Here is a 115343-nt window from a genome sequence, read left to right as displayed (position 1 = left end):
GCGCCAACCCGTATGCGTATGCGCGCCAACCCGTATGCGCGCATGCGTTAAGGCACGCATGCGTTTATGACAAAAGGCTGTCATCTCGACAGGATACTGTCAATGCCCCGGCCCGCCCCCGCCCCCTCGCACAGACAGACTGCCGAGGCCCGCCCCCCACCCCCATACAGTCCGCCGATGTCCCTCCCCACCTGCGCACTTCTAGCGTGGCCGCATGACCCCTCATGTCACCTCCGGTGCCGCCGTCAAGGCCGCCGACCGCGCACACGTCTTCCACTCCTGGTCCGCTCAGGCCCTGATCGACCCGCTCGCCGTCGCCGGGGCCGAGGGCTCGTACTTCTGGGACCACGACGGCAACCGCTACCTCGATTTCGCCTCCCAGCTGGTCAACACCAACATCGGCCACCAGCACCCCAAGGTCGTCGCCGCGATCCAGGAGCAGGCCGCCAGGCTCTGCACCCTGGCCCCCGGCTTCGCCGTGGAGCCGCGCTCCGAGGCCGCACGCCTCATCGCCGAGCGCACCCCGGGCGACCTCGACAAGATCTTCTTCACCAACGGCGGCGCCGAGGCCGTCGAGAACGCCGTCCGCATGGCCCGGCTGCACACCGGCCGTCAGAAGGTGCTCTCCACCTACCGCTCGTACCACGGGGCCACGGCCGCCGCGATCAACCTGACCGGCGACCCGCGCCGCTGGCCCTCGGACACGGCCGCCGCCGGCGTCGTGCACTTCTGGGGCCCCTACCTCTACCGCTCGGCCTTCCACGCCACCACCGAGGCCGAGGAATGCGCCCGCGCCCTCACCCACCTCGCCGACACCATCGCCTTCGAGGGGCCGGCCACCATCGCGGCGATCATCCTGGAGTCGGTGCCCGGCACCGCCGGGATCATGACCCCGCCCGCCGGCTACCTCGCCGGGGTGCGCGAGCTCTGCGACCGTCACGGCATCGTCTTCATCCTCGACGAGGTCATGTCGGGCTTCGGCCGGACCGGCAAGTGGTTCGCCGCCGACCACTGGGACGTCACCCCGGACCTGATCACCTTCGCCAAGGGCGTCAACAGCGGCTACGTCCCGCTCGGCGGCGTCGCCATCTCCGCCGAGATCGCCGAGACCTTCGCCACGCGCCCGTACCCGGGCGGACTGACGTACTCCGGGCACCCGCTGGCCTGTGCCGCCGCCGTGGCGACGATCAACGCGATGGAGGAGGAGGGCGTGGTCGAGCACGCCGCCCACCTCGGCGAGAACGTGATCGGCCCGGCCCTCGCCGAGCTCGCGGAGCGCCACCCCTCGGTCGGGGAGGTCCGGGGGCTGGGCGCCTTCTGGGCGCTGGAGCTCGTACGGGACAAGGCGACGCGCGAGCCGCTCGTGCCCTACAACGCGGCCGGCGCCGACAACGCGCCGATGGCCGAGTTCGCCGCGGCCTGCAAGGCCTCGGGGCTGTGGCCCTTCGTCAACATGAACCGCACCCACGTGGTGCCCCCGTGCACCATCACGGAGGCGGAGGCCAAGGAGGGTCTGGCCCTCCTCGACGAGGCGCTGACGGTCGCGGACCGTCACACTTCGGGCGCATAGCGTCCACATAACGGACGGTAAATCCGCATACCGGCCACAAAACGGTCGGTTTCAGCCTCGCTGCCTGGCCTATGGTGTCCGAAGATCTATGGAGGAGACGGACCCCTATGCCAGGCAGCGGCGCTGTCACGCGCAACACACTTCGGCAGCAGATCGCGGACGCGCTGCGTGACGAAGTGCTCGCCGGACGTCTGCCGCCGGGGACCGAGTTCACCGTCAAGCAGATCGCCGAGCAGTACGAGGTCTCCGCCACGCCCGTACGGGAGGCGCTCGTGGACCTCTCGGCGCAGGGCCTGCTGGACTCGGTCCAGCACCGGGGCTTCCGGGTCCACGTCTACTCCGTCGAGGACTACCGGGGGATGATCGAGGCCCGGACCCTGGTCGTGGACGGGATCTTCCGCCGGCTCCTCGAACGCGGCACCGGCCCGGGCCACGGCGAGCGGCTGGTGTCGGTGCGCCGGCGGGCGGACGAGGCCAGGCGGGCCGCGCAGAAGGGCTCGCTCGAGGTGCTGATCGGCTACGACCTGCGCTTCTGGCGGGAGCTGAGCGAGCTGGTCGGCAACACGTACATCACCGAGTTCCTGCACCGGCTGCGGGTGCAGACCTGGGTCTTCGCCGTACCGCACCTGCAACGAGCGCCGCAGCAGATGCGTGCCGCGCTCTGGAACGGGCACAGCGAACTCGTGGACGCGATCACGCTCGCGGACGCGGACGAGGTGCGCCGCCTGGTGCACGCCTACAATCAGCACGGCCTGGACTGGGCTGCCGCTCTGTAGACGAGGCGAACGGCTTGAACGGGTTGGACGGGTTGAAGACCAAGAAGAGCAGCTTGCTCGCCCCCCCTGCGCCCGGGGCCGCGGCCGGGGCCGATCCCGCGCCCGGGTCCGTCGGCCTGTCCGTCGTCATCCCGGCCTACGCGGAGGAGGAGCGGCTCGCTCCGACCCTCGACGCCGTCCGGGAGTACCTGGAGCAGCACATCGGGAACGGCCCCGCCGACTGGGAGATCGTCGTCGTGGACGACGGCTCCCCGGACGGGACCGCCGACGTCGTCCTGAAGGCGGCCGACGACCCCAGGATCCGGCTCGTCCGGTCCCAGCAGAACCGCGGCAAGGGCCATGCCCTGCGCCTCGGAGTCGGCGGCTCCCTGGGCCGGCGCGTCCTGATCATGGACGCCGACCTGGCGACTCCGATGGAGGAGCTCGCCAAGCTGGAGCAGTGCCTGGCCGGCGACGAGCACCTCGACGCCGCCATCGGCTCCCGCGCCCACCGCGACTCCGCCATCGAGCGCCATCAGAGCATGCTGCGCGAGGTCCTCGGCCGGGTCGGCAACCGGGTCATCCGCCTGGTGGCCGTCCCCGGGATCCGCGACACGCAGTGCGGTTTCAAACTGTTCGACGGCGACCAGGCCCGCGTCGCCTTCGGTGCCTCCAGGCTGGACGGCTGGGCCATCGACGTGGAGATCCTCCAGTACTTCCGACGCAAGGGGTGGCCAGTGGCCGAGGTTCCGGTCCGCTGGGCGCACCAGGACGGTTCGAAGGTCCGGCCCCTGGACTACCTGCGCACGCTCGGCGAGCTGATGCGGCTGAACGCCGCCGGCATCGCCGTCGCCGCGCTGTACCTGCTGGCCTCGCTCTACCTCTACCAGGGGCTGTGGGGCGGCCTCGACGGGTCGATCCTCGCGGACTCGCTCCAGGACCAGAACCAGTGGGAGTGGTTCTTCGGCGTCACCGCCGACAACATCTCCCATCTGCGCAATCCGCTCTTCACCGACTTCCAGAACACGCCGGACGGCGTGAATCTGATGGGCAACACGGTGATGCTCGGACTGTCCGTGCCGCTGACCCCGGTGACCCTGCTCTTCGGCCCGACCTTCACCCTGGCGCTGGTCTTCACCCTCGGCATCGCCGGGACGGCCTGGGCCTGGTACCGGCTGATCCACCGCCGGCTGACCGAGAGCCGCGTGGCGGCCGCGGTGGGTGGCGCTCTCGCCGCCTTCGCGCCGCCGATGATCTCGCACGCCAACGCGCACCCGAACTTCGTCGTGCTCTTCATGATCCCGGTCATCATCGACCGGGCGCTGCGCCTGTGCGAGGGCAAGAACGTCGTCCGCGACGGGGTGCTGCTGGGCCTGTTCTCCGCGTACCAGGTCCTGCTGGGCGAGGAGCCCTTCCTGCTGGCCGCCATGGGCATGCTGATCTTCGCCCTCGGGTACGCCTGCCACGACCGCGAGGCCGCCCGCCGGGCCGCCGGGCCGCTGGCCAAGGGCCTCGCCGTCGCCGCGGCCGTCTCGGTGCCCTTGGTGGCCTACCCGCTGTACTGGCAGTTCTTCGGCCCCCAGAGCTACCACTCGGTGCTGCACGGCGACGAAGCGGGCAACCCGCTGCGCGCGCTGACCGAGTACTCGGCGCGCTCGCTCTTCGGCGACCCGGAGAACGCCGGCAAGCTCTCGATCAACACCACCGAGCAGAACGCCTTCTACGGGTGGACGCTGCTGGCCCTGGCCGCCGCGATCACCGTGTGGATGTGGCGCCGGCCGGTGGCCCGCGCGCTGGGCATCACCGCGGCCGTGGCGGCCGTGCTCTCCCTCGGCCCCAAGGTCGAGATCCAGAGCCTCGGGATCACCGTCCCCGGGCCGTGGGCGCTCATGCGGCACCTGCCGCTGCTGGAGTCGGTCATCGAGAGCCGCGTCGCGATCATCTGCGCGCCCGTCTTCGGCCTGCTGATCGCCCTGGCGCTCGACCGGGTCACCGGCTTCGGGGCCCGCGAGCACCGGGTCCTCGGGTACATGGCGGTGGGCGCCGCGCTCGTCCCGATCCTGCCGCTGCCGCTGGTGGTCAAGGACCGCGAACCCGTGCCGGCCTTCATCACGCAGGGCCTGTACGAGGACTACGTCAAGGACGGCCGCTCCCTCGTCGCGGTGCCGCTGCCGGACCCTGCGGTGGCCGACGCGCTGCACTGGCAGAGCAGCACCGGCTTCGGTTTCAAGCTGGCCGGCGGCTACTTCAACGGCCCGTGGGGCCCGGACCGGATCGGCATCTACGGCGCCGCGCCTCGGATGCTGTCCAATCTGCTCAGCGACGTCGGCTGGGGCGCCACGCCCCCGGTGGTCACCGAGGAGATGCGGGAGCAGGCCGGCCGGGACCTCGACTCCTGGAAGGCGGGCGTACTGGTCCTGCCGCAGCGCCACAAGCACGCCGAGGAACTGCGCACGACGATCACGGAGCTGCTGGGCCGGGAGCCGGAGCAGGCCGCCGACTGCCTGGTCTGGCGGGTCGGGCCCCGGTAGGTTTTGCGCACCCCTTCGCGGAGCGTGTCCGGCGCACTACGCTGGCCCGATCGGCGGCAACGACTGATCGGAGGCCGAGTGGCCTGTGACCTGTGGCTGGTCCCCCTTGTCGACGTGCTGTGCCACAGCCCCGACAACCCTTTCGCGGAAGAGATCGCCTCGTACGACAAGGCGCTGAATGAGGCCGGACTGCCGTCCGTGCCGGTGTTCGCGTACATGCCGGGCCTGAGCGGGGACGTCGCCCCGGTCGCCGGCTTCGACTACGACGCCCTGCACTTCCTGCGGCGGGCCTACCTGCTGCAGATCTGCGGGCTGCCGGTGACGCCCGTGGACGAGCTGGGCGGAGACTACGAACAGCTGCTGGAGATGTTCGAGCCGACGGCGCAGCAGTCGCACCTGGTGTGGCACTACGACCACGCGGGGGCGTACGTCCCGGTGGATTTCCCGGCTCCGCTGGCGAACGAGGAGCTGCTGGCCGGGGGCGGGCCGCTGGGGTCCGCGCAGGGGCTGCTGCGGGAGCTGGCCTTCGTCGCGCCGGCGATCGGGATAGACCCGGGGAACCCGCCGGCGGCGCCCGCGCCGCCGGGGCGGCCGACGTCGCTGGAGGAGCCCGCGGGGCCGATTCCGTACGACGACAGCCCCTTCGCGCGGGAGCGGCACGTATGGCTGGGGCTGCACGCGGCGGCGACCCGCAGTCTCGGACAAGGCTCGATGATCATCTTCAGCTGAGCCGGCCCCCGCCCCGGCCGCCCCTTCTCCCCGGTCAGCGCGGCTGCTCCGGCGGGCGTTGGCGGGGCATGTTGGGGCGGGTGCCCGGGGGGAGGGGGAAGCGGGCCGGGGGGACGTACGCGTCCGCGCGCGAGCCTCCGGCGCCCAGGGACTGCATGACCAGCGGCGCGGGGCCGGAGCTGAACTCCACCATCCACTCCGCGGTCTCGGAGCGTACGAGTTCCGTCACGTCCTCCGAGAACCGGCGCAGCACCGTCAGACAGCGCTCCGCGGCCTCGCTCGCGGTGCCCTCGGTGGGGCCCAGGATCTCCCGTACGTTCTCCGAGGCCCAGTCGAACTGGAGCGTCTGCAGCCGGCGCTGCACCGCCTGGGCCGTGGCCACGTCCCGCATCCAGCCCGAGGTCAGGCCGAAGAACCGGTCGCAGGCCAGGCAGGCCGCGCCCAGGAGCAGGGAGAGGTAGCCGTACGAGGACGCGTTCGGCGCCGAGCCCGTCAGCTCCAGCAGCGGCATCGCGGCGCCCACGACGGCACCCGCCGCCGCCCCGGCGCGCAGCAGCCGCGCGCCCCGGCGCTTCCACGCCCGGTCGGACAGGTACCACTCGGCGGTACGCAGGGCATCGGCCTCGACCCGGCGGTAGAGCTCGTCGAGCCGCTCGGCGGGCTCGCCCCAGTCCCCGAGAGGGAACGGTCGGCCGGTCAGGTCGCCGTCCTCTGCGGGATCCCGGGGTGGCCCCTCGGGCTGCATGTCCGGCTGACTCACCCGGCACTCCCTCTGCCTGCGCTGACGTGTGGTGGTGCGCGTGTGCGCAATGGTGCGCATGCTCTTCCTACCTTCGAAAGCCGATCGATGGGCGACGAATCCCGGGATTTCCGCCTGCAAGGAGGTCTCCATCAGGTACGCGCACGCCTCATCTCTCACTCGAAAGAGTTGGTCCTCACGGCGTAGGGCGCGGCGCGCGGGGAGCACGTAGGCTCGGATTGACCGAGCTGTACCAGGCTTGGACCGATCCTACGGAGTGAGTGACCTGTGATTCCCGGTGGTGGCCAGCCCAACATGCAGCAGCTGCTCCAGCAGGCCCAGAAGATGCAGCAGGACCTCGCCGTGGCCCAGGAAGAGCTGGCCATGACCGAGGTCGAGGGTCAGGCGGGCGGCGGCCTGGTCAAGGCGACCGTCACCGGCTCCGGTGAGCTGCGCGCCCTGGTGATCGACCCGAAGGCCGTGGACCCGGAGGACACCGAGACCCTCGCCGACCTGGTGGTGGCGGCGGTCCAGGCGGCCAACGAGAACGCCCAGGCGCTCCAGCAGCAGAAGCTGGGCCCCCTCGCCCAGGGTCTGGGCGGCGGCAGCGGCATCCCCGGCCTCCCCTTCTAGACCCCTCTCCCGCACCCGACCGCACCCGACCGCACACGTAACGAAAGAAGGCAGTCCGTTGTACGAAGGCGTGGTCCAGGACCTCATCGACGAACTGGGCAGGCTGCCCGGCGTCGGGCCCAAGAGCGCGCAGCGGATCGCCTTCCACATCCTGCAGGCCGAGCCCACCGATGTCCGCCGCCTCGCGCACACGCTGCTGGAGGTCAAGGACAAGGTCCGGTTCTGTGCGGTGTGCGGGAACGTGGCGCAGGAGGAGCGGTGCGGCATCTGCCGTGACCCGCGCCGCGACACCACGGTCATCTGCGTGGTGGAGGAGTCGAAGGACGTCGTCGCGATCGAGCGGACGCGCGAGTTCCGGGGCAAGTACCACGTCCTGGGCGGCGCGATCAGCCCGATCGAGGGCGTCGGACCGGACGACCTGCGCATCCGCGAGCTGCTGGCGCGTCTCGCGGACGGCGAGGTGACCGAGCTGATCCTCGCCACCGACCCGAACCTGGAGGGCGAGGCGACCGCCACGTACCTCGCTCGCATGATCAAGCCCATGGGCCTGAAGGTCACCCGCCTGGCCAGCGGGCTCCCCGTCGGGGGAGATCTGGAGTACGCGGACGAGGTCACGCTGGGGCGGGCCTTTGAAGGAAGGCGACTTCTCGATGTCTGACGCAACGCTGCACGCCCTGGGCCAGGATCCGGACGATTTCGCCGTCCAGATCGCCGACCAGATCGAGTCCTTCATCGTCGCGGTCACCGAGGTGGCCAAGGGCGAGGACCCGGACAGCGCGGTGCCCTTCCTCCTCCTGGAGGTCTCCCAGCTGCTGCTGGCGGGCGGCCGGCTGGGTGCGTACCAGGACGTCCTGCCGGACGAGCGCTACGAGCCCGACCTCGGCCCGGAGCCGGACGTGGACGACCTGCGCGAGCGGTTCGCGCTGATGCTGGAGCCGGTCGACGTCTACTCGGAGGTCTTCGACCCCTACGAGCCGCGCAAGGCCCCGGTCGCGCACCGGATCTCCGACGACCTGGCCGACGTGGTGGCCGACCTGCGCCACGGCCTCATCCACTACCAGTCGGACCGGATCACCGAGGCGCTGTGGTGGTGGCAGTTCTCGTACTTCACGAACTGGGGTCCGACGGCCTCGGCGACCCTGCGCGCCCTGCAGTCGCTCGTCGCGCACGTACGCCTGGACCAGCCGCTGGAGGCGCTCGACGGCCTCGACACGGACGAGGACCTGGCCGAGGAGGAGCTCGCGGAGCAGGCCGGACGGGTGATGGCGGAGGAGCTCGGCGGCCTCGGCAGGCCGTGAGATTCCGCCGTTCCGATGACCGGATTTCCGGAAATCGCCTGGTCAGGGAACCCGTTCTTTGATCTGTTCGTCTCATGATGTGGCATGGAGCGGCCGGATCGCGGTCGCTCGTTAGACTGCACCAGCAATGAGACGGACCGAGCGAGGAGCGCACGTGGGCCTTGTCGTGCAGAAGTACGGAGGCTCCTCCGTAGCCGATGCCGAGGGCATCAAGCGCGTCGCCAAGCGGATCGTGGATGCCAAGAAGAACGGCCACCAGGTGGTCGTCGTGGTTTCCGCGATGGGCGACACGACGGACGAGCTGATCGATCTCGCCGAGCAGGTGTCCCCGATGCCTGCCGGGCGCGAATTCGACATGCTGCTGACCGCCGGAGAGCGGATCTCCATGGCGCTGCTGGCCATGGCGATCAAAAACCTGGGCCACGAGGCCCAGTCGTTCACCGGTAGCCAGGCGGGCGTCATCACCGACTCGGTCCACAACAAAGCGCGCATCATCGATGTCACGCCGGGCCGTATCCGCACCGCGCTGGACGGCGGCAACATCGCCATCGTCGCCGGTTTCCAGGGCGTGTCCGCGGACAGCAAGGACATCACCACCCTCGGCCGCGGCGGCTCGGACACGACCGCCGTCGCGCTGGCCGCGGCGCTGGACGCCGAGGTCTGCGAGATCTACACCGACGTCGACGGCGTCTTCACCGCGGACCCCCGCGTCGTGAAGAAGGCGAAGAAGATCGACTGGATCTCCTCCGAGGACATGCTGGAGCTCGCCGCCTCCGGTTCCAAGGTGCTGCTGCACCGCTGTGTCGAGTACGCACGCCGATACAACATCCCGATCCACGTCCGGTCGTCCTTCTCGGGACTTCCGGGCACCTGGGTCAGCAACGAGAATCCGCAAGGGGACGAGCAGGTGGAGCACGCCATCATCTCCGGAGTCGCTCACGACGTCTCCGAAGCCAAGATCACGGTCGTCGGCGTCCCGGACAAGCCGGGTGAGGCCGCGGCGATCTTCCGCGCCGTCGCCGACGCCGAGATCAACATCGACATGATCGTGCAGAACGTGTCCGCGGCCTCCACGGGTCTGACGGACATCTCCTTCACCCTCCCCAAGACCGAGGGCCACAAGGCCATCGACGCCCTGGAGAAGGCGAAGGGCCGGATCGGCTTCGAGTCCCTGCGCTATGACGACCAGATCGGCAAGATCTCCCTGGTCGGCGCGGGCATGAAGACCAATCCGGGCGTCACCGCCGCCTTCTTCCAGGCGATGTCCGACGCGGGCGTCAACATCGAGCTGATCTCCACCTCGGAGATCCGGATCTCGGTCGTGACCCGCCAGGACGACGTCAACGAGGCCGTCCGTGCCGTGCACACGGCCTTCGGCCTCGACTCCGACAGCGACGAAGCCGTCGTCTACGGAGGCAGCGGACGATGACCGCGACCCGGTCCTCCGGCCCGGCGCTCGCCGTGGTCGGGGCGACCGGAGCTGTCGGCTCCGTCGTGCTCCGGATCCTGTCCCAGCGGGCGGACGTCTGGGGCGACATACGGCTGATCGCCTCCGCGCGCTCGGCCGGCCGGACGCTGACCGTCCGGGCCCGCGAGACCGAGGTGCTCGCCCTCACCGAGGACGCCTTCGACGGCCTCGGTGCGGGCGACGTCGTGCTCTTCCTGACCCCGGCCGAGGTCTCGGCGCGGTGGGCGCCCGTCGTCACCGCGCGCGGGGCCGTCGTGGTGGACCGGTCGTCGGCGTTCCGCGAGGACCCCGAGGTGCCGCTGGTGGTGCCCGAGGTGAACGGGCACGCCGTACGGACGCTGCCGCGCGGGATCGTCGCCGGGCCGGACTGCGTGACCGCGGCGATGATCGCCTCGCTGGGCGCGCTGCACGCCGAGTACGGGCTGGCCGACCTGGCCGTCTCCTCGTACCAGGCCGCGAGCGCCGCCGGCCGGGCCGGCTCCGAGGCGCTGCGCCGCCAGCTGGCGCTCGTGGCCGGGACCTCCCTGGGGGAGCTGCCCGGGGACGTGCGCCGCGCCGTCGGCGAGGACACCGGCCCCTTCGCGGCGCCGCTCGCGCTGAACGTCGTGCCGTGGTCCGGTGAGCTGTGCGCGGACGGCTGGTCCTCGCACGAGCTGGCCGTACGGGCGCAGACCCGCCGGATCCTGGGGCTCGACCGGCTCCCGGTGGCGGTGACCTGCGTACAGGTGCCGGTGCTGACGGGGCACTCGCTGACCGTGCGGGCCCGCTTCGAGGCGGAGGTCGACGCCGCACGCGCCCGGGAGGTCCTGGAAGCCGCGCCGGGGGTGGTGCTGGTGGACGATCCGGCGGCGGGGGAGTTTCCGACCCCTTCGGACGCGGCGGGCACGGATCCGGCCTGGGTGGGGCGGGTGCGGGCCTCGCTCGACGACCCGCGCGGCCTGGAGTTCTTCGTCTGCGCCGACAATCTGCGCCAGGGCGCCGCGCTGAACGCGACCCGGATCGCGGAACTGGTCGCGGGTGAGTTTGCGACTTTCACTTTGTAGGATCGTCACTGATCCCTTGATCAAGGTGATGGCCCGACTGCCGCCTCGAAAGACGGGGCAACCGGGAAGAGCGGCACTGACGCATGAGGGCATTGGGGATATCGCGGGTGAGTCCGCCTCGCGCGTACAACCCTGACGGGGGGACGCGTGTCCAACAGGCGTGGCAGAGGCATTGCTGGACTTCGCAGTCATACCGGTGCGCACCGGGGGATATCCGTCGCGCCGGGGTTCGCGCTTTTCCGACGGCTTCCCGGTGATCGTTCCCGGCCCGCCGGCCCGCCCGGCAACCTCCGCTCCCACCGCGACCGCGACCGCCGCCCCGCCGTCCGCCGTGCCGATCCGGGGCGGCCGCGTGCCCGCGCCCCGCGATAGCGCGGACGGCACCCGGAGCGGCACCGGAGCGCCCGCGAAGGCCTCGGCGGCCTCGGCGGCCCCCGCGGTCGATGTGACCGGGCCGGCCGGGCTGAGCGACGTGGCCGCGGGGACCACCGTCGACCACCTCACCGAGACCTACCAGGCCCACTACCGCTCGCTCCTCGGGCTCGCCGCGCTGCTCCTCGACGACACCGCCTCCTGTGAGGACGTGGTCCAGGAGGCCTTCATCCGCGTGCACTCCGCCCGCAACCGGGTCCGCGACCGGGACAAGACCCTGGCGTACCTGCGCCAGACCGTCGTCAACCTCTCGCGCTCCGCCCTGCGCCGCCGCATCCTCGGCCTGAAGCTGCTGCCGAAGCCGATGCCGGACATGGCGAGCGCGGAGGAGGGCGCGTACGACCAGCTGGAGCGGGACGATCTCATCAAGTCGATGCGTGGACTCCAGCGGCGCCAGCGCGAGGTGCTGGTGCTGCGCTACTTCGCTGACATGACGGAGGCCCAAGTGGCGGAGACGCTCGGCATCTCGCTCGGCTCGGTGAAGGCGTACGGATCGCGGGGCATTGCCGCGCTGCGGGTGGCGATGGAGGCTGCGCAGTCATGAACGAGGACCACAAGCCGATCGAGGAGCAGGCACTGCGGAGCCTGCTGCACGGAGCCGTCGGGGGACTCGAACCCTCCGAGGGCGCGCTGGACCGCCTGCGGTACGCCGTCCCCGTGCGCCGGACCCGCAAGCGCCGGGCCGCCGTCGGCGCGGCCGCGGCGGTGCTGCTGGCCGGGGCCGCGATCCCGACGGCCCTGCACCTGACCGCGGCCCCCGGCGGCCACCCCGACCACCCGGCCATGGCCGGCCACGGCGAGCAGCAGGGCGGCCAGAGCGCAGGCGCCTTTGACCCGCACCAGAACGGCTCCGGCGCCCAGCCGAGGCCCGCCGAGCGCTCGGGCCGCGATCCCGGCGGGGCCGGCGGCACCGCGGGCCTGCCCTCGCCGGTGCCCAGCGGCGCCCCCGACGCCGGGCCGAGCGCCGGCTCCTCGGGCCTCGGCGTGTTCCCCGGGAGCGGGAGCATCGTCGGCTCCGGCACCGGGATGCTGCCCCCGCCGGCGGCCCCGGGCGTGCCCGGCTGCAGCGCCGAGCAGCTGGGGGTGTCGGCCAGTGCGCGGCCCCGGGAGGCGGACGGCAAGGTCTACGGCAGTTTCAAGGTCACCAACGTCTCGGCGCGCGGCTGTACGGTCCTGGGCCCGGACAGCGTGACCGCGGCCCCGGCGAGCGGGCCCGCGCCCGGCCAGGGCGGCACCGGCGTGGCCGTCGTCGAACACACCGCGGGGGATCCGGCGGCCGGGCTGCTGCCCGATCCGTCGAAGGAGGCGCCGCTGATGCTGCTCGCGCCGAACGCGGCGTACGAGGTCCGCTTCGCGTACGTGCCGCCGGCGCAGGGCTGTGCGGCGACGACCGCGGACCCGGGCGGTGTGCAGCCGCAGGGCGGCGTGGCACGGGCCCCGTTGGAGGCCTCGGGCGCGGATCCGGGGGGCGCCGGCGGTACGGGCGGCGGTACGGGCACCGGGTCGACGGGCGGGACGGGCGCGACGCCACCGCCGGCTCCGGCGGGTACGGGGGTGGCGGTGTCGCACACGCCCAGCACCACGCTGCCCGGCGCGGCCACCACGCAGACGACGATCCCCGACGCCTGCGGGGGCACGGTGTACCGCACGGGAGTGATCCCGGTGGACGTCCCGGCGAAGCCGTAGGGGGCCTCGGCCTACGCGGCGGCCAGGCCCGCTTCCGCGTCGCGCAGGGTTTCCACCTCGCGGCGGTAGAGGCGGAACCACATGAAGAGCACGAAGGCGGCGAAGACGAACCACTCGCCGGTGTAGCCGAGGTTCTGGAAGGCCTTGAGGTCGAGCCCGGTGTTGGGCGGTGCCTGCGCGGGCACCGCGGTCAGCCCGTCCGCGGGGCTCTGCACGGTCAGCCAGGCGTCGTACAGCTCGTAGGGCACGAGGTTGACGAGCGAGGCCGCGCCGATCACGCCGAGCTGCCCGGCCGGCAGACCGCCCTCCGCGCGCACGCCCTTGGTGCTGGAGTTCTCCGAGGGCTGTAGCGCGCCCGTCACCTCGACGTGCCCGGTGGGCGCGGCCGGCGCCCGGCCGGCGTCCGCGGTGCCCGGCAGCCAGCCCCGGACCACCGGGACGGCCTTGCCGGAGTCGGTCCTGAGCAGGGTCAGCACGTAGAAGCCGGCCTTGCCGTCGAGCGACCGGTCGGGGACGAGCAGCTGCTCGGCGTACTCCCCGGAGGCGGAGGCGAGGCGTCCGGAGGTCTTCTTGTCCACCGGGAGCAGCGCATCGAGCGGCGCGGGCGCCTGGTCGGCGGGCCGCGCGGCAGCCACTTCCTCGTGGGTGGCGACGCGGTCCTCGAACCGGCCGAGCTGCCAGGTCCCCATGAACAGGCAGAAGGGAACGCCGAGCGCGACGAAGACGTTGATCCCCCACCAGCGCGGGGTCAGGAGAAACCGGTGCACCCCACCACCGTACGGGGGTGCACCGGGAACCCTTCCGCTGGGTCAGGCCGGCAGGTGCTTCAGGGCGAAGTCCAGTTCCATCCGGACCTGCTTGATCCGCTCCTCCACGACCAGCGAGCCGTGCCCGGCGTCGTAGCGGTACACCTCGTGCACCGCCCCGCGCGCCGCCAGCCGGTCCACGTAGTTGTCGATCTGCCGGATCGGGCAGCGCGGGTCGTTGACGCCCGCCGCGATGTGCACGGGGGCCTTGACCGCGTCGACGTAGGTCAGCGGCGAGGACACCTCGAAGCGCTCCGGGACCTCCTGCGGCGTGCCGCCGAAGAGCGTGCGGTCCAGGGACTTCAGGGCCTCCATCTCGTCGTGGTAGGCCGTCACGTAGTCGGCGACCGGTACGGCGGCCAGCCCCACCGCCCAGTCCTCGGGCTGCATGCCGATGCCCAGGAGCGTCAGGTAGCCGCCCCACGAGCCGCCCGACAGGACGAGGCGCGCCGGGTCCGCGAGGCCGCTCGCGACGGCCCATGCGCGGACCGCCCCGATGTCCTCCAGCTCGATCAGGCCGACCCGGTGCTTGAGCGCGTCGGTCCACTCGCGCCCGTACCCGGTCGAGCCCCGGTAGTTCACCCGGACCACCGCGAAGCCGTGGTCCAGCCAGGCCGCCGGGCCCGCCGCGAAGGCGTCGCTGTCGTGCCAGGTGGGCCCGCCGTGCACCTCGAAGACGGTCGGGAAGGGGCCGTCGCCGTGGCCCACGGGCCGCTGCGCGAGCGCGTGGATCCGCCCGCCGGGGCCCTCCACCCACACGTCCTCCACCGGCACCGAGCCGGGCGCCCTGAAGCCGGGGGTCCCCCCGGCGGTAGCCGGGGGAGGGTCCAGTACGACCCCGCCCGCGGTCGACCGCAGAGCCGAGGGCTCGGCCGCCGAGGACCACTGGTACTCCACCGACCCGTCGGGCCGCGCCGTGGCGCCCGACACCGTTCCCGGCGGGGTGTCCAGCCGCAGCAGACCGCGCGCGGCCAGGTCGTAGCGCCACAGCTCGCTGCGGGCCTCGTGGCTGTGCGCGATCAGCAGTGCGGAACCGTCCGGGTACCACTCGGCGCTGACATCGCCCGGCAGCTCGACCGCCAGCTCCTCCTGGGCGCCGGTGGCCACGTCCCACACCATCGGCTCCCACCGGCCGCGCCGCTGGTGGCCGATCAGGAGCCGGGTGTCGCCCGCGACCGGGGCGAAGCCGAGCACCTCCAGGCCGAGCTCCTCGGTGCCGCCCTTGGAGTCGTCCAGCTCGGCGACGGTCTTGCCGTCGAGGGTCAGCACGCGCAGGGAGCAGTGCATGGCGTCGCCGTGCTCGGTGTGCTCGACGGCGATCAGGGTCCCGTCGTGCGACAGGTCGCCCACGCCGGCCGACTCCGGGTGCCGGTAGACGACGACGGGCGCGCTGCCGTCGGTCCGTACGACGTGGATGGTGGACCCGTCCTCGTCGGTGGAGCGGCCGACGACCGCCGTGCCGTCACGGCCGATGGCGAGCCCGGCCGGGTACGAGGGCTCCAGCCCGGGGGTGGCCGGCTCGTCGGGGCCGCCCGCGAAGGGCTGGCGCACCCAGGTGCCGAACTCGTCTCCGTCGGTGTCGGAGAACCACCAGATCCACTCGCCGTCGGGGGAGAGGGCGCCGTCGGTGGTGCCGTTGGGGCGGTCGGTGGCCTGCCGCTGCGCGCCGGTGGCGCGGTCCCAGGCGTAGAGCTCGTAGGTCCCGGTCGCGTTGGAGACGAAGAGCGAACGGTCCGGCGCGTCCTCGGCCCAGTCGGGCAGCCCTACGCGCGGCGCCCTGAACCGCTTTTCCCAGTCGGGCATGGCGTGTGCGTCAGTCATAGGCCCTATGTAACCCGATGGCCCGGGATGCCGACTGGTCCGGACAGGTGCATGGTGGTGTGCGTACGCCGATCGTTCCGGCACCTCCGAGGAGGAGTGATCATGGCCAGGAAGGCTCGTACCGGTCAGCACGGCCACCAGGATTCCGAGCGTGCGATGGCCAAGAACACGGCGGCCGAGGCACGTGCCAAGGCCGCGGTCAGGGACGTGCACTCGAACGCCGCGAAGACGCGGGGCATGCAGCAGAAGGCGCAGTCCAAGCGCGGCTGAGCCCCCGCTGCGTAGGGTGGCGCCATGCGGATGATCGTCCGGGGCGCCCGGCTGCTGCACACCCAAGACGGCCCCGGAAGCCGGGGCCTCCATGACGTCGAGGTCGCGCCGGACGGGCGGATCGCGCGCGTGGTCCCGTACGACGACCAGAAGGAACCGCCGGCGACGGGCGTGCTGATCGAAGCCCACGGCGCGCTGCTCAGCGCCCCCTTCGTCGAGCCGCACATCCACCTCGACACCGCCCTGACCGCGGGCGAACCGCGGCCGAACGTCTCCGGCACCCTCTGGGAGGGCATCGCCTGCTGGAGCGAGCGCAAGCGGACCCTGACCCGCGAGGACGTGATCGCGCGGGCCACCGAGGTGCTGCGCTGGCAGGCGGCCCAGGGCGTGCTGCACGTGCGCACCCACTGCGACGTCACCGATCCGGCGCTGACGGCGCTCGACGCGCTGCTGGAGGTCCGCGACCGGGTGCGGGACGTCATGACCCTGCAGATCGTGGCCTTCCCGCAGGAGGGCATCGTCTCCTTCCCGGACGGCGAGGCGCTGCTGCGCGAGGCGATCGTCCGCGGGGCCGACGTCGTCGGCGCGATCCCGCACTTCGAGGACACGCGCGAGGACGGGGTGGCCTCGCTGGGCACGGCCTTCGCGCTGGCCGAGGAGTACGGGCTGCGGGTGGACGCCCACTGCGACGAGATCGACGACGAGCAGTCCCGGTTCGTGGAGGTGCTGGCGACCCTCGCCCTGCGCTCGGGCCTGCGCGAGCGGGCGACGGCCTCGCACACGACGGCGATGGGCTCCTACGGCGGCGCGTACAGCTTCAAACTCCAGCGGCTGCTGGCGCGCTCCGGGATCAACCTGGTCTCCAACCCCTTCGCCAACCTGAACCTCCAGGGCCGCTTCGACGCCTACCCCAAGCGGCGGGGCCTGACCCAGGTCAAGGAGATGCTGGCCGCGGGGGTCAATGTGGCCTTCGGGCACGACGACGTGATGGACCCGTGGAACGCGCTCGGCACCGGCAATCCGCTGCAGACCGCCCTGGTCGGCGTCTACGCCGCCCAGCTCACGGGCGCGGACGAGATCCCGGCGGCGTTCTCGATGGTGACGGACCGCGCGGCGCGCGTACTCGGCCTGTCGGGCGCGGAGTACGGGATCACGGAGGGCGCCCCGGCCTCCTTCGTGCTGCTGCCGGCGCCGAGCCCCGAGGAGGCGATCCGCCGCCAGGTGCGCCCGCGGTACGTCGTCTCGCGCGGCACCGTCCTCGCGGAGACCCCGCCGGCGCCGGCCCGGCTGCTCGCGTGGCCGGGGGAACAGGGCCCCTCCGAGGTGGACTTCACCTGGCGCCCCCTACGCTGACGCCTCATGACTTGGACTCTCGACACCCCGGCGGGGCGCGCCGCCCTGGACATCGCCACCGAGTACGCGGACGCGGTGCTGCTCGGCCACTCCGTGCGCTCCTACGCCTTCGGCGTGCGGTACGCGGAGCAGCACGGGCTGGCGTACGACGCGGAACTCTTCTATGTCAGCGCCCTCTTGCACGACCTCGGCCTGACCGCGCCCTTCGACAGCCACACCCTGCCCTTCGAGGAGGCGGGCGGTCACGTCGCGCGCGTCCTGACGGCGGGGCTGGGCTGGCCGGTGGAGCGGCGGGCGCGCGCGGAGGAGGTCATCGTGCTGCACATGCGCGACGACGTGACGGCGGCCGAGGACGTGGAGAGCCATCTGCTCCAGGTCGGCACGAGCGCGGACGTCTCGGGGCTGCGGGTCGCGGACTTCGACCCGGCGTTCACCGCCGACCTCCTCGCGGCGCATCCGCGGGGTGACTTCGGCGCGTCCTTCCTCGCGCTGGTGGAGGACCAGGCCGTACGCAAGCCCGCTTGCGCGGCGGCCGCGTACGTCGCCGGCGGCGCGGCCGCCCGGATCGCGGCGAACCCGCTGGGCTGAGGGCGTCAGAAGAGGCCGATGGCGTTGTCCAGCGACCAGACCTGCCAGCCCATGGCGAAGAAGGCGACGGCCGAGATCAGCGCCATCATCAGGTTCTGCCCCTGCTCGCCCCAGTCGTGGATCATGAGCACGAGGTAGACGAGGTTCAGGACCAGGCCCGCCACCAGGGCTATCGGTGTCAGGAATCCGAAGACGAGGCCGAGCCCGAGGGCCAGTTCCGCGTAGGCGACGAGGTAGGCCATGAAGCGCGGGTGGGGCTTCACCACCAGGTCGAAGCCGCGCGTGACGAAGGCCCATCGGTGCTCGGCCGCGACCCCGGCGGCCCAGCGGATGCCGCCGCCGCCGAACCATTCCTTCTTGTCCTTGTGCCGCCAGCTCTCCAGCCACCACAGCCCGAGCCCGATCCGCAGAACGGCGGCCCATTCGGGCCCGCCGAGCCAGATGGTCTGCATCCCCGGTTCCTTTCCTCGCACTGACCTGACGATCCGTCAGTTTCCAGGCAGGGGACCCGCGTGGCAAGGGGTCGGCGCCGTGCCCGCGCCCAACTTCCGCGCCGCGCAGGACGGATGTGGGGGGCATGCACTTCCGGCCAATGGCTCGAGCCTGTCTCAAGTCTGCCCTTGACAGGGGTCTCGGGTCGGAAGAACCCTTACTGGGTGATCTTAGTTTCGTGCACGGCGGGACGGCGCCGGGTGCCTGACCACTCGCTTTGCGGTGCTCTTCGATGAGGCCGCCCGGCGACTGACATCCAACTCCGCCCATCGAGATGGGGACCACCACGCATGGCCTACTTACACATCCTCCGGCTTCCCTCGGTGTTCCGGCTCCTCACCGGGAGCTGGGTGGGCCGGCTCCCCTCGGCCATGGCCGCGCTCGCGGTACCGCTGGCTTTGCGCGACGCGGGCGCCTCGTACGGCTTCATCGGCGTGACGGCGGGAACCTTCGCGATCTCGGCAGCGATCGGCGCGCCGCTCGTGGGGCGCGCGGTGGACAGGCGGGGCCAGACACTGATCCTGCTCGTGACCGCCGTCCTGGCGGCGGCCGGGTTCGTCACCATCGCCATCGCGCCGGAGCGGCATGCGCTGGTGCTGGTGGGCGCTGCGCTGGCGGGCGCGGCAACGCCCCCGCTGGAGCCCTGCCTTCGCGCGCTGTGGCCGGACCTGGTGCCGTCGCGGGAGCTGGAGTCCGCGTACGCGCTGGACTCCAGCGCACAGGAACTGGTCTTCGTGGCCGGGCCCCTCGTGGTGGCGGGCACGGTGGCGTTGGTCTCGCCCACCGCGGTGCTCTGGGCCCAGGCCGCACTGGGCATCGTGGGCGTGCTGGTGGTCGCGAGCGCCGGTCCCTCGCGGCGCTGGCGGACCGAGGCCCGGTCGACGGACTGGCTCGGGCCCCTGCGTGAACGGGGCCTGGTCGTCCTGCTGGTGTGCCTGGCCGGTGTCGGCTTCGCCATCGGCACCCTCAACATCCTGGTCGTGCACTACGCGGAGCGGAAGGGGTTCCCGGGCGGGGCGCCCGGCCTGCTGGCCCTGCACGCGGGAGGGTCGCTGGTCGGCGTACTGCTCTACGGGGCACGCAAGTGGGCGGCTCCGCTCCCGCGGCGGGCGCTGTCGCTGGCCCTGGGGCTGCTGAGCGGGTACACCCTGCTGATCCTGCTGCCGCCGCCGGCACTGATGGGGCCGCTGATGGTCCTGACGGGGCTGTTCCTGGCCCCTCTGCTCGCCACCACCTTCATGCTCGTGGGCGAACTGGCCCCGGAGGGCACGGTCACCGAGGCGTTCGCCTGGCTGATCACGCTGTTCGCCACGGGCACCTCCCTGGGCTCCGCGATCACCGGCGGAGTCCTCCAGCACTCCAGCGAGCACTGGGGCGCGGCGTGCGGCGCCCTGGGCGTCTCGGTCACGGTGCTGCTGCTGTTCTCGGGCCGGCGCAAGCTGGTGTCCGCCAAGGCGCAGGCCCCCGGGGCGCTGGCCGCCGACGCGGTGTAGTCGCCCCTTGCCCGAGGGGCCGGATCCCGGCCGACCCCGGTCGGATCCATGCCGGATTCCGGCCACCAAAGAAACGTTTCTGCATGGTTGCCCCGACGGGCACCTTCCCTTTCCTTCTCACCGGTTCGCGTCGCGGACCAGAATGGACTTGAGGCGTGCATTCCCATGTGATGACCCGGCAGCCCGATATCGAAGGACGCAGCAAGAAGGTCTGGCTGGTCGATTCCGACACCTGCCTGGTCGAGCTGATCCCCTCCCTGCGCAGCCACACCTTCAACCGTGACGAACTGATCGACGGAACGGCCGAACTGCGCCTCGATTTCTACGAGCACGTGTCCGGCAAGCTGGCCGACGAGGGCGTGCACACGGTCTTCCGCGAGCGGACCGGCCCCCTGTCCTACCTGGCCGATTACCGGCCCTCCTCGCCGTTCGAGGTCATCGTCAAGAACCGCGCGACGGGCTCGACGATGCGCAAGTACCCCGGACTGTTCACCGAGGGGCAGCTGCTGGACCGGCCCGTGGTCAAGTTCGACTACCGGACCGACCCCGAGGACCAGCCGATCGGCGAGGACTACCTCCGGATGCTGGGCCTGGACGTCGACGCGTTCCACGAGGCGGCGCAGCACTGCAACGCCGTGCTGCGCAGGCTCCTGGAACCCCTGGACCTCTGGGACTTCTGCCTGATCATCGCGCCCGACAAGGAGCGCGGAGTGGTGATCAACTCGGAGATCTCGCCCGACTGCATGCGGCTGCGGTCCGCGGACGGCGAGTGCTACGACAAGGACCTCTTCCGCCAGGGCGCCTCGGGTGACGAGATCATCAAGCGGTGGACCGAGCTCATGGGGATCATCACCCGTGCGTGAGCGACAGGCGCTCGTGACGGGATCCAACCGGGGCACGGGCCGGGCCATCCGCGGCCGCCTCACCGAGGACGGCTTCCGCGTCCGCTGCCTGAACCGGCGCTCCTGTGACGACCACACCGACCCCGTCAGCGCCGACCTCACCGACGGGCAGGCCGCGTACGAAGCGGCGCGGGCGGTCCTGGACGGCGTACCGGAGCTGGATCTGCTGGTGCTGAACGCGGTCACGCGCAGCCTCGGCAGGGTCGAGGAGCTCAGCCCGGCGGACTGGGACGCCGCGGTGGCCGTCAACCTGACCTCCAACATACGCATCATCCAGGCGGCCCTGCCCGCCCTGCGGGCCGCCGGCGGGCACATCGTGCTGATGGGCTCGCACGCGGGCGAGCGCCCCTTCGAGGGCGGGCTGGCGTACTGCGCGACCAAGGCGGCCCTGCGGTCCGTCGCCGAGGTGCTGCTGATGGAGGAGCGGCCCAACGGCGTCCGCACGACCCTGCTCAACCCCGGTGCCATCCGCAATTTCGACGACGACTTCTCCGAACACAAGATGAGCGTCGAATCGGTGGCGTCAGTGGTGTCGTGGGTGGTCGCCGCCCCCGCCGACACCGTCCTCGGAGAGGTCGAACTACGGCCGGCGCGGCTGGGAACCCCGCCGGCGGTCGGCTTCGACCGGCTCCAGCACGTGTGAGTCAGAAGTTCATCTGCTACCTGATGGGAGCGTTCTGATGGCGCCGCAAAGCTTCGTCACCGAGTGGAACGCGGTCACCGGTGTGCTGGAGGCCGAACTGGCCTCCGTGCCCGTGCGGTCCGGATCCTGTGGATGCGGATCGTCGGAAGACAACTCCGTCGACTTCCAGGCGGTCGCGGCGGTGAGCTTCACCTCCGACGGCGGTGTCTGCGCGGTCAACGTGCCGGACATCCCCGACCACGTCCTGCCCGCCATCCCGCCGGCCAGCGGCGAGGAGACGGTGGGACTGGCCTGGCTGGACAGCGGATGGCTGTGGATCCCGCTCAGCCACGAGCAGGTCGCGCGCAGGCGCTCGGGCCTCGCGCACGTCGAACTGCGCCTGAACGAGGTCGGCGTAACGGGCCTGGTTCTGCGCTTCGTTGATCAGGAGATGACAACTTGAGCTATGTGGCACTGCTGCGCAGACCGTCCGTTCCGCACGCCTTGGGCGGCTCGCTGATCGGACGGCTGCCGACCGCGATGACCGCCCTCGCCATGACGCTCACCCTGCGCGCGCACGACGCGGACTTCCGCTTCGTCGGGCTCGCGACCGCGGTGCTCGCCGTGGCGGGGGCGGTCGGGGGGCCCGTGCTCGGGCGCATGGTGGACCGCTGGGGCCAGAGAGACGTCTTGGTCACCTCCGCCGTGCTGTCCAGCTGCGGCACCGTGCTGATCGCACTCGGGCCCTCGAACCGGGCGGTGGTCCTGGCCGGCGCGGTGCTGGCCGGGGCGGCTACACCGCCGCTGGAGCCGTGCCTGCGTACCCTGTGGCCGCGCCTGGTCGGCCAGGAGAACCTCCAACGGGCCTTCTCCATGGACGCCGCCGCGCAGGAACTCGTCTTCATCGGCGGACCGTTGATCGTCTCGGCAGCGGTGGCGCTCGGCAGCCCGCAAGCCGCGGTGCTGCTGTCCGCGGCCCTGTGTCTGGTCGGCACCCTGATCATGGCGAGCTCGCGCCCCTCCCGGGAGTGGCGCGGACAGCCCGGCACCCGCGACTGGCTCGGCCCCCTGCGCAGCCGCGCCCTGGTCATGCTCTTCCTCGGCCTGGCCGGGGCCGGCGCGGCCATCGGCGGGCTGAACATCGTGGCCGTGGCCTACGCCGAGCGCGAGCACGTCGCGGGCGGGGCCGGCACGCTCCTCGCGCTGTCGGCCGTCGGGGCGCTCATCGGCGCGGTGGCCTACGGCCGGCGCGAGTGGCCGATGGCCCCGACGGCGCAGGCCGTGCTCTACGGCGGCGGGCTCACGGTGACGTACCTGCTCGTCGCCACCATGGCCCCGGCGGGGGTGATGGCCCTCGTCTGCCTGTCGACCGGCCTGTTCCTGTCCCCGCTGCTGGTGGTGTCCTTCACGCTGGTCGACGCGCTGGCCCCGGAGGGCACGGTCACCGAGGCCTTCGCCTGGCTGATCACGCTGCTCACCACGGGCACCGCCCTCGGCTCGGCCCTCGCGGGCCTGGTGCTGGAGGTCTACAGCCCCGGCCCGGCCGCCGCGGCGACCGCGGTGTGCTGCCTGCTGGGCACCGGGTTCCTGGCCCTGTGCCACCGGCTCCCCGAGAGCCGCAAGCCCGCCGAGGCCGCCCCGGCGGCAGGGTGAGCGCGGTGACGGGCCGCGGCCGCCACCGGCTCCTCGCCTGTGACCTCGACGGAACGCTGCTCGACTCGGGCGGCCGGGTCACGGACGCCGTGTCCGCCGCACTGCTGCGGGCACGGGACGCGGGCCTCGCCCTCGCCGTCATCACGGCCCGGCCGCGCCGCGACGTGGCGCGGGCGGTGTCCTCCCGGGTGCCCGGGTCGGCGTACTGGGCGTACAGCAACGGGGCGGTGATCCACGGTCCGGGAGCCGCCGCCCCGCGGCGGCTGGTCGGGTTCGGGCCCGAGGAGGCACGGCGGCTCGTGGCGGCCGTGGAGGGGGCCGCCGCCGGCTGGTCCTGCGCGCTGGACCTCCTGGACCGCACCGTGACGATCGACCCCTTCCCGCAGGAGGCCTCGCGGCACTGGAACCACGTCGAGCGCCGTGACGCGCAGGCGACCGGGCTGCTCCTGGAGCAGCCCGTGCCGAAGGTGCTCGTGCACACGGGCACGGTCTGTGACGCGGCAGTCGTGGAGCGGGTCCAGCGCGTGGTCGGCGCCGCGGCGGTGGCCACCGCCTCGGGAGGGGCGTTCGTCGAGCTCGTCCCGCCCGGCACCGGAAAATCCGAGGCGCTCAAGTGGATCTGCGCGGAGCTGGCGCTGGAACCGCCGGCCGCGGTGGCCGTGGGAGACGGCCTCAACGACCTGACGATGCTGCGACTGGCCGGCCTCGGGGCCGCACCGGCGAACGCGCCCGCGCAGGTGCGGCTCGCCGCGGACCTCGTCCTGCCGTCCAACGACGAGGACGCGGTCGCCGCGCTCGTCGCCCTGCTGCTCGACTGAGTCCGCGCACCGCAACACACCGAAACACATCCAGGGGTGAAGGCATGCTGCACGACGATCCGTTACAGGAGCCGTACGGGAGCTGGCGCTCGGCGCTCGGCGCCCGCGACGTGGCCCGCGGTGCGACCCTGCCGGAGTGGCTGGACTTCGTGGGTGGCGAGGTCTGGTGGACCGAGCCCCTGGCCCACGACGGCGGACGGGGCGCCCTGATGCGGCGGGGCCCGGACGGCTCCCCCCAGGAGGTGCTGCCGCCGGGCTGGGACGTGCGCAGCCGCCTCAATGAGTACGGGGCCCGGCCCTGGCTCCCGCTGTCCGGCCACCTCGGCGACGGCATCGTCTTCACCCACTGGGCCGACCAGCGCGTGTACCGGTGGTGGCCGGGCACCCGCCCCGAGCCGCTGAGCCCGCCGGCCGATCCGGAAGGGGCGTACCGCTACGGGGACTTCGCCGCCTTCGCCGCGGAGGTCTGGTGCCTGCGCGAGGTCCGGGGCGGCCTCCGCGAGCTGGTGGCCCTGCCGCTCGACGGCAGCGCCGCCGAGGACCCCGGCTGCGTACGGGTGCTGGCGGCGAGCCACGCCTTCATGACCGGCCCGCGGATCGAGCCGGGCGGCCGTCGCGTCGCCTGGCTCGGCTGGAACCACCCCGACATGCCCTGGGACAGCTCCGAGCTCATGGTCGCGGAGATCTCGCCGGAGGGCCTGCTCGGCCCGCCGGTGCGGGCCGCCGGAGGCACCGGGCAGGCGGTCGCCCAGGCGGAGTGGGCCACCGACGGCTCGGGCCGGCTGCTGGCGGTCACCGACCCGGACGGCTGGTGGAACCTCCACGAGGTCACCGCCGGCGGGGACGCCGAGAACCTCTGCCCCCGGGAGGAGGAGTTCGGCGAGGCGCTGTGGCGGATCGGCACCCGCTGGTTCCTGCCCCTGCGCGACGGGAGCACCGCGGTCACCCACGGCGCCGGAAGCCGCCGGCTCGGGCTCCTCGGCCCGGGCGGCGAACTCACCGCCCTCGGCACCGACGGGCCCGGCACCGACGGGCCGCGCGCCGAGTGCCCCTACACGGAGTGGACTTCGCCCGCCACCGACGGCCGCCGGATCGCCGCCGTGGCGGCCGGTCCCGGGCACCGGCCCACCGTGGTGCTGGTGGACCCGGCCGACGGCAGCATCGAGACCCTGCGCGCACCCGCCCACGAGCACCACGAGCTCGCGCCCGCCCCCTTCCGGCGGACCTACCGGGGCCCCGGCGGCGAGGAGGTGCACGCGCACGTCTACCCGCCGCACCACCCGGCGTACCGCGCCCCCGAGGGAGAGCTGCCCCCGTACGTGGTGCTGGCGCACGGCGGTCCCACCAACCGCACCCACATGACCCCGCACCCGCACATCGCGTACTTCACCAGCCGCGGCATCGGCGTCCTGGACGTCCAGTACGGCGGCTCCACCGGCTACGGCAGGGCGTACCGGGAGCGGCTGCGCGGCGGCTGGGGCGTGGTCGACGTACGCGACTGCGCGACGGCGGCCCGCGGGCTGGCGGCCGAAGGGCTCGCCGACCCGCTGCGGATCGCGATCCGCGGGGCGAGCGCGGGCGGCTGGACCGCCGCGGCCTCGCTCATCGCCGAGCCCGGGCTGTACCGGGCCGCCGCGATCCACTTCCCGGTGCTGGACGCGGACACCTGGCAGCGCACGACCCACGACTTCGAGTCCCGGTACGCCCAGACGCTGATCGGCCCGTGGCCCGAGAGCCGCGAACTGTACGAGCGGCGCTCCCCGCTGCACGGCGCCGCCCGCATCCGGGCCCCGTTCGCACTGTTCCAGGGCACGCAGGACGCGATCTGCCCGCCGAGCCAGGCCGAGCTGCTGCTGGCGCGGCTGAAGGACTCCGACGTGGCCTACACGTACGAGGCCTTCGAGGGCGAGGGGCACGGCTTCCGCAAGGCGGAGACGGTGCGGCGGACCCTGCGCACCGAGCTGGAGCTGTACGGCAGGGCCTTCGGGTTCGAGCCCGCGCCGGAGTGACGGCGGGGCGCGGCGGACGGAGTTGTCACATCCCGAGGGCCGAGATCGTCTTCAACTCTGGGAGCCACCGTGCCGCTTGTGGGGCGCAATCCAGAGAGAAGAGTCGATGAAGCGCTGGTCCACGAAGGATCTGTACACACTGACACCGCCCGCGGACGGCCGGCCCGGTGATGGGATCCTGACGTTCACGGATCGATACTCCGTCTTCGATTTCGGCGTCATGCCCGACGAGATACCGGGCAAGGGCAAGGCCTCCTGCGCCATGGCGGTCCGGTCGTTCGGGCTGATGGCCGATGCCGGGATCAGCACGCACTTCGTCGAGCAGGTCTCCGACAACGCCATCCGCATCAAGCTCCTCGACATCGACTTCGAGGGCCGCCGGGCGAGGACGGGGCCGGGCGGCATGATCCCGCTCCAGGTCGTCTACCGGGGCGCGCTGCCCCGGGAGTCCTCGGTGCACCGGCGGGTCGCGGCCGGGCGCCTGGACCCGGCGCTGGTGCCGGGCCGCCGCGAGCCCGGTTCCCCGTGGCTGGCGGAGGTGATGGTCGAGTTCACCACGAAGTTCGAGGAGACCGACCGCTTCGTCACCCGCGAGGAGGCCGCGGCCGTCGGCCGCGTCGGCCTGGAGGACATCGCCCGGATCGAGAAGCTGACGCAGGCGCTGGCCCCGGTCCTCACGGCGCACTGCGAGTCGGTCGGCATGGAACTCGTCGACGGCAAGGCCGAGTACGGGTTCGACGCCGACGGCGAGCTGATGGTCATCGACCACGCCGGCACCCCGGACGAGAACCGCTTCTACCACGACGGCGTACCGGTCTGTAAGGAGCTCCTGCGCCACCTCCACCCGGGTCTGCGCGAGCTCGTCCAGCAGAACATCCGCGCGGGGCTGCCGCGCGACCGGTGGGCGCCGCCGGCGCCGCTGGGATCCGCCGCGGTGGCCGCGACCAGCGAGGTGTACGCGGCGCTGACCGTGCTGTGGACCGCTCCGTCCGACGCCGCGCGCGAGCGGCTGTCGGCCGCGGTACGGGACTTCGTGGCGGCCACCGGGGCCACCCTCGGCGAGCGGACCGGGCTGTGACGGCGCGCGGCGGCGTGCGGGTGTCCGCCCCGGCCCGCCTGAGCTTCACCCTCATCAGCCTGGACGGCACCTCGATGCGCCGCAACGGCATCGCCGCCATGGCCGTGGACCGCCCCGGACTGACGGCCGAGGTGCGGGCCGCCGCCGACGGGACCACCGTGGTGAGCGGCACGGCCGAGGAGACCACCCGGGAGGTGACCGCGGCCGTCGAGACCCTGCGCGGGCTCTGGGACGGCCCCGCGGCCCGCGTGGACGTCACCGAACCGCTGCCCCAGCACAGCGGGTTCGGTTCGAAGACCAACACGCTGCTCGCCATCGGGCACGCGTACGGGCGGCTGTGCGGGCAGAAGACCGATCTGCGGGAGCTCGCGCAGATCCTCGGCCGTGGCCGGACCTCGGGGGCGAGCACCGGCCTCGCCGAGTACGGCGGTTTCCTCGTGGACGGCGGGCACCGCAACCCGCCGGAGTTCGCCCGGGCGCCGCAGGACTTCCTGCGCCCGAGCCGGTTCGCCCGCGAGGTCGCGCCGCCGAAGCCCGTGGTGAGGCTCGACTTCCCCGACTGGCCGGTCCTCGTCCTGCTCACCAACGGCCGCCACCTGGGCGGCCAAGAGGAACTGGACTGGTTCCAGAAGGTCACCCCGATCCCCCCGCAGGAGTCCTGGCGCACCTCGCACCTGGTCTTCATGGGGCTCGCCCCGGCGGTCCTGGAGCAGGACTACGAAGCCTTCTGCGCGGCGGTCGACGAGATCACCTTCACCGGCCACTTCAAGCAGGCGCAGATCGCGTTCCAGGGCGAGGCGGTGACGAGCGTGCTGGAGGCGGGGCGCGCGGAGCCCTCGGTCGACGCGATCGCGCTCAGCGTGACCGGCCCGGCCTGCTTCGCCTTCACGCAGCGGCCGGAGGCGGCCTCCGTATGGGCCGAGGAGCTGCGTCGCCGCGGTCTGATCAGGGACTTCTGGTTCACCAAGGCGAACAACGACGGAATCAGCACCACTGACATCGATCCGACTCGGAAAGCAGTGCGATGAACGCGAACATCCCGGATGTACTGGCGGCCCGCTACGCCTCGCAGGAACTGGTCGAACTCTGGTCGCACGAGCACAAGATCGTGCTGGAGCGCCGGCTGTGGCTGGCGGTGCTCACCGCGCAGCGGGAGCTGGGCATCGACGTGCCCGCGCAGGCGATAGCCGACTACGAGCGGGTCGTCGACGAGATCGACCTGGACTCCATCGCCGAGCGGGAGCAGGTCACCCGCCACGACGTGAAGGCCCGGATCGAGGAGTTCAACGCCCTCGCGGGCCACGAGCACATCCACAAGGGCATGACCTCGCGCGATCTGACCGAGAACGTCGAGCAGCTCCAGATCCGCGACAGCCTCGTGCTGGTGCGGGACCGGGCCGTCGCCGTGCTCACGCGGCTCGGCCGGCTGGCCGCGCAGCACTCGGACCAGGTCATGGCGGCCCGTTCGCACAATGTGGCGGCGCAGACCACGACGCTGGGCAAGCGCTTCGCCACCGTGGCGGAAGAGGTGCTGGTGGCCTTCGGGCGGCTGGACGAGCTGATCGGCCGCTACCCGATGCGGGGCATCAAGGGCCCGGTCGGCACCGCGCAGGACATGCTCGACCTGCTCGGCGGTGACCGCGGCCGGCTGGCGGAGCTGGAGGACCGCATCGCGGCGCACCTCGGCTTCGCCCACCGCTTCACCAGCGTGGGTCAGGTCTACCCGCGCTCGCTGGACTACGAGGTGCTGAGCCTGCTGGTGCAGCTGGCTGCCGGCCCCTCCTCGCTGGCCCGCTCGATCCGGCTGATGGCCGGCGACGAGCTGGTCACCGAGGGCTTCGCGGAGGGCCAGGTCGGGTCCTCGGCCATGCCGCACAAGATGAACTCCCGTTCGTGCGAGCGGATCAACGGGCTGATGATCGTCCTGCGCGGTTTCGCGTCGATGGCCGCCGAGCTGTCGGGCGACCAGTGGAACGAGGGCGACGTGTCCTGCTCGGTGGTGCGCCGGGTCGCGCTGCCCGACGCGTTCTTCGCCCTGGACGGGATGCTGGAGACCCTGCTGACGGTGCTGGACGAGTTCGAGGTCTTCCCGTCGATGATCGAGGCGGAGCTGGAGCGGTACCTGCCCTTCCTGGCGACGACGAAGATGCTGATGGCGGCCGTGCGCCGGGGCGTGGGCCGGGAGGCCGCCCACGAGGTCATCAAGGAGCACGCGGTCGGCTCGGCCCTCGACATGCGTTCCGACGGCGCCGACAACCGCCTGCTGGACCGTCTCGCGGCGGACGAGCGCTTCCCCCTGGACCGTGCGGAGCTCGACGAACTGCTGGCCGACCGCATCGGGTTCACGGGGGCGGCGGCCGAGCAGGTCGCGGCGCTCGTGGCGAGGATCGACGCGGTCGCGGGCCGCTACCCGGACGGCGTGGGCTACAAGCCCGGCCGGCTGCTCTGAGCCCGTCGTCCCGCGGCGCGGCCCCGGCGTCCGTCATAGCGCCGGGTCCGCGCCGCCGGGCGGCTTTCCGTTCACCGTCATCTGCTCCTCCACCACCGGGAATTCGAGGGAATTGGCTTCCGTGCGAGACCACGAAATCGACACCATTGTGATCGGCTCCGGCGGCGCCGGACTGCTCGCGGCGTGCAGGGCCGCGGACGGCGGACGGCGGGTGCTCGTCCTTGAGCGCACGCCGGTGCTGGGCGGTACGACCGCCGTATCGGGCGGCATGGTCTGGGTTCCGAACAGCTCCGTGATGCGCGAGCACGGCATGCCCGACTCTCCCGAGGACGCCCTGCGCTACCTGGAGCTCGTCACCGAGGGCGCCGTCGAGCCGTGGCGCCTGGAGCAGTACGTCGAGACCGCCCCGGAGGTGGTCGACTACCTGCACGCCGAGACTCCGGTGCGGTTCTTCCCCATCGACCGGCCCGACTACCACTCGGACTGGCCGGGCGCCCGCGACGTGGGCCGCACCCTGGACAACGTCCCCTTCCCGACCGCCGACCGGCCGGGCCTGGTGGAGCGGATCCGGCGCGGCAGCCATTTCGACGCCGTCACCTACGACGAACGCCACCGCTGGCACTCCCCGGAGCTCTACGACCACGAGCTCGTCGCCCGCCGCAAGGCCGAGGGCGTGCTGACCGTCGGCGCCGCGCTGGTGGCGGGCCTCGTCGCGGCCTGCGACGAGCGCGGGGTGGCCTTCGAGACCGGCGTACGGGTCCGCGGACTGCTGATCGAGGACGGCAGGGTGGCGGGGGTCCGGGCGCAGACCCCCCAAGGCCCGGTCGAGTACCGGGCGAGCGCCGGCGTGGTCCTGGCCAGCGGCGGCTTCGAGTGGGACGAGCGGCTCAAGCGGGCACACCTCGGCGTGGCCGGCACCCGCCCGGTCAGCCCGCCGTGGAATCACGGCGACGGGCTGCTGATGGCCCTGGAGGCCGGGGCCGCGGTGGACGGCATGTCGCAGGCCTGGTGGGTCCCCACGGTGAGCGCGCCCGGCGCCGAGTACGACGGCTCGCAGCTCACCCGGCACCTGGTGGGCGAGCGCTGCCTGCCCGGGTCGGTCATCGTGAACCGGCGGGGCCGCCGGTTCGTCAACGAGGCCGTCAACTACAACGACGTCACCAAGGCCTTCCTGACCTTCGACCCCACCCGGCACGAGTACCCGAACGCCCCCGCCTGGCTGGTCTTCGACGAGGCGTTCCGCCGGCGCTACCCGATCACCTCCGTGCAGCCCTCGGACCCCGTACCGGACTGGTACGAGCGCGGGGACTCGCCCGCCGAGCTGGCCCGGCGCCTGGGCGTCGACGAGGAGGGGCTGACCGCCACCCTCGCGGCCTTCAACCTGCACGCGGCCCGCGGCGAGGATCCCGAGTTCGGGCGCGGCACCACCAGTCACGACCGCTACTACGGGGACGAGCGGCACGGCCCGAACCCCTGCCTGGCCCCGCTGGAGCAGGCGCCGTTCTACGCCGTCCGGGTCGAGCCCGGCATGCTCGGAACCAAGGGCGGCGTGGTCACCGACGCCGGCGGCCGGGTGCTGCGGCACGACGACACCCCGATCCCGGGCCTGTACGCCTGCGGCAACGTCTCGGCGGCGCCGATGGGCCCGGGCTACCCCGGCTCCGGCGGCACCCTCGGGCCCGCGCTGGTCGGCGGCTACCTGTGCGGGACCGCCCTCGGCAAGAACGGCGAGGTGGCGCGATGAGGGCCGTGGTGGTCGGCGCCGGCTCGATCGGCGGCTGCGTGGCCCTGAACCTCGCCGAACAGGGTGTCTCCGTGGTCCTGGTGGACGGCCAGGACCCTGCTACGGGCCTGTCCGCGCACGGCTTCGGCTGGGTGAACGCCGTGGACAACGGGTCCGACGCCTACTTCGCCCTCACCGCGGAGAGCCTGGACGCCCACGAGCGGCTCGCCGCCCGGACCGAGGGCGAGCCGTGGCTGTTCCGGCGCGGCAACCTGCACTGGGCGGACTCGGCCGCCGGAGCCGACCGCCTGGCCGCCGTCGCCGCCGGCTACCGCGAACGGAACTATCCCGTCGAGGAGTTCGACGCCGAGCGCGCGGTGCGCGAACTCCAGCCGGGGCTCGCCCTGGACGCCTTGCACGGGGCGCTCCTCTACTACCCGGCCGACGCGCACGTGATCAGCGACCGGTTCGTGGCCGCCGTGCAGGCGCGCTGCCGCCGCGCGGGCGTGGAGATCCGTACGGGCGACCCGGTCGCGGGCTTCGTCGGCGCGGACCCGGTGCGCGGAGTCGTACTGGCCTCCGGGGAGCGGATCGAGGCGGACGCCGTCGTCACCTGCGCCGGGCGCGGCACCCGTGAACTCCTCGCCCGGGTGGGCGCCGACGTACCGCTGGTGGAGCCGGGGGACGAGGGCACGCTCACCCTGGGCCTGCTGGTCCGCACCTCCGCGGTGCGGGCGCCGGCGCCGGTGGAGCGCGTACTGCACGCCCCGGACCTGAGCATCCGGCCGCACAGCGGCGGCCGGCTGGTGCTGCACTGCCACGACGTGGACGAGGAACTGGTGCCGGGCCGCGGCGACCTGGCCGAACAGGGCCGAAGCGCGGCACTGCGCGTGCTGGAGCGGCTGGACGAGGTGCTGCCCGGCGCCGGCGCGGGGGTCGGGGTGGAGTCCGCGTACGTCGGCGTACGGCCGATGCCCGCGGACGGGATGAGCGTGCTCGGCTGGGTGCCGGGGGTCGGCTCGCTGTACGTGGTCGTCACGCACAGCGGCCTGACCCTGGCGCCCGTCCTGGGGGAGATCGTCGCCCGGGAGGTGCTGGGCGAACCGTCGCCGCTGGCGGCGGCCTTCCGGCCCGAGCGGTTCGCCGCCCGGCTCGCGTAGGACGAGACGAAGGGAAGGGGCTCGGCGCGGTCGCCGAGCCCCTTCCCGCCGCTGCCCGGTTACCGGTCCAGCGTCGCCGGACGCGTGGCGCCCGGGGTGTTGCGGCTGGCCAGGAAGCGCGGCACGCCGTCCGTGACGACCGCCGAGATGCCGGGGATGTCACCGATGGACATGGCCTCCAGCGCGGTGGTGGCCGCCGAGCCCCTGGGCGCGTCCAGGACGACGAGGTCGGCTTCGGCACCGACCCGCAGCCGCCCGGCGGGCAGCCCCCAGACCTCCGCCACGTTCCCGGTGGCCAGGGCCCAGGCCTGGGCGGGCTGCACCGGGGACAGCGCGGACAGTTCCACGACCGTCTTCAGTACGGCCAACGGCATCACGCCGAACCCCGAAGGGGTGTCGGAGCCGACCACGATCCGGGCCAGGGCGCCGGCTTCCGCGGCCCGCCGCACGATGTCCAGGCCCGCCCTGAGGTTGCCGGCCTGGACGATCTGCAGGGCCATGCCGCTCTCGGTCAGCAGCCGCTCCACGTCGGCCGCGGGCAGGGAGGTCGGGCCGCCGTTGGCATGGCCGCACACGTGCGGGTCGAGGGCCAGCAGGTCCTCGGCGCGCAGGGAGGCGGAGCCCGCGGCGCTGGCGCCTCCGGCGTGGCACATGACGACCAGCCCGTGCTCCTTGGCCCAGCGGATCTGGTCGACGCCGTCCAGCGCCTTCTCGTACGCGCCGAAGCCGAACTTGGCGAGCCACACCCCGCAGCGGGCGAGGTGGGCGAAGTCCTCCGCCGTCAGGGTCGGTTCCAGCAGTACGTTGCCCGCGTGGACCCGCATCCCGCCGGGCCGGTAGCGGTCGAAGCTCGCCCGGGCCGCCACCGCGAGCGCCTTGACGCCCTCGCGGTCGCGCGGCCGGCCGGGCACGTGCACCTCGCCCGCGGAGATCGTCCGGGTGATCCCGCCGTGGACGTACCCCTCCAGGTAGTCCACGGCCTTCTGGCGCGGTGAGTAGTCGCCGAAGGTGACGTGCCCGTGCGAGTCGATGAGGCCGGGGGCCACGGTGGCCCCGGAGGCGTTCAGCACCCGGTCGGCCGAGGCGATCTCGTCGGCCAGGTCCCGGGAGCGGCCGACGGCGGTGATGATCCCGTCGGCGCACAGCACCGTGTCGGCGTCTTCGATCAGGGGGTTCGCGAGGTCGCCGGAGACCAGGGTCCCGGCTCCCACGACGGCCAGTGTGCCCACTGCTTCACCCTTCCTTCGGCTGTGACGGAAGCGGCCGCACGGGCGGAACCGGCAGTCCGAGGTGGTCGCGCAGCGTGCGGCCGCCGTAGTCCTTGCGGTAGAGCCCGCGCCGCTGGAGCTCGGGCACCACCAGTTCGGTGAAGGTGGTGACCGCCCCCGGCACGTACGCCGGATAGATGTTGAAGCCGTCGGCGGCGCCGCCCTCGAACCACTCCTGGATCATGTCGGCGACCTCGTCCGGGTTGCCGACGACCGTGTGCGAGAGCTCGGCGGGCGTGGCGTGCACCAAGTCCCCGTAGGTGATCCGGCGCGGGCCGTCGATGGTGCGCCGCGTCAGGCGGGTGATCTCGGCCAGCCTGCGCGCACCCTCCTCGGACACCGCGGCGAGCGTCTCGGCCGGGACCTCCGCCGTCAGGTCGGCGCCCGTCAGGTCCACCCCGAACACGCGGCCCGCGGAGCTGAGGTTGCGCCGGTGGCCCTCGCCGATGCCGCCCTTGCGGACCAGCTCGCCGGGCTCCTCCTCGGGGTCGAGCACGAGCAGCGAGTTGAGCAGGTCGTAGAGCGCGACCGCCTCCTCGGTGGTCGGCGCGACGACGGGGGTCAGCCCCGGCAGGATGGTGACCTGGTCCTCCCGGCCGTGGCGGGCGGCGCGGGCCTTGATGTCGGCGTAGTACTCCTTGCGCAGCTCCAGCGTCGGCTGCGGTCCGGCGAAGACGATGTCGGCCTCGCGGGCGCCCAGTTCGCGGGACTGGTCGGAGGTGCCCGCGTTGAACAGCACCACCTGCCCCTGCGGGGGCCTGGCCACGTCGAGCGGTCCGTCCACCGAGAAGTACGTGCCGCGGTGCCCGACGGGCCGGGGCGCGCCGCCCTGCGCGTCGGCGCCGCTGTCCCACAGGTCGCGTACGACCTGGACGCACTCCTCGGCCCACTCGTAGCGCTTGGCCGTGTCCCAGTGGGTGTCGCGGCCGAAGTTGTACGCGGCGGCCGCGTCGGCGCCGGTGACCAGGTTCCACGCGGCCCGGCCGTCGCTGACGTGGTCGAGGGAGGCCATCAGGCGGGCGATGGAGTACGGGTCGGAGTACGTCGGGTTGGCGGTGACCACGATGCCGATGCGCGAGGTGGCGGCGGCGATGGCGGTGGCGGTGACGTAGGGCTCCAGGCGGGATATCTGGGCCGGGTTGCTGTGCTGGAGGGCCGGGTCGCTCGCGAGGCGGTCGCCGAGGAACACGAAGTCGAACTTGGCCCGTTCGGCCTGCGCGGAGACTTCCTGGATGAGGGCGATGTCGTAGGCGGCGTCGGCCCGCGCGTCCGGGTGGCGCCAGCCCGCGGCGTGCGTACCGGTGGCCCAGAACATCAGGCCGAGGTGCAGCTCTCGTTCGAATGTCATGTCGTCAGCCTCTTTCCGCGATGCGGTTCGCGGGCCTGCTCAGCCCGAAGTGCCCGCGCAGCGTCGTCGCCGTGTACGCCGCCTTGAACCGGCCTGCTGCGCGCAGCCGCGGCAGCACGGTGTCGGTGAACGCGTCCATGGAGTCAGAGTCGGGCAGCGGGAAGCGCAGGGTGAACCCGTCCACCACGCCCTGGTCGAACCAGGAGCCGAGCCGCTGCGCGATCTGCCCGGCGTCGCCGACGAGCACCGCGTGGTCCGCACCGGATCGGGGCGCGCCGGCCCGGGCGTGCAGCTCGCGGGCGAGTGCCTCGGAACCGGCGGTGAAGGGCGTGACGATCCCGAGCCGGGGTCGGCCGCTGCCGTCGGCGGGCGCGGCGGAGTCCGGGTTCCCCACGGTCAGTACGTCGGCGGCGGGCGAGACCAGCGGGTCGGCGGCCGGGGCCAGGACGACGGGGCGGCCCTGCGGCGGGCGGATGACGTTGAGGGGTCCGCGGACCTGGAGCGCCGGTCCCTCGTGGTTCAGGGCGTGGATGCGGGCGCTGTCGATGAAGCGCCCGGTGGCTTTGTCGTGGACGAAGGCCCCGTCCTCCCAGGTGTCCCAGAGGCCCTGGACGAGGGGGACGAACTCGCGGGCGCGGGCGTCGCGTCCGGCCGCGGGGTCGACCCCTTCGCGGCGGTGGTTGGCGTCGGCGGGCCCGTCGGGGCCGGTGATCACCTGCCAGCCGGCGCGGCCGGCGCTGATGTGGTCGAGGGAGGCGACCATGCGGGACAGGTTGTAGGGCTCGTGGTAGTCGGTCGCGGCGTTCATGACCAGGCCGATGCGGCTGGTGGAGACCGCCAGCAGGGACGCGGCGACGACCGAGGCGGGCGCTGCGGCGCCGGCCGGGCGGGCGGCGGGCCGGTCACCGAGGACCAGGTGGCCGATCCCGGCGGCCTCGGCCTTGCGGGCCGCCGCGACGAGTAAGCGGGTGGGGTCGGCGAGACCCGCGTCGGGCAGCTCGTAACCGAGGAGCATTCCCGTGCTTGCGGTCACGAGCGTCGTCCCTGGCGGTTCCGGGGGGAGCGATGGCTCACGTGGTGCCTCCGATGACATGGGAGATCAGACAGGCAGGGGATCGTTGAAGAGGGCCGCGGATTCCGCGTAACGGCTCAATGCCGGCCGGAGGTTGGTGCTCCGTTGCGCGGCAGAACTCGTTGGGAAGCTAACACGATCTTCGATCGGCCTACAAGCAGTCCGGCGCGATCATGCGCACCGTGCGGACCAGCGCGGCGAGTTCCGCCGCGGCGCGGCCGTCCAGGTCCCGGGGGTCGACGAGCAGGCCGCGCACGGCGTGGTGCATCAGCAGCATCGCCCAGATCTCCTGCTCGACGAGCTCCGGGCTGCGCGAGCGCAGCACGTCGATCGGGGAGGGCCCGCCCGGGGCGAGGTCCCCGAGCGTGTCGGTCAGCCGCCACCGCGTGTGGTGGGCGTGGATCAGCCGGGTCGCCGCCGCGTCCGCGGGGGCCAGGACGCTGGTGATCAGCCGGTCCACCGCGCCGCCGCAGTCGGCGTACGTGATCACGCGCACCGGCACCGGCGGCTCGGCCCCGGCGCCCGGGCCCGGCTCCGCGAGCCGGGACAGGTAGCTGCCGTCGGGCAGGACGCGGTCCACCGGCAGCTTCCAGTCGGGCCCGGCCCGCCAGAGCAGGTCCGCGCCGGCCGCGGCGGCCCGGCGCCACAGCTCCACCGACAGCGTGTCCAGTTCGGCGAGCAGCAGCGCGCCCTTGCCCAGCGACCGCAGGAGGTCCCGGGCGGGCCCGCCCTCGCCGGCCGACGGCGCTGTCAGGGCCGCGTCGAGGACGGCCTGCGTGCCGCAGTGCCCGAGCGCGGTCACCCGTACCCGGGGGCAGGCTCCGAAGTGTTCCCGGTTGGCGGTGGTGTCGGGCAGGCCGAGGGTGAGGGTGTCGAGCGCGATCGGCTCCAGGGCGCCGGGGAGCGCCAGCCCGGCGACGGTCGGCGCGACCGCGCGGAAGAGCAGGCGCAGCGGGGCGGGACCCAGCCGCTGCCGGGCCTGGGTGAGGGCGGAGGGCGAGGGCATCCGCCAGTCGTCCGCCCAGTGGTGCTTGCGGGAGAGGCCCAGCATGAGCCGGCGCATGACCTCCTCGTAGCCGGACGAGGGGTACATCCACATGGCCAGTGCGTGATAGACCATCGTGCGCGCCGACAGGGACCGGGAGCGCTGTTCGGTGCGACCGGCCGCCGCGACGGCCTCGTCCACGAGTGAGGGCGGAAAGGCCCAGGTCAGAATGCCGGCGGCAATTCCGTATGCCAGTCGGCCGGATCCGTCCGAGGCCACTTGACCAGCGCGTGCCATCTCGGGCCTCCTCTGCTGAGCGGGTTGCGGTGCGGCTCTTGCGTGGTGTCCGATGCGGATGCGGAAGCACGCGATGGCGCCGGACCGGCGCATGAGCGCGGCAATGGGCCTGGCTGCGGTCGCACATGCTCTCACGATCCGCTTGATTCCGAATGCCTGAGCTGCATTTCGGTCGGCCTTCGCGTATGCCATTCATAGGGAAGGGTGAGTTCCATCAATCGCATATTGACATCCCACAGGGCAATTCCCGCTCCCGGTCCAGCTGGTGGGCCGGTTCTCGTGGGTACCGTCACCTTGGACTTCCTGCACGAGGGCCCGCTGGGCCGGGGTCAGGATCCCGCCACCCTGCGCTGGGGCGGGGTGGCGAACAACGCCGCCTGCGCGATGGGCGCGCGCGGGGCCCGGCCGGCGCTCGTCACGGTGGAGTACTCCGGCGAGATCGGTCCGGCGGTGGGCGGTCATCTGGCCGGAAACGGCGTCGACTGGCTGCGGTTGCCGGTGCGGGCGCCACTGCCGGTGTTCCACGCCGAGCTGGTCGAAGGCTCGGTGGCCGACAAGAGGTTCTACGGGGAGCGCGCCCTCGGCCTGATCACCCCCGCTCTGCTCGACCGGTCCCGCGGCCTGTTCGACGCCGCCGCGGTGCTCGCCGCCGGTACGGACGCCGGGGCTCCCGCGCTCGCGTGGCTCGCGGACGCCGCGCGGGACCGGGGCGTGCCGTTCTGGCTGCTGTCGGCCGACCCCAACGAGGTGTCGAAGCTGCGGCCCGAGGGGCGCGGGGCGGATCTGGTGGCGCTCAACCGGCGTGAACTGTCCCTGTGGGCCGGCCGCTCGCTGACCGACCGTGAGGATCTCGTCGCGGCGGCCCGGCAGTTACCGGCTCCCGGTGGCCGCTGCCTGGTCACCCTGGGCGAGGAGGGCTCCCTGCTGGTCCCGGCGGACGGCTCCGAGGTGGTGTGCCAGCCCGCGTCCTCGCTCACGGACCAGGTGATCACCGTGGGCGCGGGTGACGTGCTCTTCGGCTGCCTGCTGGCCGGGCGCCTCGCGGGCCTGGACTGGGCCCCGGCGCTGAAGGAGGCCACCGGCCTGACCAGCCGCTTCCTGGGCGGGGCCGGTGACGACCCGGCTCCGTACGCGGTCCTGCGCGACTGACTCCGGCCGGCTCCAACGCCGCTCCGGGCCCGAATCAAACGGACTTTCAGGGGCAAGCCGCCTTCGTCCGTGGAGAGTTGTCACGGACCGGGAGCCTGGATCGTCTTCAAGGGTGGGTGATGGTCGCGGCGCGGACATCCCCTCCCGAATGTCGAAACGGAGGCCCGAAGTGACCACTCAGAAGGTGAATGAGACCTTGACCCAGGTCGGTCCAGGCACCCCCATGGGGCAGTTGCTTCGCGAGTACTGGCTGCCCGTCATGCGCTCCGAGCGCCTCGCGGAGCGGGGCGGCGCCCCGGTCCCGGTGGAGCTGCTGGGCGAAAAGTACGTCCTGTTCCGGGCCGACGACGGCACGGTGGGCTGCTTCGCGGAGGCCTGCCCGCACCGGGGGGCCTCGCTGACCCTCGCCCGCAACGAGGACTGCGCGCTGCGCTGCGTCTACCACGGCTGGAAGTTCCACGTCTCGGGCGAGGTGCTGGAGACCCCCTCGGAGCCGGAGGAGGACGGGCCGCGGTTCGCGGAGCGCGTCAAGCTCCTGCACCACCCGGTGACGGAGGCCGGCGGGATCATCTGGGTGTGGCTCGGCGGGACCGGCCGCAAGCCCGCCGCCTTCCCGGAGTTCCCCTTCACCAAGGTCCCGGCGGAGAACGTCTTCGCCACCGTCGCGCTGGTGGACTGCAACTGGGTCCAGGGCCTGGAGGCGGACATCGACTCCGCCCACGTCTCCCTGCTGCACGAGACCGAGGCCCGCAACGGCCCGCTGCGCGACCTGCTCGACGACACCGCCCCCCGGGACGAGATCGATCCGCAGCCGTACGGCCTGCGTTTCGCGGCCGTCCGCTCGCTGTCCTCGGGGGACACCCTGGCGCGGGTGAAGCCCTTCGCCATGCCGTGGTACACCGTGGTTCCCGAGCTGCCCAACGGCGACCGGCTCTGGCACGCCTGGATTCCGGTCAACGACCACCAGACGATCATGTGGTACCTGTGGTGGAACGACGACCAGCCCGTCGACCCCTCCTACTTCAGCGAGCAGTTCGGGCTCGATCTGGACAACCTCAACCCGGACAACATCCGCGAGGGCTACACCCGCGAGAACGGCTGGGGCCAGAACCGGGAGGCCATGCGGGCCGGCACCAGCTTCTCCGGCATCCGCGGCCTGGTCCTCCAGGACGTGGCCGTGCAGGAGAGCATGGGCCCGATCGTCGACCGGACGATGGAGAACCCCGGCAAGAGCGACCGCGGCATCGTCCGCACCCGCCGCTACCTGCTCGACGCCCTCAAGGCGCACGCCGCGGGCGAGACGCCGCCGGGGCTGGGTCTCGACGCGGACTACAGCACCGTCCGCTCCGCCGTCATCGTCGTACCCGAGGGCGAGGACTGGCGCGCCGCGACCGCGCCGTAGGGCTCACGGCCGCGTCAGGCTCGCTCCGCCCGCCCCTCAGCCCGCGCCTTTCGGCCCGTAACACCAGAGAAAGGGACCTCTCATGGCCACCGTCCTGTCCGTTTCGGGAAGTCCCTCCGTGACCTCCCGGACCACCGGGCTGCTGCGCCACCTGGACGCGCAACTCATTGCCCAGGGGCACGAGGTGATACCGCTCGACGTCCGCACCCTGCCGGCCGAGCCGCTGCTCAAGGCGGACATGCGCCACCCGTCCATCGTGGCGGCGACCGCGCTCTTCGCGCGCGCGGACGGGGTCGTCATCGGCACCCCCGTCTACAAGGCCGCGTACTCGGGCCTGCTGAAGTCACTGCTCGACCTGCTGCCGCAGTACGCCCTGTCCGGCAAGGCGGTACTGCCGCTGGCCACCGGCGGGACCACGGCGCACGTGCTCGCCATCGACTACGCGCTGCGGCCGGTGCTCGCCTCGATGGGCGCCGCGCACATCGCGCCCGGCTGGTTCACCCTCGACCGGGACATCACCCTGGGAGAGGGCGGGCGGGTGACGGTCGCGCCGGGGCCCGCCGAGGCGCTGGAGCGGGTGACCGACCAGTTCTCGGCCGCGCTCCGGGGTCATCCGACGCTGGCCGCAGCCGCCGTTTAACCAATTCCATACGAAGTCTTCACCTTTTGTCAGTGCCGCCCGCGCGGTCTATCCGGTTCCTCCGGACCGACCGCGCGGGCGGCACTTTTTGTTCACCATCACCAGGGTTTAAACGGCGATTCGGCGGACTGTTTCAGTTAAGTTAGTCACCCGCTGACAGCGCGGAAGGGCCCTGGATTGACTTGATCCGATCGTTTTGTGGCTCGAATCAGGGGAACCGTATGGCGTGTGAAAGGATCTGGCCAGTCTTAACTGGAATGGCCAGTATCCATCCAAGATCCTCTTCACAACCCCCTACCCCTGTGATTGAATAACGCTCGCTTGGTGCTAGAGACCCACTTGAATGCATGACACTCGCGGGGGCTGTTTCGTGACGGAACGTCATATTCTCTTCGTAAACCTTCGACGCATCCAAAGGGAAGGGCTGGAGTCCCTGCTCGCCGCCCGACGTCTGGGCTATCGAGTGATTCTCCTCGGCCGTTCCATTCCTGAATTCGCCAAGCCGCTCGTTCATGAATTCCGGCAGGTGGACACGTACGACAGGGCCGCTTCGATCGCCGCGGCCAGGGAACTCCACGCCGAATACAACCTGGTCGGCGTCGCGAATTTCACGGAAGTCGACGTGCAGCTGGTAGCGGCCATCGCCGCTGATCTCGGGCTTCCGGGAATGTCCGAGACCGCCGCCCTCCGGGCGCGCAACAAATATGTGATGAAGGATGCCCTGCGGCATCTCGATGGCGTACTTCCGCGCTTCGCCAAGGTCTCCGACCTGGCGGAATTGCGGGTCGCCGTCGAAGAGGTCGGACTTCCCGCAGTGGTGAAGCCCACCGGGGCCTCCGGGTCCAAGGGGATCTTCGAACTGCGGGCCCCGGAGGACCTGGACGCAGCCATGGAGAGGCTGTCCCAGATCGCCCGGCCCGATTTCGACCCGGTGTTCAAGCAGTTCGGCGCAGAATTCATCGTCGAGGAATTCCTCGAAGGCGACGAGCTGAGCGTCGAGGGCTTCGTGTCGGGCGGCGAGGTCCACATCGTCACCATCACCGACAAGGTGACCAGCGTCCCCTTCCACCTGGAGCTGGAGCACAAGGTCCCCAGCGCCCTGCCCGCCGATGCCCGGGCCGAGGTGAGCGCCACCACGAAGGACATCGTCGGCGCCCTCGAATTCGACAACTGCGCCTTCCACCTCGAAGCCAAGTGGGGCGACCGCGGACTGCGGTTCATCGAGATCGCCGGCCGCCCGGCGGGCGACTACATCGGCTCGCACCTGGTGCCGCTCGCCACCGGCGTCAACTACTTCGAGAACGTCGTACGGGTGGCCGCGGGCGAAGAGCTGCGCCTGGAGCACGACCGGCAGCTCAACGCGGGCCTGCGCTTCGTACTGGCCGAGCGGGCGGGCCGGTTCGAGGGCGCCGAGGGCCTGGAGGGCATCGGCGAGGACCCCGGCTTCGACCACGTCTTCCACGAGGTCCCGGCCGGCACCGAAGTGTCCCTGCCGCCGGAGAACTTCGGCCAGCAGCGCGTCGTCGCCGTCATCGCGCGGCACGTCACGCGCGAGGGCCTCGAAGCGCTCCTCGGCCGCGTCACCACCGAGGCCTCGGCCCGGGTCTCGCCCGTCGACGGCCGCTCCGGATGACGTGGGGCGCGCGTGAACGGGGGTCCGGCCCATGAGGGTGACCCTCTTAGGCTGCGGCCAGATGGGCCGGGCCGCCGCCTACGCCCTGGCGACCGACCCCGGTACGTCCGAGCTGCTGCTCCTGGACCGGGACCCCGTACAGGCGGCCGCCCTGCGCGACTGGCTGTCGGACCGCGGCGGCGCCGCGGTCCGGGTCGCCCCGGACCTGGACGCCGCACTGTCGGGCTCCGACGCCGTCGCCACGGCGATGCCCTGGGCCCCCACCGAGACCGCCCTGCGCGCGGCGGTGCGGGCCGGCGTCCCGGTCGCCGGGATCACCCGGCCGCCCACGGCCGAACTGGCCCGGCTGGACGCGGAGATCAGCGCCGCAGGCGGCACGGCCCTGCTGCCGATCGGCCTTGAACCCGGCCTGACCGAACTCCTCGCGGTCCACCTCGCGAGCCGGCTCGACAGCGTGGAAGCGCTGGAGATCTGCTGCGGGGGAGTGCCCAGCGAACCGCGGGAACCCCTCGGGTACACCGCCTTCTTCGGCGGGGAGAACGACTACCACCTGCCGATCGCCCAGCGCGAGGCGCTCGCCCTGCGCGGCGGCCGCGAGGTGCACCACCCCCGCTTCTCCGGAGTGGTGACGCGCGAGTTCGAGGGCGTCGGTCGGCTGGAGGCCTACCACGACGGCATGGCCCCCTGGCTGGGCGAGCACCCGGCCCTGCGGGGCGCGGACTGCACCCAGAAGACCCTGCGCTGGCCCGGGTTCGCGCAGGCCGTGACGGAGTTGGCCCGGCTGGGCCTGCTCGCGGACGACCCCGTGGACGTCGACGGAGCCCGCGTGGCCCCGAGGCGGCTCGTCGAGCGCGTACTGGCCCCTCAGGTCCGGGCGGGCGCCGACGACCGGGACGTGGTGGTGCTGGAACTGACGGCACACGGACTGCTGGACGGCCGGCCCGCGTCCCTGCGTACCACGGTGCTGGACTTCGCCGACGAGGCGACGGGCCTGTCCGCCATGGCCCGGACCACCGGCTTCACCCTGGCCGCGGCAGCGCGGCTGCTGGCCGAACGGGCCGTCGAGGGAACCGGCTGGATCAAACCGCACCTCGCCCTGTCGCAGGAGCTGACGGGACGGGTGATGCGGTCGCTGACCGGGCGCGGCGTCCGATGGCTGCCGGCTCACGAGATCACCGAGGCCGAACGCCCCCACTTGTAACGGGAGTTCATATGAGTACAACCCCCAAGATCTACGACCTGGTGGGTGTAGGGATAGGTCCGTCCAATCTCAGCCTCGCCGCCCTGACCTCGCGGGAGCCCGGCTTTTCGGCCGTGTTCCTCGACCGCAAGGAAGCCTTCGACTGGCACCCCGGCCTGATGCTGCCGGACGCCGAGATGCAGGTCCACTTCCTGAAGGACCTGGTCACCCCGGTAGACCCCACCAACCCGCACTCCTTCCTGGCCTTCCTCGTGGAGACCAAGCGGCTGTACCGGCTGCTGGTGACGGGTCGCTCCAAGGTGCCGCGGCGCGAGTTCGAGCAGTACTGCCGCTGGGCCTCGGAGCGCCTGGACAACCTGCGCTTCGGCGTGACCACCGAAAACATCGAGTGGGACGGCTCCGCCTTCCTGGTGCACACCACCGACGGCGTCCTGCGCGCCCGCAACGTGGCCACCGGTACGGGACTCACCCCCAAGCTGCCGCAGTGCGCCGTCGGCCACGACCCGCAGCAGGTCTTCCACGCGGAGCAACTGCTGCGCCACCCGCGGGACTTCTCCGGCAAGCGGGTCGCCGTCGTCGGCGGCGGCCAGAGCGGCGCCGAGGTCGTCAACCACCTGCTGACCTCCGAGACCCAGCGTCCCGAGCGGATCGTGTGGGGAACGCGGCGGGCCAACCTGCTGCCGCTCGACGACAGCCCGTTCGTCGACGAGCTCTTCCTGCCCGACTACAGCCGCTACTTCCACAGCCTGCCCGAGGGCGAGCGCGAGGAGGTCGTACAGCGGCTGCGGATGGCCAGCGACGGCATCTCCCTGTCCACCCTGCAGGCCATCTACCGGCGCCTGTACGACCTGGAACTGCTGGAAGGGTCCGACCGCGCCTGCCGCGTGCTGCTGGACCAGCACCTGACGGCGCTGACCCGCACCCCGCAGGGGCTGCGCACCACCTGGCAGCCGGCGCGCGGCGGCGAGCCCGTGCACGAGGAGGTGGACGTGGTCGTGTGCGCCACCGGATACGAGCACGGGATGTCGGACCTGCTGCTCGGCCTCAAGGACCGCCTCGCCCTCCAGCACGGGCTGCCGGTCGTCCGGTCCGACTTCAGCCTCGAATGGGACGGGCCGGCCGGCAACCGCGTCTTCGTCCAGAACGCGGCGCGCCGCGAATTCGGTGTCGCGGACCCCAACCTGAGCCTGCTGGCCTGGCGCAGCGCAGTCATCGCCAACAGCCTCCTCGGCCGGGAGCGCTACGACACCGGACCGGTCAGCACCGCCCTGGACTGGGAGCCGCTCGGCTCCGACGAGGCGGCCCTGCGCCACCCGGGGGCCGTCGCGGCCGGACGGGCCTGATACCGCACCCGAAGTCCATGACATGAGAGGAGCAGCGGGGTGTCCGCGGCCGGCGAGCCGTACGACGTTCCGCGCCCAGCAATGCACGTCATACCCATTCCCCGCACTGTCGGCGAGCTCGAGCTGCCCGATTTCGTCCGGAGCGTCGAGCCTTCCTGGGCCGAGGGCGGCGCACTGCCCTTCAACCTCAGGAGGGTCACGCTCCGCCCCGGAGAGAGAACAGCCCCGCACAACCATCACGACACCGAGGTCTGGGTGATCCTGGACGGCCGCGGCGAGGTCGTCTCGGACGGGGAGTCCGCGCAGGTCGCGGCGGGGGACACCGTGCGGCTCGCGCCGCTGGGCGTGCACACCCTGCGCAACCTCGCGGACGACCGGCCGCTGACTTTCCTCACCACCTGGTGGGAGGACATGTCGGCCCTGGACCGCGAACACGACAAGCGGGCCACGGAAGCCGCCGGCTCCTCGCGGGCCGAGCGCCCCGTCCTGCTCCTGCCGTCCTTCCCCACCCCCAACGGCGAGCTGCACCTGGGCCACGTCGTGGGCCCGTTCCTCGGCGCCGACCTCGTACGCCGCGGCCTGCTCCAGCGCGGCACCGAGGCCCACCTGCTGCTCGGCACGGTCGGCCACCAGAGCCAGGTGGCGTCGGCCGCCATCAGCCAGGGCCTGTCCTTCTACGAGCTGGCGGAGCGCAACACCGACGCCATCCAGGAGGCGCTGGCCGCGGCGGACATCGGCTGGGACGTGTTCGTACGCCCCTCCTCGCCGCAGTACCCGCAGGTGGCCCTCGACATCTTCGAGAGCCTGCGCGCCAAGGGCGCCGTGGTGGCGAAGACGGTGTCGGCGAACTACTGCGCCCCCTGCGGGACGTTCCTCTTCGAGGCGTTCGTCTCGGGCGCCTGCCCGCACTGCGGCTCCCACGACACGGCGGGCATCGAGTGCGAGGCCTGCGCGCTGCCCTTCGCGGACGAGGAACTGCGCGACCCCGGCTGCGCCACCTGCGGCACCCCGGCCGAGCAGCGCGAGCTGACCCGCTACTACCTGCCGCTGGAACCGCTGCGCGACAAGCTCACCGCGTACCTGCGCACGGCCCACATGAGCGCCCGGCTGCGCGCCTACGTGGAGCGGGTCCTGGCCGGGCCCCTGCCGGACCTCCCGGTCAGCACCGTCGCGCCGGACGGCATCCTGGTGCCGGCCGACCCCGCGGGCGACGGGCCGGACGCCACCGAGGGCCAGCGGATGTACTCGGCCTTCGAGCTGGCCGCGCGTTTCATCACGGCCCTCGACGAGCTGGCCAAGGGCCGGGGCACCGCGGGCTGGGAGGCGTACGCCGAGTCCGAGGATCCGCGTACGGTGCTGTTCTTCGGCTTCGACAACGCCTTCCTGCGCACCATCGTCTTCCCGGCCGTCCTCGGGTCGTTCACCGACAAGGTCGCGTTGCCCGACACGATGATCTGCAACGAGTTCTACCTGCTCGACGGGCAGAAGTTCTCCACCGGCCGGATGCACGCCATCTGGGGCCGCGAGGTCTTCTCCGAGCAGACCCGCGACCAGCTGCGGCTGTACCTGGCCGGCACCCGGCCCGACATCCGCCGCCGTGACTTCGTCGTCGCCGAGTACGCGGACTTCGTCCGGACACAGCTGCTCGACGGCTGGGAGCCCTGGCTCGCATCGGTCGACGCCCGCCTGGACAAGCACTTCGGCGGCATCGTCCCGGAGGCGGGCAGCTGGAACGCCGAGGCCCAGCGCTTCTACGGCCAGATCCGCGAGTTCCGCGCGCAGCTCCCCCGGGCCCTGGAGCCGGAGCGTTTCGACGCCCGGGGCGCCGCCGAGGCGGTACGCACCTTCGTGGACCGGGCCCGCCGCTTCGCCGAGGCGTGCGAGGACGTACTGGACACGGCGCCGCCCACCGGCGACGCGCGTACGTGCATGGCCCTGGAGCTCATGGCCGTACGGACCCTGGCCGAGGTCGCCCGGCCGCTGGTGCCGGTCATGGCCGCCCGCCTGGCCGAGCGGCTCGGGGCGGCCGGCCCCGCGGCCGAGGACACCCCGCAGTGGGTGCCCGCCGGCAGCGAGGTCTCACTGGCCGGCCCGTACTTCACGGCGGACGTGTCGATCAGGACCGCCCGCTGACGACGCCCCGCGCGTCGATCCCCGTCAATTCCCGCACAGTTGTGAAAGGGCCCATCGTGAACACGGACAAGTCTGCCGAGCTCTACTCCCGCGCGGTCGAGGTCATGCCCGGCGGCAACAGCCGTACGGCCGTCTACAGCGCCCCGTACCCCGTCTACATCCAGTCGGGCAGCGGCGCGCGGGTCACCGACGCCGACGGCGTCGAGCGCATCGACTTCCTGAACAACAGCACCACCCTGATCCACGGCCACGCACACCCCGAGATGGTCGCGACGATCACCGAGGCCGTCGCCCGCGGCACCAGCTTCGGCATGCCCACCCCGGTCGAGGTCGAGTACGCCCAGGCGCTCTCCGCCCGCAACGAGACCTTCGAGCACTGCCGCTTCACCAGCTCGGGCACCGAGGCCGTCATGATGGCCGTCCAGGCCGCCCGCGCCTACACCAAGCGCCCGAAGATCGCCAAGATGGCGGGCGCCTACCACGGTGCCTACGACGCCGTCGCGGTCAACAACGACGGCTCCGGCTCGCTCATCAACCACGCGGTCACCGGTAACCCCGACGGCGTCGTCAACAACACCGTCGTGATCCCCTTCAACGACGCCGAGGGCGCCCTGGCCGTGCTGCGCGAGCACGCCGACGACCTGGCCTGTGTGCTGATCGACCCGGTGCCGTGGCGCATCGGCCTGGTGCCCGCGAACAAGGAGTACCTGGACGCGCTGCGCGGATTCTGCGACGAGAGCGGCGCCCTGCTGATCTCCGACGAGGTCGGCTCCTACCGCGTCGGCTTCCACGGCGCCATGCACCTGCTCGGCAGCGAGGCCGACCTCACCGTCCTCGGCAAGGTCATCGGCGGCGGCATGCCGATCGGCGCGGTCGTGGGCCGGCGCAAGTTCATGAGCGTCTTCGACCCGAGCCAGGGCGCCCCGGCGCTGCCGCACTCGGGCTCGTACAACGCCAACCCGGTCAGCATGAGCTCCGGCGTGGCCTCGCTGCGCCTGCTCACCGAGGAGGCCCACGAGCGCATCGGCGAGCTCGGCGAGCGCGCCCGCCAGGCGATGCGCGCCACGGTCGAGTCGGTCGGCCTGGACTGGGAGGTCAACGGCCTCGGCTCGCTGTTCCGCGTGATCGCCACCAGTGCCCCCGAGGGCTACGCCAGCCCGGCCGCGGCGATGAAGCGCCTGTACTGGGTGCTGCTGGACAACGGCATCCACATCGGCGACAGCGGCCTGGGCTGCATCTCCACCCCCATGGGCGACGCGGAGATCACCGAGTACGCCGCGGCCTTCGACAAGAGCCTGCGTCAGGTGCTGGCCGAGGGCCGGGCCTGACCCCAGAGATGGGCTGAGCCACGGGCCGGCCTGGAGGCAATACCTTGTTCGATGTTGACCAGGAAGAGTTCCAGCGCCGGAGGTCGGGTCTCCAGGCGCTCGCATACCGCCGCGTCGGGTCGGCCGAAGAGGCCGAGGACATCATCTCCGAGGCCTGGCTGCGCTGGATGACGGCCACGAACGTGGAGAACCACGGTGCCTTCCTCTCCACCGTGGTGAGCCACCTGTGCGCGGACTACTGGAAGTCCGCGCACACCCGGCGGGTCTCCTACGTCGGAACCTCGTTACCGGACGAGCTGACGACGCCGGCGGGCCCGCCGGTCGAGGAGCCGCCGCGGAGCGTGGAGCGCGCCGACGAACTGCGGCGCGGCGTGGCCTGGCTGCTGGAACTCCTCGGGCCGGCCGAGCGGGCCGTACTCGTCCTGCGACTCGCCTTCGAGTACAGCTACCGCGAGATCGCCGGCGTGCTGGGCATCAGCGAGGTGTATTGCCGAAAGCTGTACGGCCGGGCGCTCGGCCGCCTGGAGGAGGGCAGGCCCCGGTTCACCGCCGCGCCCGTGGAGCACGCCGAACTCACCCGGCGGCTGCTGGCAGCCAGCCGCGGGGGAGAACTGCGGCCGCTGGAGAGCCTGTTGGCCGCCAGCGTCGCGGCCTGACCCCTCCCCACCCGCACCATCCACTCCCTAGTGCTGCGACCGCACTAGCCCCGTAGGAAGCACAGGATCATGCGACCGAACGTAGTCCTCGTCGGCTCGATGTACGACGCCGAGGCCGAGGAGCTGCTGGAGCAGCACGCCCATGTCACCCGCGTCGACGACGCCGACCGCGAGGCCGTCCTCGCGGCCCTCGCCGACGCCCACGGCCTCGTCGCCCGCTACCCCGCCCGGATCGACCGGGAGCTGCTGGCCGCCGCGCCGAAGCTGCTCGCCGTGCTGTCGAGCGGCCGCGGCGTCGACAACATCGACATCGAAGCGGCGACCGAAGCCGGCGTCGTCGTCGCCAACAACCCCGGCCTGGGGGGCAAGCCCGTCTCCGAGCACTTCTTCGGCCTGCTCCTCATGGTCACCCGGGGCCTCGACGCGATCCACCGCCACGGCAACGAGGCCGCCTGGGGAGCGAGCCGGCTGGGCACCCACCGCGTCGAGCTGACCGGCAAGACCCTGGGCATCGTCGGCCTCGGCAACGTCGGCGGCTGGACCGCCCGCCGCGCCCACGGCGGCTTCCTCATGCGCGTCCTGGCCTACGACCCGTACGTCTCGGCGGAGAAGATGGCCGAGGTCGGCGCGATCAAGGTCGAGCGCCTCGAAGACCTCCTCGCCCAGGCCGACTTCGTCACGGCCCACCCCGAGATGAACGACGAGACCGCGCACATGTTCAACGACAAGTCCTTCGCGCAGATGAAGGCCGGGGCCTACTTCGTGAACACCTCCCGGGGCGGCGTCGTCGACACCGACGCCCTGGTCCGGGCGCTGCGCAGCGGTCACCTCGCGGGCGCCGCCCTCGACGTGTACGAGGAGGAGCCGCTGCCCGCCGACCACGCGCTGCTCGGGCTCGACAACGTCGTACTGAGCGCGCACATCGCCGACTTCACCGTCGAGACCAAGCGCGCCCTCGCCCTGAACGCCGCCTCCCAACTGATCACCGCCCTCGGCGGCAAGCAGCCGCCGAGCGCCCTCAACCCGGACGTCTGGGGCAAGGTCGCCGAGCGCCGCCGCGCTCTGCTGGCCTGACGACCGAGCGGCAGCGCGGGCACCCGCGCTGCCGCACCCGAAAGCTGACTGAGGAGTTCCATCGTGCTACTGGCGGTCGTGGGCCTTAACTGGGGCGACGAAGGCAAGGGAAGGATGGTCGACAATCTCTCCGCGGATGCCGACTACGTGGTCCGCTACCACGGAGGCAGCAACGCGGGGCACACCATCCACACGGATCAGGGCAAGTTCAAACTGCACAGCCTGCCGAGCAGCGTGATGCGCCCCGAGGTCACCAGCATCCTGGGCCCCGGCATGACCGTGGACATCGAAGGCCTGCTGGCCGAGCTCGACGCGCTCGCCGAGCACGGCGTGGACCCCGAGCGCCTGCTGGTGTCCCACCAGGCCTCCGTCTGCTTCCCCTTCCACCGCGACCTGGACGCCGCCGAGGAGGAGCGCCTCTCGCACGGGCAGTACGGCTCCACCCGCAAGGGCATCTCCCCGGCGTACGGCGACCGCGTCATGAAGAAGACGCTGCTGGTCGGGGAGCTCTTCGACAAGGAGAGCCTGCCCGCCCGGCTGGCCTCCGTCGTGGACTGGGCGAACGAGCGGATCGAGAAGATCTACGGGGGCACCCCCCTGCTCCTCGCCGACGTCGAGCAGTGGGCCGCCGAGGTGCGCGAGCGCCTCGAACCCCACGTCGTGGACGTGACGCGGCTGCTGACCGAGGCCCTGGCCCAGGACGCCACCGTCCTCGCCGAGGGCCAGCTCGGCGCCCTGCGCGACCTCTACTTCGGCATCTACCCCTTCACCACCTCCTCGAACTGCCTGGCGGGGCACGCGCCCGTCGGCATGGGGATCCCGTGGGCGAAGGTGGACCGGACCGTCGGCGTCACCAAGGCGTTCTCCTCCTGCGTCGGGGCCGGCCCCTTCGTGACGGAGTTCGACGAGGAGCGCGCGGACCGGCTGCGTCGCCAGTGGGGCGAGTACGGGTCCACCACCAACCGCCCGCGCCGGCTCGGCGCGTTCGACGCGGTGGCGACCCGGTACGGGGCCCGGATGCAGGGCGCCGACGCGATCGCCATCACCAACCTGGACCAGCTCACCGGCACCGGCGAGCTCCAGGTGTGCTCGGGCTACGAGCGCGACGGCCGCCCGGTCGCCGAGTTCACCACCAGCCCGGCGGAGCTGGCCCGTATGAAGCCCGTGTACGAGACGTTCGCCGGCTGGGACGAGGACATCTCCGGGGCGCGGCGCTACGACGAGCTGCCCCGGGCGACCCGCGCGTACGTGGAGGGGATCCAGCGCCTGCTCGGCGTACCCGTGCGCTACGTGTCGGTCGGCTCCCACCGCGACGCGCTCATCGAAATCGAGACCGAGACCGGGACCGAGACCGAGACCGGGACCGAGGGGAACTGACGTGCTCGCCGTACTTGCCGTGAGTGACAAGCGGAACATCGACACGCTGGCCGCCGGGCTGCTGCGGCTGGGCTGGGACGTCGTGGCGACCGAGGGCACCCACCGCCTCCTGCGCGAGGCGGGGCACAAGGTCGGCCACGTGGCCGACCTCGCGGGCGCCCCCACCCTGCTGGGGGGCAGGGTCAAGACGCTGACCCTGTCGGTCATGGGCGGCATCCTCGCCCGCGACACCGAGTCCGACCTGGCGGAGATCGCCGAGTACGGGATCACCCGGGTGGACCTCGTCGCCTGCAACTACTACGTGCTCCCGCAGCTCGCGGCGGGCACGGACTTCGCCGGCTTCCGCGAGAAGATCGACGTCGGCGGCCCGGCCATGCTGCGGGGTGCGGCGAAGAACTGCGAGCACGTCATCCCGCTGAGCGACCCCGACGACTACGACTCCGTCGTGAAGCTCCTGGACGACGCCGAGGGCTCCCCCTCCGCGGTCGGCATGCCGCAGCGCCTGGCCCTGGCCGAGAAGGCCTTCGCCATCAGCGCCGCGTACGACGACTCGGTCCGCGCCCTCTTCCGCCCCTGACCCCTGGCTCCTGACCCCGTCGCCGACCTCGGGGCCCGCTTCCCTCGAAGCGGGCCCCGCTGTCAGTGTCCGGCGGAGAGCTTCCCGCTGAGGGTGCCGTGCAGGTGCGCGCTGTGTTCGTTCAGGCCGGTGATCTCGACGCTCTTGCCGCGCTGCCGGTACCTGGTCTCGACGACGTCGAGCGCCGCGACGGAGGACGCGTCCCAGATGTGCGCACCGGAGAGGTCGATGACGACCCTGTCCGGGTCTGCGGCGTAGTCGAACTGCCCGACGAGGTCGTTGGAGGAGGCGAAGAACAGCGCACCGCTGACCGAGTAGACCACCGTGCCCCCGTCGGGGTCGGTGACGGCGGTGACGTTCGCCAGGTGCGCGACCCGCTTGGCGAAGATGACCATCGCGGTGACCGACCCGGCGACGACGCCGACGGCGAGGTTGTGGGTGGCGACCACGCAGGCGACGGTCAGCACCATGACGGTGATCTCGCCGGCCGGCATGCGCCGCAGGGTCTTCGGGGCGACGGAGTGCCAGTCGAAGGTGGCGAAGCAGACCATCACCATGACGGCGACGAGCGCGGCCATCGGGATCCGGGAGACGACCGGCCCGAAGACGATGCACAGCACCATCAGGAAGACGCCCGCGAGGAAGGTCGACAGCCTGGTCCGGGCGCCGGACACCTTCACGTTGATCATCGTCTGGCCGATCATCGCGCAGCCGCCCATGCCGCCGAAGAATCCGGTGACGATGTTCGCGATGCCCTGGCCCACGGACTCGCGGGTCTTGCTGGAGCGGGTGTCGGTGATCTCGTCGACCAGCTTCGCCGTCATCAGCGACTCCATCAGGCCGACCACCGCCATGGCCGCGGCGTACGGGGCGATGAGCGTCAGGGTGTCCAGGGTGAACGGCACGTCCGGCAGACCCGGAACCGGCAGCGAGGACGGCAGCGCGCCCTTGTCCCCGACGGTCGGCACCGCGATGCCCGCGGCGACGGTGATCGCCGTGAGGATGACGATGGACACCAGCGGGGCCGGAACCGTCTTGGTGACCTTCGGGAAGAACACCATCAGCCCGAGCCCGCCGGCGATCAGCGGGTAGACGGCCCACGGCACGTTCCGCATTTCGGGGACCTGCGCCATGAAGACGAGGATGGCGAGGGAGTTGACGAAGCCGACCATCACCGAACGGGGTACGAACCGGATCAGCTTCGCCACCCCGAGCGCCCCGAGCACGATCTGGAAGGCGCCGGCGAGGATCACCGCAGCGATCAGGTAGCCCAGGCCGTGCTCGCGGTTGAGCGGCGCGATCACGAGCGCGACGGCCCCCGTGGCGGCGGAGATCATGGCCGGCCGCCCGCCGACGACGGAGATCACCACGGCCATGGTGAACGAGGCGAAGAGGCCGATGGCCGGGTCGACCCCGGCGATGATCGAGAAGGAGATCGCCTCGGGAACCAGCGCCAGTGCGACCACCAGACCGCCGAGCACCTCGGTCCGCAGCACCCGCGGCGACAGCCAGACCGGCGACGCCGGCCGGCGAAGGCTGCGCGGGCGCGGGGGTATGCCGACCAAGATCTTCTCCCAGGTGTTGTCCAACGACCCCCGCAGACGCAGGAAGGGCCTGATCCGCGATGCGGATCAGGCCCTTGACCTGGTCTTACGAAGTCGGGGTGGCGGGATTTGAACCCACGACCTCTTCGTCCCGAACGAAGCGCGCTGCCAAGCTGCGCTACACCCCGATCGCCGCCTTGCAGCGCTGCTGCCCTGGCGACATCGATTACTTTAGCGGACCGTCGGCCGGAGACGAAATCCGGTTTTCGGCGTGTGGCCCCAGGGGCCCCCGCCGCGCTCCCGTCACGCCTTGGGTGTCAGCGTCAGGAGTGTCGCCTCGGGCGGGCACGCGAACCGCACCGGGGTGAAGCGGTTGGTGCCGCAGCCCGCCGACACGTGCAGGTACGCGCGGTGGCCGGCGCTCTCGTGCGTCGACAGGCCCTTCACCCGTTCGGCGTCCAGGTCGCAGTTGGTCACCAGCGCCCCGTAGAAGGGGATGCACAACTGCCCGCCGTGCGTGTGCCCCGCGAGGATCAACGGGTAGCCGTCGGCCGTGAAGGACTCCAGCGTGCGCAGGTACGGGGCGTGCACGACGGCGATCGAGAAGTCCGCGCCGGTGTCCGGACCGCCCGCGACCTGCTCGTAGCGGTCGCGCTTGATGTGCGGGTCGTCCAGGCCGGTGAAGGCGAGGTCCAGCCCGTCCAGCTTGAGCCGCGCCCGTGTGTTGGTGAGGTTGTGCCAGCCCGCCGCGTCGAAGGCGTCGCGCATCTCCTCCCACGGGTTGTGGACGGCGCCGACGACCGGCTTGTTGCCGTTCAGCCCGTGCCGACCCTGCACCTTCTCGATCAGGTAGCGCCCGGGATTGCGCAGCCGCGGCCCGTAGTAGTCGTTCGACCCGAAGACGTACACCCCGGGGAACTCCATCAGCGGACCGAGGGCGTCCAGCACCTCGGGCACACCCTCCGTGTCGGAGAGGTTGTCGCCGGTGTTGACGACGAAGTCCGGGCGCAGGCCGGCCAGGGACTGTAGCCAGGCGCGCTTCTTGCGCTGCCCGCCGACCATGTGGATGTCCGAGACCTGCAGTACCCGCAGCGGGCGCATCCCCCGCGGGAGCACGGGCACCGTCACCCGGCGCAGGCGGAAGGACCGCGCCTCGAAACCGGCGGCATAGGCCACACCCGCGGCCCCCACCGCCGCGATGGAGGCGGTGACCTTCAGGGGTACTCCGTAACGCGCACGCATGCCCCCATCGTCGCAGACCGGGAAAACCGGCGGGCGCCACAGGCCCCGTACCTGGCAGACTCGGGGCATGACCACGCTCAAGGCCAAGCTCCAGGAAGACCTCACCGCCGCCATCAGGGCGCGTGACGAGCTGCACTCGTCCACGCTGCGACTGACCCTCTCCGCCATCACCAATGCGGAGGTCGCGGGCAAGGAGGCGCGCGTCCTCTCCGACGACGAGGTCCTCAAGGTGATCACCAAGGAGGCGAAGAAGCGCCGCGAGGCCGCGGAAGCCTTCGCCAAGGGCGGCCGTCCGGAGCAGGCCGCGCGGGAGACCGCGGAGGGCGAGTTCCTCGACACCTACCTGCCCAAGCAGCTCGGCGACGACGAGCTCGACGCGATCGTGGCGCAGGCCGTCGCGGAGGCCAGGGCCGCGGGCGCCGAGGGGCCGCGGGCCATCGGCGCCGTCATGAAGATCGTGGGCCCGAAGGTCGCCGGCCTGGCGGAGGGCGGCCGCATCGCCGCCTCCGTGAAGAAGGCCCTCACGTAGACGTCGGCCCCATCACTGGACGTCCAAGAGGGAGGGCCCCGCCGGATCCGATCCGGCGGGGCCCTCCCTGTTTCCTGCTGTTCGCGTTCCGCGCCCGCTAGTCGCGGCCGCCGATCAGGCCGGGCTCCAGGCTGATCCCGGGGAACGGGTTGCCCGGGTTGCCGCCGCCGGTGGCGCCGCCCGGGTTGCCGCCCGTGGCTCCGGCGACCGTCTGCCCGCCGGGGCGTCCGTCGCCGGGCTTGCCGTCGCCGCCCGGCTTCCCGGGCTTGCCGGTCTTGTTCGGGTTGGGGTTCGGGTTGGGCCGGCCGCCGCCGTTGCCGCCGCCGTTGCCGTTGCCCGACGGGGTGTCGGCGATGCTGACGGTGTTGAAGCCGGGCGCCTCGCGGCCCGAGAGCGCGCCCGAGATCGCCTGCTTCCAGATCGGGCCGGGCAGTCCGCCGCCGTAGACCTTCTCGTAGTACTGGCCGCCGATGGTGATGCGCTCCATCGAGACCTGCTTGGAGCCGCCCGAGCCGACCCAGGTCGCGCCGGCCATGTTCGGGGTGTATCCGACGAACCAGGCGTTGAAGCGGCTGTCGGTGGTGCCGGTCTTGCCCGCGTTCTGCCGGTCGGTCAGGCCCGCGGCCGTACCCGTACCGGAGTCGACCACGCCGAGCAGCAGCGTGTTGACGGTGTCGGCGGTCTTCTGCGACATCACGCGTTCGCAACTCGACTTGGGGACCGTCAGTGCCTTGCCGTGCGAGTCGGTGATGGACTCTATGGCGACGGGCGTGCAGTACACGCCCCGGTTGGCGAAGGTCGCGTACGCGTTGGCCATGGTCAGCGGGGACATGCCCTCGGTGCCGAGCGCGATGGCCGGGACCTCGGGCAGCTTGGTGCCGTCGGCGGGGATCACCCGGAGCTTGTTGGTCATCTGGGTCACGGGACAGATCCCGGTCTCCGAGATCATCTGCACGAAGTAGGTGTTGACCGACTTGGCCATCGCCTCCTTCATCCCGAACGCGCCGAACTCGTCCTCCGACTCGTTGGGCACCCGTGCGTGCTCCGTGTTGATCCACGGCTTGTCGCCGCAGGTCTGCACCGGGCTCGGGTACTCCATCTCCTGCGGGGTGGTGTACACCTGCGTCGCCGGCAGGCCGCGCTCCAGGGCGGACGCCGCGACGAACGGCTTGAAGGTCGAGCCGGTGGGGAAGCCGAAGTTCGACCCGCCCATCTGCTTGTCCACCGAGAAGTTGATCTGGGTCTCGTTCTTCCCGAAGCCGTACGGCTTGGACTGGCCCATCGCGAGGACCCGGCCGGTGCCCGGCTGGAGCAGGGTGACGGCGGTGGCGACCTTGTCGTCCTGGTCGACGTGGTCCTTGATCGACTCGTTCGTCGCGTCCTGCGACTGCGGGTCGAGGGTGGTGCGTACCGTCAGGCCGCCCTGGTTCCAGACCTTCGCCCGCTCCTCGCGCGTGTTGCCGAAGACCGGGTCGGTCAGGAAGGTGTTGCGGACGTAGTCGCAGAAGAAGCCCGCGCCCTTGACGGCGGTGATGCAGCCGTTCCTGGGCTTGGTCACCTTCAGCTGGACGGGCTTGGCCTTCGCGGCCTCGCCCTCGGCCTCGGTGATGTCCTTCATGTCGATCATCCGCTGGAGGACGGTGTTGCGGCGCTTCATCGCCTCCGCCGCGTCGTTCACCGGGTCGAACCGGCTCGGCGACTGCACGACTCCCGCCAGCAGCGCCGACTCCTCCAGGGTCAGGTCCTTGGCCGGCTTGCTGAAGTAGCGCTGCGCGGCGGATTCGATTCCGTACGCCTGCTGGCCGAAGTACGTGATGTTGAGGTAGTTCTCGAGGATCTTCTTCTTCCCGAGCTCCTCCTCGACCTGGATCGCGTACTTCAGTTCGCGGATCTTGCGGCCGAGGCTCTTCACCTGTGCTTCGCGCACCTTGGTCTCGTCGTCGCCCGCTTCTTCGACGAAGACGTTCTTCACGTACTGCTGCGTGAGCGTCGACGCGCCCTGCGCGGCGCCGCCCTCCTGCGCGTTCTGATTGACCGCGCGCAGGATGCCCTTGAGGTCGACCGCGCCGTGCTCGTAGAAACGAGAATCCTCGATCGCGACGATTGCCTTCTGCATGTACGGGGAGATGGCCGTGAGCGGAACCACCTGCCGGTCACGTGAATAGACGGTGGCGATCAAGCCACCCTCGGAGTCCAGAATCGTGGTGCGCTGGCTCAGCGGCGGCGTCTTGAGATTGGCCGGGATCTCGTCGAATCCCTCGACGGTTCCCTTGGCCGCGAGTCCCAGGGCGCCGGCGCCCGGGATCGCGATACCCGCAAGTACGACCCCGGAGAGAACGGACACCCCGAGGAACTTGGCGGCCTGCTGTGGCCCCGTGAGCCCGCCGCCCGAGCGCTTCTTTCCCATGGAGGGCAGCCTACGTTCTCATTCACCGGACACACGCGAATGCCTTGGCCTAAGCTGTCCCCAACTGTCACAGCAGTGCGGGGCGACATCAACCCCTCGGCTTGATTTTCACCCTTCCCGAATGGGTGGGACTCATGTCCGAATCTCGCCCCCTGCTGGCCGGGCGATCCGCCGATTCCACCCGAATTGCCGGAATGGTCGGGCATGTCGCCGGATCACTCCGTCGGGTGATCTGCCGCTTACCCATAGTCCGTTCGGACCATTCAAGACTGGGCCCGTCGGGGGTGTTGCACTGTGCCCACCTTCCGTAACGTCCTCAACTGGCAGCGGTGAATATGCCGCTACCGCCGTGGGGGAGCCTCGATTCGGGAGAGGACGGCGCCGGGATGGGCTGGGTTACCGACTGGAGTGCGCAGGCAGCCTGCCGCACTACCGATCCGGATGAACTGTTCGTTCAAGGAGCGGCACAGAACAGGGCCAAGGCGGTGTGCACCGGATGTCCGGTGCGGACCGAGTGCCTGGCCGACGCGCTCGACAATCGTGTCGAGTTCGGAGTATGGGGCGGAATGACCGAGCGGGAACGACGTGCGCTGTTGCGCCGGCGTCCCACCGTCACCTCGTGGCGGCGATTGCTCGAGACCGCCCGCACGGAGTACGAGCGCAGTACGGGCATCCTCACCGGGGATGTCGATGCGGAGATCGACGTTCCGTACGAGACGTACGCGGCGGCCGGGTAGATCACCCGGACGCGCACCTACGGTACGAACGCTCACGCTCCGGCCGGAACCCCGGCCGCGAGTCGCTCTCCGATGGCCCGCAGCCCGGCGAGGTCGTGTACATCGCCGGGCAGGGCGGCCACTTCGGCCACCGCCACCTCGGGGTGCAACGAGGTGAACCGATCGCGCGTGCGCTGTTCACGCGAGATCACCTGCATGCGCTCGGCATGCAGGCGCAACAGCCCTGCCGTGATCTCGTCCACGTCGGGGGAGCCGTCGTCGGCGAAGTCACGAAGTCCAGCTTTCCCGGACTCCTGATCGACAATGCCGCCTTCTTCAAGATTTTCTGCGGCCGCCAACGCCCGCTCCGCGGACAGCTGGTCGGCCCCGCTGCCGTGCACCCGGTTGAGCACCAGCCCGGCCAGCGGCATCCGCTCCGCGGCCAGCCGGTCCACGAAGTACGCCGCCTCGCGCAGGGCGTCCGGTTCGGGCGCCGCCACCACGAGGAAGGCCGTACCGGGAGCCTGCAGCAGCCGGAAGGTCGCGTCGGCGCGCGTGCGGAAACCGCCGAACATCGTGTCCATGGCGGCCACGAAGGTCTGCACGTCCTTCAGCAGCGAGGCGCCCATCAGCTTGCTGAGCGTGCCCGTCATCATCGACATGCCGACATTGAGGAACTTCATCCCCGCCCGGCCGCCCACCTTCGCCGGAGCCATCAGCACCCGGATGAACTTCCCGTCCAGGAACGACCCGAGGCGCTTCGGCGCGTCAAGGAAGTCCAGCGCGGACCGGCTCGGCGGCGTGTCCACGATGATCAGGTCCCAGTCGTCCCGGGCCCGCAGCTGGCCCAGCTTCTCCATCGCCATGTACTCCTGCGTGCCCGCGAAACCGGCCGACAGGGACTGGTAGAAGGGGTTGGCGAGGATGGCCTCGGCCCGCTCGCCGTCCGCGTGCGCCTCCACGATCTCGTCGAAGGTCCGCTTCATGTCCAGCATCATGGCGTGCAGTTCGCCGTCGCTCCCCACCCCCGCGACCCGGCGCGGGGTGTTGTCGAGCGAGTCGATCCCCATGGACTGGGCGAGCCTGCGCGCCGGGTCGATGGTGAGCACCACCGCCTTGCGCCCGCGCTCCGCCGCTCGTACCCCGAGGGCCGCCGCGGTGGTGGTCTTGCCGACCCCGCCCGCGCCGCAGCACACGATGATCCGCGTCCCGGGATCGTCCAGCAGCCGGTCGACCCCGAGCCGCGGCGGGTCTTCGAGTCCGGTCGCGCCCGGCACCCTCTCGGTCATGCGTCGCCCACCTGCTTCCGCAGCTCCGTGGCCAGCCCGTAGAGCCCGGCCAGATCCATCCCCGTGCCCAGCAGGGGGAGTTCGTACGCCGGCACGTCCAGCCCCTCCAGTACGGTGCGCTGCGCGCGCTCCAGCTCGACCCTGCTCGCGTGCTCGACGGCCTGGGTGAGCAGCGGGTCCACCAGCCGCTCGGCCAGCCCGCCGCGCCGGGCGCCGCCGAGGCCGGCCCGGGACAGCGCCTTGGCCACGTCGGCGCGGTGCTCGCCGGCCGCGGCGCGCAGGGCGTCCTCGTCGAGGTGGTGCGGCCGGACCATGTTCACGACGACCCGCCCCACGGGCAGCCCCGCCCCGCGCAGCTCCGCGATCCCGTCGGCGGTCTCCTGTACGGGCATCTCCTCGAGCAGCGTGACCAGGTGGACCGCGGTGTCGGGGGACTTCAGCACCTGCATGACGGACTGCGCCTGGTTGTGGATCGGCCCGAACCGGGCCAGCCCCGCCACCTCGTCGTTGACGTTCAGGAACCGGGTGATCCGCCCGGTCGGCGGGGCGTCCATGACCACGTGGTCGTAGACGTACCGGCCGGCCTTGTCCTTGCGCCGTACCGCCTCGCACGCCTTGCCGGTCAGCAGCACGTCCCGCAGCCCCGGCGCGATGGTCGTGGCGAAGTCGATGGCGCCGAGCTTCTTGAGCGCGCGGCCGGCCGAGCCGAGCTTGTAGAACATCTGGAGGTAGTCGAGCAGCGCCCGCTCCGCGTCGATGGCGAGCGCGAACACCTCACCGCCGCCCGAGGCGACGGCGATCTTCCGTTCCTCGTACGGGAGCGCCTCCGCACCGAAGAGCTGTGCGATCCCCTGCCTGCCCTCGACCTCCACCAGAAGAGTCCGCCTGCCCTCGCGTGCGAGGGCGAGCGCGAGTGCCGCGGCGACCGTGGTCTTGCCGGTGCCGCCCTTGCCGCTGACCACCTGGAGCCTGCTCACAGCGCCCGAGCCTAATTCCTCCGGGGCGACGGCGGTGGTGGCGGGGGCCCGCACGGCAGGCACTACGCTCGCTCCCATGACCAAGAAGTTCGAATACGCGACGGTCCCGCTGCTGGTCCACGCCACCAAGCAGATCCTGGACACCTGGGGCGAGGACGGCTGGGAGCTCGTCCAGGTCGTGCCCGGGCCGAACAACCCCGAGCAGCTGGTGGCCTACCTCAAGCGGGAGAAGGCATGAGCGGCGCCGTCGAAGCGAAGCTGGCCGAGCTCGGCCTGACCCTGCCCGAGGTCGTCCCGCCGCTGGCCGCGTACCAGCCGGCCGTGCGGTCGGGCGCGTACGTGTACACCGCGGGCCAGCTCCCGATGGTCAAGGGCAGCATGCCGGTCACCGGCAAGGTCGGCGCGGAGGTCTCGGCGGAGCAGGCCAAGGAGCTTGCGGCCGTGTGCGCGCTGAACGCCCTGGCCGCGGTGAAGTCGGTGATCGGCGATCTCGACAAGATCGCGCGTGTCGTGAAGGTCGTCGGCTTCGTCGCCTCGGCCCCCGACTTCACGGGCCAGCCGGGCGTGCTGAACGGCGCGAGCGAGCTGCTGGGCCAGGTGCTCGGCGAGAAGGGCGTCCACGCCCGCAGCGCGGTCGGCGTGGCGGTTCTGCCGCTGGACGCCCCGGTCGAGGTCGAGCTCCAGGTCGAACTGACCCCGGACGCCTGACCTCCGACCGCTCGCGACATCCGGCCAAGAGGCGGCATCAGCCAAAAATCAGCCTCGCCGGCGTGTGAGGCGCGGGGTCTGGGGCGCAGCCCCAGGTCCCCCGCCGCGCGGGGACTGCGCCGCCGGGGGCCCTCGAACATCGGGCCGGATGGCCGTAGCATCCGGCCATGCCGAATGGTCAGGAACGCCAGCCGCCCCAGGACCCCGCCACCCCCGGAGGGCAGTGGTACCCGCCGGAGTGGCCGGACCGCATCCGCGCGCTCGCCGACGGCACCCTCACCCCCGTCCCGCCCAGGCGCGCCGCGACCGTCATGCTGCTCCGCGACACGCCCGCCGGCCCCGCCGTGCACATGCTGCGCCGCCGCGCCTCCATGGCCTTCGCCGGCGGCGCGTACGCCTACCCCGGCGGCGGGGTCGACCCCCGCGACGAGGACCACCGCATCGGCTGGGCGGGCCCGAGCCTGGACGTCTGGGCCGCCCGCCTCGGCACCGACGCCGCGTCCGCCCAGGCGATCGTCTGCGGTGCCGTCCGCGAGACCTTCGAGGAGTCCGGCGTCCTGCTCGCCGGCGAGACCGCGGACACCGTCGTCGGCGACACCACCGCCGAGGACTGGGAGGCCGACCGCCGCTCCCTCGTCGCCCGCGAGCTGTCCTTCGCCGAGTTCCTCGACCGCCGCGGCCTCCTGCTGCGTTCCGACCTGCTCGGCGCGTGGGCCCGGTGGATCACCCCGGAGTTCGAGCCGCGCCGCTACGACACCTGGTTCTTCGTCGCCGCCCTCCCCGAGGGCCAGCGCACCCGCAACGCCTCCACCGAGGCCGACCGGACCGTCTGGATCCGCCCCGCGGACGCCGCCGCCGGCTACGACAAGGGCGAGCTGCTGATGATGCCGCCGACCATCTCCACCCTGCGCTCCCTGGAGCCGTACGCGGGCGCCTCCGACGCACTCGCCGCGGCCGCCGGGCAGGACCTGGCTCCCGTTCTCGCCCAGGCCGCGCTGGAGGACGGCGAGCTGGTGCTGAGCTGGCCGGGGCACGACGAGTTCACCAAGCGAGTGCGCCCGGGAGGCCCCGCATGACCGATGCCGCCGCCCTGCCGGGCCAGCCCCGCGGAGTGGTCGTCTCCGGGCCCGCCACCGCTCGCGCGGTCAACATCCTGGCCCCGAACGCCTCCGCGATGACCTTGGACGGCACCAACACCTGGCTGCTCTCCGAGCCGGGCTCCGACCTGGCCGTCGTCGTCGACCCCGGCCCGCTGGACGAGACGCACCTGCGTGCCGTCATCGCCGCCGCCGAGGAGGCCGGCAAGCGGGTCGCCCTGACCCTCCTCACCCACGGCCACCCCGACCATGCCGAGGGCGCCGCCCGCTTCGCCGAGCTGACCCGTACGAAGGTCCGCGCCCTCGACCCCGCCCTGCGCCTGGGCGACGAGGGACTGGCCGCCGGGGCCGTGATCCGCACCGGCGGTCTGGAACTGCGCGTGGTCTCCACCCCGGGCCACACCGCCGACTCGCTCTGCTTCCACCTGCCGGCCGACCGGGCCGTCCTGACCGGCGACACGATCCTGGGCCGCGGCACCACCGTCGTGGCCCACCCCGACGGGCGCCTCGGCGACTACCTCGACTCGCTGCGCCGGCTGCGCTCGCTCGCCGTCGACGACGGGGTCCACACGGTGCTCCCGGGCCACGGGCCCGTCTTGGACGACGCCCAGGGCGCGGTCGAGTTCTACCTGGCCCACCGCGCCCACCGCCTCGCCCAGGTGGAGACGGCGGTGGAGAACGGTTTCGCCACCCCCGAGGCGGTCGTCGCCCAGGTCTACGCGGACGTGGACCGCTCGCTGTGGCCGGCGGCGGAGTGGTCCGTACGGGCGCAGCTGGAGTACCTGCGCGAGCACGGCCTGATCCCCGGTGGCCCGGTGGAGTGACCCGGGGCAGTGCTGTGACCGGAAAGGTTCACCGCGTCGCGGCGCCCGGTACGGCACCTCGCCGTGTTGTCGGACCGCGCAAGTACGTCCAGTACGAGACGCGGTCCTCCGCCTTGCGATGCACCGCACCGGACACCGCGACCCGGCAAACCTTTCCGGCCACAGCACTAGCCCCGGGGCGTCTTCGTCCCGTGCCGGGCGGTGTACTCGTCCGCGAGCCACGGCCCGAGGTCCTCGGTGTACGCGTGCAGGACGGCCGGGTCGGCGACCGGCTCCAGTGCCACGGCGGCCGCGGCCCGCATCTGCGCGGCGCGCTCGGGGTAGTACGAGCCGAAGATCTCCGCGGACTCGGACAGATCGCTGGTCCAGCCGCCCCACCGGGGCATGACGAGGGTGAACCCGGTCCGCACCAGGCGCCGCGCGAAGGCCCGGCCGAGCGTGCGGTGCTCCTCGGGTGTCGCCGCGGCAGCCGCCCTGGCCCGCCAGCGCGGGAGCAGCGCGGCGAGGTCGCCGTTGGTCTCGCGGGCGAGGAGGCTGTCCGGACGGTACCGGGGCAGGTGCTCGGCCAGGTCGGCCCCGAGCAGCGGGGTGCACAGGCAGGCCAGGAACCAACCCAGGTCGTAACGTTCCTGCTCGCTCAGCAGACGGTCCTTGCCGTACAGCAAGACGCCCACTCCGTCGATCTCGGCGAAGTCCTGGCCGAGCCCGCGCCCCAGCACCTCCGCGGTGTCCCGGTCCTGGTCGCCGGGCTCGTGGTGCAGGGCGAGCAGCAGGTCGAGGTCGGACCGCCCGGGCCGGGCGGCGCCGCGCGGCAGGGACCCGTACAGGTACGCGCTGTGCAGCCGCCGCCCGTACGCCTCACCGATCCGCTCCCGTGCGGCCGCGACGACGGGCGCGAACTCCGGCTGGATCCGCCCGAGGGACCCCTCGCGCTCGAAGTACCCGTACGCGTCCAGCCCTCTGCGCTCCATGGGCCCACTGTGCCTGGCCGCCTGGCGAAAATCAGCCTCGCCGGCGTTCGAGGCGCGGGGGTCCGGGGGCGGAGCCCCGCAGAGGTGCCGCGCCCGGACACGCGAAGGCCCCGCCCGGGGTACGGGCGGGGCCTTCACGAAGCCGAAGCCGAGGGCGTCAGCGCGACCGCTTGGCCAGCCGCTCCACGTCCAGCAGGATCACGGCACGGGCCTCCAGGCGGAGCCAGCCGCGCCCCGCGAAGTCGGCCAGGGCCTTGTTCACGGTCTCGCGCGACGCGCCGACGAGCTGGGCCAGCTCCTCCTGCGTCAGGTCGTGCACGACGTGGATGCCCTCCTCGGACTGCACGCCGAAGCGGCGCGACAGGTCCAGGAGCGCCCGGGCCACGCGGCCCGGCACGTCGGAGAAGACCAGGTCGGACATCTGGTCGTTGGTCTTGCGCAGGCGCCGGGCGACGGCGCGCAGCAGGGCGGTGGCCACCTCGGGCCGGGCGTTGAGCCACGGCTGGAGGTCGCCGTGGCCGAGGCCGAGCAGCTTGACCTCGGTGAGGGCGGTGGCGGTGGCGGTGCGCGGGCCCGGGTCGAAGAGCGACAGCTCGCCGATCAGCTCGCCGGGGCCGAGGACGGCAAGCATGTTCTCGCGGCCGTCGGGGGAGGTGCGGTGGAGCTTCACCTTCCCCTCGGTCACGACATACAGCCGGTCGCCGGGGTCGCCCTCGTGGAACAGGGCGTCACCGCGTGCGAGGGTCACCTCGCCCATGGAGGCGCGGAGCTCCGCGGCCTGCTCGTCATCGAGCGCCGCGAAGAGCGGGGCGCGCCGCAGAACGTCGTCCACGAGTCTCTCTCCTATGTCGACCAGCTCAGGGGACCGGTCTCCCATTTTGCCGGACGGCTCAAACAGTGCGATCAATCACTACTAAGGATGCCGGACGTACGCGTGTGCTGTGCGGTGAGAGACCAATCAGGGTGGTGTTACCTGAGGTCCGGGCGGGTGTCAGCGGCCGGCCTTAGGCTGGCCGGGTGTCCAACAAGCCGGTGAGAGCACAGGCCAAGGGGTCCGCGGGAGTAACGGCGGCCCATAATTCAGCCGTGGGCGAACAAGCCCCCGTGGAGGTGTCCGGGAAGGTGTCACCGCCGCCCGAGGGCAAAGGTTCAGCCAAGAAACCACCCGCGAAAGGCGCCGCGGCCATGGTGCCCGTCGGGGCTCCGGCCAAGGCGCCCAAGCCCGAATCCCGTCTGGCGATGATCCGCCGGGCCCGCCGCATCAACCGCGAACTGGCCGAGATCTATCCGTACGCCCATCCGGAGCTCGACTTCCGCAATCCCTTCGAGCTGCTGGTCGCCACCGTCCTGTCCGCGCAGACCACCGACCTGCGGGTGAACCAGACGACCCCGGCCCTCTTCGCCGCCTACCCGACCCCCGAGGACATGGCCGCGGCGGCCCCGGAGGCGCTGGAGGAGATCATCCGGCCGACCGGGTTCTTCCGGGCGAAGTCCAAGGCCCTGCTCGGCCTCTCGCAGGCCCTGCGCGACAACTTCGGCGGCGAGGTGCCGGGCCGGATCGAGGACCTGGTGACCCTGCCCGGAGTCGGCCGCAAGACGGCCAATGTCGTCCTCGGCAATGCCTTCGGAGTCCCGGGGATCACCGTGGACACCCACTTCGGGCGGCTGGTGCGCCGCTGGAAGTGGACCGAGCAGGAGGATCCGGAGAAGGTCGAGGCGGAGATCTGCGGGATCTTCCCGAAGAGCGAGTGGACGATGCTCTCGCACCGCGTCGTCTTCCACGGCCGCCGGATCTGCCATGCGCGCAAGCCCGCGTGCGGCGCCTGCGCGATCGCCCCGCTCTGCCCGGCGTACGGGGAGGGCGAAACCGACCCGGAGAAGGCGAAGAAGCTGCTGAAGTACGAGAAGGGCGGCCAGCCGGGCCAGCGCCTGAGCCCGCCCCCGGACTACCCGGGTCTCCCGGCCCCGCCGCTGGGCGGGCAGGCGGCGCCCCCACAGCCGTAGGCAGGGGCCGCAGGCCGCAAGCCGCAGGAACGAATCGGTACCCGGACCGCGTTTGGGCGGTGTGGGAGACGGTGTTGGCAGAAGAACGCGGACAGGGGTGCCTATGACGCGCGGTACGCAGGACGGGACCACGGCGGGAGCCCGGGAGGGCAGTGGTGTGGCCGTCACCAGCGACGGCCTGCCCGGCTGGCTCGACCCCGTCGTGGAGGCCGCGCGGACCGTCCGGCCGACCCAGCTCAGCCGGTTCCTGCCGCCCGAGGACGGCCGCGGCCGCCAGTCCGCCGTGCTGATCCTCTTCGGCGAGGGCCCCTGGGGTCCCGAGCTGCTGCTCATGGAACGCTCCGGGAGCCTGCGTTCGCACGCCGGCCAGACCTCCTTCCCCGGCGGCGCGCTCGACCCCGAGGACGGCGACCCGCACACCACCGGCCCGCTGCGCGCCGCGCTGCGCGAGGCCGAGGAGGAGACCGGCCTCGACCCGGCCGGCGTACAGCTCTTCGGGGTGCTGCCCCGCCTCTACATCCCGGTCAGCGAGTTCGTCGTGACCCCCGTCCTGGGCTGGTGGCGCGCCCCCAGCCCGTTCGGCGCCGTGGACCCGGCCGAGACGGCCCGCGTCTTCACGGTCCCGGTGGCCGATCTCACGGACCCCGAACACCGGGTCACCGTCGTCCACCCGGGCGGCTACCAGGGCCCGGCCTTCGCCGTGGAATCGGCTCTGGTCTGGGGCTTCACCGCCGGGGTGATCGACCGGATCCTGCACTTCGCCGGCTGGGAGCGTCCGTGGGACCGATCACGTCAGGTCCCGCTCGACTGGCGCGCATGAGACGGTGGCCCACGTGAACGTGCTGGACATCCTGTTGCTGCTCGCGGCCGTGTGGTTCGCGATCGTCGGCTACCGCCAGGGGTTCGTCGTCGGCATCCTGTCGGTGATCGGCTTCCTCGGCGGTGGTCTCGTCGCCGTGTCCCTGCTGCCCCTGATCTGGGACCGGGTGACCGACAACGGCACCCAGGTGTCGACCACGGTCGTCGTCATCGCCGTCGTCGTGATCATCATCTGCGCCTCGATCGGCCAGGCCCTCACCACCCACCTGGGCAACAGGGTCCGACGCCACATCACATGGTCCCCGGCCCGCGCGCTCGACGCGACCGGCGGCGCCCTGGTGAACGTGGTCGCGATGCTGCTGGTGGCCTGGCTGATCGGTTCGGCGCTCGCCGGGACCTCACTGCCCACGCTCGGCAAGGAAGTCCGCAACTCCAAAATCCTCCTCGGCGTGTCGCGGGTCCTCCCGGCCCAGGCGAACACCTGGTTCTCGGACTTCAGTTCCACCCTGGCGCAGAACGGCTTCCCGCAGGTCTTCAGCCCGTTCTCCAACGAACCCATCACCGAGGTCAAGGCTCCCGACCCGGCGCTCGCCCGCAGCCCGGTCGCCGAGCAGGCCAAGCGCTCGATCGTGAAGGTCGTCGGCACCGCGCCCGGTTGCAGCAAGGTGCTGGAGGGCACGGGCTTCGTCTTCGCGCCCGGCAAGGTGATGACCAACGCGCATGTCGTCGGCGGTGTCGGCGAGCCGACCGTGCAGATCGGCGGCGAGGGCAAGCTGTATGACGGCAAGGTCGTGCTCTACGACTGGGAGCGCGACATCGCCGTCCTGGACGTGCCCAAGCTGAAGGCGCCCGCACTGGAGTTCACCGACAAGGACGCGGCGAGCGGCAGTGACGCCATCGTCGCCGGCTTCCCGGAGAACGGCGCGTACGACGTCAGGTCGGCGCGCGTACGCGGTCGGATCAACGCCAACGGCCCGGACATCTACCACCGGGGCACCGTCCGCCGCGACGTCTACTCCCTGTACGCGACGGTCCGCCAGGGCAATTCCGGCGGTCCGCTGCTCACGCCCGAGGGCAAGGTGTACGGGGTCGTCTTCGCGAAGTCCCTCGACGACCCCAACACCGGCTACGCCCTGACGGCGGACGAGGTCCGCGACGACATCCGCATCGGGAAGACCGCCGATCGGCGGGTGGACAGCCAGGGCTGCGCCCTCTGAGCCGTACGGGCGAGGAGGGGGGGCGCGGGCCGTGCGGGCCGGTGCCACCCGGCCTCGGCCGCTTCTACGTGCGCTGGTGCCGGAGCCTGGCCGAGACCCAGCGGGCCCGGCGGCGCAGGATGCGCGGAATCCCGAGTCGGGGGTCGTGGCCGTCCCGGCCCGCCCTCTCGTGGGTGCCCGGCGTCACTGCCGAGCGGCCTTCGTGTGCGGTCTCGCCGTAGTCGTGCGTCCAGCTCATACTCCGAGCTGTGCCCGGGCCCCAAGGTCCGTAATCGCGTTGGAGGCGGCCAATTGGCCTATGCGCCAGGCAATTGAATGCTTGTCACATCGGCGCGCGAGTGATCCCCGAGCCGCTCAGCGGTCCGGCTCGGGGTCCTTCAGCCAGTTGACCAGCTCGGTGGAGAAGGCGACCGGGTCCTCCTCGTGCGGGAAGTGCCCCAGACCGTCGAACAGCCGCCAGCGGTACGGGGCTTCGACGTACTCCCCGGATCCGGCCGCACTGCGCGTACGCATCACCGGATCGAGCGAGCCGTGCAGGTGCAGCGTCGGCACCCGTACCGGCCGCTTCATCCGGCGGTTGAACTGCAGCCCGTCCGGCCGGGCCATCGACCGCATCATCCAGCGGTACGGCTCGATCGAGCAGTGCGCGGTGGACGGGATGCACATCGCCCGCCGGTACACGGCCAGCGCCTGCTCGTTGTCGGCGTCCCCGTCCTCCCGCAGCCGCGGGCCCGACCAGTCACGGATCAACTGCGCGACGAGCGCCCCGTCGTCGGCCACCAGCTGCCGCTCGGGGATGAACGGCCGCTGGAAGCCCCAGATGTGCGAACTGGCGCGGGTCTGCCCGAAGTCCGCCAGCATCGCCGAGCGCCAGCGGCGCGGGTGCGGCATGGACGAGACCACCAGGCGGCGCACCAGCTTGGGCCGCATGACGGCCGCGGTCCAGGCGAGGTAGCCGCCGAGGTCGTGCCCCACCAGCGCGGCGTCCGGCTCGCCGAGGGACCGTACGACCCCGGTGATGTCGAGCGCCAGGTTGGCGGGGTCGTAGCCGCGCGGGGTGCGGTCGCTGCCACCCACGCCGCGCAGGTCCATCGCGACCGCCCGGTACCCGGCGTCCGCGAGCGCCACCAGCTGGTGCCGCCAGGTCCACCAGAACTGCGGGAAGCCGTGCAGGAGGAGCACCAGCGGCCCGTCACCGAGTTCGGCGACGTGGAACCGCGCCCCGTTGGCCGCGACGTCCCGGTGGGTCACCGCTCTCCCGCCGGGCACGTCGATCCTGACCGCCGAGGCGGCAGTGGGCGGAGTGCTGGAGTCCGGCGAGGGAACTGTCATGAAGACGAGCGTGCCACACCCACGGCCTTGTCACTCACCGGCCGCGGATGCGGCTTGACGGTCCCGACGAGCGCCGCGGTCTGCTTGACCGATTCGATGGTCTTCGTCGGCGGCTTGACCTTCTTGAACTTCGCGACGGCGAGCAGCCCGACCAGGCCCGCGAGCAGCCAGAACGCCCCGCCGACGATGAGGAGGGACCAGGCGAGCCCGAGCCCGAGGTTATGGATGCCGTAGGCCGCGGCGAAACTCAGTACGGGGAGGGAGAAGAGCAAGAGCGCTCCCGCGACGATGGCGGCGCCACTGCCGATGCCCGCACGCTTGACGTCCTGCTTGATCTCCACCTTGGCGAGGGCGATCTCGTCGTGCACCAGGGCGGACATCTCGGCGGTGGCCGAGGCGACCAGTTGGCCGAGTGTGCGCTCGGCTCCCTGCGCCCCTTGGTCCACTGCGCTCATCGCTCTCTCCCTCTGTCGTCCGTCGGCGACGGCTGTGCTCCGTCGGTCCTGCCTCAGTCAGATCATGCCGGACGGTCGCCCTCGGTGCGGGACCCGGTTGCCGCCCGGGCCGCGGCGCCCGCCGTCTTCTCGGCCCGGCGACGGTGCTCCGCGGCCTTCTCCTCGTAGATCCTCGCCATCCGCAGGTGGTACTCGGGCTTGTCCTCCTCGTAGATGTCCGGGATCCCGTCGAGGTCCTCGTCGCGCTCCTCGGCCTCGGTGAGCGCCTTGTACTTGCGGTTGCGCAGCTTGAGCATGACGCAGGCGAAGACCGCGGCGATGAGCGAGCCGATCAGGACGGCGGCCTTGACCTCGTCGGTGAGGGTCGGGTCGCCGGCGAAGGCGAGCTCGCCGATCAGCAGGGACACGGTGAAGCCGATGCCGGCGAGCGAGGCCACGGCGAACACGTCCGGCCAGACGAGGTCCTCGTTCAGCTCGGCCTTGGTGAAGCGGGCGGCCAGCCAGGTGCCGCCGAAGATGCCCACCGTCTTGCCGACGATCAGGCCGAGGACCACGCCGAGGGTCTCGGGCCGGGTGAAGACCTGCCCGATCGAATCGTCGGAGAGCGAGACCCCGGCGGACAACAGCGCGAAGAGCGGCACCGCCAGACCGGCCGAGATCGGCCGGAACAGGTGCTCGATGTGCTCACCGGGGGAGTGCTGCTCGCCCTCCCTGCGGGTGCAGCGGAGCATCAGGCCCATGGCGACGCCGGCGATGGTGGCGTGGACGCCGCTGTTGTACATCAGGCCCCAGATGACCAGGGCGAGCGGGATGTAGACGTACCAGCCGCTCACGCCCCGGCGGAGCAGGAACCAGAAGAGGGCCAGGCCCACGACCGCGCCGCCGAGCGCCAGGAAGTTGATCTCGTCGGTGAAGAACACCGCGATGATCATGATGGCGAAGAGGTCGTCGACGACGGCGAGGGTCAGCAGGAAGGCGCGCAGGGCGGACGGCAGCGAGGTGCCGATGACCGCGAGGACGGCGAGCGCGAAGGCGATGTCGGTGGCGGTCGGGACCGCCCAGCCGCTCATCGAGCCGTTGCCGAGGGTGTTGACCAGTACGTAGACCAGGGCGGGCACGGCCATGCCGCAGACGGCGGCGATCACCGGGAGGGCGGCTGCCTTGGCGTCGCGCAGATCGCCCGCGACGAGCTCGCGCTTGAGCTCGATGCCGGCGACGAAGAAGAAGATCGCGAGCAGGCCGTCGGCCGCCCAGTGCTGGAGCGAGAGGTTCAGGCCGAGGGAGGCGGGGCCGATGTGGAAGGACTGGCTGCTGGCGTAGCTGTCCGAGATGGCGGGGATGTTCGCCCACATCAGGGCGGCGATCGCGGCCAGGAGGAGCAGTACGCCGCCGACCGTCTCGGCGCGCAGGGCGTCGGCCACGAAGCGGCGCTCGGGCAGGGACAGCCTGCCGAGGAGCTTGCGGTTCGGGCTGTCGGTGGGGTTGGGCGCGGCCACGGGTGGCACCTCCGGGGTGGGTTGGACGGCATGGCGAAGCACGTTGCCGACCAGACTTCCCGGCGCACCCTGTGGAGTAATTCTTTACGCTCTTAACACTTTACAGGGTGCACACAGGGGCGTATCCGGTGATCATCACTTTATGCGCCAAAGGGGCATCCGGCGCGCGGCGCCGAATGCCCCTCCCACCGTGTCCTACCGGTGCTCAGTCCTCGCTGCCGGCGGCCGGCAGCTTGCTCTGGATCAGGTCCATCACCGAGGAGTCCGCGAGCGTGGTGACGTCACCGACCGCGCGGTTCTCGGCGACATCGCGCAGCAGCCGCCGCATGATCTTGCCCGAGCGGGTCTTCGGCAGCTCCTGCACCGGCAGGATCCGCTTCGGCTTCGCGATCGGGCCCAGCGTGGCGCCCACGTGGTTGCGCAGTTCCGCGACCAGGGTCTCGGTCTCGGAGGCGCTGCCGCGCAGGATGACGAACGCCACGATGGCCTGGCCGGTGGTCTCGTCGGCGGCGCCGACCACGGCCGCCTCGGCGACCGAGGGGTGCGAGACGAGCGCCGACTCGACCTCGGTGGTCGAGATGTTGTGGCCGGAGACCAGCATCACGTCGTCCACACGGCCGAGCAGCCAGATGTCGCCGTCGTCGTCCTTCTTGGCACCGTCGCCCGCGAAGTACTTGCCCTCGAAGCGCGACCAGTAGGTGTCGATGTACCGCTCGTCGTCGCCCCAGATGGTGCGCAGCATCGACGGCCACGGCTCGGTGAGGACCAGGTAGCCGCCACCGCCGTTGGGCACCTCGTTCGCCTCGTCGTCCACCACGGTGGCGCAGATACCGGGCAGCGCGCGCTGCGCCGAGCCCGGCTTCGTCTCGGTGACACCGGGCAGCGGGGAGATCATCATCGCGCCGGTCTCGGTCTGCCACCACGTGTCCACGATCGGGCAGCGGTCGCCGCCGATGTGCTTGCGGTACCAGATCCAGGCCTCGGGGTTGATCGGCTCGCCGACCGAGCCCAGCACGCGCAGGCTCGACAGGTCGAACTTCGCGGGGATGTCGTCGCCCCACTTCATGAACGTACGGATGGCGGTGGGCGCGGTGTAGAGGATGGTGACGCCGTACTTCTGCACGACCTCCCAGAACCGGCCCTGGTGCGGGGTGTCCGGCGTGCCCTCGTACATGACCTGCGTGGCGCCGTTCGCGAGCGGCCCGTAGACGATGTACGAGTGCCCGGTCACCCAGCCGATGTCGGCGGTGCACCAGTAGACGTCGCTCTCCGGCTTCAGGTCGAACACCGCGTGGTGGGTGTACGCGGCCTGCGTGAGGTAGCCGCCGGAGGTGTGCAGGATGCCCTTGGGCTTACCCGTGGTCCCCGAGGTGTAGAGGATGAAGAGCGGGTGCTCGGCGTCGAAGGCCTGCGGCGCGTGCTCGGCGGACTGGCGGCCGACGAGGTCGTGCCACCAGATGTCGCGGCCCTCGGTGAAGGCCGTGTCCTGGCCGGTGCGCCGTACGACGAGGACGTGCTCGACCTGCGGGCACTTGCCCACGGCCTCGTCGATGGCGGGCTTGAGGGCCGAGGGCTTGCCGCGGCGGTAGCCGCCGTCGGCGGTGATGACCAGCTTGGCGTCCGCGTCCTGGATGCGGGAGGCGACGGCGTCGGCGGAGAAACCGCCGAAGACCACCGAGTGCGCGGCGCCGACACGGGCGCACGCGAGCATCGCGACGACCGCCTCGGGGATCATCGGGAGGTAGACGGCGACCCGGTCGCCGGCCTGCACACCGAGCTCGGTGAGGGCGTTGGCGGCCTTGGAGACCTCGTCCTTGAGCTCGGCGTAGGTGATCGAGCGGCTGTCGCCGGGCTCGCCCTCGAAGTGGAGGGCGACGCGGTCGCCGTTGCCGGCCTCCACGTGGCGGTCCACGCAGTTGTAGGCGACGTTCAGCTTGCCGTCCGCGAACCACTTCGCGAAGGGCGGGTTGGTCCAGTCGAGCGTCTCGGTGGGCTCGACGTCCCAGGTCAGGCGCCGCGCCTGCTCGGCCCAGAAGCCCAGCCGGTCCTCGTCGGCCTGTGCGTACGCAGCCCCTGTCACATTGGCAGCGGCGGCCAGGTCGGCAGGAGGAGCGAACCGACGCTCCTCCTTCAACAGGTTGGCCAGGCTTTCATTGCTCACGACATCTCCCTTTCCCAGGGTGTCCGTTGTGTCCCCGGGCATAGCTCATCAGTCACAGGGCCTGGTGGCAAGGGGTGGCCGGAAATTGGTTTAGACCTATACCACGCCCCCTGCCCTTCACGTGCGAGTGGCCCCTTCCCGCTGCAGGGTGCGGGAAGGGGCCACTCCGTGGCACGGATACCGGAGATTATCGGTTCAGGCGTGCTGGCCGACGCTGTCGAACACGCGGCAGTCGAAGAAGTCCTCGCCCCCGGAGAGCAGGTACGCCTGCGCCTCGCCCACGTGGAAGTACATTCCGTGCAGCTCCAGCGTGCCCTCGGCCAGTCGCCGGGCCACCGATTCGTGGGCCCGCAGGTGCTCCAACTGCTGCACCACATTGGTCAGGCACAACTGCTCCACGGCGTCCGCCGGGAGCCTGCCCGAGATACGGGCCCAGGCATGGTGGCGGCTGACCATCCGCTCCAGGCTGGGCAGCCCGTGCCGCAGCCAGCGGCGCAGCGGGGTCATCGGAGTCCCGGGGGAGGAGTTGAGCAGTGCCTGCATGGCTCCGCAGCCCGAGTGCCCGCACACGGTGATGCTGTCGACCTTGAGCACGTCCACGGCGTACTCGATGGCCGCCGCGACGGAGTCGTCCGTGGACTCCGCGCCCGGCAGCGGTACGAGATTGCCGACATTGCGGACGGTGAACAGGTCACCCGGGCCGCTGGCCGTGATCATGCTGGTCACCAGGCGGGAATCCGCGCAGGTGAGGAAGAGCTGCGAGGGCTGCTGCCCTTCGCGCGCGAGCCGCGCCAGCTCCTCCCGTACGCGGGGCGCGGTGTCCCGCTGGAAGGCGCTGATCCCGTTGGCCAGTTGACCGGCGCCCCGGCCCCGGCCGCGGGGCTGCGCCGGCGGGAGGACCGAGGCGACGGCCGCCCCGGCGGCCCCGGCCGTCTCGGTGCCTGACTCGGTGCCCGCCTCGGCGTCTGTCGTACGGGGAACCGTGGGCCGGTGGTCGCAGTGGTTCTGCCAGGGTGTCCAGGGCCGGCAGCAGTGGTGGGCCCCGCGCCGGCCGCCCTCCGCCTCGTCTTCGGCCCGGGCCTGCTCGGCCTCGGCGATCCGGGCCCCCGAGCGGCCGGTGATCTCCAGCGAGCCCCCGTGTGCCAGGTGGGACTCCTGCCAGTCGTGCAGCGTCTCGTAGGCGGCGTGGTCGATGAACGAGCCGTCGAGCTCGACGACCGCGTGCCCGTCGTGCGGGATCTGGTTCAGGACACGGCTCAGCCGCGGCACCGCCAGGAAGGTCAACTGCCCGCGGGCCCAGACCCGGTGGACCCCGCTCTCGAGCTCCTCGATGGTGATGCGGGTCCGGGCGAGCCGGTGCAGGGCCAGCGCCACGGCGACCGCGATGCCGATGGCGACACCCTCCAGGACGCCGCCGAGGACCACGGCCGCGATCGTCGTCGCGTAGACCAGGATCTCGCGGTGCCGGGTGACGGTGCGCACGTGCGTCGCGCTCACCATCTGCACGCCCACCACCATCACCAGCGCCGCCAGCGAGGCGAGCGGGATCAGGTCGAGGACCGGGACCAGCAGCCCGGCGGCGAGCATGATCCACAGGCCGTGCAGTACGGCCGCCCGGCGGCTGACGGCACCGGCTCTGACGTTCGCGGCGCTGCGCACGGCCCCGCCCGCGACGGGCAGTCCGCCCAGTGCTCCGGAGATGACGTTCGCCGCGCCCTGTCCGCGGAGCTCGCGGTTCAGATCGGCGCGCGTCGGCCGGTGGCCCCTGTTCCACCCGGAGGCGATCAACTTGTCGGTGGCGACGGCGGACAGCAGGGACTCCACACTCCCGACCAGCGTGACCGTCAGCACGGCGGCGATGATGCCGAGCACCGGCCCCTCGGGCAGCTCGGGCAACGCGTGGCTGCGCCAAGACGGCAGGTCCACCCGGGGCAGGCGGAGCCCCGTCAGGGTCGCGAAGGCGGTGGCCACGGCGACTGCGGCGAGCGCGGCGGGCACCTTGCGCAGGCTCCGCCCGGCTCGCCCGGGCACGCGCGGCCAGCCGAGCAGCACGATCAACGTCAGCACGCTGACGCCGAGCGCGGCGGGGTGCAGGTCGGCCAACTGGGCCGGCAGCCCGCGGACGTTGGCGAGGGCGGAGCTCTGCGGGGTGCCGCCGAGCACGATGTGCAGCTGGGCCAGTGCGATGGTCACCCCGATGCCCGCGAGCATGCCGTGCACGATGGCCGGGCTCACCATGAGCGCCGACCGGGCGGTGCGCAGGAACGCGAGCCCGAGCTGGCAGCAGCCGGCGAGCACGGTGATGGCGCAGGTGGTGCGCCATCCGTAGTGCTGGATCAACTCGGCGGTGACCACGGTGAGTCCGGTGGCCGCACCACTCACCAGGAGCGGTGCCCCGCCTAGCCGCCCGGCCACGATCCCCCCGGCGGCCGCGGCGACCAGTCCGGCCTGGAGCGGGGCGCCGGTGGCGAGCGCGATGCCGAGGGACAGCGGCAGGGCGATCAGGAAGACGGCGATGGAGGCGGAGAGGTCCGCGGGGAAGTCTTTGGGCTCTTTGGCCGGTGGGGCCGGGACTTGGGCCGGGATGGGGGCTGGGGATGGGGCTGGGGCTGTCATAGGTCCCGTCTCCTCGGTGGGAGGGATGAAGCGGCGGGAGGGATGAAGCGGCGGGAGGGATGAAGCGGCGAGAGGGATGAAGCGGCGAGAGGGGATGAAGCGGCGGAGTCTCAACACTCGGTAAATGGATGGTAATGGAGAGTAAAGAGCGATGGGGGGTAATGAGGGCAAATGGCCTACGAATTAGCACTCGGGGGTGATTAAGCATTTAGTACGGCTTGTCATACCTTCCTTAAACCCGACCGCGTGGGACGTTGCGGCGCGGAAGTCCTGCGAGGGATCCGCGATGGAACTGCGAGGAAGGGGTGGCCGGATGACCGCCGCCACGAAGAAGATCGCCGGTGGCCTGGTCGCCTCGGCGCTGGTCCTGGGAGTTGCGGGGTGCAGCACTTCGGAGCCCGCCAAGCCCCCGGCCGCGAAGAAGGGCGCCGCCGCCCCGGAGGCCCCGGGCAGCGTCAAGCGGCTCATCGGCGACGGCTCGACCTCGTACACCGGCCCGCAGCCGAACGTACGGAAGGCGCAGAAGCTCAAGCCCGGCGAAAAGCCGCCGCAGTTCGTCGTGTTCTCGTGGGACGGGGCCGGCGAGGACAGCCAGAAGCTCTTCTCGCATTTCCGTGACGTCGGCAAGAGGCACAACGCCCGCATGACGTACTTCCTCAGCGGCGTGTACATGCTCCCGGAGGAGAAGAAGGACCTCTACACGGCCCCGCAGCACTCACCGGGCCGTTCCGACATCGGCTTCGGCGACCTCCAGGGCATCAAGGACACCGCCACCCAGGTGCGCGCCGCCTGGCTGGAGGGCAACGAGATCGGCACCCACTTCAACGGCCACTTCTGCGGGCCCGACGGCGGCGTCGGCACCTGGTCGGTCGACGAGTGGAAGAGCGAGATCAACCAGGCCAAGTCCTTCGTCAAGAACTGGAAGACGAACGCCGCCCTGAAGGACATGGAGGCGCTCCCCTTCGACTACGACAAGGAGCTCATCGGCGCCCGGACCCCCTGCCTCGAAGGCCAGAAGAACTTCATGCTGGCCGCGAAGGACATGGGCTTCCGCTACGACTCCAGCGGCATCAGCAAGCAGATCTGGCCCAAGAAGACGGACGGGCTCTGGGACCTGCCGCTCCAGCTGGTGCCCATGCCGGGCCGGGCGTTCGACACGCTGAGCATGGACTACAACTACATGGTCAACCAGTCCGGGACGACCTCGCAGGGCGACCCCTCGCAGCACGCGTACTGGGGCGAGCAGATGCACGACGGCCTGATGAAGGCCTTCGAGCGGACCTACCAGGGCAACCGGGCGCCGCTGATCATCGGCAATCACTTCGAGTCCTGGAACGGCGGCACCTACATGCGAGCCGTCGAGGACTCCATCAAGGAGATGTGCACGCAGAAGGAGGTCCGCTGCGTGCCCTTCCGCGAGCTGGCCGACTGGCTCGACGCCCAGGACCCCAAGTCCCTGGAGTGGATGCGCACGCTCGACGTCGGCGAGGCGCCGAAGGAGGGCTGGACGAAGTTCCTGAAGGCGGGGCCGCCGGCGGCGCCGGCCGCCCCCGCCGGGGTCAAGCCGGCTGCGGAGTCGGCCGAAGCGAGTCCGAGCGAGGACTGACGAGGGTCTCCTGGGCGCCGGCGTCCTGGGTGACGGCGTCCTGGGCGCCGCCATCCTGGGCGACCGTGTCCCCGATGCCGGTCTCCTGGGCCACGGTCTCCTGAAGGACGAAGCCGGGGTCGATCTGGTCCGCCAGGTCGGCCCCGGTCTTCGCGTTGCCCCAGCTCTCCGCGTTCCGCAGGTGGAAGTGCACCATCTGCTCGGTGTACCGGACCCAGTCGCGCTGCGCGTACGAGTCGTCGGCCGCGTCCTGAAGCGCCTGCAGCGCCAGCCGGTTGGTCGCCTCCAGCAGCTCGAAGGCGGCCGGCCGGCCCTTCTCCAGCGACCGCACCCAGTCCGAGTGCCCCACGGTGACCAGCAGGTCCTCGCCGGCCTCGTCCTGCAGGAACTCGATGTCCTCAGGCCCCTGCACCTTGTTGCCGATCACCTTGAGCGTGACCCCGAAGTCCCGCGCGTACTCCTTGTACTGGCGGTAGACGGAGATGCCCTTGCGGGTCGGCTCGGCGACCAGGAAGGTCACGTCGAAGCGGGTGAACATGCCCGAGGCGAAGGAGTCCGAGCCCGCCGTCATGTCGACGACGACATACTCGTCCGGGCCGTCGACCAGGTGGTTGAGGCAGAGCTCCACCGCCCCGACCTTGGAGTGGTAGCAGGCCACCCCCAGGTCGGACTCGGTGAACGGGCCCGTGGCCATCAGTCGTACGGGCTCCCCGTCGAGCAGCAGCGTGCGCGCGCACGCCGCGTACACCGGGTTGTCCTCGGTGACCCGCAGCAGTCGGGAGCCGGCGCCGGGCGGGGTGGTCTTGATCATCGTGTCGGCGGACGCGATGCGCGGATTGGAACCGCGCAGGTAGTCCTTGATCAGGGGCAGGTGCGCGCCCAGGGCGGGCAGCGCGGCCGCCTCGTCCTCGCTGAGGCCGAGCGCGGCGCCCAGGTGCTGGTTGATGTCGGCGTCCACCGCGACGACGGAGGCTTCATTGGCGGCGAGGTGGCGGATGAAGAGGGAGGACAGCGTCGTCTTGCCGCTGCCGCCCTTTCCCACGAAAGCGATCTTCATGTTCACAAAGAGTAGTGGACCGGTCGCTTTGAGTGGTGTGTGTAAGTGAAGAAGACCACTCCAAGGAGGGGTCGGTGCCACGGGGGCGCAGTGCGTAGGCTCCCTACTTATGAGTAGTTCTACTGGCTCCGCCGCCCCTTCCGGCTCCGCCGACCCGCTGGCCCCGCTGGGCGCGCTGCCCGGTGTCGCCGAGTCCGTGGATCGCGTACGCAAGGCCGTCGACCGGGTGTATGGGCACCGGGTCATGCGCCGCCGCAGCGGGGAGATCACCTCGGAGGCCGCACTGCGCGGTGCGCGCGGGAGCGCGGCGTTGTCCGGGGCCGACTGGGTGCTGGAGGAGGTGCGCCGCCGTACCGACTTCGGCGCGGAGGCCGAGGCGCGCACGGTGGGCGCGGCGCTGCGTCTGTCGGCCGAGGCGGGGCAACTGCTCAGCATCTGGCGCCAGTCGCCGCTGCGGGTGCTGGCGCGACTGCACCTGGTGGCGTCGGGCTCGACGGCGGCCGGGGACGTGGTGGGCCGCCCCCGCCTGGCGGGGGAGTCCGTGGACGAGCCCTTCGTCACCGCCCCGCTGCCTGATGCGCAGGAGGTGGCGGGCCGGCTGGACGGGCTCTCCCGGCTGATCATCGCGGGCGGCTCCGCCCCGGCGCTGATCACGGCGGCGGTGGTGCACGGCGAGCTGCTGGCGCTGCGCCCCTTCGCTACGTACAACGGTCTGGTCGCGAGGACGGCGGAGCGGATCGTACTGATCAACAGCGGCCTCGACCCGAAGGCCATCTGCCCGGCGGAGGTGGGCCACGCGGAGCAGGGGCGCGATGCCTACCTGGCGGCCTTCGAGGGGTACGTGTCCGGGACCCCCGAGGGGATGTCGGCCTGGATCGCCCACTGTGGGCGCGCGATCGAGCTGGGCGCGCGGGAGTCGATGGCGGTCTGCGAGGCCCTGCAGCGGGGCGCGGCGTAGGCGTCAAAGGACCCGGACAAAGGGTTGCGGCGACACCGTCTTACTTTGGTGTCGCCGCTGGCATTTACGCCCAGTTACCAAGCGTCCTCGAAGGTTGCCCATCAGGTCGGGAACTTTGCCCGTCACCTGGTGCGGCTGGCCCGTAATCGACGGGTCGACGTCGCGTGGGTGCTCGGCGTTCATGCTTCGGTCCGTGGGCCTTACTGCGTTTTAAAGATGATCCTCTCGGATGTTCTTTGGTCTCGCGGGCCGTTGACTCCTTTGTACTCCGCTTCGGAGCCGAGCGAAAGCCCTTGCCGCATTTCTTTGCTTTCCGGTGCGTCTCCGGGCGAATCGGACAGCCCAAAACGGTGCAGGTCAGGCGCGGCCAGGGGGTCGGCTCGGAGGTCGGCTGGGGCGCCCCCTCAGGCGGAGACGGCTGCCGCGAGGGCGGCGCGGCGGCGGCTCGCGTACCAGACCAGCCCGGCCGTGGCGGCGGCCGCTCCGACGGCCGCCGCGGCGATGAGCGCCGGGCGCGCGGGCATCGACAGTCCGGGCAGCCGCTGCTTGAGGCGTACCGGCCGGCTGAAGACCAGTACCGGCCACTCCCGGGACACCGCCTCGCGGCGCAGCGCCCGGTCGGGATTGACCGCGTGCGGGTGTCCCACCGCCTCCAGCATCGGGATGTCGGTGGCGGAGTCGCTGTACGCGTAGCAGCGGGCGAGGTCGTACCCCTCGGACTCCGCGAGTTCGCGCACCGCCTCCGCCTTCGTCGGCCCGTACGCGTAGTACTCGATCTCGCCGGTGAAGCAGCCGTCGTCGCCCACGACCATCCGCGTGGCGACGACGCGGTCGGCGCCCAGCATCTCGCCGATCGGCTCGACGACCTCGGCGCCGGAGGTGGACACGATCACCACGTCGCGGCCGGCGGTGTGGTGGGCCTCGATCAGGGAGGCGGCCTCGTCGTAGATGATCGGGTCGATGAGGTCGTGCAGGGCTTCCGCGACGATCTCCCGGACCTGCTGCACGTTCCACCCCTTGCAGAGGGCGGACAGGTACTCCCGCATCCGTTCCATCTGGTCGTGGTCGGCGCCGCCGGCCAGGAAGATGAACTGCGTGTACGCGGTGCGCAGCACGGCTCGCCGGTTGATCAGGCCGCCCTGGTAGAAGGACTTGCTGAACGTCAGAGTGCTCGACTTCGCAATGACCGTCTTGTCCAGGTCGAAGAAGGCTGCGGTGCGAGGCAAGGAGTGCGGCAAGGGCTGATTTTCCACGACCCGAGCATATGCGCCCACCATTCGGCGTAAGGTGTGGCGCGTGGGTTTGCCTGAGAAGGCTCTCGGGTACACCATGGAAGTCACGGATCGTTCGCGACCGTGCTAACCCGGTCTGGCTCCTCCCCCCCCGAGTCGGACCGTGGGGACGACCCCCGCTCTCCCCCCCGGCGGGGGTCGTCGCATGTCCGGACGCGGTTCGCGTCCCTGCCTTCGGCCCCAAGTGACCATCCCTCTGGCCCTTCCTCTTGACGGGGCCGTCGTGGCGAAGGCCCTCACCAGATCAGACTCGTCACGGTGCGTAGTGGTTCCGCCGCGCTCCGGAACTCACCTGTTGGGATGAGCGGGTTATTCACATCGGGCTGGTTGTCCACAGTTTTCGAGCAAGATCCACTTCTTTTTCCTGATCGCTGCACGGTGATTCCAGCCGCGAAGTCCGCGGTGCTGGATATGCGGTGAGAAGGGGGCGGAGATCGTGGCTGGATCGAAGTCGTGTGAAGTTTCGGAAGCGGTCGCGGCAGGCGGGGTCGGGCGGATCGCCCGTGCGGGTGGTCCCGCCCCGGGCGGTGGACGGCCGTTGATCATCACCGAGAACCCCGTGCTGCTGGACGACCTGCTGAGGCTGTGCGCCGCGGCGGGCGCCGAGCCGCACGTGCACCACGCGGTACCCGGGCACGGCGGATCCGGCGAGGGCGCGAGGGGCGGCAGCCCCGGCGGCGCCGCGACCGTGGGCGGTGTGGGTTGGGAGTCCGCGCCGCTCGTCCTGGTGGGGGACGATGCCGCCCGGCGGGTGCGCGGAGCCCCGCGGCGGGACGGCGTCTTCCTCGTCGGCCGCGAGCTCGACGACCCCCTCGTATGGCAGCGGGCCCTGGAGATCGGCGCCGAGGAAGTGCTCCGGCTGCCCGACGCCGAGGCCCGGCTCGTGGACCGCATCGCCGATGTGGTGGAAGGAGCCGGCCGGCCCGCCCTCGCGGTCGGGGTGATCGGCGGCAGCGGCGGGGCCGGAGCCTCCACCCTCGCCTGCGCACTGGCCCTGCGGGCCGCCCGCGCCGGGGAGCGGACCATCCTCATCGACGGCGACCCGCTCGGCGGGGGCATGGACGTGCTGCTCGGGGGCGAGACCGCCGAGGGGCTGCGCTGGCCGGACTTCGCCGGCTCCCGTGGCCGGGTCGGCGCCGGAGCCCTGGCGGAATCCCTGCCCGAGCTGCACGCCCTGCGGGTGCTCAGCTGGGACCGCGGGGACCGGGTGGTGGTGCCGCCCGCCGCGATGCGGTCGGTGGTCGCCGCCGCGCGCCGCCGGGGCGGGGTCGTCGTGGTGGACCTGCCGCGCCGGGTGGACGAAGCCGTGGCCGAGGTGCTGGCGCAACTGGATCTGGTGCTGATGGTGGTGCCGGGCGAGTTGCGGGCGGTGGCCGCGGCGGGCCGGGTCGCCGCCGGGGTCCGGATGGTGGCCCGGGATGTACGGGTGGTCGTGCGCGGACGCGGACCCGGCGGACTCGACGCCGAGGCGGTGGCCGGGCTGCTGGGGGCGCCGCTGGCCGGTGAAGTGCCGGTCGAGGTGGGGCTCCCGGGGCGGGTCGCCGAGGGGGAGCCGCCGGGTGCGCAGGGGCGGGGTGCGCTGGCCCGGTTCTGTGACGGCTTCTGGCAGCGGGTGCTCGGCTCCGCCCAAGGGGCGACGGCATGAGCGCGGTGCTGCTGGACGCGGTGCGCCGGCGGCTCGCCGAGAGCGGGGCGGAGCCGACCCCGGCCCGGGTCGCGGCGGCCCTGCGGGAGCAGGGCCGACTGCTGGGTGACGCGGAAGTGCTGGGTGTGGCCGCCGAGTTGCGCTCCGAGCTGGTCGGCGCGGGCCCGTTGGAGGCACTGCTCCGTGACCCCGAGGTCACCGATGTGCTGGTGGCCGCCCCGGACCGGGTGTGGGTGGACCGCGGCGGCGGGCTGGAGCTGACCGAGGTGACCTTCGCCGATGCCGAGGCCGTGCGCAGACTCGCTCAGCGGCTCGCCGCCGTCGCGGGGCGGCGCCTGGACGACGCCCGGCCCTGGGTGGACGCCCGGATGCCGGACGGCACCCGGCTGCATGCCGTGCTGCCGCCGGTGGCCGTCGGATCGGCCTGCCTGTCGTTGCGAGTGGTGCGGCCGAGGGCGTTCACGCTGGAGGAGCTCGTCGCGGCGGGGACACTGCCGCCCGGCGGTCAGCGGCTGCTGCGGGACATGATCGAGGCCCGGCTGTCGTTCCTCGTCTCCGGCGGGACCGGCACCGGCAAAACCACCCTGCTCAGTGCCCTCTTGGGGCTCGTCGGCCCCGGCGAGCGGATCGTGCTCGCCGAGGATTCGGCCGAGCTGCGCCCCGACCATCCGCATGTGGTGCGGCTGGAGACCCGTCCGGCCAACCAGGAGGGTGCGGGCCTGGTCACCCTCGCGGATCTGGTCCGCCAGGCCCTGCGGATGCGCCCGGACCGGCTGGTCGTGGGTGAGGTGCGGGGCGCCGAGGTGGCGGATCTGCTGGCCGCTCTGAACACCGGACACGAGGGCGGCTGCGGCACGGTCCATGCCAACGCAGCGGCGCATGTTCCGGCCCGGCTGGAAGCACTGGGGACGGCCGCGGGGCTCGACCGGGCCGCCCTGCACAGCCAGTTGGCGGCCGCCCTGACCCTGGTGGTCCACCTGGTCCGGGACCGGGCCGGGCGGCGCCGGGTGGCCGAGGTGCATGTGCTCCAGCGGGACGCCGCCGGGCTGGTGGTCACCGTGCCGGCGCTGCGCTGGGCCGCGCGGGGATTCGTACGGGAGCGGGGCTGGGAGCGGCTGCGCCCCCTGTTGGGCGGTGCCCGGTGAGCGCCGGGGCGGCGGTGGCGCCGGCGTTCGCCGGCGCGTTGTGCGCCGGGGCGGCCGCCTGGGCGCTGGCCGGGGGCGATGGGGTGTCCCGGCGGGCCCGGACCGTGCTGGCCGGTGCGGGACCGGTGGTGCCGAGCGGGCCGGTGCGCTGGGAGCGGCTGGTGATCGGAGTGCGGGTACGGGCCGCGCGGTGGCGGGAGTGGGCCTGCCTCGCGGCGGGAGTGGCGCTCGGGCTGCTGGGCGGGTCGGTGGTTCCGCTCGTGGCCGGGGCGGCGGCCCTGCCGCTGGTGCGGCGGTGGCTGCGGGCCCGGGAGCGGGAGCGGGCCCGGACGGCCAGGGCCGCGGAGGTGGCGTCCCTGTGCGGCGCGGTGGTGGGCGAGCTGCGGGCCGGGGCCCAGCCGGGCCAGGCACTGACTGCGGCGCTGCGCAGGACGGCCTGCGGCGCCGGCGGCCCGGGTGCGGCGGAAGCGGCCGTGTTGGCGGCCGCGGCGTTCGGCGGGGAAGTGCCCGGAGCACTGCGGCAGGCGGCGCGGGAGCCCGGCGCGGAGGGGCTGGCCGGGATGGCGGCCTGCTGGCGGGTTTCGGTGGACGGGGGCGCCGGGCTGGCCGCCGGACTGGACCGGCTGGAGGGGGCACTGCGGGCCGAGCGGGACCGGGAGGAGTCGCTGCGGGCCCAGTTGGCCGGGGCGAGATCGACGACGGCGGTGCTGGCCCTGCTGCCGGTGGTCGCGCTGCTGATCGGCACCGGACTCGGGGCGGATCCGCTGCGGGTGTTGTTGCACACGCCCATGGGGTGGGGCTGTCTGCTGGCGGGAGGGGTGTTGGAGGCGCTGGGGCTGCTGTGGTGTCGGCGGATCGTACGGGTGGGGGAGGGGTGATGGTGAGGGGCGACTTCTCGGTCCACAGGCTGGGGACGGCGCTGTGTCTCGCGGCGGCCGTGCTCTGCGTGGCGGCGGCATGGGCGGCCAGAGCCCGGGAGCGTGCGGCGCGGCGTCGGATCTCCGCCCTGCTGGCGGCGCAACCGGCGTGGAGCCGGCCGGTGTTCGGGCCTCGGATACGGGCCGCCGCGGTCGCTTGGGCCGGGCCGGCCGGGGCGCTGGTGGCGGGCTGGGTGCTGATCGGCGGCCTTGTGGGGGTGGCGGTCGGGTGCGCGGCGGCCCTCGGGGTGCGGTGGTGGTCGGCCCGGCCGAAGCCGCCCGCCGGGGTGGACCCCGCGGAGGCGGAGCGCCAGTTGCCCTTCGCGGCAGACCTGCTGGCCGCTTGTCTGGCGGCCGGGGCGGGGCCCGTGGAGGCCGCCGAGGTGGTGGGGGAGTCGCTGGGCGGCCCGGTGGGCGAGCGGCTGGCCCTGGCCGGGGCGGAGCTGCGGCTCGGCGGGGAACCGGGCGCCGCGTGGGGGAGGTTGGCGGAGATACCGGGGGCCAGGGCGCTGGCCGAGTGCCTGGAGCGGTCCGCCCGGACGGGGGCGCCGGCTGCCGAGCCGGTATCCCGGCTGGCGGGGGCGCTGAGGGCGGACCGGACCCGGCGGGCGGGCGCCCGGGCGCAGCGGGCGGCGGTGCTCGTCACCGCGCCGGTGGGGCTGTGTTTCCTTCCCGCTTTTCTCGCGATCGGGGTGGCGCCGGTGGTGATCGGTATGGCTTCCGGTCTCCTCTCGAACACCTGAGATCAATCTGAAATCACGTCAAGAAGCTCAATCAACAGGAGGTTGTCATGAGGATCATCTGGTCGCGCGTACGGGCGGCGCTGACGGGTCGTGGCGGCGATGCGGGAATGTCGACATCGGAATACGCCATGGGCACGATCGCGGCGTGTGCATTCGCCGCCGTTCTGTACAAGGTGGTGACGAGCGAGGTGGTGTCCACGGCACTTCAATCGACCATCGGGAAGGCGCTCGATGTGCCGTTCTGAGGGAAAGTCACGGGGAAAGCGGGGCAGGAGTGACGACCGGGGATATGTGACGGCGGAAGCCGCCCTGGTGATCCCGGCCCTGGTGCTGTTCGCGGCGCTGCTGGTGTGGGCGCTGATGGCGGCCGCCGGGCAGATCCGGTGCGTGGACGCCGCGCGGGCCGGTGCCCGGGCGGCGGCCCGGTCGGAACCGGCGGAGGTCGTGGTCGCGGCGGCCGAGGCGGCCGCCCCGCCAGGGGCGAGGGTGGAGGTGGAGCGCACGGGCGATCTGTGGCGCATCCGGGTCGCGGCGCCCGCGCCGGGGCCGGAGAAGCTGCCCGTACGGCTCGGCGCGCAGGCGGTGGCCCTGGCCGAGGACAGCGTGGGGCCGCCGCCATGAGCCGGGCGGTGCGCCGGGCCGGGGACCGGGGCTCGGCCACGGTGTGGGCCGCGCTCGTGGTGACCGTGCTCGGAGCGGTGTTCGGCGGGGTGCTGCTGCTCGGCCAGGCCGTCGTGGCCCGCCACCGGGCGGCGGCGGCCGCCGACCTGGCCGCCCTCGCGGCCGCCGCGAGCTGGGCCCATGGCCCCCAGGCCGCCTGCGCCACGGCGGTACGGGTGGCCGTGGCCCAGGGCGCGCGCGTCACCGCGTGCGTGCTGACGGGCGAGAGGGCCCAGATCACGGCCCGCGCCGCGACGGGCCCCTTCACCCCACCGATCCAAGCCCGCGCCGGCCCCCCGGCCCCACCCCTGCGCCGAGCCGGGGCGGCGTCGGGTACGGGCGGCGGGGATGGTCTGGCTACGGGGGCGGGGGCGACTCCGCCAGGAGGCGGGTGAGGAGGCGGATGGCGCCGCGTTTGTGGAGGGGGTCGTTGCCGTTGCCGCACTTGGGGGACTGGATGCAGGAGGGGCAGCCGGCTTCGCACTCGCAGGCGGCGATGGCGTCGCGGGTCGCGCTCAGCCAGGCGTGGGCCGTGTGGAAGGCGCGCTCCGCGAAACCGGCGCCGCCGGGGTGGCCGTCGTAGACGAAGACCGTCGGGAGGAGGGTGTCGGGATGCAGCGGGACGGAGACCCCGCCGATGTCCCAGCGGTCGCAGGTGGCGAAGAGCGGGAGCAGGCCGATGGAGGCGTGCTCGGCGGCGTGCAGGGCGCCGCCGAGGATCTCCGGGTTGATCCGGGCCTCGTCGAGCTGGTCCTCGGTGACCGTCCACCACACGGCCCGCGTGCGCAGGGTGCGCGGCGGCAGGTCCAGCTTGGCCTCGCCGAGCACCTCGCCGGTGATCAGCTTGCGGCGCAGGTAGGAGACGACCTGGTTGGTGACCTCGACGGAGCCGAAGCAGAGCCGGCCCCGGCCCCACGCGATCTCCGTCTCGGTTTCCAGCACCGAGATGGAGGTGGTGTCCCGGGCGGTGGTGGAGAAGGGCGGGCTGGACTCCTCCACCAGGGCCACCGAATCCTCCAGGTCCAGGTGCTTCACGAGATACGTGCGGCCCTGGTGGAGGTGGACCGCCCCGTCGTGGACGGCGGTGTGGGCCGCGGCCTCGTCGACCGTGCCCAGCAGCCGGCCGGTGGCGGCCTCGACGATCTGCACGGGACGGCCGCCGCCGCCCCGGATGTCGGTCAGGTCGGAGGCCCGCTCACGCCGGGTCCAGTGCCAGGCCGTCGCCCGGCGGCGCAGCAGCTTGGCGGCCTCCAGTTGGGGGAGGAGCTCGCGGGCCGCCGGGCCGAAGAGGTCGAGGTCCGCCTCCGTCAGCGGGAGCTCGGCCGCGGCCGCGCACAGGTGGGGGGCCAGGACGTACGGGTTGTCGGGGTCCAGCACCGTGGCCTCGACCGGCTGGCGGAACAGCGCCTCCGGGTGGTGGACGAGGTACGTGTCGAGCGGATCGTCACGGGCGATCAGCACGGCCAGGGCGCCCTGGCCCGAGCGCCCGGCGCGGCCGGCCTGCTGCCACAGGGAGGCCCGCGTGCCGGGGTAGCCGGTGATCAGTACGGCGTCCAGGCCCGAGACGTCCACGCCGAGCTCCAGGGCGGTCGTGGCGGCCAGTCCCAGGAGTTCCCCGGAGTGCAGGGCGCCTTCCAGCGCCCGGCGCTCCTCGGGCAGGTAGCCGCCGCGGTAGGCCGCGACCCGCCGGGGCAGCGAGCGGTCCACCTCGGCGAGCCGCTCCTGGGCGATGACGGCGATCAGCTCGGCGCCGCGCCGGGAGCGGACGAAGGCGACGGTGCGCACGCCCTGCACGACCAGGTCGGTCAGCAGGTCGGCGGTCTCCGCGGTGGCCGTACGGCGTACGGGCGCGCCCTTCTCGCCCTTGAGGTCGGTCAGCGGCGGCTCCCACAGGGCGAAGACCAGCTCGCCGCGCGGGGAGGCGTCGTCGGCGACCTCGACGACCCGCAGGCCGGTCAGCCGGGAGGCCGCGGCCGCCGGGTCGCTCGCGGTGGCGGAGGCGAGCAGGAAGACGGGTTCGGAGCCGTAGCGGGCGCACAGCCGCCGCAGCCGGCGCAGGACCTGGGCCACGTGGGAGCCGAATACTCCCCGGTAGGTGTGGCATTCGTCGATCACGACGTAGCGCAGGGACCGCAGGAAGGAGGACCAGCGGGGGTGGGCGGGCAGGATCCCGCGGTGCAGCATGTCGGGGTTGGTGAGGACGTAGTTGGCGTACTGGCGCACCCACTCGCGTTCCTCCACCGGAGTGTCGCCGTCGTACACGGCGGGGCGGATCGCGTTGCCCAGCGGGGCGGCCAGTTCCCGTACGGCGCGCCGCTGGTCGGCCGCCAGGGCCTTGGTGGGTGCCAGGTACAGGGCGGTCGCTCCGCGGCCGTTCGGGGCTTCGGCGCCGTCCGCGAGGGCGGAGAGCACGGGCGCCAGGTACGCCAGGGACTTGCCCGAGGCGGTGCCGGTCGCGACGACCACCGACTCGCCGTCGAGGGCATGCTCGGCGGCAGCGGCCTGGTGTTCCCACGGATGTTCGATGCCTGCGGCCTGGATGGCGGCTACTACATCCGTTCGGATGCGGTCGGGCCAGACTGCATGACGGCCGTCCCGAGGGGGCAAGTGCTCCGTATGGGTGATGCGCGCAGCTCGGGAAGGCCCCCGTGCCAGCCGGTTCAGAACCGTGCCGGGGGTGGGTCGCTGGTCCGCGGGTGCCGTGGGCCGACCGGGGTGGTGAGTATGGGCCATTGGAACCGAGTGTGTCACTGGCGTGCGGGACAATGGGCCCAAGGCGTCGTGCGCGCCTGCCGGTAAGTGATTGAATGCCATCGCGGCAGCCAATCCCTCGCCCACCTTCGGGTGGGGAGGCCCCTGGGGGGCGCCGCTCGATAGCAAGGTGCTGGAGGATCCGTGGACCTGTCCCTGTCGACTCGCACTGTCGGCGACCGTACGGTCGTGGAGGTCGGTGGCGAGATTGATGTGTATACCGCGCCCAAGCTGCGCGAGCAGTTGGTCGAGTTGGTGAACGACGGCAGCTACCACCTGGTTGTCGACATGGAGCGAGTGGACTTCCTCGACTCCACCGGGCTTGGTGTGCTCGTGGGAGGCCTCAAGCGCGTCCGTGCGCACGAGGGCTCGCTGCGTCTGGTGTGCAACCAGGAGCGCATCCTGAAGATCTTCCGCATCACCGGCCTGACCAAGGTGTTCCCGATCCACACCTCGGTGGAGGACGCCGTCCAGGCCACCGACTGACGGCTCTGCGGCGGCCGCCCGACGGGCAGCCGTCGACGAGCCGCATGAGGAGCGGGGGGCACCGGGCCACAGGCGGTCCGGGCCCCTGCAAGGCACGCCCGTAGTCCGAGGGGGACGCGCATGGCCACCGTTGAACTGCGCTTCAGCGCCCAGCCCGAACACGTCAGGACGGCCCGCCTCGTCGCGGCCGCCGTGGCGCGGCGGGCGGGCGTGGAGGAAGCCGTCCTCGACGAGGTCCGCCTCGCCGTGGGCGAGGCCTGCTCGCGCGCCGTCGGACTGCACCGCAGCAACGGGCTGACCGCGCCCGTCCGGGTCGTGCTGACCGAGGAGGAGAAGGTGTTCTCCATCGAGGTCGGCGACGAGGTTCCCGGACCGGCCGGCGGCCCGTCCTCCGCCGTGCCCGGAATGGAGGCCGTCCTGCACCCCGACATCGAGGGCGAGGACGAGATGGGCCTCGCGGTGATCAGCGGGCTCGTCGACGACGTCGAGGTGACCAGCGGCGAAGCGGGCGGGACCATCCGGATGAGCTGGCCCGTCGCCGGGGTCTCCGAGCTCCCGTAGCCCGGGCTGCGCCGCCGGGCCGCCGGGCTCCCGTGGGGCCCGTCTCCGGGGCCTGAGCCTCCGTAGGGCCTGGGTTCCGGGCTTGCCGGGTCCCTTGGTGTCGGTTCGGGGTCTACGAGCCTCCGGAGGACCCTCTCGGGGCCTCCCAGCTTCCGCATGCCCCGGGTTCCGGGTCGCCTGGCTCTCGTAGGGCGCGTCTTCGGGATCTGAACCTCCGTAAGGCCTGGGTTCCGGGTCGCCTGGCTCCCGTGGGCCCGTCTCGGGGCCTCCGTGGGGGCCGGGCTTCCGTAGGGCCCCTTCCCGCGGTCCCCCGAGCTTCCCGTAGGACCCGGGTTCCCGGTTCCAGGTCTCGGGGCTTGCGTATGCCTGCGGCCCGTTCCGGGTTGCCGGCCTCCGGCCGTTCCGAGACTCCGGGCCGCCGAGCTGCGGGCCTTCCGCACGCCTCCGGTCGTTCCGAGCCTGGCCTCCGAGCCTCCGTAGGACCCGGGTTGCCGGGCTTCCGTGCTCCCGCACACCTCCGGCCCGTTCCGGGTCTCCGTGCTGCCGGGCCGGCTTCCCGTGCTTCCACGCTCCCGCACGCCTCCGTGCCGTTCCGGGTCTCCGTGCTGCTGGGCCGGCTTCCCGGGCCTCCGCGCCCCCGCCCGCCTCCGGCCCACTCCGTGTCGCCGGGCCTCCGGGCTCCCCCACACCCCCGGCCGTTCCGGGCTTCCCGCCTCCCGGCCTCCGTGGACCCGGCTTGCCGGGCCCTCCCGCCTCCGGGCCTCGGGGCGTCCGCAGGCCTGGCCCGTTCGGGTCTCCCGGCTCCCGGGCCCCCGGGCCCCCGGGCCCCAGGATCTCGGCTCCGGATCTCGGGCCTCCGGGCCCCGGCCCCCGGCCCGTTCCGGCCCCCCGGCCCCGGCACGCCCGGCCCGTACGTCTCCGGCCGGGTTCACCCGGGCGGCGCGCACGGCGCTGACGGTCCGGCGGGCGGTGCGGTGCGTGCTTCCGGGGGCGGCGGACACCGCCGCGCGCGCGGGTCGTCGTATCTTCCGATCTTTATTCCGGCCCTGCTGAGCAGGGCTTCTTTTGTGCCCTCGCGCAAATTCCTAGATCAATGACCAGGCGTCAATGCTTTTGCCCCATTACCCCTTTCGGGGGTAATGGAGTGACGCGATCTATTGCTGAGGAGCAAGAGCAGGCCAATTCCGTTTCCCGCGCACTGTTTTGATCACGGCGCGCTCCCTACAATCCGTCCACATCTTGAGCTCATCACGTCAAGGAGGACGAATGACGGGGCTCTTCACCCCTATCGCGCCCGATCGCACCACTGATCTGGCATCCGCAGTACTCACCGATGACAATCGGCTCATCGTGATCGTCATTGCGGCCGTGGCACTCGCCGCGCTCGTCGTCGCGCAGATCCTGGTCCGCCAGGTCCTCGCCGCCGACGAGGGAACCGACAGCATGAAGCAGATCGCCGCGGCCGTCCAGGAAGGCGCCAACGCCTACCTCGGGCGCCAGTTGCGCACCCTCGGCATCTTCGCCGTCGTGGTCTTCTTCCTGCTGTTCCTGCTGCCCGCCGACGACTGGACGCAGCGGGCGGGACGTTCCGCCTTCTTCCTCGTCGGCGCCATCTTCTCGGCAGCCACCGGCTACATCGGCATGCGCCTCGCGGTCCGTGCCAACGTCCGCGTCGCCGCCGCCGCCCGCGAGGCCACGCCCGCGGAGGGCGAGCCCGCCAAGGACCTGACCGAGGTCTCCCACAAGGCCATGCGGATCGCCTTCCGCACCGGCGGCGTGGTGGGCATGTTCACCGTCGGCCTCGGCCTGTTCGGCGCCTCCTGCGTCGTCCTGGTCTACGCCGCCGACGCGCCCAAGGTCCTGGAGGGCTTCGGCCTCGGAGCCGCCCTGATCGCGATGTTCATGCGCGTGGGCGGCGGCATCTTCACCAAGGCCGCCGACGTCGGCGCCGACCTGGTCGGCAAGGTCGAGCAGGGCATTCCGGAGGACGACCCGCGCAATGCCGCGACCATCGCCGACAACGTGGGCGACAACGTCGGAGATTGTGCCGGAATGGCCGCCGACCTCTTCGAGTCGTACGCCGTCACCCTGGTGGCCGCGCTCATCCTCGGCAAGGCCGCCTTCGGCGACCTGGGCCTCGCCTTCCCGCTGATCGTCCCCGCCATCGGTGTCGTCACCGCGATGATCGGCATCTTCGCGGTCTCCCCGCGCCGCAGCGACCGCAGCGGAATGACCGCCATCAACCGCGGCTTCTTCATCTCCGCGGTGATCTCCCTGGTGCTGGTCGCGATCGCCGTCTACGCCTACCTGCCGGCCACCTACAAGGAGCTCGTCGGGGTCGAGAACCCCGCGATCACCAACCACTCCGGCGACCCGCGCATCCTGGCCGTCGTCGCCGTCGCGATCGGCATCGTGCTCGCGGCGCTGATCCAGCAGCTCACCGGCTACTTCACCGAGACCAACCGCCGTCCCGTCCGGGACATCGGCAAGTCCTCCCTCACCGGCGCGGCCACCGTGGTCCTCGCCGGCATCTCCGTGGGCCTGGAGTCCGCCGTCTACACGGCGCTGCTCATCGGCCTCGGGGTCTACGGGGCGTTCCTGCTCGGCGGCACGTCGATCATGCTGGCGCTCTTCGCCGTGGCCCTGGCCGGCACCGGCCTGCTCACCACGGTCGGCGTCATCGTCGCCATGGACACCTTCGGGCCCGTCTCCGACAACGCCCAGGGCATCGCGGAGATGTCCGGCGACGTCGAGGGCGCCGGCGCGCAGGTGCTGACCGACCTGGACGCGGTGGGCAACACCACCAAGGCCATCACCAAGGGCATCGCCATCGCCACCGCCGTGCTCGCCGCGGCCGCGCTCTTCGGCTCGTACAACGACGCCATCGCCACCGCGGTCAAGGAGGTCGGCGCCAAGGCCGGGGAGATGAACCTCAGCCTGGACATCGCGCAGCCCAACAACCTGGTCGGCCTGATCCTGGGCGCGGCGGTCGTGTTCCTGTTCTCCGGCCTCGCCATCAACGCCGTCTCCCGTTCCGCGGGCGCCGTCGTCTACGAGGTGCGCCGTCAGTTCCGCGAGCACCCCGGGATCATGGACTACACCGAGAAGCCCGAGTACGGGCGCGTCGTGGACATCTGCACCAAGGACGCGCTGCGCGAACTCGCCACGCCCGGCCTGCTCGCCGTCCTCACGCCGATCGCCGTCGGGTTCTCGCTCGGCGTCGGCGCGCTCGGTTCCTTCCTGGCCGGCGCCATCGGCACCGGCACCCTGATGGCGGTCTTCCTCGCCAACTCCGGTGGCGCGTGGGACAACGCGAAGAAGCTCGTCGAGGACGGGCACCACGGCGGCAAGGGCAGTGCTGCGCACGAGGCGGTCGTCATCGGCGACACGGTCGGCGACCCGTTCAAGGACACCGCCGGTCCGGCCATCAACCCGCTGCTCAAGGTCATGAACCTGGTGGCGCTGCTGATCGCCCCCGCCGTCGTGCAGTTCAGCTACGGCGAGGACGCCAACCCGACCGTGCGGGCCGTCGTCGCGATCCTCGCGATCGGTGTCATCGCCGGCGCGGTCTACGTCTCCAAGCGCCGCGGCATCACGGTCGGCGAGGAGCCCGAGGACGCTCCCGCCGAGCGGGTGGCGCAGCCGGCCGACCCGGCGGTGGTCTCTTCCTGAGCCGGGTGCGACGTCAGGTCTGAACGAGGACCGGGCAGGCTCGATCGTACGCCCGAACGGCGGACAGGCGGCGCGGACTGACGCGCCGTCTGTCCGCCTTTGCACGTCCCCTGATGGTGGGCGTGTATCTTCCGGGCCGAGAGCCTTCGAAGGGACCAATCCGGTGAACAAGAAGCTTGCGGCCGCAGTGTCAGGCGGTGCGGTACTGATGCTCGTCCTGTCCGGCTGCGGCGGGGACGACGGCGACAAGAAGGCCGACGCCTGGGCCAAGAAGGTCTGTGACAGCTGGCAGCCCGAACTGAAGAAGATCGAGCAGGCCAACGCCGACATCAAGCGGGTGGCGACCGAGAGCAGCAAGCCCGAGGAGGTCCAGTCGACCGACTCGGCTGCCTTCGGGACCATGTCCGCGTCGTACAAGGCGATGGGTGCGGCCCTGCAGGGGGCGGGAGTTCCGCCGGCCAAGAACGGCGAGGAGACCCAGACCGCGGCGGTCAAGGGCTTCGAGTCGACCTCCCAGGGCTACGCCGCCCTGAAGACGAAGATGGACGCCCTCGACCCCAAGGACCAGGCCAAGTTCGCCGAGGGGCTCAAGGACGTCGCGGCCGGCCTGGAGGACGCGACCAAGGGCGGCAAGGACGCGCTCGACACGCTCAAGGCGGGCGGCTTGGACAAGGCGATGAACAGCCAGAAGGGTTGTCAGGTCACGACCACGTCGCCGTCGCCCAAGTAGCGCGGACGACCGCCACGCGGCTGGTACGCCGACCAGGGCGGCCGGGATCCCGAGGGGATCGCGGCCGCCCTGGCGCGTGTCCGGGCCCCGCGACGCGGGGATTGTCGGCGCCAGCGGCCACAATGGAGGGGTGAGTACCACCAGCCTTCCTTCGCCCGACCGCGCCGCCGAGCTCCGCGCCGCCCTGCTCGACGCCGGCTTCACCGCCGACGGGCTGCTCGAGCTGCTCGGCGCCCCCGCCTACGCCGCGCTGGCCCGCAGCGAGACGGTGCCCGCCCTGCGTGCCACCCGGGGGCGCAATGACGGCCCGCTCGCCAGCCTGATCCGGCTGTTCCTGCTCCAGCAGCCGGAGCCGTACGTGCACGCCGCGGCCGCGCTGCCGGTCGAGGAGGCGCTGGCCGACGGCTGGCTGCGGCGCGAGGGCGACGAGGTGCACGCCACCGTCGACGTGCGCCCGTTCGGGGGCCCGGACGGCGAGGACTGGTTCATCGTGTCCGACCTCGGCTGCGCGGTCGGCGGGGCCGGCGGTATCGGCAGCCGGGAGGAGGGCGTGGTCCTCGGGGTCGGCGGCGCCTCCACCACCCTGGCCGGGATCACCGTCCGCATCCCGGTCGACAGCGCCCTGGACCTGGGCACCGGGTCCGGTATCCAGGCGCTGCACGCCGCGCAGCACGCGACCCGGGTCACGGCCACCGACGTCAACCCCCGGGCCCTGGAGTTCACCCGGTTGACGCTGGCGCTCTCCGGTGCGCCGCAGGCCGAGCTGCTCACCGGGTCGCTGTTCGAGCCCGTCGGGGACGCGACGTACGACCTGATCGTGTCGAACCCGCCCTTCGTGATCTCCCCCGGCGCCCGGCTGACGTACCGGGACGGCGGGATGGGCGGCGACGACCTGTGCCGAACCCTGGTCCAGGAGGCGGGAGCCCATCTCAATCCGGGCGGGTACGCGCAGTTCCTCGGCAACTGGCAGCACGTGGAGGGCGAGGACTGGCACGACCGGCTCCGCTCCTGGGTGCCGCGCGGCTGCGACGCGTGGATCGTGCAGCGTGACGTGCAGGACGTGACCCAGTACGCGGAGCTGTGGCTGCGCGACGCGGGCGACCACCGCACCGACCCCGCCGAGTACGCGCGGCGGTACGACGACTGGCTCGACGAGTTCGAAGCCCGCAAGACCAAGGCGGTCGGCTTCGGCTGGATCACCCTGCGCCGCAGCGACGCGGCCGAGCCCTCGATCGTGGTCGAGGAGTGGCCGCACTCGGTGGAGCAGCCGCTCGGGGAGACCGTCCTGGCGCACTTCGCCCGACAGGACTACCTGCGGGAACACGATGACGCGGCCCTGCTGGAGGGCTACTTCACGCTGGCCGCAGAGGTGGTCCAGGAGCAGGTCGGCGCGCCCGGCGCGGAGGACCCGGAGCACGTCGTGCTCCGGCAGAACCGTGGCATGCGGCGTGCCACCAAGGTCGACACGGTCGGGGCGGGCTTCGCCGGAGTGTGTGACGGCTCACTCAGCGCGGGCCGGATCCTGGACGCGATCGCGCAGCTGATGCAGGAGGACCCGGTCGTCCTGCGCGACCGGACCCCGGACGCCATCCGGATGCTGGTGGAGCAGGGCTTCCTGGACCCCGGGGCGCGTCCCGCGCAGTAGGCGCGGCGGGGGTGACCGGGGGCGTCCGGGGCGGGGCGCGCCCGCACGCGGACGTGTGAAGTCGGCCGAAACCGTGTGTGGCCACGCCGGGCGGTGCGCGTCCGCGGGAGCCCGTGCCGAGGGCGCAGCGGGCCGCCGAAAGCCACGAGAGGCCAGGTGGGGCCCGGTGGGGACGGGGAAATGGGGAGCGGCGCCGGCGGGGCCAGACGGCCCTTTGACCACTCCCCATGGTGATCGGCAAGGGTCCGGCGCGGCATCCGGGCGGCAGAAATGGCACTTGTCGGGTTACCGTTCGAGTGGCCGTTGCGGGCTTCTGCCGTTTGACACGGGGGCGGGTTGTACCGTCACACTCCGCAGCGTCGCCGTACCGCGACCGTGTGCCGACCGGAGAGAAGAGCCAAGTTGTCCCCGACTAGCGAGACCGCAAAGGGCGGCCGCCGACTCGTCATTGTCGAGTCCCCTGCCAAGGCGAAGACGATCAAGGGCTACCTCGGCCCGGGATACGTCGTCGAGGCGAGCGTCGGGCACATCCGCGACCTCCCCAGCGGCGCGGCCGAAGTTCCCGACAAGTACACCGGCGAGGTCCGTCGTCTCGGCGTGGACGTCGAGCACGACTTCCAGCCGATCTACGTCGTCAATGCGGACAAGAAGGCGCAGGTCAGGAAGCTCAAGGACCTGCTGGCCGAGTCCGACGAACTCTTCCTCGCCACCGATGAGGACCGCGAGGGCGAAGCCATCGCGTGGCACCTGCAGGAAGTCCTCAAGCCCAAGGTCCCCGTCCATCGGATGGTCTTCCACGAGATCACCAAGGACGCGATCCGCGACGCCGTCGCCAACCCGCGCGAGCTGAACCAGCGCATGGTCGACGCCCAGGAGACCCGCCGCATCCTCGACCGCCTCTACGGCTACGAGGTCTCGCCGGTCCTGTGGAAGAAGGTCATGCCGAAGCTGTCGGCGGGCCGCGTCCAGTCGGTGGCCACCCGCATGGTCGTCGAGAAGGAACGCGAGCGCATCGCCTTCCGCTCCGCCGAGTACTGGGACCTGACCGGAACCTTCTCCACCGGCCGCGCCGGTGACGCCTCCGACCCCTCCACGCTGGTCGCCCGCCTGAACACGGTGGACGGCAAGCGCGTCGCGCAGGGCCGCGACTTCGGTTCCAACGGGCAGCTCAAGAGCGAGGTGCTGCACCTCGACGAGGTGAACGCCCGGGCGCTCGCCGCCGCGCTGGAGCAGACCTCGTTCGCCGTCCGCTCGGTCGAGTCCAAGCCGTACCGCCGCTCCCCGTACGCGCCGTTCCGTACGACGACGCTCCAGCAGGAGGCCTCGCGCAAGCTCGGCTTCGGTGCGAAGGCGACGATGCAGGTGGCGCAGAAGCTGTACGAGAACGGCTTCATCACCTACATGCGTACGGACTCCACGACGCTCTCCGACACCGCCGTGTCGGCGGCGCGGGCGCAGGTCACGCAGCTCTACGGCGCCGACTACCTGCCGGAGAAGCCGCGCGTCTACGCCGGGAAGGTCAAGAACGCCCAGGAGGCGCACGAGGCCATTCGTCCTTCGGGTGATCGTTTTCGCACCCCCGCCGAGACGGGTCTGACCGGCGACCAGTTCCGCCTGTACGAGCTCATCTGGAAGCGGACCGTCGCCTCCCAGATGAAGGACGCGGTCGGCAACTCCGTCACCGTGAAGATCGGTGGCACGGGGTCGGACGGCCGGGACGCGGAGTTCAGCGCCTCCGGCAAGACGATCACCTTCCACGGCTTCATGAAGGCGTACGTCGAAGGCGCGGACGACCCGAACGCCGAGCTCGACGACCGCGAGAAGCGCCTGCCGCAGGTCGCGGAGGGCGACGCGCTGTCGGCCGAGGAGATCACGGCGGACGGCCACTCGACCAAGCCGCCGGCCCGCTACACCGAGGCCTCGCTGGTCAAGGAGCTCGAAGAGCGCGAGATCGGCCGCCCGTCGACGTACGCGTCGATCATCGGCACGATCCTGGACCGCGGGTACGTCTTCAAGAAGGGCACGGCGCTCGTGCCGTCCTTCCTGTCGTTCGCCGTGGTGAACCTGCTGGAGACGCACTTCGGGCGCCTCGTCGACTACGACTTCACGGCCAAGATGGAGGACGACCTCGACCGCATCGCGCGGGGCGAGGCCCAGTCCGTGCCGTGGCTGAAGCGGTTCTACTTCGGCTCGGAGGACGCGACCGAGGTCGTGCCGGCCGACGGTGACGCCCTCGGCGGTCTGAAGGAGCTGGTCACGGACCTGGGCGCCATCGACGCCCGGGAGATCTCCTCCTTCCCCGTCGGCGAGGGGATCGTGCTGCGGGTCGGCCGGTACGGGCCGTACGTGGAGCGCGGTGAGAAGGACGCGGAGGGCCACCAGCGGGCCGACGTACCGGACGACATGGCTCCGGACGAGCTGACGGTGGAGTACGCGGAGGAGCTGTTCGCGAAGCCGAGCGGCGAGTTCGAGCTGGGCAAGGACCCCGTCAGCGGGAACGAGATCGTCGCCAAGGACGGCCGCTACGGGCCGTACGTGACGGAGATCCTCCCCGAGGGCACTCCCAAGACCGGCAAGAACGCGGTCAAGCCGCGCACGGCCTCGCTGTTCAATTCGATGACCCTGGACACGGTCACGCTGGACGACGCGCTCAAGCTGATGTCCCTGCCGCGGGTCGTCGGCGTGGACGCCGAGGGCGTGGAGATCACGGCTCAGAACGGCCGCTACGGCCCGTACCTGAAGAAGGGCACGGACTCGCGGTCGCTGGAGACCGAGGACCAGCTGTTCTCGATCACGCTCGACGAGGCGCTCGCGATCTACGCACAGCCGAAGCAGCGGGGCCGGGCCGCGGCCAAGCCGCCGCTGAAGGAACTGGGCACGGACCCGGTGAGCGAGAAGCCGGTCGTGGTCAAGGACGGCCGCTTCGGCCCGTACGTGACGGACGGCGAGACGAACGCGACGCTGCGGCGGGACGACGACGTCGAGACGATCACTCCGGAGCGCGGGTACGAGCTGCTGGCGGAGAAGCGCGCGAAGGCTCCGGCCAAGAAGACGGCCAAGAAGGCCCCCGCGAAGAAGGCCCCGGCGAAGAAGGCCCCGGCGAAGAAGGCGACGGCTACGGCGACCAAGACCGCGGCCGCCAAGAAGACGACGACGGCGAAGAAGGCGACCGCGAAGAAGGCTGCGGCCGCCGCCACGGCGGACGAGTAACCCGCCAGGGGCTGGATTTGCCCGCCGGTGAATCCAGCCCCCGGGGGTCCTGCCGGAGGGGCCGGGTCCGGACAGGGCCCGGAAGGTGGGTCCGGGGTCACACCCGGGCTTGTCCACAGGCCTCCGCACCCGCCAAGCGCAGCGGATAGGCTGGGCGGATGACGCGAGCCGAGCAGCCGACGGTCGTGACCGCCCCCACAACCCCCACCTACGACGAAGCCCTGGCCGCGGACTCCCGCGAGCGAGCGGTGCGTGCCCTGCTGCGCACGCCCAGGCTGCGCCGACTGTGGAGTGCCCAGCTGGTGAGCGGCATCGGTGATGCCCTCGCCCTGCTGGTCCTGGTGCTGCTCGCCTTCCAGGCGGCCGTCTCCCAGGACGCCTTCGGCGGCGGCTACACAGGCTGGGCCCTCGCCGTCGCCGCCGTCTTCGGCGTCCGGATCCTCGCCACTGTCCTGTTCGGCGCCGTGCTGCTGGGCCCGCTGGCCAAGCTCACCGCCCCCCGGGAGGCCGGTGGCAAGTTGGACCGCCGCTGGACGATGATCGGCGCCGACGGGGTGCGCCTCGGCCTCTTCGTCGTCGCCCCGCTGTGGCTCGACTGGATCCCGGCGCACGCGCTCACCGCGCTGCTCGCCACCGTCTTCGTCTCCGGCGCCGCAGAGCGGCTCTGGAGCGTGGCCAAGGACAGCGCCGCCCCCGCCCTGCTGCCGGCGCCGCCGCCGGAAGGGGCGACCGTACGGCCGCTGCCGGACCACCTCGACGCGCTGCGCCGGCTGAATCTGCGTACCGCCTTCGCGGCGATGCCGGCCGCCGCGGCCGCGCTGCTCGCCGCGACCCTGGTCGGCAAGGCGCTGGGCCTCGGAGTGGGCTGGTTCGCCGAGAACCAGGCCGCGCTGGGTTCGTACGTGGCCTCGGGCCTGTTCGCGGCGTCCGTGTCGCTGTTGCTCCCGCTGGTGCTGCCCGGTGCGAAGACCCCGCGCCCCCGCTCCCCGCTGGAGGGCCTGCGCACCCCCAAGGTGGGCGACCGGCCCGAGAAGGGCCGTACGGGCGCCATCCCGCTGCTCGTGCTCGCCTGCGCGGCCGTCGCCGGAGCGGTGGCCAGTGCCGCCGCCATCGCCGTACTGCACGCCTTCGACCTGGGCGGCGGCCCGGCCTCCTTCGCGCTCCTCGTACTGGCCCTCGTCGGCGGCACCGGCCTCGGCATCCGCGCCACCCAGGCCGGCAAGGTGCTCCCGGCGCTGTCCCGGCGCCGGCTGCTGGCCCTGGCCATAGGCGTCACCGGGCTCGCGCTGCTGCTCACCGGACTGGTCCCGGACACCGCGACCGTGCTGTTCCTGTCGCTGCTCGCCGGTACCTCCGCGGGCGTCGCCGCCAACACCGGCCACACGCTGCTCGACCAGGAGACCGAGGAGTTCCGCCGGGCCCGGGTCACCGAGCACCTGCAGGCCGTCGTACGGGTGGCCGTGGCCGTGGGTGCCGTCGCCGCCCCCGCCCTCGCCGCGGGGATCGGCCCGCACCGCCTCGCCGTCGGTGACGTCGTCTTCGCGCACGACGGCGCCGCGTTCACGCTGATGCTGGTCGGCGCGCTGCTGCTGCCCGTCGCCGTCGTGGTGCTCGCCAAGGTCGACGACCGCGGCGGCGTACCGCTGCGCCGCGACCTGCGCGAGGCGCTGCGCGGCGGGGAGCCCGTACAGGCGGCGTCCGCCACCGGCTTCTTCATCGCCCTGGAGGGCGGCGACGGCGCCGGCAAGTCCACCCAGGTGGAGGCGATGGCCGAATGGATACGCGGCAAGGGCCACGAGGTCGTCGTGACGCGCGAGCCCGGGGCCACCCCGGTCGGCAAGCGGCTGCGCTCGATCCTGCTCGACGTGTCCTCGGCCGGGCTGTCGAACCGCGCCGAGGCCCTGCTCTACGCGGCCGACCGCGCCGAGCACGTGGACACCGTCGTCCGGCCCGCCCTGGAGCGCGGTGCGGTCGTCATCTCCGATCGCTACATCGACTCCTCGGTGGCCTATCAGGGCGCCGGCCGCGACCTCTCCCCGACCGAGATCGCCCGTATTTCGCGCTGGGCCACCGACGGCCTCGTACCGAATCTGACCGTGCTGCTCGACGTGTCGCCGGAGGCGGCGCGCGAGCGGTTCACGGAGGCGCCCGACCGGCTGGAGTCGGAGCCGGCGGAGTTCCACCAGCGGGTGCGGGCCGGGTTCCTGACGCTCGCCGCGTCCGACCCGGGGCGCTACCTGGTGGTGGACGCGGGCCAGGACCCGGAGTCCGTCAGCACCGTCGTACGGCACCGGCTGGACCGGATGCTCCCGCTCTCCGAGGACGAGGTGGCCGCGCAGATCGAGGCGCGGCGCCTCGCCGAGGCGGAGGCCAGGCGCAAGGCCGAGGAAGAGGCGGCGCGCAAGGCGGAGGAAGAGCGGCTGCGCGTCGAGGAGGAGGCCCGCAAGGCCCGCGAGGCCGAGGAGGCCCGGATCAAGGCCGAGGCCGAAGCCGCCCGCAAGGCGGCCGAGGAGCGGCAGCGCGCCGAGGAGGAGGCCCGGGCCCGGGCCGAGGCCGAGCGGCTGCGCGCGGAGGCCGAGGAGAAGGCCCGCGCGGCGGAGCAGGAGCGGCTGCGGCTGCAGGCGGCGGAGGAGGCCCGGCTGCGGGCCGAGGCCGAGGAGCGACGGCTGGAGAAGCAGCGGCGTGCGGAGGAGGCCCTGCTGAAGGCCGAGGAGGCGCGCCGGATGGCGGCGGCTTCGGCGGCCGAGGCGGCGGCGAAGGCGGCTGCTGCCGCGGCCGCGTCCGCGGCGGCCTCTGCTGTGGCGGCTCCGGCTCCGGTCTCGCCTCCGGCTGCTTCGGCGTCGGCAGCGGATGCGCCGGCGCCCAGGGTCGGTATGCGCAAGGAGCCGCACCTGGGTGAGGCCGTGACCGTCGAGACCCCGGTGGTCAAGCGGGTCCTGCAGCCGGACGATGTGACCGAGACGGTGCCGGTGCCGAAGATCGACCCGGCGGCGGAGACCTCGGTGCTGCCGCCGGTCCGGCCCACGGGTCCGGCCGACGAGACGGCCGTACTGCCGCCCGTGCGCCCCGCCGGGGCGGCCCCCGCGCGCCAGGCGCAGTCGGGGCAGTCCGGGCAGTCCGGGCGCTCCGCGCAGTCCGCCTCGCGGCCCACGGCCCGGCGTCCGGAGGAGAACCCGGCCGACCGGGTGCCGCCGGGCATCTTCCGGGACGCCGGCAACGGCTCCGGCGATGGCCCGGGCAGGGGCGCCGGCAATGACGCGACCCGGGAGCTTCCCGTCCTCGGCGCCGACGGCCGGCCGCGCCGGCCCCGCTCGGACTGGGCCGAGGAAACCCCGCTGGACGATCTGCCGACGCTGGCGGACGAACTGCTGGGGCGCCACCGGGACGACGAGGACGACGACCGCCGTCCGCGCCGCCGCTGAGCGGGATTGTCAGTGGCGCGCGCCACACTGTGAACAGGTACGGCACGGACGGTAGCGGACGGTAAGTGAAAGGCGGTGGGCGGGATGCCCGTATGGGACGACCTGGTGGGACAGGAGCGTGTCCAGACGCAGCTGGCCGCCGCCGCCCGCGATGCCGACGCCCTGGTCACCGCCGTCTCGGGCGGGACCGCGCAGCCCGCCGCGTCCAAGATGACCCACGCCTGGCTGTTCACCGGGCCGCCCGGCTCCGGGCACTCCACCGTCGCCCGTGCCTTCGCGGCAGCGCTCCAGTGCACCAGCCCCGACCGCGCCCTCGGGGGTGAGCCGGGCTGCGGCTTCTGCGAGGGCTGCCACACCACCCTGATCGGCACGCATTCCGATGTGCAGATCGTCCGCACCGACCTGCTGTCCATCGGTGTGAAGGAGACCCGCGACCTGGTCCGCCGGGCGCAGCTCTCCCCGGCCGTGGGCCGCTGGCAGGTCATCATCCTGGAGGACGCCGACCGGCTGACCGAGGGTGCGGGCAATGTGCTGCTCAAGGCCGTGGAGGAGCCCGCGCCGCGCACGGTGTGGCTGCTGTGCGCTCCCTCGCTGGAGGACGTGCTGCCCACCATCCGCTCCCGCTGCCGGCACCTGACGCTGCGCACCCCGGCCGTGGCCGCCGTCGCGGACGTGCTGGTGCGGCGGGACGGCATCGAGCCCGCCGTCGCCGCGGCCGCCGCCCGCGCGACCCAGGGCCACATCGGCCGGGCCCGCCGGCTCGCCACCGACGAGGCGGCCCGCTCGCGGCGGGCTTCCGTGCTGAAGCTCCCGCTCCGCGTGGACGACGTGGGCGGCTGCCTCAAGGCCGCGCAGGAGCTCGTGGACGCCGCCGCCGAGGATGCCAAGCAAGTCGCGGAGGAGGTCGACGGCAAGGAGACCGAGGACCTGCGGGCCGCGCTCGGCGCCGGGGCCGGCACCGGCGGCCGGATGCCGCGTGGCACGGCGGGCGTGATGAAGGAGCTGGAGGACCGGCAGAAGCGTCGCCGCACCCGTACCCAGCGCGACAGCCTCGATCTGGCGCTGACCGACCTGACGGGGTTCTACCGGGACGTGCTGGCCCTGCAGCTCGGCTCCTCGGTGGCCATCGCCAATGAGGAGATACGGCCCGACCTCGACCGGATCGCCCGTGCGTCGGGTCCCGAGCGGACCCTGCGCCGGATCGAGGCGATCATCGCCTGCCGGAACGCCCTGGACCGCAATGTCGCCCCGCTCCTCGCGGTCGAGGCGATGACGATGTCGCTGCGCGCGGGCTGACCCGGCCGAGGCGGCCCGATCCGCCCGGCGCGGCCCGCCTCACCTGAACGGGTCCGCCTCGCCCGAAGCGGCCCGCTTGACCTGACGGGACCGGCCCGCCTGACGGGACCGGCCGGCTGACTGGACCGGCTCGGCTCGGCTCGGCTGAAAGGTCCGGCCGGAGCCGGGTCGTGCGGCGGGCGTCCGGTTGACGGCTTCACCCGTACGAGCGGTACGGGCTGCGCGGCCGGAGGGGGCCGGTCCGTGGGGGCGCTGCCGGGTGCCCTGGCGGGGGTCGGCCGCACGGCCCGGGGGGCGGCCCGCGCCGGGGGCACTGCCACGCCGTACCGGCACGGTTCCCAGGCCGTAGGCTCCGGGAATGGACACCAGTCGCCTGCTGCGCACCACCGGGACCGTGATCGCAGCCGCCGGGCTGCTGCTCTCCGGGTGCACCTCGGGCGGTTCGGGAGGACCCCGGGCCGCCGCGTCCTCCCCCGGGGAGGCCGGGGTGAGGTCGGCCGCCGCGACCGCGATCCCGGCCGCGCTGCGCCCGTACTACGAGCAGAAACTGAGCTGGCGCGACTGCGGTGTCCCCGGCTTCCAGTGCTCCACGATGAAGGCCCCGCTCGACTACGCCCGCCCCGAGGCCGGCGACGTCGAGATCGCGGTGGCCCGCCGCCCCGCCACCAGCCGCGGCAAGCGGCTCGGCTCCCTGGTGGTCAACCCCGGCGGCCCGGGCGGCTCCGGGATCGGGTACCTGCAGGCGTATGCGGGCATCGGCTACCCGGCGCAGGTCCGCGCGGCGTACGACATGGTCTCCTTCGACCCGCGCGGTGTGAACCGCAGCAGCCCCGTCGAGTGCCTCACCGGCCCGGCCATGGACAAGTTCACGCAGGTGGACCAGACCCCGGACGACGCGGCGGAGCGGGCGCGGCTGGTGGCCTCGTTCAAGGAGTTCGCGGCCGGCTGCCAGGCGCGCTCGTCGCGGATCCTGCCGCACGTGGCCACCGTCGACGCGGCCCGGGACATGGACCTGCTGCGCGGGGTGCTGGGCGACGAGAAGCTGACGTACGTCGGAGCCTCGTACGGCACCTTCCTCGGGGCGACGTACGCGGAGCTCTTCCCGGGCCGCGTCGGCCGGCTCGTCCTGGACGGCGCGATGGACCCCTCCCGGCCCGCGCTCGAACTGAACCGGGACCAGACCGCGGGCTTCGAGACGGCCTTCACCGCCTTCGCCAAGGACTGCGCGAAGCAGCCGGACTGCCCGCTGGGCCAGGGCGGCCCGGACGCGGTGGCGGCGCGCCTGAAGGAGTTCTTCCGCAAGGTCGACGCCCAGCCGGTGCCCAGCGGCGATTCCGGCCGCCCGCTCGGCGAGTCCCTGGCGACGACCGGGGTGATCGCGGCGCTGTACGACGAGAACGCCTGGCCGCAGCTGCGCGAGTCGCTCGCGGCGGCGCTGGACGGCGACGGCTCGGGGCTGCTGGGCCTGGCCGACAGCTACTACGAGCGCGAACCGGACGGCAAGTACGCCAACCTGATGTTCGCGAACGCCGCCGTCAACTGCCTCGACCAGCCCCCGGCCTTCGCCGGGCCGGAGGCGGTCGATGCGGCCCTGCCCTCCTTCGAGAAGGCTTCCCCGGTCTTCGGGGCGGGCCTCGCCTGGGCTTCGCTGAACTGCACGTACTGGCCGGTGAAGGCCACGGGTTCGGCCGCCCCGCTGAGCGCGAAGGGCGCCGCGCCGATCGTGGTGGTCGGCACCACCCGCGACCCGGCGACCCCGTACAAGTGGGCCCAGGCGCTGGCCGGGCAGCTCGACTCGGGGGTGCTGCTCACGTACGACGGCGACGGGCACACGGCGTACGGCCGTGGCAGCGACTGCATCGACACCGCGGTCAACACCTACCTGCTGGAGGGCAAGGCCCCGCAGGACGGCAAGAAGTGCTGAGTCCGCGACCCCGCTGAAGGACTTGCCCGCGGCGGGCCGTGCACGATCACATGGCGCCATGAGCAGAAGGGCGCAGGTCCTCGTGCTGGCCCGGTACGAGGACGAGGCGATGGCGCCGCTGACGCGGTACGACGAATCACGCAGTTGGCGCGGCCGGTTAGAGCAGATACCCGACGGGTCCCTGTGGCGCACGGACGTCGGGCACACCTGGCTGCCCGAGCAGACGCCGGAGGAACTGCGGAACCCGCGCCGGGCCTGGTAGCCGCCCTTCTGAGGAGCCGGCTGTCGCGCTAGTGCCCCGAACCGGTGGTCTTGAAGCCGCGGGGGACCATCCACACCACGAGCAGCAGGACCGCGGCCGCGATGCCGATCGACACGTACGAGGTCGTGGTCAGCGCGTCGTCGAAGGCGCCCCGGGCGCGTTCCAGGAGGCCGGCGCCCTCGGCGGCCGGGAGGGTTTCGGCGTACTCCTTCGCCCCGCCGATCGACTCGGCGGCCTGGGTGGGGCTGCCGCTCATGTGGCGGGCGTACGCGGCGGCGTGGATGGAGCCGAGCAGGGCCACGCCGAGGCCGACGCCGAGCTCGTACGAGGTCTCGGACACGGCGCCGGCCTGCCCGGCCCGCTCCGCTGGGACGGCGGAGACGAGGACGGAGGCGGCGGTGGTGACGGCGAGGCCGTCGCTGAACCCGAGGGTGACGAGGAAGACGGCGACGTACGCGTACGAGGTCGGCTGCGGGGCCAGGGCCAGCAGCGTGAACCCGGCGACCAGCCCGGCCACGCCGAGCGCCATGCAGGCCCGTACCCCGATCCGGTGCATCAGCGTCGGCGCCAGGAGGGAGCTGACCAGCATCGCGAGGGCGGTGGGGAGGGTGCGCAGACCGGCCTCGAAGGGGGAGTAGCCGTGCACGTACTGGAGCCACAGGGAGACCAGGAACAGCGCGGCTCCGGCGGCGAGCATGGCCATGAGGGTGAGGAGGGCGGCGGCGGTGAAGGGCCGGTTCAGGAAGAGCCGTACGTCGAGCAGCGGGTCGGGCAGCCCCAGCTGGCGGCGGGCGAACCAGGCGAGCAGGCCGATCCCGAGGACGAGGATCAGCAGGTCCAGGGCGCCGGGGCTGCCCTTGGCGACGTGCTTGATGCCCCAGGCGAGGGCGACGATGCCGACGACGGAGAGCAGGGCGCTCACCCAGTCGAGCGGGTGGCTGCCGGCGGACTTGAACTCGGGCAGCAGCCAGAGGCCGGCGAGGACGGTCACGACGACGACGGGGACGTTGACCCAGAAGGCGGCGGACCAGCCGTAGCGCTCGACGAGCAGCCCGCCGACGAGCGGCCCGATGGCCGCGCCGGCGCCGGCGACGGCGGCCCAGATGCCGATGGCGAGGGCGCGCTCGCGGTGGTCGGTGAAGATGTTGCGGATCAGCGAGAGCGTGGACGGCATGACCATCGCCCCGCCGATGCCGAGCAGCACGCGGCCGGCGATGAGCTGGGTGGAGCTGGTGGCGGTGGCGGCGAGCACGGAGGCCACGCCGAAGAGCACGAAGCCGATGAGGAACAGCTTGCGGCGGCCGAGGCGGTCGCTGACGGCGCCGGTGGTGACGAGAAGTCCGCCGAGGACGAGCCCGTAGATGTCGATGATCCACAGCTGCTGGAGCGCGCTGGGGCGCAGCTCGGCGATGAGGGAGGGGAGCGCGACGTTCAGGATGGTGGCGTCCATCGCCACCAGCAGCAGACTGGCGCACAGCACGGCGAGCATCGCCCACCGCCCGGAACCGGACGCCGAACGGCCTTCCGCGGCGGGGCCTGTGGGGCTCACGGCTCGGGCCACGGGATATCGCGTCCCTTCGGGGGTGCGCAACGGAACGATGCGCCGGATATGGCGCATCTGTCCAAGTATGCGACGTATATCCTGCCCCTCCGCAACCCGGTTCGGGGCACCCCGTTTAACCCTGTAGACTTGGCGCCGCTGCTGATGAGAGCCTCCCACCAGGGAAATTCTCGTCACCCCAGCGGTGCCGCCTTAGCTCAGCTGGCCAGAGCAACGCACTCGTAATGCGTAGGTCTCGGGTTCGAATCCCGAAGGCGGCTCTGTAGAACCCCCAGGACTCACTCGCCGTGACCTGGGGGTTTTGCTATTTCCGCGGTCCGGTGGCGCGTGGCCTGCTTCGCCCACGACGCGGGCTTCCCCGTCGAGGTCGAGTCCGAGTACCTCCCGAAGTACCTGCTCCAGCGCGTCGGGGTGGGCGAGTTGCCGACGTGGACCAGGGGTGATGGTGAGGGTGGAGCGGCCTCCGCTGCCCGCGGTCCGGGAGCAGACCGCGGCGCGCCTGGCCGGGGAATTCGAGACGAGCATTCGCCATCTCGATACCTCGCCGGCGGTTGTCGGTACGGCACTGGATGAGGCATTCCTCCGGGTCCAGGTGAACCAGGCCCTCAATCCGCGCGGCAACCGGTTCGCCACGTGGGACGCCGTCGTCTGCGCCATGCAGATGGGCACGGCGGCCTTTGCCGCCGCCTCCGTCACCCAAGGCTCGATTGAGACGCGCATCGCACACGACGTACGCACCATCAACGCCACGGGCCCCCAGTCCTACGCGAACGCCGGCAACTGGCTGACCACGCTCTGGTTCGTCGCCATATGCCGGGATCGGCACCGTATGGACGCGATGTGTCAGATTCCGCTCGATCTCCTGCGGTCGTCCGGCGCCGAGGGTGACGAGTACGTCTACCACTGGGTGGACGCCCTGCAGACGTACTGGCGCGAGCAACCGGGGCTGCCGGAGAAACTGACGGCGGCCATCGAGCAGTCCCATCCGGACATCGTCACGATCACGCCGCGCGATCTGCTCCAGTGCGTGCTGTACCCGCCGGTCAACCTCTTCCACCAGTTCCTGCGCAAGGACCACGACGGGTTCAACAAGGCGCTCGTGGAGGCTCTGGAACTCCACAAGGCGTACTGGAGTACGCCGGAGCGTTCGGGGGACATCGCGGGGTTCCTGGCCCTCGGGCCGCTGGCCATCGCATGTCTCGCGTACGACGCAGGCTTTCCCATCGAGGTCGAGTCCGAGTACCTGCCCGTCCGTCTCCTGGACCGTTCCTGGGTAGGAGAGTTCGACACGTGATGCCGCCGGGCGGGAAGGGCGTACCCGGCGTTGTGGTTGGCTGGACGGGTTGGGCTCCGGCCATCGCTCGGGGCCCCGTTCGGCGTGAGGCAGGGTGACATTCCGTCAGGCCGGATTCTCGGGCTCGCACGTAGGGGTCGAGGCCTGTCGTTCCGAACGTGGTTGTGCGACCGTAAACGATCTTTTCGTCCGGCGTTGCACCTGGTCGGCCCGGTTTCCCGTTGATCCCGGTTTGGCGTGTGAGCTGCACCACACACCTTCACTTTTTTGACGCTGTCTCATGGTTACTCTGCGTGTAATCGAACACGGGGTGGCGGAGTGTGGCACAGAAGGTGCACGCCCACCGGAGCGCACTTCACCCGTGGTCTTGTGACCAAGCTCACAGGTGTTCGAACAGCTTTCGTTCGCGGTGAGTGACGCGCTGCCGGTCATCCGCAACTCGGCGGATTTCGCGGGGGTTTACGTGCGACGACGGTTCTGTGGTGGACTTCTTCATGCGGGCATCCCGCGCTTCTCTCCAGGGGCAACTGGCCTCTGGGTCCCGGCCGGACTCACAGTTCCGAACGGCCCCTGGACGTACCAGGGAAGCAAGGGAGGAGGCGTCCCATGGGGCGTCGCACTCGCACTCGCAACAAGAAGAAGTCGCAGTGTCCGCACCCACCGGTGCAGCCGTACGAACCGAAGCCCAAGCGCTCGCGCTTGGAGCGGATCCGTCTCATCGCCGTCGTTTGGACAGCCTTGATGGCGGCCTTGTACTGGACCCTGATGGCTGCTGGGGAGCTTCCCCAGTGGGCTGCCCCCTGGCGGTGGTGACAACCGCCCGCCAGGAAGGCATCCCTAACTGAAAACGGCGCAAGGCCCCTTCTGATTTCGCGGTCGTGGGGGCCTTCGCTGTACCCCCACAAGGCACTGTGAGGGGCTGTACTTCTTCTTCGGACCCCACCATTGCACGGACTTCGGGGGGATTTCCATGTAGGTCATGGACATCACCTCGTCGATGGACACGCACATCTGGACGATCCCGGCGTAGCTCTGAGTGCACAAGCCGCCGGGGTGGCCGTCAAGACCGCCGGGACCGCCAACTCACCCGACCTGCCGGTGGGCTGAGACCTCGTCGAGCGGCGCGTCAGACGCCCAGCTCCGTGGCTCTCGCTCGCCAGGCGATGGCGTCGGTACTCGCGTGCATGCTGCGGGGTTCGGGGGGTTCGGGGCGTTCGAGGGGGTCGAGGGATTCGGGGTGTGTTTCTTCGGGGCTCGTAGGATTCTGCCCGCACCTTCAAGATCACCCCCGAGAAGAAGTGGCTGGCGGACTATGGACTCCGATCGACTCGCTCGACATCTCGCGGCCGTGGTGGGGGACGCCCACGTGCTGACCGATCCCGCCCTGCGGGCCTCGTACGAGACCGACTTCACCGGCCGCTACACCGGCCCGGCCCGCCTCGTGGTCCGGCCCGCCGATACCGCCCAGGTCGCCGAGACGGTGCGGCTCTGCCGCGAGGCCGGGGTGGCGCTCGTCCCGCAGGGCGGCAACACCGGGCTGGTGGGCGGCTCGGTGCCGAGTCCGGCCGGCGGCGAAGTCCTGTTGTCGCTGCGCCGGCTCACCGGCATCGGCCCGATCGACCCGGGCGCCCGCCAGGTGACGGTCGGCGCGGGCCTGCCGCTGGCCGAGCTGCAGCGCCATGTCAGGCCGCACGGCTGGGAGTTCGGCGTCGACCTGGCCTCCCGGGACTCCGCCACCCTGGGCGGCATGATCGCGACCAACGCGGGCGGCGAGCGCGTGGTGAAGTACGGCACCACCCGCGCCAACGTGGCCGGCGTCGAGGCGGTCATGGCCGACGGCAGCGTCCTGGACCGGCTGGCCGGGCTGCCCAAGGACAACACCGGCTACGACCTGACCAACCTCCTGGTCGGCAGCGAGGGCACCCTGGCCGTCGTCACCCGGGCCCGGCTGCGCCTGGTCCCGCACCTGCCCCGGCGGACCACCGCCCTGCTGGCGCTGGATTCGCTGGAGGCCGCCCTCGCCGTCCTGGCGGAGCTGCGTCTGCTGGAGTCGCTGGAGCTGGCCGAGTTCTTCACGGCCGACGGCCTGGCCCTCGTGATGGAGAAGAGCGGGCTCCCCGCCCCCTTCCGCGAGCCGCACCCGGTCTATCTCCTGGTCGAGTGCGCGGGCCGCCGGGACCCGGCCGAGGAGCTCGCCGAGGTGCTGGACAAGGCCGACGTACGGGACGTGGCCGTCGCCCTCCAGGCCGCCGACGGCCGCCGCCTGGCCGCCTACCGGGAGCGGCACACCGAGTCGATCAACGCCGCCGGGATCCCGCTGAAGCTCGACGTCACCGTCCCGCTCGCCGAGCTGCCCGGCTTCGTCGCCGAGCTGCCCGGGCTGCTGGCCGGCCGGGCCAGGCCGTACGTCTTCGGGCACCTGGCCGAGGGCAACCTCCACGTGAACCTCCTGGAGGTGGCGCCCGCCGACGAGGACGCGGTCACCGAGGCGGTGCTCGGCCGGGTCGCGGCCGTCGGCGGCAGCATCAGCGCCGAGCACGGGGTCGGCCGGGCCAAGGCCCGCCACCTCCACCTGACCCGCTCCGCCGCCGACATCGCCGTCATGCGCGCCGTCAAGGACGCCCTGGACCCGACGGGTCTGCTCAGCCCGGGGACCCTGCTGCCCCCGGTCGCCCGGCCCGGGGCCCGGCGTTAGGTTGGACGGGTGACGAAGAGACGGTTGCGCGGCGCGGCGGTGGGCGCCGCCGCGGTCGGGCTCGTCGTGGTCCCCGTGGGCATCGGTGCGGGGTACGCGGGGTACGCGCCGCCGCCCGCGGCAGCCATGTCCGCGTCCCCCGCGTCGGAGGCGTTCCCGCAGCTCACACCCGCCGTGGCCCGGCAGTTGGACGAGGCCGTCCGCAAGGTCATGGCCGAGGCGCAGGTGCCCGGCGTCCTGGTGTCGCTGTCGGCCCCGGGCAAGGGCGAGTACGTACGGGCCTTCGGCACGGCCGACAAGGCGACCGGCAGGCCCATGGCCACCGACCTGAACATGCGCATCGGCAGCGAGACCAAGACCTTCACGGTGACGGCCCTGCTGGAGCTGGTGGACCAGGGCAAGGTTGGGCTGGACGATCCGATCGGCAAGTACGTCGACGGCGTCCCGAACGGCGACCGGATCACCCTGCGCGAGCTGGCGGGGATGCGCAGCGGGCTCTTCAACTACTCAGCTGACGAAGGGTTCTTCAAGGCCCTGACGGCCGACCCGCGGCGCCCGTTCACCCCGCAGGAGCTGCTCGCGTTCTCCTTCAAGCACCCGGTGCAGTTCGAGCCCGGCGCGAAGTTCGAGTACTGCAACACCAACCTCATCCTGCTCGGGCTCGTCGTCGAGAAGGCGAGCGGCGAGAAGCTCGCCGACTACATCAACCACAACGTCGTGGAGCCGGCCGGCCTGCGCCACACGCTCTTCCCCACCGGCGCGGAGTTCCCCTCCCCGCACGCCCAGGGCTACACGCAGCAGACGGCCTCGGGGAAGACGGAGGACGCCGCCGACTGGGACCCCTCGTGGGGCTGGGCCGCCGGCGCGATGATCTCCGACCTCCGCGACATGCGGAAATGGGCCGAGGTCCTGGCCACCGGCACCCTGCTCACGCCCGCCACCCAGGCCCAGCGGCTGAAGGTCACCCCGGCCGGCGACCTGCCGGACACCGGCTACGGGCTGGGCATCTTCAACGTCGAGGGCTGGATCGGGCACAACGGCTCGCTGCCCGGCTACCAGTCCCTGACCGTGTACCTGCCGGGGCCGAAGGCCACGCTGGTGGTGCTGCTCAACACCGACGTCTCCTACCGGGGCTCCGAACCCAGCTCGCTGTTCGGCAAGGCCATCACCGGGACGGTGACGCCGCAGCACCTCTTCGCACTGCCCGCCGCGCCGGTCACCGGGACGCACTGACCTCCCCCGGGCCCGGCCTCGCGCGCACAATGGGTCGCGGCGCGCGGGGTGGACGAGGGAGAAGAGCGACATGAACGATCAGCCGACGCAGTGCGGGGTACACGGCCAGGCCCAGGCCCACGCCCACGCCCACGCGGTCGTCCTGCGCGACGCAGCCGAGGCCGACCTCGACGTCGCGGCCGAGCTGTTCCGCGGGTACCTGGACTTCTACGGCGTCGACCTCGACCAGGACCCGGAGCGCCCGCGCGCCTTCCTCGCGGAGCGGATTCGGGACGGCGGGTCGCTGGTCCTGCTCGCCGAGGTCCCGGGCGCCGGCACGGTCGGCTTCGCCCAGGTCTACCGGACCTTCTCCTCCCTCTCGATGCGCTCCGCGTGGGTCCTGGGTGACCTGTACGTCGCTCCGTCCGGCCGCCGCAGCGGCGCGGCCCGGACGTTGCTGCGCGAGGTCCTGCGCCGGGCGGCGCAGGCCGGGGCGGCCGGCGTGCAGTTGGAGACGGCGTACGACAACCGCATCGCGCAGGGGCTGTACGAGGCGGAGGGCTTCGTCCGCGAGGAGTTCCACCTGTACTTCCACGACCTCGGCTGAACCGTTCCGGGGGCGGGTGAAACATTCCGGTGCCGCCATCGCGTCATCCGGGTGGGACGGATGCGAGGGGGAGTAGATGCGGCAGGGTCGCAGAGACGGGTTCCGCGAGTTCGCGGCAGGCAGATCGGGGCACTTGTACCGGTCGGCATGTCTGCTGGCGAGCGGGGACACCCACCTCGCGGAGGACATGGTCCAGGAGACCCTGGGCCGGATGTACCTGCTGTGGGGGCGGATCTCCCGTATCGACAATCCGGCCGCGTACGCGCAGACCGTGCTGGTACGGGTCTTCCTGACGCACCAGCGCCGCCGCTCGGCGGGGGAGCGCCCGGTGGGGGAGTTCCCCGAGTCGGGTGCTCCGGCCGCCGGCGGCACCGACCCGACGCTGCGGCTGACGCTGCTGGAGGCGCTGGGCCGGCTGGCGCCGAAGGACCGGGCGGTGCTGGTGCTGCGGTACTGGGAGGACCGCAGCGTCGAGGAGACCGCCGACGCGATGAACGTCAGCTCGGCGGCGGTGCGTACCCGCACCTCCCGGGCGCTGGCCCGGCTGCGGGACCAACTGGGCGGTTCGCTCGCCGAGTTCGCCCGGCTCTGAGCCGGCGCGGGCCGGCGCGGACGGCGCCTGCTCCCCTTTCCCTGCTCCGTCGTCCGTTCACGACACCCCTGGATGGAAGGTCTGATTCCGCATGCCTTTTGAAGACGAGCTGGGCGAAGCCCTCCGGCGCACGGGGGACGGCTTCACGGCCGACCGGACCGCCCTCGTGGACGCCGGGGAACGGCGCGGGCGGCGCCTCGTGGCCCGCCGTCGGGCCGCCGTGGTCGGCGGATCGGTGCTGGCCCTCGCCGCGATCGGCACCGCCGGCGCCTACACCGGCGGCCTGTTCGGCGCCGGCTCCGGCTCCGACGGCTCCGGCTCCGGCCCGGCGAACGTCGCGGCGCCGCCGGCCCTGCCGACGGGATCACCGGGGCAGGCCCGCGAGCGCGCGGGAACGGAGCGCGCCGGCACGGGCGCCGTCTCCGCCGAGCAGATGATCAACGTGCTCAAGGAGCTGCTGCCCGCCGGGCAGTTGACGGGCACCCAGGCGCGCGGCACCGGCGACGAGACGGGCCCGATGGTCTCCGGAGTCTTCGACGACGGCAAGGGCAAGGGGAGCATCGGGCTGTCCCTCTCCCGGGTGGACGCCAAGGGCGCGATGGCCGCCGACATGGTGAAGTGCCCCGACAGGAACCTGCTGGAGTACGACGGCTGCAGTTCCGACACGCTCGCGGACGGTTCGAAGCTCCTGCTCTTCCAGGGCTACGAGTACGCCGACCGCCGGGTGGACACCAAGAACTGGCGGGCCACGCTGGTGACCCCGCAGGGGTTCCTGGTCGACGTACAGGAGTACAACGCGGCGGCCGAGAAGGGCAAGCCGATCACCCGGCCCACGCCCCCGCTGACCCTGGCCCAGCTCCAGGCGCTCGCGGTCTCGCCGCTGTGGCACCTGGCGCTGAACGACCTGCCGGCCGCCGGGCCGGAAAAGGCCCCGCCGCCCCCGGCCTCGTCGGTGTCGGCGCCGGACAGGCTGGTGGCACTGTCGCAGAAGTACGGGGTCCCGGTCGTCGACAAGGGCGGCGAGGGCGACTACGGGTACGTCGTACTCGACGAAGGCAAGGGCAGGTCGCTCGTCCAGGTCAACGTGCAGTCGCACATGGGCGACGCGGCGTTCAGGGCGACCTTCACCGGCCCCGACACCACCACCCTTCCCGACGGCACCCTGGTGAAGACGGAGGACAAGCCGGGTGAGAAGGGCGGCGCGAACGTGGTCTGGTGGAGCGTCGACACGCTGAGGCCGGACGGCAAGCGGGTGGTGGTCTCGGGCTTCAACACCGGCAAGCAGACCAGCCCGGCGACCCGGGACAAGCCCGCCCTGACCCAGCTGCAGCTCAGGGAGATCGCGCTCGACCCGAAGTGGTTCGGCTGAGCGGGCGGGCGGCGGCCGCCGCC

General features: G+C 72.1%; 97 protein-coding genes and 2 tRNA genes. 73 read left to right on the top strand and 26 right to left on the bottom strand.

All coding sequences use genetic code 11. The annotated features are described in order from the left end of the window. Positions 1-214: 214 nt before the first annotated feature. From ACFWBF_RS04800 to ACFWBF_RS04785, 4 genes are all read left to right on the top strand, one after another. The gene (locus ACFWBF_RS04800) at positions 215-1570 is read left to right on the top strand and encodes an aspartate aminotransferase family protein (protein ID WP_385595180.1); all 1356 of its coding nucleotides are present in this window, start codon (positions 215-217) and stop codon (positions 1568-1570) included. A 107-nt stretch (positions 1571-1677) separates the two neighbouring features. After that, a complete protein-coding gene (locus tag ACFWBF_RS04795) occupies positions 1678-2346 on the top strand; it encodes a GntR family transcriptional regulator (RefSeq protein WP_385595177.1) in 669 nt (222 codons plus the stop codon). A gap of 53 nt (positions 2347-2399) precedes the next feature. Next, the gene (locus ACFWBF_RS04790) at positions 2400-4856 is read left to right on the top strand and encodes a dolichyl-phosphate beta-glucosyltransferase (RefSeq protein ID WP_385595174.1); all 2457 of its coding nucleotides are present in this window, start codon (positions 2400-2402) and stop codon (positions 4854-4856) included. Positions 4857-4934: 78 nt separating this feature from the next. After that, the gene (locus tag ACFWBF_RS04785; protein WP_385226817.1) at positions 4935-5585 is read left to right on the top strand and encodes a hypothetical protein; all 651 of its coding nucleotides are present in this window, start codon (positions 4935-4937) and stop codon (positions 5583-5585) included. Positions 5586-5619: 34 nt separating this feature from the next. On the opposite strand, the gene ACFWBF_RS04780 is transcribed toward ACFWBF_RS04785, so the two are convergent. Beyond that, positions 5620-6345: an SLATT domain-containing protein gene (locus ACFWBF_RS04780; protein WP_385595172.1), complete on the bottom strand. Its 726-nt coding sequence runs from the start codon at positions 6343-6345 to the stop codon at positions 5620-5622. Between the two features lie 267 nt (positions 6346-6612). Between ACFWBF_RS04780 and ACFWBF_RS04775 the strand changes: the two genes are divergently transcribed. The 7 genes from ACFWBF_RS04775 to ACFWBF_RS04745 all read left to right on the top strand — a co-directional run bounded on the left by ACFWBF_RS04775 (position 6613) and on the right by ACFWBF_RS04745 (position 12884). After that, positions 6613-6957: a YbaB/EbfC family nucleoid-associated protein gene (locus ACFWBF_RS04775; RefSeq protein WP_385595169.1), complete on the top strand. Its 345-nt coding sequence runs from the start codon at positions 6613-6615 to the stop codon at positions 6955-6957. Between the two features lie 58 nt (positions 6958-7015). Further along, positions 7016-7615, top strand: a complete 600-nt coding sequence (gene recR, locus ACFWBF_RS04770; protein WP_385595166.1) for a recombination mediator RecR — start codon at positions 7016-7018, stop codon at positions 7613-7615. Further along, on the top strand, positions 7608-8255 hold the full coding sequence (locus ACFWBF_RS04765) for a DUF5063 domain-containing protein (RefSeq protein ID WP_385595163.1): 648 nt from the start codon (positions 7608-7610) through the stop codon (positions 8253-8255). The genes recR and ACFWBF_RS04765 overlap by 8 nt, the downstream gene beginning before the upstream one ends. Positions 8256-8409: 154 nt before the next feature. Further along, positions 8410-9684 (top strand): aspartate kinase, encoded by a 1275-nt coding sequence (locus ACFWBF_RS04760; RefSeq protein ID WP_365923570.1) that lies wholly within the window; start codon positions 8410-8412, stop codon positions 9682-9684. Further along, on the top strand, positions 9681-10766 hold the full coding sequence (locus tag ACFWBF_RS04755) for an aspartate-semialdehyde dehydrogenase (protein WP_385595160.1): 1086 nt from the start codon (positions 9681-9683) through the stop codon (positions 10764-10766). The genes ACFWBF_RS04760 and ACFWBF_RS04755 overlap by 4 nt, the downstream gene beginning before the upstream one ends. Positions 10767-11019: 253 nt before the next feature. Further along, positions 11020-11742, top strand: a complete 723-nt coding sequence (locus tag ACFWBF_RS04750) for a SigE family RNA polymerase sigma factor (protein ID WP_385595270.1) — start codon at positions 11020-11022, stop codon at positions 11740-11742. Beyond that, positions 11739-12884 carry a hypothetical protein gene (locus ACFWBF_RS04745; RefSeq protein ID WP_385595156.1) on the top strand — a complete coding sequence of 382 codons (1146 nt, stop codon included), beginning with the start codon at positions 11739-11741 and terminating at the stop codon, positions 12882-12884. The genes ACFWBF_RS04750 and ACFWBF_RS04745 overlap by 4 nt, the downstream gene beginning before the upstream one ends. Before the next feature lie 11 nt (positions 12885-12895). On the opposite strand, the gene ACFWBF_RS04740 is transcribed toward ACFWBF_RS04745, so the two are convergent. Next, positions 12896-13651 carry an SURF1 family protein gene (locus ACFWBF_RS04740; RefSeq protein ID WP_385595152.1) on the bottom strand — a complete coding sequence of 252 codons (756 nt, stop codon included), beginning with the start codon at positions 13649-13651 and terminating at the stop codon, positions 12896-12898. Between the two features lie 42 nt (positions 13652-13693). Next, positions 13694-15511, bottom strand: coding sequence for a prolyl oligopeptidase family serine peptidase (locus ACFWBF_RS04735; protein ID WP_385595149.1), 1818 nt, complete (start codon positions 15509-15511; stop codon positions 13694-13696). A 102-nt stretch (positions 15512-15613) separates the two neighbouring features. On the opposite strand from ACFWBF_RS04735, the gene ACFWBF_RS04730 reads away from it, so the two are divergent. Genes ACFWBF_RS04730 through ACFWBF_RS04720 form a run of 3 tightly spaced genes read left to right on the top strand, consistent with a single transcriptional unit; the run spans position 15614 to position 17722 of the window. After that, positions 15614-15781, top strand: coding sequence for a hypothetical protein (locus ACFWBF_RS04730; protein ID WP_385595145.1), 168 nt, complete (start codon positions 15614-15616; stop codon positions 15779-15781). Positions 15782-15805: 24 nt separating this feature from the next. Continuing rightward, the gene (codA, locus tag ACFWBF_RS04725; protein WP_385595142.1) at positions 15806-17134 is read left to right on the top strand and encodes a cytosine deaminase; all 1329 of its coding nucleotides are present in this window, start codon (positions 15806-15808) and stop codon (positions 17132-17134) included. 6 nt (positions 17135-17140) lie between these two features. Then, on the top strand, positions 17141-17722 hold the full coding sequence (locus ACFWBF_RS04720) for an HD domain-containing protein (protein ID WP_385595139.1): 582 nt from the start codon (positions 17141-17143) through the stop codon (positions 17720-17722). Positions 17723-17727: 5 nt separating this feature from the next. On the opposite strand, the gene ACFWBF_RS04715 is transcribed toward ACFWBF_RS04720, so the two are convergent. After that, positions 17728-18174, bottom strand: a complete 447-nt coding sequence (locus tag ACFWBF_RS04715; RefSeq protein WP_385595136.1) for a DoxX family membrane protein — start codon at positions 18172-18174, stop codon at positions 17728-17730. Positions 18175-18504: 330 nt separating this feature from the next. Between ACFWBF_RS04715 and ACFWBF_RS04710 the strand changes: the two genes are divergently transcribed. The 12 genes from ACFWBF_RS04710 to ACFWBF_RS04655 all read left to right on the top strand — a co-directional run bounded on the left by ACFWBF_RS04710 (position 18505) and on the right by ACFWBF_RS04655 (position 32121). Then, the gene (locus ACFWBF_RS04710; protein ID WP_385595134.1) at positions 18505-19707 is read left to right on the top strand and encodes an MFS transporter; all 1203 of its coding nucleotides are present in this window, start codon (positions 18505-18507) and stop codon (positions 19705-19707) included. 155 nt (positions 19708-19862) lie between these two features. Then, positions 19863-20570 (top strand): phosphoribosylaminoimidazolesuccinocarboxamide synthase, encoded by a 708-nt coding sequence (locus tag ACFWBF_RS04705; protein ID WP_385595132.1) that lies wholly within the window; start codon positions 19863-19865, stop codon positions 20568-20570. Continuing rightward, positions 20563-21252: an SDR family oxidoreductase gene (locus ACFWBF_RS04700; protein ID WP_385595128.1), complete on the top strand. Its 690-nt coding sequence runs from the start codon at positions 20563-20565 to the stop codon at positions 21250-21252. The genes ACFWBF_RS04705 and ACFWBF_RS04700 overlap by 8 nt, the downstream gene beginning before the upstream one ends. 37 nt (positions 21253-21289) lie before the next feature. Beyond that, positions 21290-21694 (top strand): hypothetical protein, encoded by a 405-nt coding sequence (locus tag ACFWBF_RS04695; RefSeq protein ID WP_385595123.1) that lies wholly within the window; start codon positions 21290-21292, stop codon positions 21692-21694. Positions 21695-21699: 5 nt separating this feature from the next. Next, a complete protein-coding gene (locus ACFWBF_RS04690) occupies positions 21700-22884 on the top strand; it encodes an MFS transporter (protein ID WP_385595267.1) in 1185 nt (394 codons plus the stop codon). Between the two features lie 5 nt (positions 22885-22889). Continuing rightward, on the top strand, positions 22890-23702 hold the full coding sequence (locus ACFWBF_RS04685) for an HAD family hydrolase (protein WP_385595121.1): 813 nt from the start codon (positions 22890-22892) through the stop codon (positions 23700-23702). Positions 23703-23746: 44 nt separating this feature from the next. Beyond that, complete coding sequence (locus ACFWBF_RS04680) at positions 23747-25711, top strand: alpha/beta hydrolase family protein (RefSeq protein WP_385595119.1); 1965 nt, start codon at positions 23747-23749, stop codon at positions 25709-25711. A gap of 106 nt (positions 25712-25817) precedes the next feature. Continuing rightward, the gene (locus ACFWBF_RS04675) at positions 25818-26789 is read left to right on the top strand and encodes a phosphoribosylaminoimidazolesuccinocarboxamide synthase (protein WP_385595116.1); all 972 of its coding nucleotides are present in this window, start codon (positions 25818-25820) and stop codon (positions 26787-26789) included. Beyond that, positions 26786-27817, top strand: coding sequence for a beta-ribofuranosylaminobenzene 5'-phosphate synthase family protein (locus tag ACFWBF_RS04670; RefSeq protein WP_385595114.1), 1032 nt, complete (start codon positions 26786-26788; stop codon positions 27815-27817). Before ACFWBF_RS04675 ends, ACFWBF_RS04670 begins: the two co-directional genes overlap by 4 nt. Further along, entirely contained in the window at positions 27814-29238 is a 1425-nt protein-coding gene (purB, locus tag ACFWBF_RS04665; protein ID WP_385595111.1) for an adenylosuccinate lyase, read from the top strand. The genes ACFWBF_RS04670 and purB overlap by 4 nt, the downstream gene beginning before the upstream one ends. Before the next feature lie 121 nt (positions 29239-29359). Beyond that, complete coding sequence (locus ACFWBF_RS04660) at positions 29360-30982, top strand: FAD-dependent oxidoreductase (protein WP_385595108.1); 1623 nt, start codon at positions 29360-29362, stop codon at positions 30980-30982. Next, the gene (locus ACFWBF_RS04655; protein ID WP_385595105.1) at positions 30979-32121 is read left to right on the top strand and encodes an NAD(P)/FAD-dependent oxidoreductase; all 1143 of its coding nucleotides are present in this window, start codon (positions 30979-30981) and stop codon (positions 32119-32121) included. The genes ACFWBF_RS04660 and ACFWBF_RS04655 overlap by 4 nt, the downstream gene beginning before the upstream one ends. A 59-nt stretch (positions 32122-32180) precedes the next feature. On the opposite strand, the gene ACFWBF_RS04650 is transcribed toward ACFWBF_RS04655, so the two are convergent. From ACFWBF_RS04650 to ACFWBF_RS04635, 4 genes are all read right to left on the bottom strand, one after another. After that, entirely contained in the window at positions 32181-33332 is a 1152-nt protein-coding gene (locus tag ACFWBF_RS04650; protein ID WP_385595103.1) for an amidohydrolase family protein, read from the bottom strand. Positions 33333-33354: 22 nt separating this feature from the next. Then, on the bottom strand, positions 33355-34737 hold the full coding sequence (locus tag ACFWBF_RS04645) for an NtaA/DmoA family FMN-dependent monooxygenase (RefSeq protein ID WP_385595099.1): 1383 nt from the start codon (positions 34735-34737) through the stop codon (positions 33355-33357). Positions 34738-34741: 4 nt separating this feature from the next. Then, entirely contained in the window at positions 34742-35770 is a 1029-nt protein-coding gene (locus ACFWBF_RS04640; protein WP_385595096.1) for an LLM class flavin-dependent oxidoreductase, read from the bottom strand. Between the two features lie 190 nt (positions 35771-35960). Continuing rightward, positions 35961-37091: a transposase domain-containing protein gene (locus tag ACFWBF_RS04635; protein ID WP_385595093.1), complete on the bottom strand. Its 1131-nt coding sequence runs from the start codon at positions 37089-37091 to the stop codon at positions 35961-35963. Between the two features lie 279 nt (positions 37092-37370). Here ACFWBF_RS04635 and ACFWBF_RS04630 point away from each other — a divergent pair, with 279 nt between their 5' ends. From ACFWBF_RS04630 to ACFWBF_RS04575, 12 genes are all read left to right on the top strand, one after another. After that, on the top strand, positions 37371-38240 hold the full coding sequence (locus tag ACFWBF_RS04630; protein WP_385595090.1) for a carbohydrate kinase family protein: 870 nt from the start codon (positions 37371-37373) through the stop codon (positions 38238-38240). A 169-nt stretch (positions 38241-38409) separates the two neighbouring features. Continuing rightward, the gene (locus ACFWBF_RS04625) at positions 38410-39642 is read left to right on the top strand and encodes a Rieske 2Fe-2S domain-containing protein (RefSeq protein WP_385595087.1); all 1233 of its coding nucleotides are present in this window, start codon (positions 38410-38412) and stop codon (positions 39640-39642) included. A gap of 82 nt (positions 39643-39724) precedes the next feature. Continuing rightward, on the top strand, positions 39725-40282 hold the full coding sequence (gene ssuE, locus ACFWBF_RS04620; RefSeq protein ID WP_385595084.1) for an NADPH-dependent FMN reductase: 558 nt from the start codon (positions 39725-39727) through the stop codon (positions 40280-40282). Positions 40283-40625: 343 nt separating this feature from the next. Then, a complete protein-coding gene (locus tag ACFWBF_RS04615) occupies positions 40626-41915 on the top strand; it encodes an ATP-grasp domain-containing protein (RefSeq protein ID WP_385595081.1) in 1290 nt (429 codons plus the stop codon). A 31-nt stretch (positions 41916-41946) separates the two neighbouring features. Continuing rightward, positions 41947-43116, top strand: coding sequence for a saccharopine dehydrogenase family protein (locus ACFWBF_RS04610; RefSeq protein WP_385595078.1), 1170 nt, complete (start codon positions 41947-41949; stop codon positions 43114-43116). Positions 43117-43127: 11 nt separating this feature from the next. Then, entirely contained in the window at positions 43128-44459 is a 1332-nt protein-coding gene (locus tag ACFWBF_RS04605) for a lysine N(6)-hydroxylase/L-ornithine N(5)-oxygenase family protein (protein WP_385595075.1), read from the top strand. A 39-nt stretch (positions 44460-44498) separates the two neighbouring features. Beyond that, on the top strand, positions 44499-46592 hold the full coding sequence (locus ACFWBF_RS04600) for a class I tRNA ligase family protein (RefSeq protein ID WP_385595072.1): 2094 nt from the start codon (positions 44499-44501) through the stop codon (positions 46590-46592). Positions 46593-46648: 56 nt separating this feature from the next. Continuing rightward, a complete protein-coding gene (locus ACFWBF_RS04595; protein ID WP_385595069.1) occupies positions 46649-47920 on the top strand; it encodes an aspartate aminotransferase family protein in 1272 nt (423 codons plus the stop codon). A gap of 44 nt (positions 47921-47964) precedes the next feature. Continuing rightward, positions 47965-48576 (top strand): sigma-70 family RNA polymerase sigma factor, encoded by a 612-nt coding sequence (locus ACFWBF_RS04590; RefSeq protein WP_385226744.1) that lies wholly within the window; start codon positions 47965-47967, stop codon positions 48574-48576. 69 nt (positions 48577-48645) lie between these two features. Further along, entirely contained in the window at positions 48646-49650 is a 1005-nt protein-coding gene (locus ACFWBF_RS04585; RefSeq protein ID WP_385595066.1) for a hydroxyacid dehydrogenase, read from the top strand. 63 nt (positions 49651-49713) lie between these two features. Continuing rightward, the gene (locus ACFWBF_RS04580; RefSeq protein WP_385595063.1) at positions 49714-51027 is read left to right on the top strand and encodes an adenylosuccinate synthase; all 1314 of its coding nucleotides are present in this window, start codon (positions 49714-49716) and stop codon (positions 51025-51027) included. A gap of 1 nt (position 51028) precedes the next feature. Next, positions 51029-51604, top strand: coding sequence for a hypothetical protein (locus ACFWBF_RS04575; RefSeq protein ID WP_385595060.1), 576 nt, complete (start codon positions 51029-51031; stop codon positions 51602-51604). Between the two features lie 62 nt (positions 51605-51666). Here ACFWBF_RS04575 and ACFWBF_RS04570 read toward each other — a convergent pair whose 3' ends face one another. From ACFWBF_RS04570 to ACFWBF_RS04560, 3 genes are all read right to left on the bottom strand, one after another. Continuing rightward, entirely contained in the window at positions 51667-53160 is a 1494-nt protein-coding gene (locus tag ACFWBF_RS04570; protein WP_385595265.1) for a SulP family inorganic anion transporter, read from the bottom strand. Between the two features lie 102 nt (positions 53161-53262). Beyond that, positions 53263-53336, bottom strand: a tRNA-Pro gene (locus tag ACFWBF_RS04565). Between the two features lie 115 nt (positions 53337-53451). After that, entirely contained in the window at positions 53452-54390 is a 939-nt protein-coding gene (locus tag ACFWBF_RS04560; protein ID WP_385595057.1) for a metallophosphoesterase, read from the bottom strand. Between the two features lie 67 nt (positions 54391-54457). On the opposite strand from ACFWBF_RS04560, the gene ACFWBF_RS04555 reads away from it, so the two are divergent. Next, positions 54458-54919 (top strand): GatB/YqeY domain-containing protein, encoded by a 462-nt coding sequence (locus ACFWBF_RS04555; RefSeq protein WP_385595054.1) that lies wholly within the window; start codon positions 54458-54460, stop codon positions 54917-54919. A gap of 97 nt (positions 54920-55016) precedes the next feature. Here ACFWBF_RS04555 and ACFWBF_RS04550 read toward each other — a convergent pair whose 3' ends face one another. Then, positions 55017-57326, bottom strand: a complete 2310-nt coding sequence (locus tag ACFWBF_RS04550; protein WP_385595051.1) for a transglycosylase domain-containing protein — start codon at positions 57324-57326, stop codon at positions 55017-55019. A gap of 386 nt (positions 57327-57712) precedes the next feature. On the opposite strand from ACFWBF_RS04550, the gene ACFWBF_RS04545 reads away from it, so the two are divergent. Further along, positions 57713-58063: a WhiB family transcriptional regulator gene (locus ACFWBF_RS04545; protein ID WP_385595262.1), complete on the top strand. Its 351-nt coding sequence runs from the start codon at positions 57713-57715 to the stop codon at positions 58061-58063. A gap of 32 nt (positions 58064-58095) precedes the next feature. Here the strand turns inward: ACFWBF_RS04545 and ACFWBF_RS04540 are convergent, their stop codons facing one another. Then, positions 58096-59331: an ArsA family ATPase gene (locus ACFWBF_RS04540; RefSeq protein ID WP_385595048.1), complete on the bottom strand. Its 1236-nt coding sequence runs from the start codon at positions 59329-59331 to the stop codon at positions 58096-58098. Continuing rightward, positions 59328-60308 (bottom strand): ArsA family ATPase, encoded by a 981-nt coding sequence (locus ACFWBF_RS04535; protein WP_385595258.1) that lies wholly within the window; start codon positions 60306-60308, stop codon positions 59328-59330. Before ACFWBF_RS04535 ends, ACFWBF_RS04540 begins: the two co-directional genes overlap by 4 nt. A 76-nt stretch (positions 60309-60384) precedes the next feature. Between ACFWBF_RS04535 and ACFWBF_RS04530 the strand changes: the two genes are divergently transcribed. The 4 genes from ACFWBF_RS04530 (at position 60385) to ACFWBF_RS04515 (ending at position 62937) form a co-directional block, all read left to right on the top strand. After that, on the top strand, positions 60385-60546 hold the full coding sequence (locus ACFWBF_RS04530; protein ID WP_007264966.1) for a DUF4177 domain-containing protein: 162 nt from the start codon (positions 60385-60387) through the stop codon (positions 60544-60546). Continuing rightward, the gene (locus ACFWBF_RS04525) at positions 60543-61016 is read left to right on the top strand and encodes a RidA family protein (RefSeq protein ID WP_385595045.1); all 474 of its coding nucleotides are present in this window, start codon (positions 60543-60545) and stop codon (positions 61014-61016) included. The genes ACFWBF_RS04530 and ACFWBF_RS04525 overlap by 4 nt, the downstream gene beginning before the upstream one ends. A gap of 167 nt (positions 61017-61183) precedes the next feature. Beyond that, positions 61184-62092 carry an NUDIX hydrolase gene (locus tag ACFWBF_RS04520; RefSeq protein WP_385595042.1) on the top strand — a complete coding sequence of 303 codons (909 nt, stop codon included), beginning with the start codon at positions 61184-61186 and terminating at the stop codon, positions 62090-62092. Continuing rightward, positions 62089-62937, top strand: a complete 849-nt coding sequence (locus ACFWBF_RS04515) for an MBL fold metallo-hydrolase (RefSeq protein WP_385595039.1) — start codon at positions 62089-62091, stop codon at positions 62935-62937. The genes ACFWBF_RS04520 and ACFWBF_RS04515 overlap by 4 nt, the downstream gene beginning before the upstream one ends. A gap of 167 nt (positions 62938-63104) precedes the next feature. Here ACFWBF_RS04515 and ACFWBF_RS04510 read toward each other — a convergent pair whose 3' ends face one another. Beyond that, complete coding sequence (locus ACFWBF_RS04510) at positions 63105-63908, bottom strand: nucleotidyltransferase (protein WP_385595036.1); 804 nt, start codon at positions 63906-63908, stop codon at positions 63105-63107. A gap of 157 nt (positions 63909-64065) precedes the next feature. Then, the gene (locus tag ACFWBF_RS04505; RefSeq protein WP_003981529.1) at positions 64066-64740 is read right to left on the bottom strand and encodes a Crp/Fnr family transcriptional regulator; all 675 of its coding nucleotides are present in this window, start codon (positions 64738-64740) and stop codon (positions 64066-64068) included. 353 nt (positions 64741-65093) lie between these two features. On the opposite strand from ACFWBF_RS04505, the gene nth reads away from it, so the two are divergent. From nth to ACFWBF_RS04490, 3 genes are all read left to right on the top strand, one after another. Then, positions 65094-65912, top strand: coding sequence for an endonuclease III (gene nth / locus ACFWBF_RS04500; RefSeq protein ID WP_385595034.1), 819 nt, complete (start codon positions 65094-65096; stop codon positions 65910-65912). A gap of 103 nt (positions 65913-66015) precedes the next feature. Beyond that, positions 66016-66732 (top strand): NUDIX hydrolase, encoded by a 717-nt coding sequence (locus ACFWBF_RS04495; RefSeq protein WP_385595031.1) that lies wholly within the window; start codon positions 66016-66018, stop codon positions 66730-66732. Between the two features lie 13 nt (positions 66733-66745). Beyond that, positions 66746-67948: a MarP family serine protease gene (locus tag ACFWBF_RS04490; RefSeq protein ID WP_385595028.1), complete on the top strand. Its 1203-nt coding sequence runs from the start codon at positions 66746-66748 to the stop codon at positions 67946-67948. Positions 67949-68012: 64 nt separating this feature from the next. On the opposite strand, the gene ACFWBF_RS04485 is transcribed toward ACFWBF_RS04490, so the two are convergent. The 6 genes from ACFWBF_RS04485 to ACFWBF_RS04460 form a co-directional block, all read right to left on the bottom strand. After that, the gene (locus ACFWBF_RS04485) at positions 68013-68186 is read right to left on the bottom strand and encodes a hypothetical protein (RefSeq protein ID WP_385595025.1); all 174 of its coding nucleotides are present in this window, start codon (positions 68184-68186) and stop codon (positions 68013-68015) included. A gap of 116 nt (positions 68187-68302) precedes the next feature. Continuing rightward, on the bottom strand, positions 68303-69280 hold the full coding sequence (locus ACFWBF_RS04480; RefSeq protein ID WP_385595022.1) for an alpha/beta fold hydrolase: 978 nt from the start codon (positions 69278-69280) through the stop codon (positions 68303-68305). Beyond that, positions 69277-69735, bottom strand: a complete 459-nt coding sequence (locus ACFWBF_RS04475; protein ID WP_385595018.1) for a phage holin family protein — start codon at positions 69733-69735, stop codon at positions 69277-69279. The genes ACFWBF_RS04480 and ACFWBF_RS04475 overlap by 4 nt, the downstream gene beginning before the upstream one ends. Before the next feature lie 62 nt (positions 69736-69797). Continuing rightward, complete coding sequence (nhaA, locus tag ACFWBF_RS04470) at positions 69798-71231, bottom strand: Na+/H+ antiporter NhaA (protein ID WP_385595015.1); 1434 nt, start codon at positions 71229-71231, stop codon at positions 69798-69800. A gap of 205 nt (positions 71232-71436) precedes the next feature. Continuing rightward, positions 71437-73434 (bottom strand): acetate--CoA ligase, encoded by a 1998-nt coding sequence (acs, locus tag ACFWBF_RS04465; protein ID WP_385595012.1) that lies wholly within the window; start codon positions 73432-73434, stop codon positions 71437-71439. Between the two features lie 153 nt (positions 73435-73587). Further along, positions 73588-76008 (bottom strand): SulP family inorganic anion transporter, encoded by a 2421-nt coding sequence (locus tag ACFWBF_RS04460; protein ID WP_385595009.1) that lies wholly within the window; start codon positions 76006-76008, stop codon positions 73588-73590. Between the two features lie 313 nt (positions 76009-76321). Between ACFWBF_RS04460 and ACFWBF_RS04455 the strand changes: the two genes are divergently transcribed. After that, on the top strand, positions 76322-77614 hold the full coding sequence (locus ACFWBF_RS04455) for a hypothetical protein (RefSeq protein WP_385595005.1): 1293 nt from the start codon (positions 76322-76324) through the stop codon (positions 77612-77614). Here ACFWBF_RS04455 and ACFWBF_RS04450 read toward each other — a convergent pair. Beyond that, a complete protein-coding gene (locus ACFWBF_RS04450) occupies positions 77568-78671 on the bottom strand; it encodes an ATP-binding protein (protein ID WP_385595001.1) in 1104 nt (367 codons plus the stop codon). The two genes, ACFWBF_RS04455 and ACFWBF_RS04450, sit on opposite strands and share 47 nt — an antisense overlap. A 109-nt stretch (positions 78672-78780) precedes the next feature. On the opposite strand from ACFWBF_RS04450, the gene ACFWBF_RS04445 reads away from it, so the two are divergent. After that, a complete protein-coding gene (locus tag ACFWBF_RS04445; RefSeq protein ID WP_385594998.1) occupies positions 78781-79629 on the top strand; it encodes an oxidoreductase in 849 nt (282 codons plus the stop codon). Between the two features lie 404 nt (positions 79630-80033). Here ACFWBF_RS04445 and ACFWBF_RS04440 read toward each other — a convergent pair whose 3' ends face one another. Further along, on the bottom strand, positions 80034-80906 hold the full coding sequence (locus ACFWBF_RS04440) for an HAD family hydrolase (RefSeq protein ID WP_385594995.1): 873 nt from the start codon (positions 80904-80906) through the stop codon (positions 80034-80036). A gap of 511 nt (positions 80907-81417) precedes the next feature. On the opposite strand from ACFWBF_RS04440, the gene ssd reads away from it, so the two are divergent. Genes ssd through ACFWBF_RS04405 form a run of 7 tightly spaced genes read left to right on the top strand, consistent with a single transcriptional unit; the run spans position 81418 to position 86426 of the window. Further along, positions 81418-82566, top strand: coding sequence for a septum site-determining protein Ssd (gene ssd, locus ACFWBF_RS04435; protein WP_385595255.1), 1149 nt, complete (start codon positions 81418-81420; stop codon positions 82564-82566). Then, positions 82563-83711 carry a TadA family conjugal transfer-associated ATPase gene (locus tag ACFWBF_RS04430; RefSeq protein ID WP_385594992.1) on the top strand — a complete coding sequence of 383 codons (1149 nt, stop codon included), beginning with the start codon at positions 82563-82565 and terminating at the stop codon, positions 83709-83711. The genes ssd and ACFWBF_RS04430 overlap by 4 nt, the downstream gene beginning before the upstream one ends. Continuing rightward, positions 83708-84589: a type II secretion system F family protein gene (locus ACFWBF_RS04425; RefSeq protein ID WP_385594989.1), complete on the top strand. Its 882-nt coding sequence runs from the start codon at positions 83708-83710 to the stop codon at positions 84587-84589. Before ACFWBF_RS04430 ends, ACFWBF_RS04425 begins: the two co-directional genes overlap by 4 nt. Then, positions 84589-85371, top strand: coding sequence for a type II secretion system F family protein (locus ACFWBF_RS04420; protein ID WP_385594986.1), 783 nt, complete (start codon positions 84589-84591; stop codon positions 85369-85371). The genes ACFWBF_RS04425 and ACFWBF_RS04420 overlap by 1 nt, the downstream gene beginning before the upstream one ends. A 47-nt stretch (positions 85372-85418) precedes the next feature. Then, positions 85419-85616, top strand: coding sequence for a DUF4244 domain-containing protein (locus ACFWBF_RS04415; RefSeq protein ID WP_365923667.1), 198 nt, complete (start codon positions 85419-85421; stop codon positions 85614-85616). A 46-nt stretch (positions 85617-85662) separates the two neighbouring features. Further along, complete coding sequence (locus ACFWBF_RS04410) at positions 85663-85992, top strand: TadE family type IV pilus minor pilin (protein WP_385594981.1); 330 nt, start codon at positions 85663-85665, stop codon at positions 85990-85992. After that, entirely contained in the window at positions 85989-86426 is a 438-nt protein-coding gene (locus tag ACFWBF_RS04405; protein ID WP_385594978.1) for an Rv3654c family TadE-like protein, read from the top strand. The genes ACFWBF_RS04410 and ACFWBF_RS04405 overlap by 4 nt, the downstream gene beginning before the upstream one ends. Here the strand turns inward: ACFWBF_RS04405 and ACFWBF_RS04400 are convergent. Continuing rightward, positions 86389-88845, bottom strand: a complete 2457-nt coding sequence (locus ACFWBF_RS04400; protein ID WP_385594976.1) for a DEAD/DEAH box helicase — start codon at positions 88843-88845, stop codon at positions 86389-86391. The two genes, ACFWBF_RS04405 and ACFWBF_RS04400, sit on opposite strands and share 38 nt — an antisense overlap. A gap of 81 nt (positions 88846-88926) precedes the next feature. Between ACFWBF_RS04400 and bldG the strand changes: the two genes are divergently transcribed. From bldG to ACFWBF_RS04350, 10 genes are all read left to right on the top strand, one after another. Then, positions 88927-89268 carry an anti-sigma factor antagonist BldG gene (gene bldG / locus ACFWBF_RS04395; RefSeq protein WP_007264942.1) on the top strand — a complete coding sequence of 114 codons (342 nt, stop codon included), beginning with the start codon at positions 88927-88929 and terminating at the stop codon, positions 89266-89268. Positions 89269-89388: 120 nt separating this feature from the next. After that, positions 89389-89829 carry an ATP-binding protein gene (locus ACFWBF_RS04390; protein ID WP_385594972.1) on the top strand — a complete coding sequence of 147 codons (441 nt, stop codon included), beginning with the start codon at positions 89389-89391 and terminating at the stop codon, positions 89827-89829. Positions 89830-91095: 1266 nt separating this feature from the next. After that, on the top strand, positions 91096-93501 hold the full coding sequence (locus ACFWBF_RS04385; RefSeq protein WP_385594970.1) for a sodium-translocating pyrophosphatase: 2406 nt from the start codon (positions 91096-91098) through the stop codon (positions 93499-93501). A 163-nt stretch (positions 93502-93664) separates the two neighbouring features. Beyond that, positions 93665-94231: a small secreted protein gene (locus ACFWBF_RS04380; protein ID WP_385594967.1), complete on the top strand. Its 567-nt coding sequence runs from the start codon at positions 93665-93667 to the stop codon at positions 94229-94231. 130 nt (positions 94232-94361) lie between these two features. Further along, positions 94362-95876, top strand: a complete 1515-nt coding sequence (locus tag ACFWBF_RS04375; RefSeq protein WP_385594964.1) for a methyltransferase — start codon at positions 94362-94364, stop codon at positions 95874-95876. Positions 95877-96278: 402 nt separating this feature from the next. Beyond that, the gene (gene topA, locus ACFWBF_RS04370) at positions 96279-99086 is read left to right on the top strand and encodes a type I DNA topoisomerase (protein ID WP_385594962.1); all 2808 of its coding nucleotides are present in this window, start codon (positions 96279-96281) and stop codon (positions 99084-99086) included. 158 nt (positions 99087-99244) lie between these two features. Next, positions 99245-102508 (top strand): dTMP kinase, encoded by a 3264-nt coding sequence (gene tmk / locus ACFWBF_RS04365; protein ID WP_385594958.1) that lies wholly within the window; start codon positions 99245-99247, stop codon positions 102506-102508. An 84-nt stretch (positions 102509-102592) separates the two neighbouring features. Further along, a complete protein-coding gene (locus ACFWBF_RS04360; RefSeq protein ID WP_385594954.1) occupies positions 102593-103804 on the top strand; it encodes a DNA polymerase III subunit delta' in 1212 nt (403 codons plus the stop codon). Between the two features lie 358 nt (positions 103805-104162). Next, on the top strand, positions 104163-105728 hold the full coding sequence (locus tag ACFWBF_RS04355; RefSeq protein WP_385594951.1) for an alpha/beta hydrolase: 1566 nt from the start codon (positions 104163-104165) through the stop codon (positions 105726-105728). A 58-nt stretch (positions 105729-105786) separates the two neighbouring features. Beyond that, a complete protein-coding gene (locus ACFWBF_RS04350) occupies positions 105787-105990 on the top strand; it encodes a hypothetical protein (protein ID WP_385594948.1) in 204 nt (67 codons plus the stop codon). A 28-nt stretch (positions 105991-106018) separates the two neighbouring features. Here ACFWBF_RS04350 and ACFWBF_RS04345 read toward each other — a convergent pair whose 3' ends face one another. Next, positions 106019-107539: an MFS transporter gene (locus ACFWBF_RS04345; RefSeq protein ID WP_385594945.1), complete on the bottom strand. Its 1521-nt coding sequence runs from the start codon at positions 107537-107539 to the stop codon at positions 106019-106021. Positions 107540-107737: 198 nt separating this feature from the next. Here ACFWBF_RS04345 and ACFWBF_RS04340 point away from each other — a divergent pair. The 7 genes from ACFWBF_RS04340 to ACFWBF_RS04310 all read left to right on the top strand — a co-directional run bounded on the left by ACFWBF_RS04340 (position 107738) and on the right by ACFWBF_RS04310 (position 115320). Beyond that, positions 107738-107811, top strand: a tRNA-Thr gene (locus ACFWBF_RS04340). A gap of 182 nt (positions 107812-107993) precedes the next feature. Next, positions 107994-108845 carry an immunity 49 family protein gene (locus ACFWBF_RS04335; RefSeq protein WP_385594942.1) on the top strand — a complete coding sequence of 284 codons (852 nt, stop codon included), beginning with the start codon at positions 107994-107996 and terminating at the stop codon, positions 108843-108845. A 1312-nt stretch (positions 108846-110157) separates the two neighbouring features. After that, a complete protein-coding gene (locus ACFWBF_RS04330) occupies positions 110158-111540 on the top strand; it encodes an FAD-binding oxidoreductase (protein ID WP_385594940.1) in 1383 nt (460 codons plus the stop codon). A gap of 9 nt (positions 111541-111549) precedes the next feature. After that, on the top strand, positions 111550-112773 hold the full coding sequence (locus ACFWBF_RS04325; protein ID WP_385594937.1) for a serine hydrolase domain-containing protein: 1224 nt from the start codon (positions 111550-111552) through the stop codon (positions 112771-112773). 70 nt (positions 112774-112843) lie between these two features. Then, positions 112844-113359 (top strand): GNAT family N-acetyltransferase, encoded by a 516-nt coding sequence (locus ACFWBF_RS04320; protein ID WP_385594933.1) that lies wholly within the window; start codon positions 112844-112846, stop codon positions 113357-113359. A gap of 76 nt (positions 113360-113435) precedes the next feature. After that, the gene (locus tag ACFWBF_RS04315) at positions 113436-113951 is read left to right on the top strand and encodes a SigE family RNA polymerase sigma factor (RefSeq protein ID WP_385594930.1); all 516 of its coding nucleotides are present in this window, start codon (positions 113436-113438) and stop codon (positions 113949-113951) included. Between the two features lie 91 nt (positions 113952-114042). Further along, positions 114043-115320, top strand: coding sequence for a hypothetical protein (locus ACFWBF_RS04310; RefSeq protein ID WP_385594927.1), 1278 nt, complete (start codon positions 114043-114045; stop codon positions 115318-115320). The last annotated feature ends 23 nt before the right edge of the window (positions 115321-115343 follow it).

It is taken from the genome of Streptomyces sp. NPDC060028 (assembly GCF_042736725.1).
Lineage (GTDB): Bacteria > Actinomycetota > Actinomycetes > Streptomycetales > Streptomycetaceae > Streptomyces.
Note: the sequence above shows the minus strand (reverse complement) of the source record. Positions and strands in the feature narration are given on the sequence as shown.

What these genes read in the sequence shown, in the direction of transcription:
- ACFWBF_RS04405 (WP_385594978.1), top strand. Translation starts at nt 85,989, where the DNA reads ATGAGCCGGGCGGTGCGCCGGGCCGGGGACCGGGGCTCGGCCACGGTG.
- ACFWBF_RS04560 (WP_385595057.1), bottom strand. Translation starts at nt 54,390, where the DNA reads ATGCGTGCGCGTTACGGAGTACCCCTGAAGGTCACCGCCTCCATCGCG.
- ACFWBF_RS04355 (WP_385594951.1), top strand. Translation starts at nt 104,163, where the DNA reads ATGGACACCAGTCGCCTGCTGCGCACCACCGGGACCGTGATCGCAGCC.
- acs (WP_385595012.1), bottom strand. Translation starts at nt 73,434, where the DNA reads ATGCCCGGGGACACAACGGACACCCTGGGAAAGGGAGATGTCGTGAGC.
- ACFWBF_RS04645 (WP_385595099.1), bottom strand. Translation starts at nt 34,737, where the DNA reads ATGACATTCGAACGAGAGCTGCACCTCGGCCTGATGTTCTGGGCCACC.
- ACFWBF_RS04530 (WP_007264966.1), top strand. Translation starts at nt 60,385, where the DNA reads ATGACCAAGAAGTTCGAATACGCGACGGTCCCGCTGCTGGTCCACGCC.
- ACFWBF_RS04755 (WP_385595160.1), top strand. Translation starts at nt 9,681, where the DNA reads ATGACCGCGACCCGGTCCTCCGGCCCGGCGCTCGCCGTGGTCGGGGCG.
- ACFWBF_RS04330 (WP_385594940.1), top strand. Translation starts at nt 110,158, where the DNA reads ATGGACTCCGATCGACTCGCTCGACATCTCGCGGCCGTGGTGGGGGAC.
- ACFWBF_RS04715 (WP_385595136.1), bottom strand. Translation starts at nt 18,174, where the DNA reads ATGCAGACCATCTGGCTCGGCGGGCCCGAATGGGCCGCCGTTCTGCGG.
- ACFWBF_RS04360 (WP_385594954.1), top strand. Translation starts at nt 102,593, where the DNA reads ATGCCCGTATGGGACGACCTGGTGGGACAGGAGCGTGTCCAGACGCAG.
- ACFWBF_RS04795 (WP_385595177.1), top strand. Translation starts at nt 1,678, where the DNA reads ATGCCAGGCAGCGGCGCTGTCACGCGCAACACACTTCGGCAGCAGATC.
- ACFWBF_RS04495 (WP_385595031.1), top strand. Translation starts at nt 66,016, where the DNA reads ATGACGCGCGGTACGCAGGACGGGACCACGGCGGGAGCCCGGGAGGGC.
- ACFWBF_RS04745 (WP_385595156.1), top strand. Translation starts at nt 11,739, where the DNA reads ATGAACGAGGACCACAAGCCGATCGAGGAGCAGGCACTGCGGAGCCTG.
- ACFWBF_RS04525 (WP_385595045.1), top strand. Translation starts at nt 60,543, where the DNA reads ATGAGCGGCGCCGTCGAAGCGAAGCTGGCCGAGCTCGGCCTGACCCTG.
- ACFWBF_RS04315 (WP_385594930.1), top strand. Translation starts at nt 113,436, where the DNA reads ATGCGGCAGGGTCGCAGAGACGGGTTCCGCGAGTTCGCGGCAGGCAGA.
- ACFWBF_RS04450 (WP_385595001.1), bottom strand. Translation starts at nt 78,671, where the DNA reads ATGAAGATCGCTTTCGTGGGAAAGGGCGGCAGCGGCAAGACGACGCTG.
- ACFWBF_RS04420 (WP_385594986.1), top strand. Translation starts at nt 84,589, where the DNA reads ATGGTGAGGGGCGACTTCTCGGTCCACAGGCTGGGGACGGCGCTGTGT.
- ACFWBF_RS04485 (WP_385595025.1), bottom strand. Translation starts at nt 68,186, where the DNA reads ATGAGCTGGACGCACGACTACGGCGAGACCGCACACGAAGGCCGCTCG.
- ACFWBF_RS04430 (WP_385594992.1), top strand. Translation starts at nt 82,563, where the DNA reads ATGAGCGCGGTGCTGCTGGACGCGGTGCGCCGGCGGCTCGCCGAGAGC.
- ACFWBF_RS04710 (WP_385595134.1), top strand. Translation starts at nt 18,505, where the DNA reads ATGGCCTACTTACACATCCTCCGGCTTCCCTCGGTGTTCCGGCTCCTC.
- ACFWBF_RS04720 (WP_385595139.1), top strand. Translation starts at nt 17,141, where the DNA reads ATGACTTGGACTCTCGACACCCCGGCGGGGCGCGCCGCCCTGGACATC.
- ACFWBF_RS04445 (WP_385594998.1), top strand. Translation starts at nt 78,781, where the DNA reads ATGAGTAGTTCTACTGGCTCCGCCGCCCCTTCCGGCTCCGCCGACCCG.
- tmk (WP_385594958.1), top strand. Translation starts at nt 99,245, where the DNA reads ATGACGCGAGCCGAGCAGCCGACGGTCGTGACCGCCCCCACAACCCCC.
- ACFWBF_RS04320 (WP_385594933.1), top strand. Translation starts at nt 112,844, where the DNA reads ATGAACGATCAGCCGACGCAGTGCGGGGTACACGGCCAGGCCCAGGCC.
- ACFWBF_RS04610 (WP_385595078.1), top strand. Translation starts at nt 41,947, where the DNA reads ATGAGGGTGACCCTCTTAGGCTGCGGCCAGATGGGCCGGGCCGCCGCC.
- ACFWBF_RS04480 (WP_385595022.1), bottom strand. Translation starts at nt 69,280, where the DNA reads ATGACAGTTCCCTCGCCGGACTCCAGCACTCCGCCCACTGCCGCCTCG.
- ACFWBF_RS04555 (WP_385595054.1), top strand. Translation starts at nt 54,458, where the DNA reads ATGACCACGCTCAAGGCCAAGCTCCAGGAAGACCTCACCGCCGCCATC.
- ACFWBF_RS04515 (WP_385595039.1), top strand. Translation starts at nt 62,089, where the DNA reads ATGACCGATGCCGCCGCCCTGCCGGGCCAGCCCCGCGGAGTGGTCGTC.
- ACFWBF_RS04455 (WP_385595005.1), top strand. Translation starts at nt 76,322, where the DNA reads ATGACCGCCGCCACGAAGAAGATCGCCGGTGGCCTGGTCGCCTCGGCG.
- ACFWBF_RS04800 (WP_385595180.1), top strand. Translation starts at nt 215, where the DNA reads ATGACCCCTCATGTCACCTCCGGTGCCGCCGTCAAGGCCGCCGACCGC.
- ACFWBF_RS04385 (WP_385594970.1), top strand. Translation starts at nt 91,096, where the DNA reads ATGACGGGGCTCTTCACCCCTATCGCGCCCGATCGCACCACTGATCTG.
- ACFWBF_RS04615 (WP_385595081.1), top strand. Translation starts at nt 40,626, where the DNA reads ATGCATGACACTCGCGGGGGCTGTTTCGTGACGGAACGTCATATTCTC.
- ACFWBF_RS04415 (WP_365923667.1), top strand. Translation starts at nt 85,419, where the DNA reads ATGAGGATCATCTGGTCGCGCGTACGGGCGGCGCTGACGGGTCGTGGC.
- ACFWBF_RS04680 (WP_385595119.1), top strand. Translation starts at nt 23,747, where the DNA reads ATGCTGCACGACGATCCGTTACAGGAGCCGTACGGGAGCTGGCGCTCG.
- ACFWBF_RS04735 (WP_385595149.1), bottom strand. Translation starts at nt 15,511, where the DNA reads ATGACTGACGCACACGCCATGCCCGACTGGGAAAAGCGGTTCAGGGCG.
- ssuE (WP_385595084.1), top strand. Translation starts at nt 39,725, where the DNA reads ATGGCCACCGTCCTGTCCGTTTCGGGAAGTCCCTCCGTGACCTCCCGG.
- ACFWBF_RS04310 (WP_385594927.1), top strand. Translation starts at nt 114,043, where the DNA reads ATGCCTTTTGAAGACGAGCTGGGCGAAGCCCTCCGGCGCACGGGGGAC.
- ACFWBF_RS04460 (WP_385595009.1), bottom strand. Translation starts at nt 76,008, where the DNA reads ATGACAGCCCCAGCCCCATCCCCAGCCCCCATCCCGGCCCAAGTCCCG.
- ACFWBF_RS04695 (WP_385595123.1), top strand. Translation starts at nt 21,290, where the DNA reads ATGGCGCCGCAAAGCTTCGTCACCGAGTGGAACGCGGTCACCGGTGTG.
- ACFWBF_RS04585 (WP_385595066.1), top strand. Translation starts at nt 48,646, where the DNA reads ATGCGACCGAACGTAGTCCTCGTCGGCTCGATGTACGACGCCGAGGCC.
- ACFWBF_RS04675 (WP_385595116.1), top strand. Translation starts at nt 25,818, where the DNA reads ATGAAGCGCTGGTCCACGAAGGATCTGTACACACTGACACCGCCCGCG.
- ACFWBF_RS04400 (WP_385594976.1), bottom strand. Translation starts at nt 88,845, where the DNA reads ATGGCATTCAATCACTTACCGGCAGGCGCGCACGACGCCTTGGGCCCA.
- ACFWBF_RS04655 (WP_385595105.1), top strand. Translation starts at nt 30,979, where the DNA reads ATGAGGGCCGTGGTGGTCGGCGCCGGCTCGATCGGCGGCTGCGTGGCC.
- ACFWBF_RS04475 (WP_385595018.1), bottom strand. Translation starts at nt 69,735, where the DNA reads ATGAGCGCAGTGGACCAAGGGGCGCAGGGAGCCGAGCGCACACTCGGC.
- ACFWBF_RS04350 (WP_385594948.1), top strand. Translation starts at nt 105,787, where the DNA reads ATGAGCAGAAGGGCGCAGGTCCTCGTGCTGGCCCGGTACGAGGACGAG.
- ACFWBF_RS04540 (WP_385595048.1), bottom strand. Translation starts at nt 59,331, where the DNA reads ATGACCGAGAGGGTGCCGGGCGCGACCGGACTCGAAGACCCGCCGCGG.
- ACFWBF_RS04520 (WP_385595042.1), top strand. Translation starts at nt 61,184, where the DNA reads ATGCCGAATGGTCAGGAACGCCAGCCGCCCCAGGACCCCGCCACCCCC.
- ACFWBF_RS04605 (WP_385595075.1), top strand. Translation starts at nt 43,128, where the DNA reads ATGAGTACAACCCCCAAGATCTACGACCTGGTGGGTGTAGGGATAGGT.
- ACFWBF_RS04510 (WP_385595036.1), bottom strand. Translation starts at nt 63,908, where the DNA reads ATGGAGCGCAGAGGGCTGGACGCGTACGGGTACTTCGAGCGCGAGGGG.
- codA (WP_385595142.1), top strand. Translation starts at nt 15,806, where the DNA reads ATGCGGATGATCGTCCGGGGCGCCCGGCTGCTGCACACCCAAGACGGC.
- ACFWBF_RS04545 (WP_385595262.1), top strand. Translation starts at nt 57,713, where the DNA reads ATGGGCTGGGTTACCGACTGGAGTGCGCAGGCAGCCTGCCGCACTACC.
- ACFWBF_RS04440 (WP_385594995.1), bottom strand. Translation starts at nt 80,906, where the DNA reads ATGGTGGGCGCATATGCTCGGGTCGTGGAAAATCAGCCCTTGCCGCAC.
- ACFWBF_RS04550 (WP_385595051.1), bottom strand. Translation starts at nt 57,326, where the DNA reads ATGGGAAAGAAGCGCTCGGGCGGCGGGCTCACGGGGCCACAGCAGGCC.
- ACFWBF_RS04390 (WP_385594972.1), top strand. Translation starts at nt 89,389, where the DNA reads ATGGCCACCGTTGAACTGCGCTTCAGCGCCCAGCCCGAACACGTCAGG.
- ACFWBF_RS04730 (WP_385595145.1), top strand. Translation starts at nt 15,614, where the DNA reads ATGGCCAGGAAGGCTCGTACCGGTCAGCACGGCCACCAGGATTCCGAG.
- purB (WP_385595111.1), top strand. Translation starts at nt 27,814, where the DNA reads ATGAACGCGAACATCCCGGATGTACTGGCGGCCCGCTACGCCTCGCAG.
- nth (WP_385595034.1), top strand. Translation starts at nt 65,094, where the DNA reads ATGGTGCCCGTCGGGGCTCCGGCCAAGGCGCCCAAGCCCGAATCCCGT.
- ACFWBF_RS04765 (WP_385595163.1), top strand. Translation starts at nt 7,608, where the DNA reads ATGTCTGACGCAACGCTGCACGCCCTGGGCCAGGATCCGGACGATTTC.
- ACFWBF_RS04635 (WP_385595093.1), bottom strand. Translation starts at nt 37,091, where the DNA reads ATGGCACGCGCTGGTCAAGTGGCCTCGGACGGATCCGGCCGACTGGCA.
- ACFWBF_RS04335 (WP_385594942.1), top strand. Translation starts at nt 107,994, where the DNA reads ATGGTGAGGGTGGAGCGGCCTCCGCTGCCCGCGGTCCGGGAGCAGACC.